This window comes from Nonomuraea sp. NPDC049152, assembly GCF_040648355.1.
Taxonomy (GTDB): Bacteria; Actinomycetota; Actinomycetes; order Streptosporangiales; family Streptosporangiaceae; genus Nonomuraea.
On the sequence record NZ_JBEZDO010000003.1, the window covers coordinates 53,748 to 167,607 of the forward strand.

The 113,860-nt window shown below is 70.2% G+C and carries 105 protein-coding genes, 2 tRNA genes and 1 pseudogene (2 of these 108 only partly in view); 59 read left to right on the forward strand and 49 right to left on the reverse strand.

What is annotated here, in order from left to right; translation table 11 throughout:
• Window positions 1-78, forward strand: partial view of a D-alanine--D-alanine ligase family protein gene (locus tag AB0B45_RS06750; protein ID WP_358126440.1) — the 3' portion only. It extends 1,017 nt beyond the left edge of the window; 78 of the gene's 1,095 nt are visible here — the last part of the coding sequence; its start codon lies beyond the left edge, outside the window; the stop codon is at window positions 76-78.
• A 65-nt stretch (window positions 79-143) separates the two neighbouring features.
• On the opposite strand, the gene AB0B45_RS06755 is transcribed toward AB0B45_RS06750, so the two are convergent.
• Entirely contained in the window at window positions 144-566 is a 423-nt protein-coding gene (locus AB0B45_RS06755; protein WP_358126442.1) for a DUF3515 family protein, read from the reverse strand.
• Window positions 563-796 carry an Lrp/AsnC ligand binding domain-containing protein gene (locus AB0B45_RS06760; protein WP_358126445.1) on the reverse strand — a complete coding sequence of 78 codons (234 nt, stop codon included), beginning with the start codon at window positions 794-796 and terminating at the stop codon, window positions 563-565. The genes AB0B45_RS06755 and AB0B45_RS06760 overlap by 4 nt, the downstream gene beginning before the upstream one ends.
• A gap of 122 nt (window positions 797-918) precedes the next feature.
• Between AB0B45_RS06760 and AB0B45_RS06765 the strand changes: the two genes are divergently transcribed.
• From AB0B45_RS06765 to thiD, 3 genes are all read left to right on the forward strand, one after another.
• Window positions 919-1,887, forward strand: coding sequence for a thiamine-phosphate kinase (locus tag AB0B45_RS06765; RefSeq protein WP_358126448.1), 969 nt, complete (start codon window positions 919-921; stop codon window positions 1,885-1,887).
• Between the two features lie 230 nt (window positions 1,888-2,117).
• Complete coding sequence (locus tag AB0B45_RS06770) at window positions 2,118-3,707, forward strand: hypothetical protein (RefSeq protein ID WP_358126451.1); 1,590 nt, start codon at window positions 2,118-2,120, stop codon at window positions 3,705-3,707.
• Between the two features lie 17 nt (window positions 3,708-3,724).
• A complete protein-coding gene (thiD, locus tag AB0B45_RS06775) occupies window positions 3,725-4,513 on the forward strand; it encodes a bifunctional hydroxymethylpyrimidine kinase/phosphomethylpyrimidine kinase (RefSeq protein WP_358126454.1) in 789 nt (262 codons plus the stop codon).
• Window positions 4,514-4,567: 54 nt separating this feature from the next.
• Here the strand turns inward: thiD and AB0B45_RS06780 are convergent, their stop codons facing one another.
• Together AB0B45_RS06780 and rpmB are read right to left on the reverse strand one after the other, a co-directional pair.
• Window positions 4,568-4,717 carry a hypothetical protein gene (locus AB0B45_RS06780; protein WP_358126457.1) on the reverse strand — a complete coding sequence of 50 codons (150 nt, stop codon included), beginning with the start codon at window positions 4,715-4,717 and terminating at the stop codon, window positions 4,568-4,570.
• Between the two features lie 202 nt (window positions 4,718-4,919).
• Window positions 4,920-5,105, reverse strand: a complete 186-nt coding sequence (rpmB, locus tag AB0B45_RS06785) for a 50S ribosomal protein L28 (protein WP_354909561.1) — start codon at window positions 5,103-5,105, stop codon at window positions 4,920-4,922.
• A 193-nt stretch (window positions 5,106-5,298) separates the two neighbouring features.
• Between rpmB and AB0B45_RS06790 the strand changes: the two genes are divergently transcribed.
• The 8 genes from AB0B45_RS06790 (at window position 5,299) to mutM (ending at window position 13,058) form a co-directional block, all read left to right on the forward strand.
• Window positions 5,299-6,855, forward strand: a complete 1,557-nt coding sequence (locus AB0B45_RS06790; protein ID WP_358126461.1) for a DAK2 domain-containing protein — start codon at window positions 5,299-5,301, stop codon at window positions 6,853-6,855.
• Window positions 6,856-6,889: 34 nt separating this feature from the next.
• Complete coding sequence (gene recG, locus AB0B45_RS06795; RefSeq protein ID WP_358126464.1) at window positions 6,890-9,064, forward strand: ATP-dependent DNA helicase RecG; 2,175 nt, start codon at window positions 6,890-6,892, stop codon at window positions 9,062-9,064.
• 324 nt (window positions 9,065-9,388) lie between these two features.
• Window positions 9,389-9,961, forward strand: coding sequence for a 16S rRNA (guanine(966)-N(2))-methyltransferase RsmD (gene rsmD / locus AB0B45_RS06800; protein ID WP_358126466.1), 573 nt, complete (start codon window positions 9,389-9,391; stop codon window positions 9,959-9,961).
• A gap of 14 nt (window positions 9,962-9,975) precedes the next feature.
• On the forward strand, window positions 9,976-10,452 hold the full coding sequence (gene coaD, locus AB0B45_RS06805; protein ID WP_358126470.1) for a pantetheine-phosphate adenylyltransferase: 477 nt from the start codon (window positions 9,976-9,978) through the stop codon (window positions 10,450-10,452).
• Window positions 10,453-10,523: 71 nt separating this feature from the next.
• Window positions 10,524-11,075, forward strand: coding sequence for a YceD family protein (locus AB0B45_RS06810; protein ID WP_358127551.1), 552 nt, complete (start codon window positions 10,524-10,526; stop codon window positions 11,073-11,075).
• A gap of 1 nt (window position 11,076) precedes the next feature.
• Window positions 11,077-11,256 (forward strand): 50S ribosomal protein L32, encoded by a 180-nt coding sequence (gene rpmF, locus AB0B45_RS06815; RefSeq protein WP_183656428.1) that lies wholly within the window; start codon window positions 11,077-11,079, stop codon window positions 11,254-11,256.
• Between the two features lie 253 nt (window positions 11,257-11,509).
• A complete protein-coding gene (gene rnc / locus AB0B45_RS06820; protein ID WP_358127553.1) occupies window positions 11,510-12,229 on the forward strand; it encodes a ribonuclease III in 720 nt (239 codons plus the stop codon).
• Window position 12,230: 1 nt separating this feature from the next.
• Entirely contained in the window at window positions 12,231-13,058 is an 828-nt protein-coding gene (gene mutM, locus AB0B45_RS06825) for a bifunctional DNA-formamidopyrimidine glycosylase/DNA-(apurinic or apyrimidinic site) lyase (RefSeq protein ID WP_358126473.1), read from the forward strand.
• Here mutM and AB0B45_RS06830 read toward each other — a convergent pair.
• Window positions 13,006-14,154 (reverse strand): MFS transporter, encoded by a 1,149-nt coding sequence (locus tag AB0B45_RS06830; RefSeq protein ID WP_358126476.1) that lies wholly within the window; start codon window positions 14,152-14,154, stop codon window positions 13,006-13,008. The genes mutM and AB0B45_RS06830 overlap by 53 nt on opposite strands.
• 80 nt (window positions 14,155-14,234) lie before the next feature.
• Here AB0B45_RS06830 and AB0B45_RS06835 point away from each other — a divergent pair, with 80 nt between their 5' ends.
• The 7 genes from AB0B45_RS06835 (at window position 14,235) to AB0B45_RS06865 (ending at window position 24,092) form a co-directional block, all read left to right on the forward strand.
• Entirely contained in the window at window positions 14,235-15,113 is an 879-nt protein-coding gene (locus AB0B45_RS06835) for a LysR family transcriptional regulator (protein WP_358126479.1), read from the forward strand.
• Window positions 15,106-15,384: an acylphosphatase gene (locus tag AB0B45_RS06840; RefSeq protein ID WP_358126482.1), complete on the forward strand. Its 279-nt coding sequence runs from the start codon at window positions 15,106-15,108 to the stop codon at window positions 15,382-15,384. Before AB0B45_RS06835 ends, AB0B45_RS06840 begins: the two co-directional genes overlap by 8 nt.
• A gap of 190 nt (window positions 15,385-15,574) precedes the next feature.
• Window positions 15,575-15,769, forward strand: a complete 195-nt coding sequence (locus AB0B45_RS06845; RefSeq protein WP_183656443.1) for a hypothetical protein — start codon at window positions 15,575-15,577, stop codon at window positions 15,767-15,769.
• Between the two features lie 176 nt (window positions 15,770-15,945).
• Window positions 15,946-19,626 carry a chromosome segregation protein SMC gene (gene smc / locus AB0B45_RS06850; protein ID WP_358126486.1) on the forward strand — a complete coding sequence of 1,227 codons (3,681 nt, stop codon included), beginning with the start codon at window positions 15,946-15,948 and terminating at the stop codon, window positions 19,624-19,626.
• A gap of 64 nt (window positions 19,627-19,690) precedes the next feature.
• Window positions 19,691-20,863, forward strand: a complete 1,173-nt coding sequence (gene ftsY, locus AB0B45_RS06855; protein WP_358126488.1) for a signal recognition particle-docking protein FtsY — start codon at window positions 19,691-19,693, stop codon at window positions 20,861-20,863.
• 373 nt (window positions 20,864-21,236) lie between these two features.
• Window positions 21,237-22,889, forward strand: a complete 1,653-nt coding sequence (locus AB0B45_RS06860) for a tetratricopeptide repeat protein (protein WP_358126490.1) — start codon at window positions 21,237-21,239, stop codon at window positions 22,887-22,889.
• Between the two features lie 3 nt (window positions 22,890-22,892).
• Window positions 22,893-24,092: an MFS transporter gene (locus AB0B45_RS06865; protein WP_358126492.1), complete on the forward strand. Its 1,200-nt coding sequence runs from the start codon at window positions 22,893-22,895 to the stop codon at window positions 24,090-24,092.
• Here the strand turns inward: AB0B45_RS06865 and AB0B45_RS06870 are convergent.
• The 3 genes from AB0B45_RS06870 to AB0B45_RS06880 are packed head-to-tail and all read right to left on the reverse strand — an operon-like array spanning window position 24,058 to window position 26,908.
• Complete coding sequence (locus AB0B45_RS06870; RefSeq protein ID WP_358126495.1) at window positions 24,058-24,876, reverse strand: ABC transporter ATP-binding protein; 819 nt, start codon at window positions 24,874-24,876, stop codon at window positions 24,058-24,060. The genes AB0B45_RS06865 and AB0B45_RS06870 overlap by 35 nt on opposite strands.
• On the reverse strand, window positions 24,873-25,916 hold the full coding sequence (locus AB0B45_RS06875) for an iron chelate uptake ABC transporter family permease subunit (protein ID WP_358126498.1): 1,044 nt from the start codon (window positions 25,914-25,916) through the stop codon (window positions 24,873-24,875). The genes AB0B45_RS06870 and AB0B45_RS06875 overlap by 4 nt, the downstream gene beginning before the upstream one ends.
• The gene (locus AB0B45_RS06880) at window positions 25,913-26,908 is read right to left on the reverse strand and encodes an iron ABC transporter permease (RefSeq protein ID WP_358126501.1); all 996 of its coding nucleotides are present in this window, start codon (window positions 26,906-26,908) and stop codon (window positions 25,913-25,915) included. The genes AB0B45_RS06875 and AB0B45_RS06880 overlap by 4 nt, the downstream gene beginning before the upstream one ends.
• Before the next feature lie 99 nt (window positions 26,909-27,007).
• On the opposite strand from AB0B45_RS06880, the gene AB0B45_RS06885 reads away from it, so the two are divergent.
• Window positions 27,008-28,003 carry an iron-siderophore ABC transporter substrate-binding protein gene (locus AB0B45_RS06885; protein ID WP_358126504.1) on the forward strand — a complete coding sequence of 332 codons (996 nt, stop codon included), beginning with the start codon at window positions 27,008-27,010 and terminating at the stop codon, window positions 28,001-28,003.
• A 64-nt stretch (window positions 28,004-28,067) separates the two neighbouring features.
• Here the strand turns inward: AB0B45_RS06885 and AB0B45_RS06890 are convergent, their stop codons facing one another.
• Window positions 28,068-29,138, reverse strand: a complete 1,071-nt coding sequence (locus AB0B45_RS06890) for a PLP-dependent cysteine synthase family protein (RefSeq protein ID WP_358126507.1) — start codon at window positions 29,136-29,138, stop codon at window positions 28,068-28,070.
• A 237-nt stretch (window positions 29,139-29,375) separates the two neighbouring features.
• On the opposite strand from AB0B45_RS06890, the gene AB0B45_RS06895 reads away from it, so the two are divergent.
• Window positions 29,376-29,972, forward strand: a complete 597-nt coding sequence (locus AB0B45_RS06895; RefSeq protein ID WP_358126509.1) for a sigma-70 family RNA polymerase sigma factor — start codon at window positions 29,376-29,378, stop codon at window positions 29,970-29,972.
• A gap of 15 nt (window positions 29,973-29,987) precedes the next feature.
• Here the strand turns inward: AB0B45_RS06895 and AB0B45_RS06900 are convergent, their stop codons facing one another.
• A complete protein-coding gene (locus AB0B45_RS06900; RefSeq protein ID WP_358126511.1) occupies window positions 29,988-30,821 on the reverse strand; it encodes an EamA family transporter in 834 nt (277 codons plus the stop codon).
• 47 nt (window positions 30,822-30,868) lie between these two features.
• On the opposite strand from AB0B45_RS06900, the gene AB0B45_RS06905 reads away from it, so the two are divergent.
• From AB0B45_RS06905 to AB0B45_RS06925, 5 genes are all read left to right on the forward strand, one after another.
• Window positions 30,869-31,441: an XRE family transcriptional regulator gene (locus AB0B45_RS06905; RefSeq protein ID WP_358126514.1), complete on the forward strand. Its 573-nt coding sequence runs from the start codon at window positions 30,869-30,871 to the stop codon at window positions 31,439-31,441.
• Window positions 31,442-31,910: 469 nt separating this feature from the next.
• Window positions 31,911-32,699 (forward strand): polysaccharide deacetylase family protein, encoded by a 789-nt coding sequence (locus AB0B45_RS06910; RefSeq protein WP_358126518.1) that lies wholly within the window; start codon window positions 31,911-31,913, stop codon window positions 32,697-32,699.
• Window positions 32,696-34,192 (forward strand): helicase HerA-like domain-containing protein, encoded by a 1,497-nt coding sequence (locus AB0B45_RS06915; protein ID WP_358126521.1) that lies wholly within the window; start codon window positions 32,696-32,698, stop codon window positions 34,190-34,192. The genes AB0B45_RS06910 and AB0B45_RS06915 overlap by 4 nt, the downstream gene beginning before the upstream one ends.
• A 29-nt stretch (window positions 34,193-34,221) precedes the next feature.
• Window positions 34,222-34,872, forward strand: coding sequence for a DUF2461 domain-containing protein (locus AB0B45_RS06920; protein WP_358126524.1), 651 nt, complete (start codon window positions 34,222-34,224; stop codon window positions 34,870-34,872).
• Between the two features lie 267 nt (window positions 34,873-35,139).
• Window positions 35,140-36,246: an RNA-guided endonuclease TnpB family protein gene (locus tag AB0B45_RS06925; protein WP_358126526.1), complete on the forward strand. Its 1,107-nt coding sequence runs from the start codon at window positions 35,140-35,142 to the stop codon at window positions 36,244-36,246.
• Between the two features lie 121 nt (window positions 36,247-36,367).
• Here AB0B45_RS06925 and AB0B45_RS06930 read toward each other — a convergent pair whose 3' ends face one another.
• Window positions 36,368-38,914 (reverse strand): hypothetical protein, encoded by a 2,547-nt coding sequence (locus AB0B45_RS06930; protein WP_358126529.1) that lies wholly within the window; start codon window positions 38,912-38,914, stop codon window positions 36,368-36,370.
• Between the two features lie 319 nt (window positions 38,915-39,233).
• Window positions 39,234-41,087, reverse strand: a complete 1,854-nt coding sequence (typA, locus tag AB0B45_RS06935) for a translational GTPase TypA (RefSeq protein WP_358126532.1) — start codon at window positions 41,085-41,087, stop codon at window positions 39,234-39,236.
• Between the two features lie 117 nt (window positions 41,088-41,204).
• On the opposite strand from typA, the gene AB0B45_RS06940 reads away from it, so the two are divergent.
• The gene (locus tag AB0B45_RS06940) at window positions 41,205-42,062 is read left to right on the forward strand and encodes a hypothetical protein (protein ID WP_358126535.1); all 858 of its coding nucleotides are present in this window, start codon (window positions 41,205-41,207) and stop codon (window positions 42,060-42,062) included.
• On the opposite strand, the gene AB0B45_RS06945 is transcribed toward AB0B45_RS06940, so the two are convergent.
• Complete coding sequence (locus AB0B45_RS06945; protein WP_358126537.1) at window positions 42,043-42,630, reverse strand: TetR family transcriptional regulator; 588 nt, start codon at window positions 42,628-42,630, stop codon at window positions 42,043-42,045. The genes AB0B45_RS06940 and AB0B45_RS06945 overlap by 20 nt on opposite strands.
• A 374-nt stretch (window positions 42,631-43,004) precedes the next feature.
• On the opposite strand from AB0B45_RS06945, the gene AB0B45_RS06950 reads away from it, so the two are divergent.
• Genes AB0B45_RS06950 through AB0B45_RS06960 form a run of 3 tightly spaced genes read left to right on the forward strand, consistent with a single transcriptional unit; the run spans window position 43,005 to window position 46,404 of the window.
• Window positions 43,005-45,302, forward strand: a complete 2,298-nt coding sequence (locus AB0B45_RS06950; protein ID WP_358126540.1) for a LuxR C-terminal-related transcriptional regulator — start codon at window positions 43,005-43,007, stop codon at window positions 45,300-45,302.
• Window positions 45,303-45,357: 55 nt separating this feature from the next.
• A complete protein-coding gene (locus AB0B45_RS06955; RefSeq protein WP_358126543.1) occupies window positions 45,358-45,633 on the forward strand; it encodes an AMP-binding protein in 276 nt (91 codons plus the stop codon).
• 9 nt (window positions 45,634-45,642) lie between these two features.
• Window positions 45,643-46,404, forward strand: a complete 762-nt coding sequence (locus tag AB0B45_RS06960) for an alpha/beta fold hydrolase (protein WP_358126546.1) — start codon at window positions 45,643-45,645, stop codon at window positions 46,402-46,404.
• 205 nt (window positions 46,405-46,609) lie between these two features.
• On the opposite strand, the gene AB0B45_RS06965 is transcribed toward AB0B45_RS06960, so the two are convergent.
• Both AB0B45_RS06965 and AB0B45_RS06970 read right to left on the reverse strand, forming a co-directional pair.
• Window positions 46,610-48,043: an aldehyde dehydrogenase gene (locus AB0B45_RS06965; RefSeq protein ID WP_358126549.1), complete on the reverse strand. Its 1,434-nt coding sequence runs from the start codon at window positions 48,041-48,043 to the stop codon at window positions 46,610-46,612.
• Between the two features lie 112 nt (window positions 48,044-48,155).
• A complete protein-coding gene (locus AB0B45_RS06970) occupies window positions 48,156-51,203 on the reverse strand; it encodes a M14 family zinc carboxypeptidase (protein WP_358126553.1) in 3,048 nt (1,015 codons plus the stop codon).
• A gap of 192 nt (window positions 51,204-51,395) precedes the next feature.
• Between AB0B45_RS06970 and AB0B45_RS06975 the strand changes: the two genes are divergently transcribed.
• A complete protein-coding gene (locus tag AB0B45_RS06975) occupies window positions 51,396-52,295 on the forward strand; it encodes a hypothetical protein (RefSeq protein ID WP_358126556.1) in 900 nt (299 codons plus the stop codon).
• Window positions 52,296-52,349: 54 nt separating this feature from the next.
• On the opposite strand, the gene AB0B45_RS06980 is transcribed toward AB0B45_RS06975, so the two are convergent.
• Window positions 52,350-53,639, reverse strand: a complete 1,290-nt coding sequence (locus AB0B45_RS06980; RefSeq protein WP_358126559.1) for a GH1 family beta-glucosidase — start codon at window positions 53,637-53,639, stop codon at window positions 52,350-52,352.
• A gap of 72 nt (window positions 53,640-53,711) precedes the next feature.
• Between AB0B45_RS06980 and AB0B45_RS06985 the strand changes: the two genes are divergently transcribed.
• Complete coding sequence (locus AB0B45_RS06985; RefSeq protein WP_358126562.1) at window positions 53,712-54,371, forward strand: TetR family transcriptional regulator; 660 nt, start codon at window positions 53,712-53,714, stop codon at window positions 54,369-54,371.
• On the opposite strand, the gene AB0B45_RS06990 is transcribed toward AB0B45_RS06985, so the two are convergent.
• Complete coding sequence (locus AB0B45_RS06990; RefSeq protein WP_358126565.1) at window positions 54,343-54,537, reverse strand: aldo/keto reductase; 195 nt, start codon at window positions 54,535-54,537, stop codon at window positions 54,343-54,345. The genes AB0B45_RS06985 and AB0B45_RS06990 overlap by 29 nt on opposite strands.
• An 81-nt stretch (window positions 54,538-54,618) precedes the next feature.
• Between AB0B45_RS06990 and AB0B45_RS06995 the strand changes: the two genes are divergently transcribed.
• Both AB0B45_RS06995 and AB0B45_RS07000 read left to right on the forward strand, forming a co-directional pair.
• The gene (locus tag AB0B45_RS06995; RefSeq protein WP_358126568.1) at window positions 54,619-54,978 is read left to right on the forward strand and encodes a MerR family transcriptional regulator; all 360 of its coding nucleotides are present in this window, start codon (window positions 54,619-54,621) and stop codon (window positions 54,976-54,978) included.
• Between the two features lie 60 nt (window positions 54,979-55,038).
• Window positions 55,039-56,472: a penicillin-binding protein 2 gene (locus AB0B45_RS07000; protein ID WP_358126571.1), complete on the forward strand. Its 1,434-nt coding sequence runs from the start codon at window positions 55,039-55,041 to the stop codon at window positions 56,470-56,472.
• 24 nt (window positions 56,473-56,496) lie between these two features.
• Here AB0B45_RS07000 and AB0B45_RS07005 read toward each other — a convergent pair whose 3' ends face one another.
• The gene (locus AB0B45_RS07005; protein ID WP_358126573.1) at window positions 56,497-58,359 is read right to left on the reverse strand and encodes an ABC transporter ATP-binding protein; all 1,863 of its coding nucleotides are present in this window, start codon (window positions 58,357-58,359) and stop codon (window positions 56,497-56,499) included.
• Window positions 58,360-58,862: 503 nt separating this feature from the next.
• On the opposite strand from AB0B45_RS07005, the gene AB0B45_RS07010 reads away from it, so the two are divergent.
• The 4 genes from AB0B45_RS07010 to AB0B45_RS07025 all read left to right on the forward strand — a co-directional run bounded on the left by AB0B45_RS07010 (window position 58,863) and on the right by AB0B45_RS07025 (window position 62,751).
• Window positions 58,863-59,660, forward strand: a complete 798-nt coding sequence (locus AB0B45_RS07010) for an AMP-binding protein (protein ID WP_358126575.1) — start codon at window positions 58,863-58,865, stop codon at window positions 59,658-59,660.
• 76 nt (window positions 59,661-59,736) lie between these two features.
• On the forward strand, window positions 59,737-61,035 hold the full coding sequence (locus AB0B45_RS07015; RefSeq protein WP_358126578.1) for an extracellular solute-binding protein: 1,299 nt from the start codon (window positions 59,737-59,739) through the stop codon (window positions 61,033-61,035).
• 13 nt (window positions 61,036-61,048) lie between these two features.
• Entirely contained in the window at window positions 61,049-61,954 is a 906-nt protein-coding gene (locus AB0B45_RS07020) for a sugar ABC transporter permease (protein ID WP_358126581.1), read from the forward strand.
• Window positions 61,954-62,751: a carbohydrate ABC transporter permease gene (locus AB0B45_RS07025; RefSeq protein ID WP_358127555.1), complete on the forward strand. Its 798-nt coding sequence runs from the start codon at window positions 61,954-61,956 to the stop codon at window positions 62,749-62,751. The genes AB0B45_RS07020 and AB0B45_RS07025 overlap by 1 nt, the downstream gene beginning before the upstream one ends.
• Here the strand turns inward: AB0B45_RS07025 and AB0B45_RS07030 are convergent.
• Window positions 62,741-63,712: a winged helix-turn-helix domain-containing protein gene (locus tag AB0B45_RS07030; protein WP_358126583.1), complete on the reverse strand. Its 972-nt coding sequence runs from the start codon at window positions 63,710-63,712 to the stop codon at window positions 62,741-62,743. The two genes, AB0B45_RS07025 and AB0B45_RS07030, sit on opposite strands and share 11 nt — an antisense overlap.
• Window positions 63,713-63,769: 57 nt before the next feature.
• On the opposite strand from AB0B45_RS07030, the gene AB0B45_RS07035 reads away from it, so the two are divergent.
• Window positions 63,770-64,984, forward strand: a complete 1,215-nt coding sequence (locus tag AB0B45_RS07035; RefSeq protein ID WP_358126585.1) for an MFS transporter — start codon at window positions 63,770-63,772, stop codon at window positions 64,982-64,984.
• On the opposite strand, the gene AB0B45_RS07040 is transcribed toward AB0B45_RS07035, so the two are convergent.
• Window positions 64,977-65,966 carry a LacI family DNA-binding transcriptional regulator gene (locus AB0B45_RS07040; RefSeq protein ID WP_358126588.1) on the reverse strand — a complete coding sequence of 330 codons (990 nt, stop codon included), beginning with the start codon at window positions 65,964-65,966 and terminating at the stop codon, window positions 64,977-64,979. The genes AB0B45_RS07035 and AB0B45_RS07040 overlap by 8 nt on opposite strands.
• 135 nt (window positions 65,967-66,101) lie before the next feature.
• Here AB0B45_RS07040 and AB0B45_RS07045 point away from each other — a divergent pair, with 135 nt between their 5' ends.
• Together AB0B45_RS07045 and AB0B45_RS07050 are read left to right on the forward strand one after the other, a co-directional pair.
• The gene (locus AB0B45_RS07045) at window positions 66,102-67,259 is read left to right on the forward strand and encodes an MFS transporter (RefSeq protein ID WP_358126591.1); all 1,158 of its coding nucleotides are present in this window, start codon (window positions 66,102-66,104) and stop codon (window positions 67,257-67,259) included.
• Between the two features lie 34 nt (window positions 67,260-67,293).
• The gene (locus tag AB0B45_RS07050; protein WP_358126594.1) at window positions 67,294-67,965 is read left to right on the forward strand and encodes a (2Fe-2S)-binding protein; all 672 of its coding nucleotides are present in this window, start codon (window positions 67,294-67,296) and stop codon (window positions 67,963-67,965) included.
• Between the two features lie 2 nt (window positions 67,966-67,967).
• Here the strand turns inward: AB0B45_RS07050 and AB0B45_RS07055 are convergent, their stop codons facing one another.
• Both AB0B45_RS07055 and AB0B45_RS07060 read right to left on the reverse strand, forming a co-directional pair.
• Entirely contained in the window at window positions 67,968-68,498 is a 531-nt protein-coding gene (locus AB0B45_RS07055) for a cysteine dioxygenase family protein (protein WP_358126597.1), read from the reverse strand.
• Between the two features lie 25 nt (window positions 68,499-68,523).
• Window positions 68,524-69,393, reverse strand: coding sequence for an amidohydrolase (locus AB0B45_RS07060; protein ID WP_358126600.1), 870 nt, complete (start codon window positions 69,391-69,393; stop codon window positions 68,524-68,526).
• A 130-nt stretch (window positions 69,394-69,523) separates the two neighbouring features.
• On the opposite strand from AB0B45_RS07060, the gene AB0B45_RS07065 reads away from it, so the two are divergent.
• The gene (locus tag AB0B45_RS07065; RefSeq protein ID WP_358126603.1) at window positions 69,524-70,516 is read left to right on the forward strand and encodes a LacI family DNA-binding transcriptional regulator; all 993 of its coding nucleotides are present in this window, start codon (window positions 69,524-69,526) and stop codon (window positions 70,514-70,516) included.
• On the opposite strand, the gene AB0B45_RS07070 is transcribed toward AB0B45_RS07065, so the two are convergent.
• Window positions 70,506-71,822 carry an aromatic amino acid ammonia-lyase gene (locus AB0B45_RS07070; RefSeq protein WP_358126605.1) on the reverse strand — a complete coding sequence of 439 codons (1,317 nt, stop codon included), beginning with the start codon at window positions 71,820-71,822 and terminating at the stop codon, window positions 70,506-70,508. The two genes, AB0B45_RS07065 and AB0B45_RS07070, sit on opposite strands and share 11 nt — an antisense overlap.
• Window positions 71,822-72,193: a phage holin family protein gene (locus AB0B45_RS07075; RefSeq protein WP_358126607.1), complete on the reverse strand. Its 372-nt coding sequence runs from the start codon at window positions 72,191-72,193 to the stop codon at window positions 71,822-71,824. Before AB0B45_RS07075 ends, AB0B45_RS07070 begins: the two co-directional genes overlap by 1 nt.
• Before the next feature lie 149 nt (window positions 72,194-72,342).
• Here AB0B45_RS07075 and AB0B45_RS07080 point away from each other — a divergent pair, with 149 nt between their 5' ends.
• Window positions 72,343-72,618 carry a hypothetical protein gene (locus tag AB0B45_RS07080; RefSeq protein WP_358126610.1) on the forward strand — a complete coding sequence of 92 codons (276 nt, stop codon included), beginning with the start codon at window positions 72,343-72,345 and terminating at the stop codon, window positions 72,616-72,618.
• Here AB0B45_RS07080 and AB0B45_RS07085 read toward each other — a convergent pair.
• Window positions 72,615-73,325: an FAD:protein FMN transferase gene (locus AB0B45_RS07085; protein WP_358126613.1), complete on the reverse strand. Its 711-nt coding sequence runs from the start codon at window positions 73,323-73,325 to the stop codon at window positions 72,615-72,617. The two genes, AB0B45_RS07080 and AB0B45_RS07085, sit on opposite strands and share 4 nt — an antisense overlap.
• A 34-nt stretch (window positions 73,326-73,359) precedes the next feature.
• Window positions 73,360-74,022, reverse strand: a complete 663-nt coding sequence (locus AB0B45_RS07090; protein WP_358126615.1) for a hypothetical protein — start codon at window positions 74,020-74,022, stop codon at window positions 73,360-73,362.
• Between the two features lie 45 nt (window positions 74,023-74,067).
• Between AB0B45_RS07090 and AB0B45_RS07095 the strand changes: the two genes are divergently transcribed.
• The 5 genes from AB0B45_RS07095 (at window position 74,068) to AB0B45_RS07115 (ending at window position 77,719) form a co-directional block, all read left to right on the forward strand.
• The gene (locus AB0B45_RS07095; RefSeq protein ID WP_358126618.1) at window positions 74,068-74,745 is read left to right on the forward strand and encodes a response regulator transcription factor; all 678 of its coding nucleotides are present in this window, start codon (window positions 74,068-74,070) and stop codon (window positions 74,743-74,745) included.
• On the forward strand, window positions 74,742-75,758 hold the full coding sequence (locus tag AB0B45_RS07100; protein ID WP_358126621.1) for a HAMP domain-containing sensor histidine kinase: 1,017 nt from the start codon (window positions 74,742-74,744) through the stop codon (window positions 75,756-75,758). The genes AB0B45_RS07095 and AB0B45_RS07100 overlap by 4 nt, the downstream gene beginning before the upstream one ends.
• Before the next feature lie 317 nt (window positions 75,759-76,075).
• Entirely contained in the window at window positions 76,076-76,426 is a 351-nt protein-coding gene (locus AB0B45_RS07105) for an OsmC family protein (protein WP_358126623.1), read from the forward strand.
• Window positions 76,427-76,676: 250 nt separating this feature from the next.
• Window positions 76,677-77,600 (forward strand): nucleoside hydrolase, encoded by a 924-nt coding sequence (locus AB0B45_RS07110; protein ID WP_358126625.1) that lies wholly within the window; start codon window positions 76,677-76,679, stop codon window positions 77,598-77,600.
• 45 nt (window positions 77,601-77,645) lie between these two features.
• Window positions 77,646-77,719: transfer RNA gene (locus tag AB0B45_RS07115), tRNA-Lys, on the forward strand.
• A 276-nt stretch (window positions 77,720-77,995) separates the two neighbouring features.
• On the opposite strand, the gene AB0B45_RS07120 is transcribed toward AB0B45_RS07115, so the two are convergent.
• From AB0B45_RS07120 to AB0B45_RS07150, 7 genes are all read right to left on the reverse strand, one after another.
• A complete protein-coding gene (locus tag AB0B45_RS07120; protein ID WP_358126627.1) occupies window positions 77,996-78,445 on the reverse strand; it encodes an Appr-1-p processing protein in 450 nt (149 codons plus the stop codon).
• Between the two features lie 309 nt (window positions 78,446-78,754).
• The gene (locus tag AB0B45_RS07125; RefSeq protein WP_358126629.1) at window positions 78,755-78,976 is read right to left on the reverse strand and encodes a hypothetical protein; all 222 of its coding nucleotides are present in this window, start codon (window positions 78,974-78,976) and stop codon (window positions 78,755-78,757) included.
• A 295-nt stretch (window positions 78,977-79,271) separates the two neighbouring features.
• Window positions 79,272-79,913: a hypothetical protein gene (locus tag AB0B45_RS07130; RefSeq protein WP_358126632.1), complete on the reverse strand. Its 642-nt coding sequence runs from the start codon at window positions 79,911-79,913 to the stop codon at window positions 79,272-79,274.
• 293 nt (window positions 79,914-80,206) lie between these two features.
• Window positions 80,207-80,641: an NUDIX domain-containing protein gene (locus AB0B45_RS07135; RefSeq protein ID WP_358126635.1), complete on the reverse strand. Its 435-nt coding sequence runs from the start codon at window positions 80,639-80,641 to the stop codon at window positions 80,207-80,209.
• Window positions 80,641-81,537 carry a phosphorothioated DNA-binding restriction endonuclease gene (locus tag AB0B45_RS07140; RefSeq protein WP_358126638.1) on the reverse strand — a complete coding sequence of 299 codons (897 nt, stop codon included), beginning with the start codon at window positions 81,535-81,537 and terminating at the stop codon, window positions 80,641-80,643. The genes AB0B45_RS07135 and AB0B45_RS07140 overlap by 1 nt, the downstream gene beginning before the upstream one ends.
• 99 nt (window positions 81,538-81,636) lie before the next feature.
• Window positions 81,637-82,116, reverse strand: a complete 480-nt coding sequence (locus AB0B45_RS07145; RefSeq protein WP_358126642.1) for a hypothetical protein — start codon at window positions 82,114-82,116, stop codon at window positions 81,637-81,639.
• Window positions 82,117-82,130: 14 nt separating this feature from the next.
• Window positions 82,131-83,843, reverse strand: a complete 1,713-nt coding sequence (locus AB0B45_RS07150) for an alpha/beta hydrolase (protein WP_358126645.1) — start codon at window positions 83,841-83,843, stop codon at window positions 82,131-82,133.
• A 234-nt stretch (window positions 83,844-84,077) separates the two neighbouring features.
• Here AB0B45_RS07150 and AB0B45_RS07155 point away from each other — a divergent pair, with 234 nt between their 5' ends.
• Complete coding sequence (locus AB0B45_RS07155) at window positions 84,078-85,151, forward strand: glycoside hydrolase family 19 protein (protein WP_358126647.1); 1,074 nt, start codon at window positions 84,078-84,080, stop codon at window positions 85,149-85,151.
• 263 nt (window positions 85,152-85,414) lie between these two features.
• Here the strand turns inward: AB0B45_RS07155 and AB0B45_RS07160 are convergent, their stop codons facing one another.
• From AB0B45_RS07160 to AB0B45_RS07190, 7 genes are all read right to left on the reverse strand, one after another.
• Entirely contained in the window at window positions 85,415-85,843 is a 429-nt protein-coding gene (locus AB0B45_RS07160) for a GNAT family N-acetyltransferase (RefSeq protein ID WP_358126650.1), read from the reverse strand.
• Window positions 85,840-86,388, reverse strand: coding sequence for an NADAR family protein (locus tag AB0B45_RS07165; RefSeq protein ID WP_358126653.1), 549 nt, complete (start codon window positions 86,386-86,388; stop codon window positions 85,840-85,842). The genes AB0B45_RS07160 and AB0B45_RS07165 overlap by 4 nt, the downstream gene beginning before the upstream one ends.
• 124 nt (window positions 86,389-86,512) lie before the next feature.
• On the reverse strand, window positions 86,513-89,119 hold the full coding sequence (locus tag AB0B45_RS07170; RefSeq protein ID WP_358126656.1) for a beta-galactosidase: 2,607 nt from the start codon (window positions 89,117-89,119) through the stop codon (window positions 86,513-86,515).
• Window positions 89,082-89,909, reverse strand: coding sequence for a carbohydrate ABC transporter permease (locus tag AB0B45_RS07175; protein WP_358126659.1), 828 nt, complete (start codon window positions 89,907-89,909; stop codon window positions 89,082-89,084). The genes AB0B45_RS07170 and AB0B45_RS07175 overlap by 38 nt, the downstream gene beginning before the upstream one ends.
• Window positions 89,906-90,865, reverse strand: a complete 960-nt coding sequence (locus tag AB0B45_RS07180) for a sugar ABC transporter permease (protein ID WP_358126661.1) — start codon at window positions 90,863-90,865, stop codon at window positions 89,906-89,908. The genes AB0B45_RS07175 and AB0B45_RS07180 overlap by 4 nt, the downstream gene beginning before the upstream one ends.
• Complete coding sequence (locus tag AB0B45_RS07185; RefSeq protein ID WP_358126664.1) at window positions 90,865-92,142, reverse strand: ABC transporter substrate-binding protein; 1,278 nt, start codon at window positions 92,140-92,142, stop codon at window positions 90,865-90,867. The genes AB0B45_RS07180 and AB0B45_RS07185 overlap by 1 nt, the downstream gene beginning before the upstream one ends.
• Before the next feature lie 9 nt (window positions 92,143-92,151).
• On the reverse strand, window positions 92,152-93,366 hold the full coding sequence (locus AB0B45_RS07190; protein ID WP_358126667.1) for an ROK family protein: 1,215 nt from the start codon (window positions 93,364-93,366) through the stop codon (window positions 92,152-92,154).
• 322 nt (window positions 93,367-93,688) lie between these two features.
• Here AB0B45_RS07190 and AB0B45_RS07195 point away from each other — a divergent pair.
• A tRNA-Met gene (locus tag AB0B45_RS07195) sits at window positions 93,689-93,762 on the forward strand.
• Between the two features lie 17 nt (window positions 93,763-93,779).
• Here AB0B45_RS07195 and AB0B45_RS07200 read toward each other — a convergent pair.
• A complete protein-coding gene (locus AB0B45_RS07200) occupies window positions 93,780-94,601 on the reverse strand; it encodes an AfsR/SARP family transcriptional regulator (protein ID WP_358126669.1) in 822 nt (273 codons plus the stop codon).
• A gap of 124 nt (window positions 94,602-94,725) precedes the next feature.
• On the opposite strand from AB0B45_RS07200, the gene AB0B45_RS07205 reads away from it, so the two are divergent.
• From AB0B45_RS07205 to AB0B45_RS07220, 4 genes are read left to right on the forward strand one after another with little or no spacing between them, the layout of a single operon-like run.
• Entirely contained in the window at window positions 94,726-96,888 is a 2,163-nt protein-coding gene (locus AB0B45_RS07205) for a hypothetical protein (RefSeq protein ID WP_358126672.1), read from the forward strand.
• Window positions 96,885-98,258 carry a GT4 family glycosyltransferase PelF gene (gene pelF / locus AB0B45_RS07210; protein WP_358126675.1) on the forward strand — a complete coding sequence of 458 codons (1,374 nt, stop codon included), beginning with the start codon at window positions 96,885-96,887 and terminating at the stop codon, window positions 98,256-98,258. Before AB0B45_RS07205 ends, pelF begins: the two co-directional genes overlap by 4 nt.
• Window positions 98,255-99,580, forward strand: coding sequence for a hypothetical protein (locus tag AB0B45_RS07215; protein ID WP_358126678.1), 1,326 nt, complete (start codon window positions 98,255-98,257; stop codon window positions 99,578-99,580). The genes pelF and AB0B45_RS07215 overlap by 4 nt, the downstream gene beginning before the upstream one ends.
• An 11-nt stretch (window positions 99,581-99,591) precedes the next feature.
• A complete protein-coding gene (locus AB0B45_RS07220; protein ID WP_358126681.1) occupies window positions 99,592-100,281 on the forward strand; it encodes a hypothetical protein in 690 nt (229 codons plus the stop codon).
• Here AB0B45_RS07220 and AB0B45_RS07225 read toward each other — a convergent pair.
• The 6 genes and pseudogenes from AB0B45_RS07225 to AB0B45_RS07250 form a co-directional block, all read right to left on the reverse strand.
• A pseudogene (locus AB0B45_RS07225) lies at window positions 100,278-100,667 on the reverse strand (adenosine deaminase); the annotation flags it as partial. The gene AB0B45_RS07220 and the pseudogene AB0B45_RS07225 sit on opposite strands and share 4 nt — an antisense overlap.
• An 84-nt stretch (window positions 100,668-100,751) precedes the next feature.
• Window positions 100,752-100,997 (reverse strand): ferredoxin, encoded by a 246-nt coding sequence (locus tag AB0B45_RS07230; RefSeq protein ID WP_358126684.1) that lies wholly within the window; start codon window positions 100,995-100,997, stop codon window positions 100,752-100,754.
• Window positions 100,998-101,000: 3 nt separating this feature from the next.
• A complete protein-coding gene (locus AB0B45_RS07235; protein WP_358126686.1) occupies window positions 101,001-102,218 on the reverse strand; it encodes a cytochrome P450 in 1,218 nt (405 codons plus the stop codon).
• 48 nt (window positions 102,219-102,266) lie between these two features.
• Window positions 102,267-103,877, reverse strand: coding sequence for an ABC transporter permease (locus AB0B45_RS07240; protein WP_358126689.1), 1,611 nt, complete (start codon window positions 103,875-103,877; stop codon window positions 102,267-102,269).
• Entirely contained in the window at window positions 103,874-104,794 is a 921-nt protein-coding gene (locus tag AB0B45_RS07245) for an ABC transporter ATP-binding protein (RefSeq protein ID WP_358126692.1), read from the reverse strand. The genes AB0B45_RS07240 and AB0B45_RS07245 overlap by 4 nt, the downstream gene beginning before the upstream one ends.
• The gene (locus AB0B45_RS07250; RefSeq protein WP_358126694.1) at window positions 104,787-105,488 is read right to left on the reverse strand and encodes a TetR/AcrR family transcriptional regulator; all 702 of its coding nucleotides are present in this window, start codon (window positions 105,486-105,488) and stop codon (window positions 104,787-104,789) included. Before AB0B45_RS07250 ends, AB0B45_RS07245 begins: the two co-directional genes overlap by 8 nt.
• A gap of 183 nt (window positions 105,489-105,671) precedes the next feature.
• Between AB0B45_RS07250 and AB0B45_RS07255 the strand changes: the two genes are divergently transcribed.
• Both AB0B45_RS07255 and mreB read left to right on the forward strand, forming a co-directional pair.
• On the forward strand, window positions 105,672-108,986 hold the full coding sequence (locus tag AB0B45_RS07255; RefSeq protein WP_358126696.1) for a beta-N-acetylglucosaminidase domain-containing protein: 3,315 nt from the start codon (window positions 105,672-105,674) through the stop codon (window positions 108,984-108,986).
• Window positions 108,987-109,176: 190 nt separating this feature from the next.
• The gene (mreB, locus tag AB0B45_RS07260) at window positions 109,177-110,169 is read left to right on the forward strand and encodes a rod shape-determining protein MreB (protein ID WP_358126699.1); all 993 of its coding nucleotides are present in this window, start codon (window positions 109,177-109,179) and stop codon (window positions 110,167-110,169) included.
• Here the strand turns inward: mreB and AB0B45_RS07265 are convergent.
• Entirely contained in the window at window positions 110,166-110,708 is a 543-nt protein-coding gene (locus AB0B45_RS07265) for a ferritin-like domain-containing protein (RefSeq protein WP_358126701.1), read from the reverse strand. The genes mreB and AB0B45_RS07265 overlap by 4 nt on opposite strands.
• Before the next feature lie 89 nt (window positions 110,709-110,797).
• On the opposite strand from AB0B45_RS07265, the gene AB0B45_RS07270 reads away from it, so the two are divergent.
• Complete coding sequence (locus tag AB0B45_RS07270; protein ID WP_358126704.1) at window positions 110,798-111,451, forward strand: hemerythrin domain-containing protein; 654 nt, start codon at window positions 110,798-110,800, stop codon at window positions 111,449-111,451.
• Here AB0B45_RS07270 and lysA read toward each other — a convergent pair.
• The gene (gene lysA / locus AB0B45_RS07275) at window positions 111,442-112,677 is read right to left on the reverse strand and encodes a diaminopimelate decarboxylase (protein ID WP_358126707.1); all 1,236 of its coding nucleotides are present in this window, start codon (window positions 112,675-112,677) and stop codon (window positions 111,442-111,444) included. The genes AB0B45_RS07270 and lysA overlap by 10 nt on opposite strands.
• Before the next feature lie 122 nt (window positions 112,678-112,799).
• On the opposite strand from lysA, the gene AB0B45_RS07280 reads away from it, so the two are divergent.
• Window positions 112,800-113,669 (forward strand): ABC transporter substrate-binding protein, encoded by an 870-nt coding sequence (locus AB0B45_RS07280; RefSeq protein WP_358126710.1) that lies wholly within the window; start codon window positions 112,800-112,802, stop codon window positions 113,667-113,669.
• On the forward strand, window positions 113,666-113,860 hold the start of the coding sequence (locus AB0B45_RS07285; protein WP_358126712.1) for an amino acid ABC transporter permease. It continues 642 nt past the right edge of the window; only the first 195 of its 837 coding nucleotides appear in the window; its start codon is at window positions 113,666-113,668; its stop codon lies beyond the right edge, outside the window. The genes AB0B45_RS07280 and AB0B45_RS07285 overlap by 4 nt, the downstream gene beginning before the upstream one ends.

The window sequence follows — 113,860 nt, forward strand, 5'->3', positions numbered from 1 at the left end:
GCGACCGGGCTCACCTACGCCCAGCTGGTGGAGCGCCTCATCCAACTCGCCCTCAACCGGCGCGCCGGCCTCCGCTGAGCCGTACGGGCGCGTCCCCGCGGTCTCTTGTTCCCGCTTGTGAGATGGGAGGGCCGCGGAGAACGTCAGCCGGTGGCCTTCTTGATCGGCTCAGCCAGGTCGATCAGCACATTGGTCGCCTCGTGCGTCTTCGCGATCGTCACCTCGACGTAGGCCGTGTCGGTCACCGCCGTGAACAGGGTCGGCGCCGTGGGATCGGCGAACCATCCGACCCCGTCGAGCTCCGCCAGCTGGTCGGTGGCCGACATCCTGGCCGGGCGCGGCACCCCGCACCGCAGCGCGATCTCCCCTGACCCCCACACCGCGACGTACGGCGACTCAGGCGTGGACGCCACGCGACCCGCGCCGTCGACCTTCTGCGGCAACAGGCCCGAGAGCTTCGTGCACGCCGCCACCGCCTCCCCTTCGGGGGCGGGCGGTTCGACCTGTACGGCGCCGCCGCACCCGGCGATCAGGAGCAGCGCCAGGACGGCAACGCCTCGCTTCATATGTGGACGATAGGGCACGTCAGCGTACGCGTTATGCCTTCGACCGCCTGGATCTGGGCGACGACCAGCTTGCCGAGCTCGTCCACGTTGCGGGCCTCGGCGCGCACGATCACGTCGTAGGGCCCCGTCACGTCCTCGGCCTGGGTGACCCCGGTGATGCCGGCGATCGCACGGGCCACCGCGGCGGCCTTGCCGACCTCGGTCTGGATAAGGATGTACGCCTGCACCATTACGTCCTCCCGGGCGATTGGATCAGCGCCGAAGGGCCACCGTACCCTGTGCGCCACCTCATGAGAAATGTGGGTTGTGTCCATGCCATACGGTGGCTGGCGGTTTGGCGGGCATGTCTCTCATGAGCTGGAGGTGCGTCATCACAGTCGGAGATCTCGGCGAGTTCGGAGTTGTAGCGCGCATTGCGCGGCGCTTGCCACAGGGCGAGAGCGTGCTGCTCGGTCCCGGTGACGACGCCGCGGTGGTGAAGGCGCCCGATGGGCGGGTCGTAGTGACAACAGACTTGTTGATCGAGGGTAGGCACTTTCGCCGCGATTGGTCCAGCGCGTATGACGTAGGCAGGAAGGCCGCAGCACAGAATCTTTCCGATGTCGCCGCGATGGGGGCGATTCCGACCACGCTCGTGGTGGGACTCGGCATGCCGGGTGACGTTCCCGTGGAGTGGGTCGACGGGCTCGCCGACGGGTTCAGGGACGAGTGCGCACTGGTCGGGGCCAGTGTGGCCGGTGGTGACATCGCTCGCTCTGAACTGGTGGTGATCGGCGTGACCGCCCTCGGCGATCTCGCGGGGCAGGCGCCCGTGACCCGTGCGGGAGCGCGTCCCGGACAGGTGGTCGCCTACGCCGGGCGCTTGGGCTACGCGGCCGCGGGGCTCGCTCTGCTGAGTGCCGGGATCGCTCCCACCGGCGGGCCGCTTCTGGAGGCCGTCGAGGGGCACAGGCGGCCGCGGCCGCCGTACGGGCAAGGGCCCGAGGCGGTGCGGCTGGGTGCCACGGCGATGCTGGACGTCAGCGACGGGCTTCTCCAGGACCTCGGGCACGTGGCCGAGGCGAGTGGGGTGGGAATCTCTCTCGATCCAGGCGCCTTCCCCGTCGCCGAGCCCGTGGCGGCCGCCGCGAAGGAGCTCGGAGCCGATCCGCTCGACTGGATTCTCACGGGTGGCGAAGATCACGCACTGGCCGCGATTTTCCCTTCAGAGGTACGGCTACCGCCCCATTGGACGGTCGTCGGGCACGTGATCGACGGGGCGAAGGTCCAGGTCAGCGGGCGCGCGACGGAGACCGGCGGATGGGACCACTTCAGAGCGTGAAAGAGCCGTTCCGAGAAGATACCCCCGGGAAAGTTGTGACAAACGCGTATTAAAGATGTTATTAAGATGGGCGGCCCATGTATCCGGCAGGAAGGGCAGACATGGCCCGCCACGGCACCGGCGAACCAGAGAACGCGTGGAACCAGGGGGGACGCGACTCGGAAGACCCCCGGGAGGCGGACTTTCGCTCCTTCGACGACCCCATAACCACGGGGGCCTTCATGGCGCCTGTGGCGGATCAGGCAGGCTGGCCCGCGCCGCCCGACCAGATCGACCAGCAGTTCCAGCCGGGCCCCTCGACGGGGGAGTGGGCCATGCCGCCGCAGCATCCCGACGCCCCCGGCAGTCCCGCCACGGGGCCCATGTCGGCTCATGAGGCTTTCGGCGCCCCCGTGTCCGCCTTCGGGGGCGGCCCTTCGGCCGGCGGTCCTTCGCCTTTCGACGACCGAGGCTCCGACCACCGAGGCTTCGATCAGCGAGGCCCCGATCACCGAAGCTTCGACGACCGAGGCTTCGACGGCCCCGGGTTCGGAGACCAGGGCCAGAGCGGTCCAGGGTTCGGTGACGCAGGGTTCGGCGACCACGGCTTCCGCGACCACGGCTTCCGCGACCAGGGCCACGGCGGCTCCGGTTTCGGTGATCCCGGCCTCGGCGACGCCGCATTCGGCGGGCCAGGGTTCGGTGAGCCCGCCCCCGGCGGGACCCCGTACGGCGGGCAGGGCTTCGACGAGGCCGCAGGGCCCGCCATGGACGCGACGGCCGCCCACAGCTCGCCCAACGACCGCCTCGTGGCCACCGGCCCGCCCAGGCAGCCCATCGCCGCGTGGGAAGAGGCCCCCGAGCCCAACGAGACGGCCTTCCTCGGCGCAGGCGGATGGGACGACAAGCCCGACTGGGAAGACGAACCCGAGGACAAGTCGTCGCGCAGACGGCGCGGCAGGCGCCGTCCCGCCGCGGAGACCCGCGAGACGGGGCAGGGCGGACGCAGCAAGATCGCTCTGCTGTCGGTCGCGGCCGTCGCCATCGTGCTCGGCGGCACCGTCGTCGGCGTGCGGATGGTCAGCTCCTCCGGCGAGAAGCCCAGCGGCAACTCGGTGTCGGCCAGCAAGCCCGCCCCGTCCACCTCCGACATCGCCGAGCCCGACCCCAGCGCCGAGGAGAGCGAGCCGGTCACGGACGACGGCGCCGTCGCGGAGCCGACGGAAGAAGAGCCGACTCAGGAGCCTTCGGCCACCAGGGCGGTCTCCAGGCCTCGCCCGACGACCACCACCGCCGAGCGCGAGCCCCGCCGTACCAGCACGCCGCGGCCGACGCCCAAGCGCACCACGCCTCCGGTCGTGGAGGACGGCGAGCCCACAGGGGATCCCACGCCGTCGGTCGACCCGTCCAACATGAAGGAGGCGGACGCCACCGGTCAGCCGGGCGTCACCGACAGCCCTGGACCCGTCACCAGCTCCACCTCCGGTGGCGGCTCGGGCTCGGGCTCCGACTCCCAGTCGAGCTCGACCCGGAGCGGCGGCGCGGCGGTGAACGTCAGGTTCGACGTCGTCAGGCAGCGCCTGGCCGGCTACACCGCCGAACTGCAGGTCGTGAACGACTCGGCCCGGGCGCTGACCGACTGGACCCTCAGCGTCCCCGTGGTCGGCACCGTCTCCGCCGTGCCCGGCGCCCAGTGGATGCAGGACGGAGGGCTGCTGGTCATCCAGCCCGGCACCACGCTGGCGGCGGGGGAGTCCGTGCAGGTCACCTTCACCGCGGTCGGCACCCCCGACGCCCCCGAATCCTGCGGCCTGGTGGGCGGGGAGTGCACGGTCGGCTGAGTGGTTGGATGGACGGCATGACCCCTCCTCGCGTACTCACCGTCGCCGGATCCGACTCCGGCGGCGGCGCCGGCATCCAGGCGGACCTGAAGACGATGCTGGCGCTCGGCGTCCACGGCATGAGCGTCATCGCCGCCGTGACGGCCCAGAACTCGATGGGCGTCCAGGGGTACTGGGAGCTGCCGCCCGAGGCGGTGCGCGCCCAGCTCGACTCGGTGCTCAGCGACATCGGCGCGCAGGCGATCAAGACAGGCATGCTGGCCTCGCCGGTCCTGGTCGAGACGGTCTCGGAGGCGCTCGCCGCGGCGGGGGCGCCCGTCGTCGTCGACCCCGTCGGCGTCTCCAAGCACGGTGACTCGCTGCTCGTCCCCGAGGCGATCGACACGCTCAAGACGCGGCTGCTGCCGATCGCCACCGTGGTCACGCCGAACCTGTGGGAGGTCGAGCAGCTCACCTCGGTCAAGGTGGAGGACGAGAGCGGTCTGCGCCGCGCCGCCGACTCCATCCTCGCCCTCGGCCCTACGTGGGCGCTCATCAAGGGCGGGCACCTGCCAGGCGAGCCCGTCGACCTGCTGACCGACGGCACCGACGAGTACCGTTTCACCGCGCGGCGCCTCGACAACAGGCACACCCACGGCACGGGCTGCACGCTCGCCTCCGCCATCGCCTCCCGCCTCGCGTTCGGCGACGACGTGCCGACAGCGGTCGGCAAGGCCAAGGAGTACGTCACGGGCGCGATCGGCCGCGGCTTCCCCCTGGGCGACGGCATCGGCCCCGTCGACCACGCGTGGATGTGGCGCTCCTAGCCTCTCAGGACACTCGTCCCGAACGCCCTCCGAGCCGGCACCGCCTCTCTCGGCTCAGCCGCTCTTGCGGGCCAGGAGGCAGGCGTACTGCCGCTTCTGCCCCTCGCCGGGCTCCTCCAGCAGCCGCGCGGCGACGACCGGCCCGTCTCCGGAGGATCGTACGAGTTCGGCGAACGCCCCCAGCATCGCGCGGGTCAACGGCATGGAGGCGAGTACGTTCCCGTAGAGCTCCGCGTAGTCGACGGCGACCGTGTCGTACGTAGGACGCCCGGAGGGCGGTGAGGTAGGCAGGCTCGGTCATACGGATCAACGTAGCCAATCGCCCGGCGCCCTTCGCGGGATGATCCAGGGAACGCCGAAAGCCCGGCGCTCGATCGAGCGCCGGGCTTTCGGAAAGTCGTGAAGACTAGCGGGCGACCTTGCCGGCCTTGATGCACGAGGTGCACACGTTCAGCTTCTTCGGCGTGCCACCCACGACCGCGCGAACCGTCTGGATGTTGGGGTTCCAACGACGACGGGTGCGACGGTGGGAGTGGGACACGTTGTTACCAAAGGTCGGGCCCTTGCGGCAGACATCGCAGACGGAAGCCACGGTATCGCTCCTTTTCAGTCGATAAGCCCAATCCGCTTGGTGTTTCGGGCGGAGGGCATGCCGGGGACAACCGGCCAGCCAGACGAGGATATCCGATCCGCACCCCTGACCGCGAACTCGCGCGGCAGCAAGTGGATGTTGGGGATATTCTCCGCAGGAAACGCTAGCGCATCGGGGCCGCGAGGGAGCACACATGGAGGTTCTCGACCCGCCCGCGGTACGCCGCTGGATCAGGCTGGCCGCCGACGCGCTGGGAACGGCGAGGGCGGACATCGACGCGCTCAACGTCTTCCCCGTGGCCGACGGCGACACGGGAACCAACCTGCACCTCACCATGATCTCGGCGGCCGAGGCGGTCGAGGCGCTGCCGGAGGACGTGGGGCCGGCCGTGGTGTGGCAGACCCTGGCGTACGGCGCGCTGGTCGGCGCGAGGGGCAACTCGGGCGTGATCGTCAGCCAGGCGCTGAGGGGCATGGCCGAGGTGCTGAAGGAGCGCCGGGGCACCGCCGCCGATCTGCGTGAGGGGCTCGCGAAGGCGGCGCGGCTGGCCAGGGCCGCGGTGGCCAGGCCGGTGGAGGGGACCGTGCTGAGCGTGCTCGAGGCGGTCGCCGCGGGCGTCGGCGAAGGCGATCTCGACGCGACCGCGCGCGGGGCGGTGGCGGAGGCGAGGGCGGCGCTGCGCCGTACCCCTGGCCAGCTGGAGGTACTGGCCCGCAGCGGGGTGGTCGACGCGGGCGGCGCGGGCGTGGCGATCATCATGGAGGCGCTCGCCGCGGTCGTCACCGACTCCTACACCCAGCGCTACGACGTGCCCGCGCCGACCCAGCGGGTGACGCCGATGACCGAGTCGGGGGCGGGCTACGAGGTGATGTACCTGCTCGACGCCGACGACGAGGCGGTGGGCAAGCTGCGCGCCGAGCTCGACGCGCTCGGCGACTCGCTGGTGGTGGTCGGCGGCGACGGGCTCTGGAACGTGCACGTGCACGTCGACGAGGCGGGCCAGGCGATCGAGGCGGCGTTGCGCGTGGGCAGGCCGCACCGGATCAGGGTCACCTACCTGGCCGCGCCGGGCCGTACGCACAGGGCGGCCGGCGGCAGGGGAGTGGTGGCGGTGGCCGCGGGCGAGGGGATCGCGGCGCTGTTCGAGGAGTCAGGGGCCGTCGTCGTACGGCGGGAGCCAGGGTCGAGCCCGTCCCTGCCCGCGATGCTGGCGGCGATCCGCGAGTCGGGCAGCGAGGTGGCGGTCCTGCCGAACGACGAGGGCGTCCGCGCGGTCGCCGTCGCGGCGGCGGAGGTCGCGCGTGAGGACGGCGTGGTCGTGAGCGTGCTGCCGACCAAGGCGACCGTGCAGGGTCTCGCGGCGCTGGCCGTCCACGACCCGCTGCGCCGCTTCGACGACGACGTGGTGGCCATGACGGACGCGGCGGGCCACACCCGCTACGGCCACCTGACGGTCGCCGACCGGCAGGTGCTCACCAGCGCCGGCCTGTGCAGGCCTGGCGACGTGCTCGGCATGATCGACGGCGACGTGGCCGTCATCGGCGCCACGCTGCCCGAGGTCGCCGTGCTGATCGTCGACAGGATGGTGGCGGGCGGCGGCGAGCTGGTCACGCTGGTCACAGGAACCGGCGCCCCCGAACGGCTCGCGCAGGCGGTGGAGGAGTTCCTCGCGCGGGCCAGACCCGACGTGGAGGTCGTCGTCTACAGGGGAGAACAGGGCGGATACCCACTCCTCATCGGTGTCGAGTGAATCCTGTCGGTCGCAGGCGGTAGAACTGGTTGACGTGAGTCGATTCGACGAGCCGCTGTCCAAGGCGCTCGATCCCAAGACCGCCAAGCTGCTGCAGAGCGTCCTGGAGCTGGAGACGGTCGGCGACCTGCTGCGCCACTACCCACGCCGCTACGCCGAGCGGGGCGAGCTCACCTCGCTCGACGCCCTGGAGGTCGACGAGCACGTCACGGTGGTCGGCGAGGTCACGCGGCTGATGCGCAAGCCCATGCGCAACAGGGGTGGCACCTGGCTCGAGGTCGAGGTCGTCGACGGCACCGGCAAGAAGATCTACCTGTCGTTCTTCGGCAAGGGCTCCCACGTGGCCGAGTCGCGGCTGAAGACGGGGCGGCGCGGCATGTTCGCCGGCAAGGTGGGCCTGTTCGGCGCCCGCGGCACCCCTCGATGGCAGCTCAGCCATCCGGAGTTCGAGTTGTTCGAGGACGAGGGCGAGGAGAGCGCGGAGGAGTTCGCGACCGCGCCAGTGCCGATCTATCCCGCGGGCAAGGACGTCACCCCGTGGGCGATCCGCAGGGCGGTGGGGGTGATCCTCGACACGCTCGGCCCGCTCGACGACCCGCTGCCGCTGGAGCTGCGCCGCAGGCACAAGCTGCCCGATCTCGACGACGCGCTGATGGCGATCCACCGGCCGAAGGACTTCGGCGACGTGGTGCGGGCCCAGAAGCGGCTGAAGTTCGACGAGGCGTTCGTGCTGCAGTCCGTCCTGCTCCAGCGCAGGCAGGCGGCGGTCGCGTGGCCGGCCAAGGCCCGACCGCCTGTGGCGGGCGGCCTGCTCGCGGCCTTCGACGAGCGGCTGCCGTTCTCGCTGACGGAGGGGCAGGCGGCGGTCGGCGAGGAGATCTCCGCCGACCTCGCCAGGGAGCACCCCATGCACCGGCTGCTGCAGGGCGAGGTCGGCGCGGGCAAGACGGTGGTGGCGCTGCGCGCGATGCTGCAGGTCGTCGACGCGGGCGGCCAGGCGGTGCTGCTCGCGCCCACCGAGGTGCTGGCCCAGCAGCACCACCGCTCGATCACCGCGATGCTGGGCGACCTGGCCGCGGGCGGCATGTTCGGCGGCACCGCCGTGGGGCTGCTGACCGGCTCCATGGGCGCGGCCGCGCGCCGCGCCGCCCTCCTCGACGCCGCCTCGGGCACGGCCGGCATCGTCGTCGGCACCCACGCGCTGCTCCAGGAGCACGTGCAGTTCGCCGACCTCGGCCTGGTCGTCGTCGACGAGCAGCACAGGTTCGGCGTCGAACAGCGCGACGCGCTGCGCGAGAAGGTCGCGGGCGGCCGGCCCCACGTGCTGGTCATGACCGCCACCCCGATCCCGCGCACGGTCGCCATGACCGTCTTCGGCGACCTGGAGGTCTCGACGCTCTCGCAGCTGCCGTCCGGTCGCGCCCCGATCACCTCCCACGTCGTTCCCGCCGCCGAGAAGCCCCACTACCTGGAGCGCACGTGGGAGCGGGTGCGTGAGGAGGTGGGCCTCGGCCGCCAGGCCTACATCGTGTGCCCGCGCATCGGCGATCTGGAGGGTGACGAGGGCGACCTGACCGCCTCCGACGACGACAAGAGGCCGCCGCTCGCGGTGCTGGAGGTGGCCGAGATGCTCGCCTCGGGGCCGCTGCACGGGCTGCGTGTCGAGGTGCTGCACGGCAAGCTCCCGCCCGAGGAGAAGGACGCGATCATGCGGGCCTTCTCGCGCGGCGAGGTCGACGTGCTGGTGGCGACGACGGTGATCGAGGTGGGCGTCGACGTGCCCAACTCCTCCGTGATGATCATCATGGACGCCGACAGGTTCGGGGTCTCGCAGCTCCACCAGCTCAGGGGGCGGGTCGGGCGAGGCGGGCTGCCGGGGCTGTGCCTGCTCGTGACCGAGTTCGCGGCGGGCACGCCCGCGCGGGAGCGCCTCGACGCGGTGGCCTCGACGCTCGACGGCTTCGAGCTGTCGCGCGTCGACCTGGAGCAGCGGCGGGAGGGTGACGTGCTGGGCGCGGCGCAGTCGGGCAAGCGGTCGTCGCTGAAGATGCTGCAGCTGCTCAGGGACGAGGAGGCGATCGTGTCGGCCAGGGAGGAGGCGGCGGCGCTGCTGGCGGCCGATCCCTCGCTGTCCTCGCACGAGGGGCTGCGCGCCGAGATCGACCGCCTCTTGGGCGACGAGAAGGCCGACTACCTGGAGAAGGCCTGATCAGGCCGGCTATGGACGGTCACCGGTGACCAGAGTGGCCTGAGCCCGGCTTGCGGTACAAGATGCCCTTCACAACACGCCCAGCGCCGGGGACGGCCTCCCCCCGAATGCCGTCCCCGGCTGGGCCCACCCTCGGGTCAGGTGCCGAGGGAACCGGCGTGCGGAAGGGCTCACGATCACGCCGGTCGACCTTCATGTGGGTCACCTCGAAGGTCGCAGTCATCATCATGCTGGGCACCGGGGGGCGTGGCTACGACCCTTGCGTGAACGAGGCCGACACTTGTCCACTCTTGACCTGCGTGGACATGCGGAAGAATGGGCGGCATGACGCGGATCATCGCGGGAAGCGCGGGTGGCAGGCGATTGGCGGTGCCGCCGGGCCGGACGACGCGGCCTACCAGCGACAGGGCGAGAGAAGGGATTTTCTCTACCCTCGACTCGCTGCACGGCATCGAGGGCGCGCGGGTGATCGACCTGTACGCGGGTTCGGGGGCGGTCGGGCTCGAGGCGCTGTCGAGGGGCGCGGCCCACGCGCTGCTGGTCGAGGCGGACGCACGGGCGGCCAGGACGATCAAGGCCAACGTCAGGGATCTGGGTTTCGCCGCGGCGCGGGTGGTGGCCGACCGGGTGGAGCGGCTGCTGGCCAAGCCGGGCGAGGGGGGCGAGCCGTACGACATCGTGTTCGCCGATCCGCCCTACGCGGTCACCGACGAGGAGGTCACGAGGGTCCTGGAGTCGCTGCGCGACAACGGGTGGCTCGCGCCCGGCGCTCTCGTCGCGGTGGAACGCGAGAGCAGGGGGAAGGACCTGGTGTGGCCCCCGGGCTACGAAGAGGAGAGGGTCCGTCGTTACGGCGAAGCGGCCGTTTGGTACGGTCGCGCCGCCGGGAACCCGTAAACGTGGGAGGCGATGTGCGCCGCGTAGTGTGCCCGGGGTCGTTCGACCCCATCACCAACGGACACCTCGACATCATCGGCCGGGCCGCCCGGCTGTACGACGAGGTGACGGTCGCCGTTCTGATCAATGTCGAGAAGAAGAGCCTGTTCACCGTGGAGGAGCGCATCGACATCCTCCAGACGGTGACCAGGGAGTACCCCAACGTCAGGGTCGAGAAGTTCCACGGGCTGCTCGTGGACTTCTGCCGCCAGAACGACATCCCCGCGATCGTCAAGGGCATCCGCGTGGTCAGCGACTTCGACTACGAGTTGCAGATGGCGCAGCTCAACTACCGGCTGTCCGGTGTCGAGACGCTCTTCATGCCGACGAATCCGGAATACTCGTTCCTGTCGTCGTCCCGGGTGAAGGAGATCGCCCGCTACGGCGGCGATGTGTCAGGACTTGTCCCGGATCTCGTGCACAAGCTCTTGATCGAACGGCTCAGGGGCTGACCGGTGCCTGGTATCGTTGCTATCTGGCCTTGTACGACGGCGACGATTTCGCCATGCCTAACGAGAGCAGGATGACTCAGCACCTCGACCCCCGCGCCCCGTGGGTGATCTCCACTCATGACCTGGGCAGGCGGCCGGGCTCGATGCGGCAGATGACTCTGTCCCTCCCGGCACCGGCAGATCTCGGCGTCGACATGATCGGTGTCCCCAAGGACGCCGAAGTCGAGCTGGGCATCCGGCTCGAAGCAGTGATGGAAGGCGTGCTCGTCTCGGGCACCGCACGCGCTCCCCTCGCGGGGGAATGTGCTCGGTGTCTCGACCCGTTGTCCTCGGAGATCGAGGTCAACCTGCAGGAGCTGTTCTTCTACTCCGACGAGGACTCCTCGGAGGAGGACTCACTGCTCGACGGTGAACTTCTCGACCTCGAGCCGACGTTCCGTGACGCGGTGGTGCTCGCACTGCCGCTCAGCCCCGTCTGCGGTGAAGACTGCCAGGGGTTGTGCACGGAATGCGGAGTCAGGCTGGCCGAGGCCGGCCCTGACCACGGGCACGAGAAGATCGACGCTCGCTGGGCGTCGTTGCAAGGTCTGATTTCCGAGAACGATAACGATCAGGAGAAGTGACGTGGCCGTCCCGAAGCGGAAGATGTCGCGGAGCAACACCCGCTCCCGCCGCGCCCAGTGGAAGACGTCTGCTGTCGCGCTGGTGAGCTGCCCGCAGTGCCGTTCGCCCAAGCAGCCGCACATCGCGTGCCCGACCTGCGGCACCTACAACCGCCGTCAGGTCATCGAGCCGTCTGCCTGATCGCACATACCAGCGAGGAGCGCGAGTGATCGCGCTCCCAACGGCTGTTGACGGAGTGCCGACCGGATGCGATAGTGCCCGGTCGGCGTTACCGTCTCAGGTGCGTGCGGCGGCGGTTCGCCCGCGGTCGTGGTGGACGCCGGGGCTGGCCCCCGACGCCCACCACGTTTTCGGGCATCTCTCAGTTCCATCGCCCACGCGTTCTGGAGAGATGCTCTGAGGAGGAGAAAACGTGGGCACAGGTCCCAAGCCAGTGGCTGTCGAGGTCGCCAGAGACGAGCTTGAGCGGGTTCTTTCCGTCGGGCTCGACGCCGACATCCTGGAGCGGGCGCTGACGCACCGCTCCTACGCGTACGAGAACGGCGGCCTGCCCACCAACGAGCGCCTGGAGTTCCTCGGCGACTCGGTGCTGGGCCTGGTGGTCACCGACACCCTCTATCGCAACCACCCCGACCTGCCCGAGGGCCAGCTGGCCAAGCTCAGGGCGGCCGTGGTCAACATGCGCGCGCTGGCCGACGTGGCCAGGCATCTCGGCCTGGGCAGGTTCCTGCGCCTGGGCAGGGGCGAGGAGGGCACCGGCGGGCGCGACAAGTCGTCGATCCTCGCCGACACCCTCGAGGCGCTGATCGGCGCGATCTACGTCAACCGGGGCCTCGACGAGGCCTTCCGAGTCGTCCACGTGCTGTTCGACCCGCTGATCACCCGCTCGGCCTCGCTCGGCGCCGGTCTCGACTGGAAGACCTCGCTGCAGGAGCTCACCGCCTCCGAGGCGCTCGGCGTGCCCGAGTACCACGTCGAGGAGAGCGGCCCCGACCACGCCAAGTCCTTCACCGCCGAGGTGCGGGTCGGCGGCGAGTCCTACGGCTCGGGCAAGGGCCGCAGCAAGAAGGAGGCCGAGCAGCAGGCGGCCGAGGCTGCGTGGACCCGCATCAGGGCGCGCAGGGAACAGCGCGAGAGCCAGCCGGCGAGCTGACGTGCCCGAGCTGCCGGAGGTCGAAGTCGTCCGCCGTGGCCTGGCCGAATGGGTCGCGGGGCGGACGATCGCGGCGAGCGAGGTCCTGCATCCGCGTGCCGTGCGGAGGCAGATCGGGCTCTTCGACGTCGCCGACCGGGTGATCGTCTCCGCCGAACGGCGCGGCAAGTACCTGTGGCTGCCGCTCGACGGCGACGAGGCGATCCTCGCCCACCTGGGCATGAGCGGCCAGCTGCTCGTCGTCTCCCCCGACTCCGTGCTGGAGAAGCACCTCAGGGTGCGGCTGTCGTTCGCCGACGGCGGCAACGATCTGCGCTTCGTCGACCAGCGCACGTTCGGCCACGTGATGCTCACCTCGCTCATGGACGGCGTGCCCGAGCCGATCGCGCACATCGCGCCCGACCCGTTCGAGGCCGCCTTCGACGAGGAGCTCTTCACCAGGCGGCTGCGGGCCAAGCGCACCGAGATCAAGCGGGCGCTGCTCGACCAGTCGCTGATCAGCGGCGTCGGCAACATCTACGCCGACGAGGCGCTCTGGCTGGCCAGGCTCCACTGGGCGCGTCCCACGGAGACCCTCACCAAGGCCAAGATCGCTGAGCTGCTCGCCGCCGTGCGCCAGGTCATGAGCGCCGCCCTGGTGCAGGGCGGCACCTCGTTCGACAGCCTTTACGTCAACGTCAACGGCGAGAGCGGCTACTTCGACCGCTCGCTGGAGGCGTACGGCAGGCGTGACCTGCCGTGCTCGCGGTGCGGCACGCCGATCAGGCGGGACGCGTTCATGAACCGATCGTCTTTCTCCTGCCCCAAGTGCCAGCGTAAGCCGCGGTGAGCAGGGCGAGCGCGGCCCCGAACCACATGGTCGCGCTCGGCGAGGCGGCGTCCACGATCCGGCCGCCGAGCAGCGCGCCCAGCGCGATGGCCGCGTTGAAGACCGACGACAGCATGGCCATGCCCGCCTCGCCGCCGCCCGCCCTGGCGACCCAGAGCTGACCGGTCACCGAGACGCCGCCGTAGGAGACGCCCCACAGCAGGAGCATGAAGGCGACGGCGAGAGGCAGTCCGGCCGTCGACACCGCGATCAGGACGGCGAGCACCGCCATGACCTCCCTCGGCCGGTGGGCGGCCTTCGCTCCCGCCCCGAAGTTGCCGGCGACGCCTGCGACGCCGTACGCGAGGAGGAGGACGCTGATCAGCGCGGGCCCGGCGCCGGAGACCTGTTCGAGGAACGGGCGGATGTAGGTGTAGGCGGCGAAGTGTCCGGTGACGACCAGCGCGGTGGCGACGAGGACGGTCCTGAGCGGGCCGTCGCGCCACACGTCGAGCAGTTCGGCGGGCCGTACCGGGCGGGTGGCAGGTAGCGGGGGCAGCAGGAGCGCGAGCGCGACCAGGACCGCGACGGCCAGCACGGCCACCGCCGCGAACGCCGTCCGCCAGCCCGCCCAGGAGAGGATCAGGGTGCCCGTGGGCACGCCGAGCACCGAGGCCACGGAGACGCCGCCGGCGATCATCGCGGCCGACCTGCCGATGTACCGCTCGGGGACCAGCCGTCCGGCCAGGCCGGCGGCGAAGGCCCAGAAACCGCCGATGCTCACCCCTACCAGCACCCTGGCGGCCAGCATGACCGCGTAGCCGGGGGAGAAGGCGGCCAGGAGGTTCGCGCCCGCGAGCAGCGCCATCAGGGCGACCAGCACGACTCGCCGGTCGAGACGTCCGGCGACCACCGTCAGCAGGGGCGCGGAAAGGGCGGCCACGAGCCCCGGCACGGACATGGTCAGCCCCGCCGTGCCGGCGGAGACGCCCAGCGCCGAGCCCATCGGCGTCAGCAGGCCGACGGGCAGCATCTCGCTGGTCACGATGGTGAAGGTGCCCACCGCGACGGCGGAAACGGGGAGCCAGGGCACTCTTGCGGTGTCGACAGTCGTCATGCTCACAGGCTTCCGGGCTCCCACCTGCGGGAACAATGACGAAGATCGAAGCCTTGGTTTAGTCAGGCTAAGGAGTCGTGATGGAGTTCAGGGAACTGGAGTGCTTCGTCGTGCTCAGCGAGGAACTGCACTTCGCCCGGGCCGCGGAGCGGCTCTACCTGTCGCCGGGCAGGGTCAGCCAGCTGGTGCGCGCGCTGGAGACCCGGATCGGGGCCAGGCTGTTCGAGCGCACCAGCAGGCGCGTACGGCTGACGCCGCTGGGCGAGCGCTTCCTCGCCGACCTGCGCCCCGCCTACGACGGGCTGGCGATCGCGGTCGGCCGGGCCAGATCGGCCGCAAGACTGGTCGAGGGCGTGCTGCGGGTCGGTTTCCTCGGCACGCCGACGGACGTGGTCACCAGCACGGTCAGGGAGTTCGAGCGGCTCAATCCGGCGTGCGAGGTAGAGCTCGTCGAGGTGCCGATGGCCGACCCGTTCGGCAAGCTGCGCGAGGGCAAGGTGGACCTGAGCTTCACGCTGCTGCCCGTGGACGAGCCCGACCTGGAGACGGGCGCGGGGCTGAACAAGGTCCCGATGAAGGTGGCGCTCTCCCCGCGTCACCCGCTGTCGGGCAGGGCGTGGATCGAGGCGGAGGAGCTGGCGGAACTGCCGCTGGTGGGGCTCGACGGGCCGGCGCCTCGCAGGTGGCGCGAGCTCACCGCCCCCACGACCACGCCGCTCGGCCGGCCGATCCCCTCGGCGGGTACGGTCACCACCAGCCAGGAGGGCCTCACACAGGTCGCGCTGAACAGGGGCGCCATGCTCTTCTGCACCCCGACGGCCGCCTACCACGGGCGCGACGACGTCACGTTCGTGCCGGTCGAGGGGTTGCCCGATTCGGTGCTCGGCCTGGTCTGGCGCAAGGAGGGGGAGACGGCCGCGGTGCGCGCCTTCCAACGGGCAGGAGTGGGTCATGAGTGAGGACGTGCGGCTGACCGCATGGGTGCGGGGACACGTGCAGGGTGTCGGGTTCCGCTGGTGGACCAGGGCGAGGGCGCTGGAGCTCGGGCTGGTCGGCTGGGCCCGCAACACCGCTGATGGGCGGGTGGAAGTGGTCGCCGAGGGGCCGAGGGCGGCGGGCGTCAAGCTGGTCGAGCTGCTCAGGGGTTGCGACACACCGGGCAGAGTGGATGGAGTTGTAGAGCGCTGGAGTGAAGCACGAGGTAGTTTGAGCGGGTTTGTAGAGCGGTAGCCCTTTCGTCAAACGCCCCAAATAGGGTATATTTATATGTCGGGAGTGCCCATCGGTAGGCCCATGCGGTGCGATCGACTTGACCGCCCACACTGCCGATGCGACTCTTGTTAGGTACCACGCGCACCCCTCCCGCAGAACAAGAAGTGCGCGAACCAGTCTGGTCACTCAGCGTGGAGGACCCTTTACCATGGCGAAGGCTCTACTCGGCCACGTCGGCGGTCCTGACCCTCGGATGGTCTCGGAGATGCGCCGTTTGCAGCAGCGGATCCGTGATCTGGAGGCAGAACTCACCCGGCTCCAGGCACAAAATGACGCTCTTGCAGCGCAGACACGTGATGAGGCGTTCAGCCGTCTGCAGGAACGCGAGCCGGCTCTCACCTGAGAGATCGGGAGCGCCACATCAGGGACGTCTCACAGAGGCGTCCCTTGTTATTTTCTCCGCCTCCATTTCTTGGAGGCGTTTTTGCTGTCCTGACGGTGTCAGAAGCGCGGTGACCAGCGGCGGGCTCCGCGGCCCAGTAGGCTTTCCCGAAGTCGGTTCAGGGAGGGCAGCGTTCGGTGTATCTGAAGACCCTCACCCTGCGCGGCTTCAAGTCCTTCGCCTCCGCCACCGCCCTCCGCCTCGAGCCTGGCATCACCTGTGTGGTCGGCCCCAACGGCTCCGGGAAGTCCAACGTCGTCGACGCCCTGGCCTGGGTCATGGGCGAGCACAGCGCCAAATCGCTGCGCGGCGGCAAGATGGAGGACGTCATCTTCGCCGGCACCTCCAGCCGCCCCCCTCTGGGCAGGGCCGAGGTGACGCTGACGATCGACAACACCGACGGCGCGCTCCCTATCGACTACACCGAGGTGACGATCAGCCGCCTGATGTTCAGGTCGGGGCAGAGCGAGTACGCGATCAACGGCGACACCTGCCGCCTGCTCGACATCCAGGAGCTGCTGTCAGACTCAGGCATCGGCCGCGAGATGCACGTCATCGTCGGCCAGGGCCAGCTCGACGCGGTGCTCCACGCGGGCCCCGAGGACCGGCGGGCCTTCATCGAGGAGGCCGCAGGCGTTCTCAAGCACCGCAAGCGCAAGGAGAAGGCGCTGCGGAAGCTCGACGCCATGCAGGCCAACCTCACCCGCGCCCAGGACCTCGCCACCGAGCTGCGCCGCCAGCTCAAGCCGCTCGGCAGGCAGGCGGAGATCGCCCGCAAGGCCGCCGTGATCCAGGCCGACCTGCGCGACGCGCGGCTGCGGCTGCTGGCCGACGACGTGTGCATCCTGCGGGAGACCCTCGAAAGGGAGGCGGCGGACGAGGCGGCGATCCTGTCGCGCAGGGCCCAGGTGGAGGCCGAGCTGGCCGAGGGCCAGCGGCGCGAGGAAGCGCTGGAGGCGGCGGAGGCCGAGGCCCAGCCCAGGCTCACGGCCGCCCAGGAGACCTATTTCCGCCTCGCCTCGCTGCGGGAACGTTTCACGGGCCTGGAGCACCTGGCGGCCGAGCGCCACCGCCACGCCCTCGACGCCGCCTCGATCGAGCGGCGTGGCCGCGACCCCGAGGAGTTGGAGCGGGAGGCGGCCGAGGTCCGCGAGCAGGAGCTGGAGCTGGCCGAGGCGCTGGAGCAGGCTCAGGAGCTGCTGGAAGCGGCCGTGGGCAGGCGCGAGGAGGCCGAGACGGCGCTCAAGGCGGAGGAGCAGCGCCTGGCGATGGCCGCGAGGGCGGCGGCCGACCGGCGCGAGGGTCTGGCCAGGCTGCGCGGGCGGGTCGACTCCGCGCGCAGCAGGGCACGCGCCGCCGAGGACGAGATCGGCAGGCTGAGCAGGGCCGTCGCGGAGGCCGACGAGCGGGCCGCGCGCGCCGGCGAGGAGCTGCGGGCGCAGGAGGCCGACGAGCCCGCGGCCGATCCGGCGCTCGCCGAGGAACTGCTCACCGCCCAGATGGCGGTCGAGGAGGCCAGGTCCGTCGCCGACGCCGCGCGCGAGGCCGTCGACCGGGCCAAGGAGGCGCTGGCAGGGCCGCACGACGCGCTGCGGGCCGCCAAGGCCGCGGTCGGCACGGCACGCGCGGCTGACCAGGAGGCGCAGCGGTCGGTCGCGGCGCTCCAGGCCCGTCGTGAGGCGCTGGAGCTCGGCCTGGCCAAGGGGGCGGACGGAGGCGCCGCCCTGGTGGCGGCGGACCTGTCCGGGGTCCTCGGGCCGCTGGCCGCCTCGATGACGGTCACGCCGGGGTTCGAAGTGGCCATCGCGGCCGTGCTCGGCCAGGTGGCCGAGGCCGTCGCCGTCGAGTCGGTGGGCACGGCGGTGGAGGCGCTGGAGCATCTGCGGGCCAAGGAGGCGGGCCAGGCGACGCTGCTGGTGGCGGGCGCGCCCGGTGGAGCGGCCGGCGGGGCGCGTGCCGTACTGCCTGATGGGGGGCGGTGGGCGGCGGAGCTGGTCGGCGTGCCTGACCACCTCAGGGCGGCGGTCGACCATCTCCTGACGGACGTGGCCGTCGTGGCCGACCTCGACGCGGCCCGCGGCCTCGTCGAGCGGCACCCTGGAGTGCGGGCCGTCACCCGCCGCGGCGACGTCGTCGGCGCGCACCTGGCGAGCGGCGGATCCGAGGGCGGCACCTCCGTGCTGCAGGTGCGGGCCGCGCTCGACGACGCGATCGCCGACCTGGAGGAGGCGAAGGATCGCGCCGCGAGCACGGTGGTCGTCATGGAGGAGTCCGCGGCGGCCGAGATGGCGGCGCAGACGGCGCTGGAGGCCGCCCAGTCCCACGTGAACGAGGCGCAGAGCGCGGCCGGCAGCGCGCAGGCCGGGGTGAGCGCCGCGCAGGCCGTGCTCGACCAGGTCAGGGCGCGGCAGCGGGAGGCCGACCAGGCCGGCGCGGCGGCGGCCAAGCGGCTGGCCCAGCTGGGCGCCGCGGCCAAGGCGGCGGCCGACGAGTCCGAGCGCCTGGCGGGCAGCGTGCGGGCGGCGCAGGAGGCGCGCGAGGAGGGCCTGGCCGAGCTGTCGGAGCTGGAGATCGAGCTCGCCGAGGCCGAGTACGCGCAGGAGCTGGAGACCGAGCCGACCACCGAGCTGCGTGACGAGCTGGCCACGACGTGCCAGCTTGCCAGGCAGACCGAGATGGAGACCCGCCTGCAGGTCCGCACGGCGGAGGAGCGGGTCAAGGGCATCGCGGGCAGGGCGGACGGGCTGATGAGGGCCGCCCAGCGCGAGCGCCAGGAGCGGCTGACGGCGGCCGCTCAACGCGAGCGGCGCAGGCGGCAGGCGGCGGTCGCCGAGTCGGTGGTGCGGGGGACCAAGCAGGTGCTGCGTGCTCTGGCCGCCTCGATCGAGCTGGCCGCGCGCGAGCGCGACGAGGCCGACCTGGCGCGGGTCGCCGTCGACGCCGAGCTGAAGCAGGTGCGGCTGCGGGTCAGGGAGCTGGGCCAGGAGCTCGACAAGCTGGTCAACAGGGTTCACGGCAGCGAGATGGCCCGCACCGAGCAGCGGATGCGGCTCGAACAGATGGAGGAGCGGGCGCTGGAGGAGTTCGGCGTCTCGTCCGACGCGCTGATCTCCGAGTACGGCCCGACGGCCGCCGTTCCTGGCGACCCGCCCGTGCCCTACGTGCGGGAGGAGCAGGAGAAGCGGATGCGGGCCGCCGAGCGGCAGATGAACCAGCTCGGCAAGGTCAACCCGCTGGCGCTGGAGGAGTTCGCGGCGCTGGAGGAGCGCCACGCGTTCCTGACCTCCCAGCTCGAGGACCTCAAGAAGACGCGGCGCGAGCTGATGACCGTCGTCCAGGAGGTCGACAACCGGGTGGAGGCGATGTTCTCCTCCGCCTACGAGGACGTGGCCAGGGAGTTCGAGCAGATCTTCACGCGCGTCTTCCCCGGCGGTGAAGGGCGGTTGATCCTGACCGACCCCAGTGACATGCTGACCACGGGCATCGAGGTGGAGGCCAGGCCGCCGGGCAAGAAGGTCAAGCGGCTCTCGCTGCTGTCGGGCGGCGAGCGGTCGCTGACGGCGGTCGCGTTCCTGATCTCCATCTTCAAGGCGCGGCCTTCGCCCTTCTACGTGATGGACGAGGTCGAGGCGGCGCTCGACGACACCAACACGCAGCGGCTGCTGAGGCTGTTCGAGGAGCTGAGAGAGAGTTCCCAGCTCATCGTCATCACGCACAACAAGCGGACGATGGAGATCGCCGACGCGCTCTACGGCGTCTCCATGCGCGGCGACGGTGTCACCCAGGTGGTCTCTCAGCGTCTGCGGGAGAACGTCTGATTTTGTACGGCACGCGGCATTGCGGGGCGTGACCATCCCGGACGATCTGGAAAACTGAGTTGCTGTGAGTGAATACCTCGGCATCATCGTGATCGTGATCGTCGTCGCCCTGCTGGCGATCGGCGGCATGTTCTTCCTGTACAGGCCGGGGCGCAAGGCCGTGCCTCCCCCGGTCGAGGCGCCGGAGGTCAAGCCCGTCCCCGAGCCCGAGGCCGAGCAGGCCCAGCCGGAGGAAGAGGGCACCACGACCACCGTGCCGCCTCCGGTCAAACCGGCTGAGACCATCATCAAGAAGCCCGAGGTGGAGATCCCTCCACCGTCCGCGGGCCGGATGGTACGGCTGCGCTCACGCCTGGCCCGTTCGCAGAGCGCTCTGGGCAAGGGCCTGCTGGAGCTGCTGTCGCGCGACAGGCTCGACGACGAGGTGTGGGACGAGATCGAGGAGAGCCTCATCACCGCCGACGTCGGCATCTCGCCGACCCAGGTGATGGTCGAGGACCTGCGCACCAAGGTCAAGGTGCTCGGCACCCGCACCCCCGACGAGGTGCGCGGCCTGCTGCGTGAGGAGCTGCTCAAGCAGATCGACCCCGACCTCGACCGCACCCTCCACGTGGGCAAGCACGGCGAGCGTCCGGCCATCGTGCTGGTCGTCGGCGTCAACGGCACCGGCAAGACCACCACCACGGGCAAGCTGGCCCGTGCCCTCGTCGGCGACGGCAAGAAGGTCGTGCTCGGCGCGGCCGACACCTTCCGCGCCGCGGCGGCCGACCAGCTGCAGACCTGGGGTGAAAGGGTCGGCGCTGAGGTGGTGCGCGGTCCCGAGGGCGGTGACCCCGCCTCCGTGGCCTTCGACGCGGCCGCCAAGGGCATCGAGGACAAGGTGGACGTGGTGATCGTCGACACGGCGGGCCGCCTGCACACCAAGACCGGCCTGATGGACGAGCTCGGCAAGGTCAAGCGGGTGATCGAGAAGAAGGGCACCGTGGACGAGGTACTGCTTGTCCTCGACGCCACCACGGGTCAGAACGGCATGCGGCAGGCACAGGTGTTCGCCGAGGTGGTCAACATCACCGGCATCGCGCTGACCAAGCTCGACGGCACGGCCAAGGGCGGCATCGTCATCTCGGTGCAACGTGAGCTGGGCGTGCCGGTGAAGCTCGTGGGCCTCGGCGAAGGGCCGGACGATCTCGCGCCGTTCGATCCCGAGGTGTTCGTCGACGCGATCCTGGGCGACTGACTTTTCTCTCCCGACGTTCAAACACGTTTTCGGACGCCCCGCGCCACCGCGCGGGGCATGTCCATATAACTGAGGAAATGTCCCTTATCGGACATTCTCTTGATCTCGATAGTCATCCGTGTTCACATGGGGCGGTCATTGGAGATCGCGGACGGCTGCGCCAACGTCCGCGGTCTCTTCGCATGGTCCGACGAAGAAGGTGGACATGAAGAAGGTTGTCGTGTACAAGAGCGGCTCCGTCAAGCCGGCAGGCTCAGCCGCTCCGCGGCACAAGGGCTGATCGGCACGTGGCCGACGCTCCCTGACGGGGCGTCGGCCATGCTGCTGTCCGGACGACGAAACCGCTCAGGAACCCTCAAGGGATCGGGTACACGTGACCGTCATCGACGCCGACCGGCGTATTCGCGGGCCCTACACGCTCGCCGCCGCCCTCCTCGACCTGTTCGTCCCTGAGGCGCTGGAGCGCAGGCCCGACCTGGTGGCGGGGCACGACATCGAGATCGCCGTCGCGGCGCCCCACCTGAAGATCCCGAGGAGCAGGCTCTCGCTGGCCGACAGCCTGCCGCAGGCGGAGCGCATCCTCATCCCCGGTGCCCGCCGTACGCTGCGGATCGCCAACGGGCTGGCCGAGTTCGTCCGCTCGTGCCTCGACGGCGAGCACCGCACGGTCACGGTCGACAACCTCGAAGCGGCCGACCAGACCGACGCCGAGCTCGTCGAGGTGCTGCGCAGGCGCGTTCGGGAGCTGACCATCGTTCCCGGCGCCTCGCGGCCAGGGGGCCCTGTGCCCGCTGACTTCGATCGCTACCGCGACGAGGGGTTCCACCACGCGATGGCAGAGGCGGGGCTGGCGGCGCTCGAAGGCCTGCGGCACGACCACGATCCCGAGCGCTGGATGACGCTCGTCCACCGGACGGCCGGAGCGCTGGAGGCGATTGAGCGGGAGGACGAGGCGCTCGCCCTCTACGAGCTGGCCAGGCGGCACACCGTCGACCCGAAGCACCGGGCCTCCGTGGCCTGCTCGCTCGCGACCCTGCTGGTGCGCCACCACGACCCGGCAAGGCGCGACCCCGAGGCGGCAGTGGCCTGGATCAACGAGGCGATCACCATCACCTCGCTGCTGCGGGAGCCGCGCGAGCGCGCCTTCCACCTGGGCTTCGACCTCAACGCCAAGGCGCTGGTCGAGGTGCGCAGGCGACGGTTCGGCGAGTCGGCCCGCCTGATCCAGGAGGCCGTCGACCTGGCCGAGCGCGACCTGGCCGACGTCCACCCGATCCACCGGCTCGTGCTGTACGCCAACAGGGCCCAGCTCAGGGCGATGTCGGGCGAGCGCGAGGCGGCCCTGGCCGACTACACGCGCGCCATCGAGGCCGATCCCGGCTACCCCGACTACTACCTCGACCGGGGCGACCTGCTGCGCAGGCTGGGCAGGGCGGAGCCGGCCTTGAGGGACTTCGAGAGCGCCATACGGCTCGGCCCGCCGTGGCCTGAGCCGCACTACAACAGGGCCGAGCTGCGCTACGAGGCGGGCGATCTGGCGGGCGCGCTCGAAGACCTCGACTACGCGCTGGAGCTCGATCCCGAGTTCGCGCCCGCCTACGTGAACAGGGCCGGTCTCCGAGCCGCGGCAGGGGAGTACGGCCCGGCCAGGAGCGACGTCGAGCGCGGGCTCGCCCTCGACCCTGGCAACCCGCACCTGCTGTGCGTGCTGGGCCAGGTCGAGGCGGCGGAAGGAAGGACGGCCGAGGCGCGGGCCGCCTTCGACGCCGCGCTGAAGGCCGACCCCGGCCTGGTGGAGGCGTGGGCGAGCAGAGGAGCGCTGTCGTTCGAGCTCGGCCTGTACGGCGAGGCCGCCGCCGACCTCGACCGGGCCGTCGAGCTGAAGGAGAGCCCCGAGCTGCTGTTCAACAGGGCGATGGCGATGCGGGCCGACGGCCGTATCGAGCACGCCGTGGCGGACCTGCGCAGGGCGGCCGAGCTCGCGCCGGGCGACGAGGACATCAGAGCCGCGTTGTCGAGGGAGTGAGGGATGGGAACGAGGTACTGGCTGCTGCTGGTCGGATTCCTGGTCTCCTCGCTCGGGACCTGGATCTACCGGCTCGCGCTGCCGCTCATGGTCCTGGATCTGACGGGCTCCGCCCTCGGCACCGGCCTGGTGTACGCGCTGGAGTACCTGCCCTACCTCGCCCTGGCGATGTTCGGCGGCGTCCTGGCCGACCGGCACAGCCGCAGGTCGATCCTCGTGGCGGGCGACCTGGCCGCGGCCGTGCTCGCCCTGGTGCTCGCCGTGACGGTGACGCTCGGCGCGCCGCCGCTCTGGCTGATCTACGTGATGGCCTTCCTGCTGGCCTGTGTCGATCCGCTCTACCAGCCCGCGTTCCGGGCGATCATGCCTTCGCTCGTGCCCGTCGACCGGCTGGCCCCTGCCAACGCGCGACTCCACATCGGCGAGCACGCGGTGAACCTGGCGGGCCCGGTGCTCGGCGGCGCGCTGATCGTCGCCTTCGGCTACCAGGTGGCGATCTACGTGGACGCGGGCACGTTCGCGGTGTCCGCGGCGCTGATCGCCCTGATCAGGACGGCGCCCGCCGTGGCGAGGGCGAGCCGGCCGGTGCTCGCCGACCTGCGGGAGGGGCTCAGGTTCCTGTTCAGGCAGGAGCGGACGGTGCTGACGCTCGCCTGCTTCGCCTTCGCGGGGAACTTCGGGGTCTGGCTGCTGCTGGCCGACATGGTGTTCTACCTGACCTCCTACCACCACTTCACCCCCGGGCAGATCGGCGTCGTCTACGCCTTCCAGGGCGCGGGCGCGGTGGCCGGCGGACTGCTCGGGTCGCGCCTGCTGTCCAGGACCAGGCCCGTCACGCTGATCAGCGTGAGCATGCTGATCGAGGGTGTGTCCATCCTGGCGATGATCCCCGCCCGAGGGCCGCTGCCGATCGGGCTGGCGTGGATGGGGCAGTTCGCCGCCGCGGGAGTGGGCATCGTGGCCATCACGACCGTACGGCAGCGCCTCATCCCCGACCACCTGCTCGGCAGGGTGCTCGGCACGGCCCGCATGATCGCGTTCCTGGCCATCCCGCTGGCGGCGCTGGTCGCGGGGGTGTTCGAGTCGTTCGTGCGCAACGCCTACGCGCTCATGGCGTTCGCGGGCCTGGCCAGCCTGGCGATCGCCGCGGCGGCGGCGCGGTCGTCGCTCAGGGACGTGGCTCTGGAGCCAGTCGCTCCCTGACCGGCGCCCTGGTGCCGATGGGGACGACGAGCGGGGTGCCCGCCACAGGGTCGGCGATGACCATGGCGTCCAGGTCGAACACCTCGCTCAGGAGGTCCTCGGTCAGCACCTCGTGCGGCGTGCCCGCCGCGACGACCCTGCCCTCACGCATGGCGACCAGGCGGTCGGTGTAGCGGGCGGCGAGGTTGAGGTCGTGCAGCACCATGACGATGGTCCTGCCCGCCTCGGCGTGCAGGTGCCGTACCAGCTCCAGGACCTCCACCTGGTGGGCCAGGTCGAGGAAGGTCGTCGGCTCGTCCAGTAGCAGCAGGTCGGTGCCCTGGGCCAGGGCCATGGAGATCCACGCGCGCTGCCGCTGCCCGCCCGACAGCTCGTCGAGCGGCCGTTCGGCCAGGTCGGCCAGGCCGGTCATGGCCAGCGCCCGCACGACCGACGACTCGTCGTCCGACGACCACTGGCGGTACCAGGTCTGGTGCGGGTGCCTGCCCCTGGAGACCAGGTCGGAGACGGTCAGCCCCTCGGGCGCCGTGGGCGACTGGGGGAGCATGCCGAGGACCTTGGCGACCTCGCGGGTGGGCATCCTGTCGATGCGCTTGCCGTCGAGCAGCACCTCGCCGCCCGAAGGCTTCAGCAGGCGGCCGAGGGCGCGCAGCAGCGTGGACTTGCCGCAGCCGTTCGGCCCGATGATCGTGGTCACGGTGCCCGCCTCGACGCCCAGGTCGAGCCCGTCCACGATGACGCGCTCGCCGTAGGCGAGCCTGACGTTGACCGCCTGGAGCCTCATTTGCGTGCCCTCCAGATGAGGTGGATCAGGTACGGCGCGCCCAGCACCGCCGTGACGACGCCGACGGGCAGCTCGATGGGAGAGAAGGCGACCCGGGCGATCAGGTCGGCGGCGGCGGTGAGCAGCGCGCCCACGATCGCCGAGGACAGCAGCGGCGGCTGCGCCGACCTGGTCAGGCGCAGCGCGATCTGGGGCGCCGCCAGTGCGACGAAGGCGATCGGGCCCGCGGAGGCGGTCGCGACCGCGGCCAGCAGCACGGCGGCCAGGATCATCAGACCGCGCGCCAGGTTCATCCGGACACCGAGCGAGGTGACGGTGTCGTCGCCGTAACGCAGCGCGTCGAGCGAGCGTGTGCCGAGCAGCGTCAGGGGGATCAGCACGGCCACCGCGATCGCGACGGGGGTGACGTGTTCCCATCCGCGCCCGTTGAGCGAGCCGCTGATCCACACCATGGCCCTGCCGGTGTCGTTGACGTCGCCCACCGTCAGCAGCCAGAACTTGATGTTCGTGAACACCGCGGCCACGCCGATGCCGACCAGCACCAGGCGATAGCCGTCCAGGCCGCGCCGCCACGCCAGCGAGTAGACGATCGCCGCGCCCAGCAGGCCGCCGAGCAGGGCGAGGGCAGGGATGCCGACGGTGGCCAGCAGGCCGCTGACCCCGCCGGCGACGCTGCCGGACGCCACGACACCCGCGACGACCGTGACGGAGGCGCCGGTCGTGACGCCCAGGATCTCGGGGCTGGCCAGCGGGTTGCGGGCGATCGACTGCGTGATCGCGCCCGCGAGCGCGAGCGCCGCGCCGACCAGCGAGCCGGTCAGCGCGCGGGGCAGGCGCAGGTCCATGACGACGAAGTGATCGCCGCTGCCGGTGTCGACCACGGCCCGCAGGACCTCGGCCAGGGTCATGGGGATGTCGCCGATGCGCATGTTCAGCGCCATGAACAGGACGAGCAGGGCGAGCCCGAGGCCGCTGACCATGACGCCGCGGGGTCGTACCCGCCAGGACAGGCCGCCGATCCTCAGCGCGGGTGACGTCACAGCCGCACCGGCTTCCTGCGCCGCACCAGCGCGATGAAGAAGGGGGCGCCCATCAGCGCGAGCACCACGCCGACCTCCAGCTCGCCTGGAGGGGCGACCACCCGTCCGATGACGTCGGCCACCAGCAGCAGGGCCGCTCCCACGAGGCCGGAGAACGGCAGCAGCCACCGGTGGTCGGTGCCCGACAGCGGCCGGGCCAGGTGCGGGACGATGAGCCCGATGAAGGACAGCGAACCGCAGGCCGCGACCGTCGCGCCGGACAGCAGGGTGACGGCGGCGATGCCGATTCCGCGGGTCAGCGCGATGTTCTGGCCGAGGCTGCGGGCGACGTCCTCGCCGAGGGAGAGCGCGTTGAGCCCGGGAGCGTTGATCATCGCGAGCACGAGCCCGACGAGGATGAACGGCGTGACCTGCCAGACGACGTCCGCGCCCCTGGCGGCGATCGAGCCCGCCTGCCAGAACCTGAAGACGTCCATGGCCTGCTCGTCCAAAAGCACCAGAGCGGAGGTGAGGGCGTAGAGGAAGGCGCTGACGGCGGTGCCCGCGAGGGCGAGCGTGACCGGCGTGGGCCCGCCGCGCCCGCCGACCATGCCGAGCGCGAACACGCCCACACTCGCGATCAGCGCGCCCGCCAGGCCGAACCAGATGTAGGCGTAGAGGCTGGTCGTGCCGAGGAAGATGATGCTCGCCACCATCGCGAACGCCGCGCCCTGGGTGACGCCGAGCAGGCCGGGGTCGGCGAGTGGGTTGCGGGTGTGACCCTGCATCAGCGCGCCCGCCACGCCCAGCGCGATCCCCGCGAGGAGGCCGAGCGCGGTGCGCGGCATCCGGAGCGAGCGGATGACGATGTCGTTCTCCGTGCCGGTGGGAGAGAAGAGCGCATGCCAGGCGTCGGCGAGCGGAATGGGCTTCGAGCCGATCGTGATGCTCATCACGGCAGCGACGGCGACGAGGGTGAGAAGTCCGCAGAACACGGCACTGCGTCGTCCCACCTACGTTTCCTCCCTTGTTGCCCGACCCGGTGAAGTATGCCAGCTTAGGCATAGCTAATCTAAATGAGGTTTGCCTAACCTAAACACGAGAGGGATCCGATGAATGCGTTGCGCGCTGTGGCCATGGGCGTGGCGGGAGCCGTACTGAGCCTGGGCATGGCCGCCTGCGGCTCGACCACCACCGCCGCGGACCAGCCAGCAGGGACGCAGTCGTCAGCGGCGGCGCCCTTCCGTGTGATCAAGCACGCCATGGGCGAGACGAAGATCCCCGCTCAGCCCAAGCGCGTCGTGGCGCTGGACCAGAGCTTCGTGGATGCCGTGCTCACGCTGGAGACCCCGGTCGTCGGCTACACCACCTACCGCTCCATCGACGACAAGCTGCCCGACTACCTCGGCGAGGTCGCCGCGAAGTACGGCAAGGAGGCCACGCCCGTCGGCACGCTGGAGCAGCCGAGCCTCGAGAAGATCATGGCGCTCAAGCCCGACCTGATCGTCTCGGCCAAGGTCAGGCACGAGGCCCTCTACGCGAAGCTGTCCCAGATCGCGCCCACGGTGTTCAGCGAGACCACCGGCGCGATCTGGAAGGAGAACATCCGCCTCATGGGCCAGGCGCTCGGCAAGGAGGACCTCGCCGACACCACGATCAAGACCTTCGAGGAGCGCGCCGCGAAGATCGGCGAGGAGATCAAGACGAAGGACGGCAAGCTGCCGACCGTCTCGGTCGTCCGCTTCGCCGGTGAGCCGACCACCCGCCTGTACGTCGAGAACTCCTACTCGGGGATCGTGCTGAAGGACGTCGGCTTCACGCGTCCCGCCAGTCAGCCGAAGGACCCGAAGGCGATCGCGGTCGACATCAGCCAGGAGCGCATCGCCGAGTTCGACGCCGACCACATCTTCGTCTCCACCTACGCCGACCCGGCGGCCGAGGAGCCGAAGAAGCAGTTCGTGAACAACCCCCTGTGGGGCAAGCTCAAGGGGCAGAAGCACGACGTGGCCGACATCACGTGGATGAGCGCGGTCGGCATCCAGGGCGCTCACTCGATCCTGGACGACCTGGCGAAGATGTTCGGGGTGGACCCGGCGCGCTCCGCCTGACCCCACCCGATCTTCTGTACGGCCCCGCGCCACGCACGGCGCGGGGCCGCCGCCGTACCGGGGGTCAGGACGACAGGAAGGCTCTGAAGGCGGTGAGATCCGGGTGGATGTCGATGCCCTGGGCGGCCAGCCACGCGTCGTCGCCGTAGGTGCCGCGGTAACGGTCGCCGCTGTCGCAGATGAGGGTGACGACGCTGCCCTGCTGGCCCGCCGCCCGCATCTCGGAGATGAGCTGGACGGCGGCCGCCACGTTCGTCCCCGTCGAGCCGCCCACGTCCCGGCCTGTGACCTGCCGCACCCATCGCATGGCGGCGATCGAGGCGGCGTCGGGCACTCTGATCATCCTGTCGATCACGCCGGGCAGGAACGACGGCTCGACGCGCGGCCGTCCGATGCCCTCGATGCGCGAGCCCTGCCCGCCCTGCTCCTCACCCGACGTCCACGACGGGTAGAACGCCGAGCCCTCGGGGTCGACGACCGCCAGTCGCGTGCTGTAACGGCGGTAGCGGATGTAACGGCCGATGGTGGCGGAGGTGCCGCCGGTGCCGGCGCCGACCACGATCCACTCGGGCTCGGGATAGGGCTCCATCGACATCTGCGCGTAGATCGACTCGGCGATGTTGTTGTTGCCGCGCCAGTCGGTGGCCCGCTCGGCGTAGGTGAACTGGTCCATGAAGTGGCCGCCGGTCTCGGTGGCGATCCTGTTCGACTCCTCGTAGATCGAGGAGGGGTCGTCCACCAGATGGCACTTGCCGCCGTAGAACTCGATGAGCGAGATCTTCTCCGGCGAGGTCGTCGCGGGCATCACCGCGACGAACGGCAGGCCGACGAGCCTGGCGAAGTAGGCCTCGCTGACCGCTGTGGAGCCGCTGGAGGCCTCGACGATCGTGGTGAGGGGGCCGATCCAGCCGTTGGCCAGGCCGTACAGGAAGAGCGAGCGGGCCAGCCGGTGCTTGAGTGAACCGGTGGGGTGCACCGACTCGTCTTTCAGATAGAGGTTTACCCCCCAGTGCGGGGGAAGCGGGAACACATGGAGGTGAGTGTCAGAGCTGCGGTTGGTGTCGGCTTCCACCTTCCGGATGGCCTCAGCGACCCAGCGCCGGGCTCGACTGTCGTGACGATCCAGGTATTCCATGCGCCATACGCTATCTCATGTGACTCTGCACACAGTTAGGGTGCAATTGAGTAAAGAGTGTTACGCTAATGAGACTTGTCCGGCCGTGGACGTGATGGTGCACGCCGCGAGCATACGGACCGATTGGCCCCCTGACCAGGTAAAACTCCTAACGCCACCCTTACGCGGGGTTTGCGAGGATGGTTACGCCTGGGCGTTCGACAGGCAACCGGGGGGAGAGCACGGAGGGGGATGTACATGATCACTATGACCGAAGAGCAGCGTCAGGACTGGTTCGAGCGCGACGTCGTGCCCGTGACCTCGCAGCTGTTCGCCTCCGCGATGCGCCTTACCAGGAACACCGCAGACGCCGAGGACCTCGTGCAGGAGACGGTGGCGAAGGCGTACACGTCGTACCACCAGTTCCGCGAGGGCACCAACCTCAAGGCCTGGCTGCACCGGATCCTGACGAACAACTTCATCAACGACTATCGCAAGAAGCAGCGCTCCCCGAAGCTCTCGGCCGCTGAGGAGATCGAGGACTGGCAGTTGCACGCGGCCGAGTCGCACATGTCCAGCGGCCTGAAGTCCGCTGAGACCGAGGCGCTTGAGCGGCTGCCCGACAGCGCGGTGATGAACGCGCTGCGTGCCCTGCCCGAGGACTTCCGCGTCGCCGTCTATCTGGCCGACGTCGAGGGCTTCGCCTACAAGGAGATCGCCGAGCGGATGGGCACCCCCATTGGCACCGTGATGTCCAGGCTGCACCGCGGCCGCCGCCAGTTGCGCGGCATGCTGGAGGAGTACGCCCGCGAGGAGGGCACCCTCCGCCTGCCGGAGCAGCGCGTCGCCGCCTAGGCCGCCCCTGACCGCCTACGCGACGGCTATCAACGCCACCGCGCCGAGCGCGAAGGCGACCCCCGCGACCTGCACCGCGTGCAGCCGCTCGCCGAGCACGTAGCGGGCGAGCACGAGGGTGCTGGCGGGGTAGAGCGAGACCAGCACGGCGACCAGGCTGAGCATGCCGTGCTGCTGGGCCAGCAGGAAGAGCACGTTGGCCGCCATGTCGAGCACACCGGCCGCCGCGATGATGCCCAGCGCGCCCGCGCCCGGCCGCAGCGAGCGGCGGGTGAGGACCGCCACGAGAACCACCATGGTCACCGAGGCGAGTCTCGCGCCGACCAGCGGCCACAGCCCGCTCTCGTCGGGCGCCTGGGCGAGCAGGATGAAGAACCCGCCGAATCCCGCGCCGGCCGCGAGCGCCGCGATGATGGACGAGGCGGAGGAACGCTGCTCCTTCGCGGGGCTCCTGCTCACCAGCAGCACCGACAGCAGGGCCAGGACGACGCCCACCAGCGCCATGGCCTCGGGTCGCTCGCCGCCGGCCAGCCCGAACAGCACGGGCAGCGCAGCCGAGGTGACCGCCGTCGTGGGCGCCACGACCGACATGACGCCGGTGGCCAGCGCCCGGTAGAAGAGCACGAGGCCCGCCGCGCCCGCCACTCCCGCGCCGAGACCCCAACTGATCGCTCCCTCGGAGAAGGCGCCCGGCAGGAAGGGCGGCATCGCGAGAATGAGTGCGAGGCCGGCGATCTGCGACAGCGTCACGACAGAGAGCACGCGGGATCGTCGGGTCGCCAGACCGCCGCAGAAGTCCGCCGTCCCGTAAACGATCGCGCATGCCGTGGCCAGAATCACCGCTGTCATCCGTCCAGTACAACACATTGCCAAGAGTGTTCACTACACTGGACTGCATGGATCCTGAGACGATCACCGCGGCGATCGCCACCAACGTCAGAGCCCAGCGCGCCCACCGCGGCCTGACGCTCGACGCGCTCGCCGCCAGGTCGGGGGTGAGCCGCGGCATGCTCGTCCAGGTCGAGCAGGGAAGGACCAACCCCAGCATCACGACGCTCGTGCGGATCGCCGACGCCCTCGGCGTCAGCGTCGCCAGGCTCGTCGAGGTCTCCGAGACCCCGCTGGTGCGGGTCGTGCCCCCCGGCGACATCGTCACCTTCCGGCAAGGAGAGGGCTCGGCGCGGCTGCTGGTCGGCACGGACGCCCCCGCCATCCTGGAGCTGTGGGACTGGCGGCTGGCCCCAGGCGAGCACCACGACGGCGACGCGCACCCGCCCGGCACCCGCGAGATGCTCACGGTCCTCCAGGGAGAGCTGACCCTCACCGTGTACGGCAAGAGCCACGTCGTCCAGGTCGACGGCGCCGTCGTCCTCACCGCCGACCGGCCGCACCGCTACGCCAACCAGGGCGAGGAGGAGCTGAGGTTCGTCATGGTCGTCAGCGAGCCGCGAGAGACGCCCGACCAATAGCGGCGAACCGCCCCCATGGAACGGTCCGCGGTTTCATGATTACCGTATGTGTTTCGCGTTGGAGGCACTCGATCGCCCCCAAGCTGGGTACATCCCCCTTGTGCGACACGTCCTCGACAGGGGGTTGCGCGTTGACTGAGTCCCGCGCGGCGATCGAGAAGCTTCACGCGGAGCTGACGGGCCTGGGTGTGACCAGTGCCTACGAGGTGGGTGACGACGCCACTCTCTCGGTATGGATAGGGCTTGTCGTGCGGTATCACGATGGGTTCTACCGATGGCAAGAGAGCTCGGTGAAACGTCGGCATTTGGGTACGGATCCCGTTGGATGTGCCATCAGAGTGGCGCGTCGCTACACGGAACTTCAGGCTGATGTTCCAGTCTGGTGGCAAGACCTGGCGAAGGGGCTTCGGGGGGGCTCGGTCCAGGACTATCCGTGATGTGATCCCCCGAGCCGCTTTCGGGGGGAAGCATGCGGGTGTGGTCGGGGTTGCTGGCCTTGGTGCTGGTGGCCGGATGTGGCGCGCCCGCTGCGGTCGAGCCCGTCGACGTCGTGCGGCTCAGTGCCAGGGCTCCGGCCCGCGTCGACGCCGCCGCGCTGGCCAGGTCCCTGGCGGCCGTCCAGCCCGGCTGGCCGCGACCCTCGCTCACGGCCGACTGCAGGAAGGTCAAGTGCGTGGCGCTGACCTTCGACGACGGCCCGGGTGACTACACGCAGTGGCTGCTCGACGAGCTCGACGACCTCGGTGTCAAGGCGACGTTCTTCGTCGTCGGGCAGATGGTGGCCGCCGACAGGCATCACACCCTGCCCCGCATGGTCGCCGAGGGGCACGAGCTCGGCAACCACTCGTGGAGCCACGCCGAGCTGCCCAGGCTGTCGGACGTGGGGATCGCGAGGGAGCTCGGGCGGACCCAGGAGCTGGTGCAGAAGATCACCGGCGTGCGGATGGGGGTGATGCGCCCGCCGTACGGGTCGACGAACGCCAGGGTCGCGGCGGAGTCCCGCAGGCTGGGGCTGGCCCAGATCCTCTGGAGCGTCGACACCCTCGACTGGCGTGACCGCGTCGCCACGATAGTGGCCAGGCGCGCCAGCCGGGCCACGAGGGGGTCGATCGTGCTGATGCACGACATCCACCGCACCACGGTCGAGGCGGTGCCCCACCTGGTCGACGCCCTCTCCGACAAGGGCTATCGGTTCGTCACCGTCTCCGAGCTGTACGGCAAGCCGCCCGCTCCCGGCAGAAAGTACACCGAACTATGACAAGCGGCTACGACTTCGAAGGGCCCACGATCCAGCTGGGCGTGCTCATGGCCGACGGCGAGCCACAGCCGGGCTCGCCCATCGGCATGCCGCTGCGGATGTTCAACAGGCACGGCCTGGTGGCGGGCGCGACCGGCACGGGCAAGACCAAGACGCTGCAGGTGATGGCCGAGCAACTGTCGGCCCAGGGCGTGCCCGTCTTCCTCTCCGACATCAAGGGCGACCTGTCGGGGATGGCCTCGCCAGGCCGGCCGTCGGAGGGGCTGCTGAAACGGGCGCAGGGGATCGGGCAGGGCTGGTCGGGCGCCGCGTGCCCGGTGGAGTTCTACGCGCTGGGCGGGATCGGCGAGGGGGTGCCGCTGCGCGCCACCATGACCGCGTTCGGCCCCACGCTGCTGTCCAAGGTCCTCGACCTCAACGACACCCAGGAGTCGTCGCTCGGCCTGATCTTCCACTTCGCCGACACCAACGGGCTTCCGCTGCTGGACATGAAGGACCTGCGGGCGGTCATCCAGTACCTCATCGACACCCCCGAGGCGCTGAAGGGCGTCGGCGGGCTGTCGAAGCAGACGGCGGGGGTGATCCTGCGGGCGCTGACCAACCTGTCGTCCGAGGGCGCCGACCAGTTCTTCGGCGAGCCCGAGTTCGACACCCACGACCTCCTGCGGGTCACCTCCGACGGCAGGGGAGTGGTCTCCGTACTGGAGCTGCCCGCCGTACAGGACAGGCCCGCGATGTTCTCCACGTTCCTGATGTGGCTGCTGGCCGACCTGTTCGGCGACCTGCCCGAGGTCGGCGACCCCGACAAGCCGAAGCTGGTGTTCTTCTTCGACGAGGCGCACCTGCTGTTCACCGACGCCTCCAAGCCGTTCCTGCGCTCGATCACCCAGACCGTGCGCCTGATCAGGTCGAAGGGCATCGGTGTCTTCTTCGTCACGCAGACGCCGAAGGACGTGCCCGCCGACGTGCTGGCCCAGCTCGGGGCGAGGGTCCAGCACGCGCTGCGCGCCTTCACCCCGCAGGACGCCAAGGCGCTGAAGGCCACGGTCTCCACCTTCCCCCACTCCGACTACGACCTGGAGGAGCTGCTCACCCAGCTCGGCATCGGCGAGGCGGTCGTGACAGTGCTGTCGGACAAGGGCGTGCCGACGCCCGTCGCGTGGACGAGGCTGCTCGCGCCGCGCTCGCTGATGGCGCCGTCGGACCCCGCCGTGGTGCGCGGGAGCGTGTCGGCCTCTCCGCTGTTGCCCAGGTACGGCCAGTCCATCGACAGGCAGTCCGCCTACGAGCTGCTGGCCGCCAGGATGGCCCCGCCGCCTTCCGTTCCGGCCCCCACGCCCGCTCCCGCCGAGCCCTCTCCCGGCGGGGAGCCCACGGTGCTGGAGGCGGTGCTCGGGTCGTCGATCTTCAAGTCGTTCGCGCGGTCCGCCGCCAGCTCGCTGGGCAGGGAGATCAGCCGCTCGATCTTCGGTACGGCCAGACGGCGGCGCTGAGTGTCGGTGCCGCATGGCACTCTGTGAGCATGGGATTCACCGGCTTCCCCGACGAGGCCTTCGTCTTCTACGAGGGCCTCGAGGCTGACAACAGCAAGGTCTACTTCTCTCGCCACAAGGAGCTCTACGAGGAGGCGGTCAGGGCGCCCATGCTCGCCCTGACCGAGGAGCTCGGCGCCGAGTTCGGCCTCGCCCAGCTGTTCAGGCCGCACCGCGACGTCCGCTTCGCCAAGGACAAGTCGCCGTACAAGACGCATCAGGGCGCCTTCGTCGACGTCATGCCGGGCATCGGCCTCTACGTTCAGCTCGACGCCTCCGGCCTCTACACGGCCGGCGGCTTCTACACCACGGCCGCCGACCAGGTGGCCCGCTACCGCGCGGCCGTCGACGAGGACGTGTCGGGCAAGCCGCTGCAGCGCATCGCCGACGGGCTGACCGCGGCGGGCTACGTCGCCGGGGGAGACAGGCTCAAGACCAGGCCGCGAGGGGTGCCCGAGGACCACCCGCGCATCGAGCTGCTGCGCCATCGCTCCCTCTACTTCGGGCGGCGCTTCGAGCCCGAGCCGTGGGTGCACACCGAGGAGGTCGCCGACCGGGTCCGCGCCACCTGGCGCGACTACGCGCCGCTGGTCGACTGGCTCTGCGCCCACGTCAGGGGCAGCGAGCTGCCGCGCCGCTGACCCGTGTGCCTTCTCCTGGTCCGCGGGCTCCCTGGTCTACGGGCGGGGCCGCGCACCGCGCGTGGTCGCGCCACAGGTGGGCCAGGGGCAGCACGGTGACGACCGCCCGGCGCGACCATGTGTTCGCCGAGGAGGGCAGGCTCATCCGAAATCCTGAAGCGTGGAGTGCCCGGGCTGCGGCCCTGGGGAGGAAACGCGGCACGATGCCACACCTTCCGTTCGAACAAACACGCGATATCTAGCTGATCGTTCGGTAGGATGCGAGACGTGGCGCAGAGCGTGAAGCGGGCGTTCAAGTACCGCTTCTACCCGACCCCCGAGCAAGCCTCTGAGCTTGCCCGGACGTTCGGCTGCGCCCGCCTCGTCTACAACAAGGCGCTGGAGGAGCGCACCCGCGCCTACACCCAGCAAGGGCGCCGGATCTCCTACGTGGAGTCGTCGGCCGCGCTGACGCAGTGGAAACGCACCGCCGAACTCGCGTTCCTGAACGCGGTGTCCTCGGTCCCGCTCCAGCAGGCGCTGCGTCACCTGCAGGCTGCCTTCGCGAACTTCTTCGCCAAGCGGGCCAGATACCCGGCGTTCAAGTCCCGCAAGAAGTCGCGGTTGTCGGCGGAGTACACCCGCTCGGCGTTCACCTTCCGCGATGGGCGGCTCACCCTGGCGAAGATGGACGGGCCGCTGGACATCGTGTGGTCGCGTCCGCTGCCGGAGGGCGTCGAGCCGTCCACGGTGACGGTGTCGAAGGACGCGGCGGGCCGCTGGTTCGTGTCCATCCTCTGCCAGGACGCGATCCGGCCGCTTGATCCGGTGGCGCGGTCGGTCGGGGTGGACGCGGGCATCACCGCCCTGGTGACGCTGTCGACCGGAGAGAAGGTCGTCAACCCGAAGCATGAGCGGGCCGACCGGCGCAAGCTGGCCAGGGCGCAACGGGCGCTGGCCCGCAAGGACAAGGGCAGCAGCAACCGGGCCAAGGCCCGGCGGGAGGTGGCCCGGGTGTATGCCCGGATCGCCGACCGGCGCCGCGACTACCTGCACAAGGTCACCACACGGCTTGTTCGCGAGAACCAAGTGATCGCCGTGGAAGACCTGACAGTCCATAACATGGTCAAGAACCATCGCCTGGCGCGCGCCATCTCGGATGCGAGCTGGCGCGAGCTGCGCGGCATGCTGGAGTACAAGACGGCCTGGTATGGGCGGGAACTCGTGGTCGTGGACCGGTGGTTTCCCTCCTCCAAGCTGTGCTCGGCGTGCGGAGCCCTGCAAGACACGATGCCGTTGAACGTCCGAACGTGGGAGTGTGCCTGCGGCGCGTCCCATGACCGGGATGTGAACGCGGCCAAGAACATCCTCGCGGCCGGGCTGGCCGAGAGGTGAAACGCCTGTGGAGCTGATGTAAGACCTCAAGGGGAGACCTCCTCGGCGGGCGATCGGCAGTGAAGCAGGAAACCCAACCCGCGAGGGTTGGAGTCCCCCGGCTTCAGCCGTGGGGAGGAGGTCAAGGACCGCTCTGGCTGGTGGCGGAGTCGCCCTTGAGTATGCGGTCCACGGTCTGACCAGCGGCCGAGGTGGCGGCGGTGGTGCCGGCGGCGATCACGACGGCGAGCAGCGGGGTGGCGAGGCTGCGGATGCTGCGGACGTTGCGCACCCTGGCCCACGGCTCGCCGGCCGTGAACATGATCCGCCACTCCCAGTAGAGGCCGAGGCCGATGAAGACCAGCGCGCCCTGGCCCACGACGATCGCGACCACCTGCAGCTTGTCGACGGCGCTGATGTCGGGGTCGACGAGCGAGGGGATGTAGGCCGACAGCTCGGTGATCAGTGCCACGCTCATCACGTAGAGCGCCGTGGTGACCGGCTGCGTGCCGCGCAGGCGGGGATAGAAGTACCCGTAGAAGAACCCGAAGGCGGGCAGCGTGAACATGAACCGCGCGTCGAACACCCAGCTGGTCAGCTCGGGGCCGTCGGGCCAGCCGTAGATGAGCGCCAAGGGCAGCGAGAGCAGCAGGGCGACCACGAAGGCCGCCAGGCCGTTCTGCCATGGCGAGCAGCCGGCCGAGGTGGCGAAGGCGGTCTCGGTGTGCGGCGGGTCGAGGGTGAGGGCGCGGTCGAGTTCGAGGCGCTGGCGCTCGAAGTCCTCCATCGTGAGCTCGCCCGACCCCAGCTTGCCCCTGCTCAGCCGGTAGAGCTCCTGCTCGGAGCCGTGCAGCACTCGCCGGTGCAGCGCGTGCCTGATCAGCTCGCGGTGTTCGGCGCGGGAGGTGGGCTCGACGATCTCGGCGCGCGGACCCGAGAGCAGCCAGGTGGCCGCGGCCCACGCCACCAGCGAGGTGATGGCGAGTGAGGGCAGCGGCAGATCGATCGCGGTGGAGTCGGGGTCGGTGCGCGGAGTGAGGTAGAGCACCATCAGGCAGACGATCACCGTGGCCACGACAGCGGGGTTGGCCATGGCGTCGAGCGTCGCCCCCAGCCGCCGCAGCCTCAGCACGAGCAGCGCGAACGTCAGCAGCAGCAGGCCGAGCACGCCGCGCGTGACCTCGTTGAGCGGCTGCCCGAACACCAGCGGAGGCGGCGTCTTCGCGGCGATCTGGTCGGGCTGGACGCTCCACGAGCCCGCGTCGAGCCATTCGGTCGGCCAGCCGAGCAGCAGCAGGCTGCCCAGCACCGCCACCACGATCGCGACGCGTGACCACGAACGGGTGGCGACCGCGATCCCGGCGATCGGGATCAGCGACCAGCACAGCGCGAGCACCAGCCGGACGCTGTCGGGAGGGAAGAAGCCGCCGCTCATCAGCGCCCGCACCCACAGCGCCAGCGCCAGCGCGGCCACGGCGACGCCCGCCGTCACCGTGGCCAGCCTGGCCACCAGGACGGCGATGCCGAGGTCGGTGCCGAACGCCACGGCGGAACCCGCCGCCGCCAGCGCGGCCGTGACCGTGCCCACGCCCAGCGTGACCGGCGGCACCTGTCCCTGGACCCACGACCAGAACAGCATGCCGCTGGCCACGAGCACGCCGATGCCCGTGACGAGTAAGGCGTCCTTCGAGGTCCACGGCGGTCTGGCGGGCACGATCCTGCGCGCGTGGCGCAGCGCGAGCACGGGCACGGCGCCGAACAGGATGACAGGCCCCAGGTACGGCATGCGCGCCAGCAGCATGGCGAGCAGCAGCGCCCCCACGCACAGGATCAGCCCGATCGCCAGCTCACGGTTGGGCGTCCGCCGCCACCAGGAGGGGCCGAGCGCCCTGACGAGGAAGACGGTCAGTGCGATCGCGGTGAAGACGCTGAGCACAGGTGTCCACGAGAACAGGTCCGTCTGCTCGGCGTCGGGTCTGCCGTAGGACTCGTGGGCCAGCCGGACCGACACGGGCGCGGTGAAGGCGGTGAACGCCAGCCGCCCCGCCTGCTCCTTCTCGGGCGTCACCCGCTCTACCCTGATCACCGTCCACGCGGGCGCGATCAGCGTGATCTCGCGCGCGGACGCCGCTCCCTGCTCGGTCGGCGGCACGAACTCCAGCTCCGGCAGCGCGTCGTCGGCGACCTGGCGCAGCATCGTGATCGTGAAGCGCACGGTGGTCCGCGGGCCCGAGGTGGTGAGCACGGGGGCGAGCCTGCTGGTGGGCGCGAGGACGGCCGAGTCGCCGTCGGCCTTCACCGCGCCGAGCCTGCGGTCGGTGAAGCTCTGGATCTCGTCGGGGAAGGGCCCCTCGGACCTGAGGAGCGTGGCCAGCAGGTCGGTGCGGTCCAGCACGAGGCGGTGGACCACGGTGATCTTCAACTGTCTGGCGCGCTCGTCGAGCCTTCCCTGCGGCACTGCCGCCAGGTCGGCGGCGGTCGCGTCGGCGATCGTGACCTCGGTGGTCACCTCGGGAGGGGTTCGGGGGGAGTGTTCCTGCGCGCCGTACACCTGGAGCAAGGACGGCGCGGGGGGCGCAGGGGTCGGGTCCGAGTGGGTGACGGGCTTCGCCACGACCACGCACCAGACGATGGCTCCCACGGAGATCGCAGCGAGCGCGTACGCGACGATCTTCCTCAGGCGTCCCACAACCAGCATGATCCACGCCGGTCGGTAACGGAGTGATTACCTCAGCGCACCAGCAGGAGCACGATGGCGACGAAGACGAGCCAGGCGGCGAGATATGTCAGATTCGTCCGGAACGTCACAACACCCATGACGGCACCTCCTTTCACCGCCCAGCATCTCCGCCCGCGGTTAGGGAGTGGTTGTGCCTGACTTGCGGCCTGCCTCCCAGAAACGCGAAGACCCCGGCCCTTCCATGGTAGGCCGGGGTCCTCGGAGAACCGCTACAAGACCCTGGCCGCGCCTTCGGGCGGGCCGGCCGGGGGTCTCGGGGGGAGGGACGTCAGTTGGCTCGCTTGGCGCGGGCGGCGGCGCGCCCGCGGGTGGCGGCGTCGAGGACGACCTTCCTGATGCGCACGGTCTCCGGCGTGATCTCCACGCACTCGTCCTCGCGGATGAACTCCAGCGCCTGCTCCAGCGACAGCACCCGCGGCGGGATCAGCGTCTCGGTGACGTCGGCCGTGGAGGAGCGCATGTTGGTGAGCTTCTTCTCCTTGGTGATGTTGACGTCCATGTCGTCGGAGCGGGAGTTCTCGCCGACGATCATGCCCTCGTACACCTCGGTGGTCGGCGAGACGAACAGGATGCCGCGCTCCTGCAGGTTCGTCATCGCGAACGCGGTCACCGGGCCCGAACGGTCGGCGACCAGCGAGCCGTTGTTACGGGTGCGCAGCTCGCCGAACCACGGCTCGTAGGCCTCGAAGACGTGGTGGACCAGGCCGGTGCCGCGTGTCTCGGTGAGGAACTCGGTGCGGAAACCGATCAGGCCGCGCGCCGGCACCACGAACTCCATCCGGATCCAGCCGGTGCCGTGGTTGGTCATGTGCTCCATGCGGCCCTTGCGGACGGCCAGCAGCTGCGTGACCGCGCCGAGGTACTCCTCGGGGCAGTCGACGGTCAGGCGCTCGACCGGCTCGTGGATCTTGCCGTCGATGGTCTTGGTGACGACCTGCGGCTTGCCGACGGTCAGCTCGTAGCCCTCGCGGCGCATCTGCTCGACCAGGATGGCCAGCGCCAGCTCGCCACGGCCCTGGACCTCCCAGGCGTCGGGCCGGTCGGTGGGGAGCACGCGCAGCGACACGTTGCCGACGAGCTCCTTGTCGAGGCGGTCCTTCACCATGCGGGCGGTGACCTTCGAACCCTTCACCTTGCCCACGAGCGGGCTGGTGTTGGTGCCGATCGTCATCGAGATCGCGGGCTCGTCCACCGTGATCAGCGGCAGCGGGCGCGGGTCGTCGGGGTCGGCGAGGGTCTCACCGATCATGATCTCCGGGATGCCGGCGATCGCGATGATGTCGCCGGGGCCCGCCTCCTCGGCGGGCTTGCGCTCCAGGGCGTCGGTCATGAGGAGCTCGGTGATCTTGACGCGCTGGATGGAGCCGTCGGTCCTGCACCAGGCGACCTGCTGGCCCTTCTTCATCGTGCCCTGGTGGATGCGGCAGAGCGCGATCCTGCCCAGGTAGGAGGAGGCGTCGAGGTTGGTGACGTGGGCCTGCAGAGGCGCGCTCGGGTCGTAGGTCGGCGCGGGGATCGTGCGCTTGATCACATCGAACAGCGGCTCGAGGTCCTCGGAGTCGGGCATGCCGCCGTCGTCGGGACGCTCCAGCGAGGCCCGGCCGGCCTTCGCGGAGGCGTAGACGATCGGGAAGTCGATCTGCTCCTCGGTCGCGTCGAGGTCCATGAACAGCTCGTAGACCTCGTCGACGACCTCCTTGATGCGGGCGTCGGGGCGGTCGACCTTGTTGATGCACAGGATGACGGGCATCTTCGCGGCGAACGCCTTGCGCAGCACGAACCTCGTCTGCGGCAGCGGACCCTCGGAGGCGTCCACCAGCAGGACCACGCCGTCGACCATCGACAGGCCGCGCTCGACCTCGCCGCCGAAGTCGGCGTGGCCAGGCGTGTCGATGATGTTGAGGGTCATGTCGCCGTGCTTGACCGCGGTGTTCTTGGCGAGAATGGTGATGCCCTTCTCGCGCTCGAGGTCGTTGGAGTCCATGACACGGTCATCGACGTCCTGGTTGGCGCGGAAGGCTCCGGACTGCCAGAGCATGGCATCCACGAGAGTGGTCTTGCCGTGGTCGACGTGCGCGATGATCGCGATGTTCCGCAGGTCGTCGCGGCTGTTCAAAGGCATGATGAGGTCTCACTCTGTGTTCGTGGAGGCTGGCCGCGGGACGATGCGGCGCCACCAGTTTAGTTGATCCCGTTACCACCCTTGGTGCAGTGGGCACGACAGGGCAGACTTCACCCTGTGTCCTCCCACTTGCGGCATGTCCGACGCCTGCTCGACGAGGGGCGTTTCCCTTGGGCACACGCCTACGTCGACCGGCTGATCTCCGACTCGCCCCATGACCCCGAGCCGTGGCTGCTGCGGGCGCTGATCCTCGACCGCCAGGGCCGCCCGAACGGGGAGGCGGTACGGCGGGCCGAAGAACTGGGTGGCGACTACTCAACGCTGAAGGCCCACGTATCTGTTCCTGGGGACGGCCGCCGGCCGTGGTGGGACGGATGGGCCGCCGAGATCGCGACGCTGGTCGTGCTCGGCGGGCTGGTGGCGCCGATGGTGTGGCTGGGCGTTCCGCTGCGCTCGGCGGGGCCGGGGGACTGGGCCCTGTTCGTGTACCTCGCCGTCATCCTGGTGCTGCACGGGAGCACCTGGTGGGGCGGGGTCCGGCGGGAGCGGCTGAGCGTTCGTGCGGTCGTGCGGTCGCGCCGAGCGGCCTCCAGGGTCTTCTACGCCGGGCTGGACGACGCGGGCCTGCGCCGCCACGTGGGCGGTCCGGCCAGATTCCTGTGCGTGGCTGCGCTGATCGGCGCCATGGGGTACGGATGGCCGCCGATCGGGGACAGGCCCCTGGTCCTGCGGCTCAGCGTGATCGTCGTCGGCGTGACGGTGTCGGTGATCGCGTGGCAGGCCGTGGGCGCCGGCCCCCTGCGGCGGGCGCTGCGGGTGAGCTGGATCGTGTCGCTGAACGCCGTGCTGGCCGTGGTCTGGCTGGCGGTGTCGCTCTTCGCGCCCGGGTGGGACGCGGGGCCGTACCTGCTGGTGTGGGCGCTGGTCGGGTGGCTGCCTCCGCTGATCGCGCGGGTCATGGCCCTCCTGAGTTGAGGAACGGCACCAGGTGGCGGCGGGCGAAGGCGCGCGCCTGGTCGTCGGTCTCCAGCGGGATGGCCGACGACGGCGTCAGCAGGAACGACAGAGAGACCCTGACGAACATCTCCGCGATCGCCTCCGCGTCGGGCGAGTCGAGGTGGGCGGCGACGAACTCCCTGGCCACCGCCAGGTAGGGGGCCGCACCCGTCGTCAGGTGCGGCAGGATCGTCTCCGGCTCGGTGACCAGCAGCCGGGCCAGCAGCGAGTGGCCGCGCACCACGCGCAGGGTCACGGCGAACCCCTCGACCACCTGCTCGGCGGCCGTCGGCAGCGGCGCGACCGCGCGTTCGAAGTCGCGCAGGAACCGCCGCAGCTCCCTCAGCATGACGCCGTGGACGAGGTCGTTCTTGCGGGCGAAGCGCCGGTAGACGGTGATCCGCGCCAGGCCCGCCTGTCTGGCGACGTCGTCCACGGTGGTCCTGCGCACCCCGAAGGCCAGAAACCGCTCGTAGGCGGCGTCGAGGATGCGCTCGTTCGCCGAGTCGGAGCCGTCGTCGTCGCGCAGGAGCTCCATCAGCGTCATGGGACAACGATAGGAGTCTTGTATCACCACGTCCCGACTAAGTGATCCTGACCTGGGCATTGCCATGGTGTGATCGATGAGGCGCCGGTGCCCCCACCGCGACAGCAGGTTGGTCTCGTGGGAACAGGTCGAATCCTCGGAGACAACGCTCGATGTGCGCAAAGATGGGACCGCGCCGCTGCTTGTCTCCGGACCGCTTGTGTAGCCCAGTGATCGCGTGCACACTCGCGGTGACGACTGCTCCGAATACCCCGGTTGAAGGCATGACATCGCATAACCTCCCGGTTGAACCGAATCGTTTCGTCGGTCGCGCGCGTGACGTCGATGAGCTGTGCGGCCTGCTTCGAGATCAGCGCCTGGTCACGCTCTGCGGCGTGGGCGGCATCGGAAAGACGCGCCTCGCGCTGCGCGTGGCGGCCAGGGTCGTGCCCGACTTCCCCGACGGGGTATGGCTGGTCGAGCTGGCCAGGATCACCAGCGCCGACCTGGTGGCGCACGAGATCGCCAACGTGCTCGGGGTGCGCGAGGAGCGCTCGAGGCCGTCGCTCGACGGCCTGCTCGTCCGGCTGCGCGGCGCCGGCGCCCTGCTGCTCCTCGACAACTGCGAGCAGGTCGTCGAGCGCTGCGCCGAGCTCGTGTCCCGGCTCCTGGCAGGCTGCCCCGACCTGCGGATCCTCCTCACGACCAGGGAGGCCCTGCGCATCCCCGGCGAGCTGGTGTGGCGGGTGCCGCCCCTCGACCTGCCGGACGCCCGCCATCCCGACGCCGAGGCCGTGCTGCTGTTCACCGACCGGGCGCTGGCCGCGGGCACCAAGCTGACCGGCGGCGACTTCGACGACGTGGCCAGGCTGTGCGTGGCGCTCGACGGGCTGCCGCTGGCGCTGGAGCTGGCCGCCGCCCGCACCAGGATGCTCAGCCCCGCGCAGATAGCCGAGCGGATCGGCGACCGCTTCAGGCTCCTGACCAGCGGCGACCGTACGGCGCCCGCCAGGCAGCGGACGCTGCTCGCCACCGTGGAGTGGAGCCACGACCTGCTCACCCCCAAGGAGCGGGTGCTGCTGCGGCGGCTCTCGGTCTTCGCCGGGCACTTCGACCTCGACCTGGTCGAGCAGGTGTGCGCCGATGACAGGCTCCTGCCCGCCGAGGAGATGCTCGACCTGCTCGGCGGCCTGGTGGACAAGTCGTTGCTGCTGGCCGACGGAGGGCGCTACCGCCTGCTGGAGACCATCAAGCAGTTCGCGGTCGAGCGCCTGCGCGACGAGGACGAGCTCACCTGGTTCCGCGACCGCCACCTGCTGGTGATCTGTGAGGTGCAGGCGCGCTGCTTCGAGTCGGGCCTGGCGACGCCTCGGGCGCCGTGGCCCGAGCGCCTGCCGTACTTCGTCAGGGGCAGGGGCCTGATCGACGACTGCAGAGCGGCCGTCGACTGGGCGGTCGAGTCGGGCAACGCCCTGCTGGGGCTGCGGCTGGCCTACGTGGCCTCGGCGATGCTGGCCGTTCACGGGGAGATCGCCGAGGGCGTCGAGTGGTTCGAGCGGCTGCTGCGGCTCGACCTGACGGGCGTGCCGCCCGACGTGGTCGCGCTCAGCAAGGGCGCGCTCGCCTACGGGCTGGAGGCGAGGGACGACCTGGCGGGCTGCGAGCGGGTGGTCACCGACGCGCTCAAGGAGCAGGAGAAGGTCCCGCACAGCCTCGGCAAGGGCGTCACGCTGAACGTGGCGGGCGTGCTGCTGCTGCGCACCGGCCAGTTCGACCGGGCGGAGCGGCACTTCGAGCAGGTCGTGGCGACCACCAGGGAGCACGACGACACCTTCAACAGGGTCATCGCGCACTCGTGCCTCGCGGTCCTCGCGGGCGTCAGGGGACAGCTGCGCCTGGCCCAGCGGCACGCGAGCGAGGCGCTGGCGATCGCCAAGGAGAACGGCCACCCGTGGCATGTCGCGATGGCGACCAGCCAGCTGGCGGCGGTGGCCGAGTGGCGCGGCGACACCGAGGCGGCGGTGACGCACTACCGGGAGGCCGCCTCGATCTTCGACGACCTCGACAACAGAGTCGAGATGGAGCGCTGCCTGGTCATGGTCGCCAAGGTCGCGATCGGCCGCGGCGACCACGCCATGGCCAAGGGCCTGCTGGCCGAATGCCTGGAGCTGGCGCAGCGAACAGGTCAGCGCCTCGGCATGGCGCGCGTGCTGCGGGTGCTGTCGAGGCTGGCAGACGTCGAGGGTGACCTCGCGGGGGCCGTGCTCTCCTCGGGCGCGGCGACCGCGCTGGCAGAGGAGATGGGCGAGCCCGCCGTCTCTGGCCGGATCGAGGAGCTGCTCGCCCGCGCCCGCGACAAGCTCGGCGAGGGCCGTACGGCCTTGCAGTGGTCGAGGGGCAGGGAGCTCGACCCGGTCGAGGTGGCGCGCCTGGTGCTGGCGGGCAAGGGGGAGAACGGGCGGCTGCCGACCCCCGCCGTGGCCGAGGTGCCGCACCCCGTGCTGACCGCCCGCGAGCAGGAGATCGCAGGGCTGCTCACCCGCGGCCTGTCGAACAGGGCCATCGCCGACGAGCTGGTCATCAGCCCCGCCACCGTCGCCAGGCACATCGCCAACATCATGGAGAAGCTCGGCTTCACCTCGCGCTCGCAGATCGCCCTCTGGGCCGTCGAGCACGACCTGGGTTCTGCATAACGGTCTGCATATTACGCCCCATGTGCGGGCGAAGCGCGCTCCCTAGCCTGATCGCATGAGCACAGAAGACCTGCTCCGGAGCCGTGGGCTGCGCCCTGGCGACCGGGTGGTCGTCTGCCTGCCCCGGGGAGCGGATCTCAGCGCGGCAGTGGACGGCGCGATCGCCGTGGGAGCCATCGTCACGGTGCTGCCCGCCGGCTTAGAAGTGGACGAATACATCAGGGCGAGCGCCGCGCGCATCATGATCTCCGACTCGGACGACGCCATCAAGGCCGCTGAGGACTCCCGTATCAGGCAGGTCATCGGGAGCGCGGAACTCCAGGGACCTTAGGCTCGATCCATGCCTTTCGCCACCAACTTCCCTGTCGTGCTCAGAACCGCCGACGGCGTGCGGATCGACGCCGCCCACACCCCTTCACGAGGCAGAGGCGACCTGGGCATCGTGGTGGCGCACGGCTTCACGGGGTCGTGGAGGGAGCGCACCGCCCGGGGGATCGCCCACGTGCTGAGCGCGTTCGGCGGCGTGATGGCCTTCGACTTCCGCGGACACGGCCGCTCCGGCGGCGAGACCACGGTGGGCGACCTGGAGGTGCTCGACATCGAGGCGGCCGTACGGCACGCGCGGGTCGTCGGCTACTCGTCGGTGGCGGTGGTCGGCTTCTCCATGGGGGCGGCGGTGGCCATCCGGCACGCGGGCCTGCACCACGGCGTGGACGCGGTGGCCGCGGTCAGCGGCCCCGCCCGCTGGTACTACCGGGGCACCAAGCCGATGCGCCAGGTGCACTGGGCGATCGAGCGGCCGTTCGGCAGGTGGGCGGCGCGGGTGGCCAAGCGCACCAGGATCGCGCGCGGTCAGTGGGACCCGGTCCCGATGCCGCCCTACGAGGCCGCCGCGCTCATCTCTCCGACGCCCCTGCTGGTCGTGCACGGCGACGCCGACGCCTTCTTCCCGCTGGAGCACGCCCACCAGATCTTCGACGGCGCCCGCGAGCCCAAGGAGCTGTGGATCGAGCGCGCGTACGGGCATGCCGAGACCGCCGCCACGCCCGAACTCATCCGCCGCATCGGGAAATGGATCACCCTGAACACGTCACAGAGATAGATCGAACCTTTTCGGTGTTAAAGGCGTCTACCTATGACGTAAGGAAGGAACCCGCCGGGGGATTGCCAACGGTGCCATCAGCCGTTAAGGCGGTAGACGCGGGACATACTTCTGTAGCCGGGTGAACGCCCAGCGTCGCGGGGGCGCGCTGGGTGCCGCTCGGCACCCTGCCCCGGTACGGCATGCCGTACCGGGGCAGTCGCTGTCAGCCGAGCCGCGAGATGGTCTTGTACTCCAGGTAGGCGGACAGGCCCTCGGGGCCGAGTTCGCGGCCGACGCCGCTGGCCTTGTAGCCGCCGAAGGGCACGTTGGCCTCCAGCATGAAGCAGTTGACGCCGTAGGTGCCGGTGCGGACCTGGCGGGCGATGTCCATGCCGTGCTCGGTGTCGGCCGTCCACACCGTGCCCGCCAGACCGTAGTCGCTGTCGTTGGCGATGCGGACGGCCTCCGCCTCGTCCTCGTAGGGGATCACGGCCAGGACGGGGCCGAAGATCTCCTCGCGGGCGATGCGCATGTCGTTGTGGACGCCGGAGAAGACGGTGGGCGCCACGTACCAGCCCCTGTCGAGCGGCCGGTCGAGGCCGCCGACGACGACCTTCGCGCCCTCGTCCATGCCGATCTTGATGTAGCCCTCGACCCTTTCCTGCTGGCGCTTGGCGACCAGCGGGCCGATGCCGGTGGTGGGGTCGGCGGGGTCGCCGACCGCCTGCGAGGTGACCATGCCCGCCACAGCCTCGACGACCTCGTCGTAACGGCGGTGGGAGGCGAGGATGCGGGTCTGGGCCACGCAGGCCTGGCCGTTGTTCATGAGCGAGGCGATGGCGAGCATGCCCATGCTGGCGCCGAGGTCGGCGTCGTCGAGCACGATCGCCGCCGACTTGCCACCCAGCTCCAGGCTGCAGCGTTTGAGCTGCTCGCCGCAGATCGAGGCGATGCGGCGGCCCGCGGCGGTGGACCCGGTGAAGGCGACCTTGTCCACGCCGGGGTGGGAGACCAGGTGCTCGCCGGCCTCGCGACCCCCGGGGACGATGTTGAGCACGCCGCCGGGAATGCCCGCTTCCTGCACCATCTCGGCCAGCAGGTAGGCGTCGAGCGGTGTCTCGGGCGCGGGCTTGAGCACGATCGTGCATCCGGCGAGCAGAGCGGGGGCGATCTTCGTCATGGAGACGAACTGCGGGACGTTCCACGGCACGACGGCCGCGACCACGCCGACGGGCTCCCTGCGCACGGTCGAGGGACCGAACAGGCCAGGGCGCTCCTCCTCCTGCTGGAACGTCCTGCCGTACTCGGCGTAGTACTGGAGCATGCCGAGCGGCTGGGGGACCTGGGCGAGCTGGGAGAAGGTGATCGGCGAGCCCATCTCCTCGGTGATGATGGCCGCCATCTCGCCCTGACGGGCGGCGTAGATGTCGGCGAGCCTGCCGATGGCCTCGGCCCGCTCGCCGAAGCTGAGCCGGGGCCACGGGCCGTGGTCGAAGGCCTCGCGGGCGGCGGCCACCGCGCGGTCCATGTCGGCGGGCGTCCCGTCCGGAACCGTGCCGACGACCTGCTCGGTGTGGGGGTTGATGACCTCGATGACGCCGGTGCCCGCCGGGGCCACCCATTCGCCCCCGATGAACAGCGTGTCGTGCTGGCGCATGTCGTGACCCTTCTCGTTTGACCGAGTGCTTGCTTCCTTGGGAGACCGAATCATGTTCTGTGCAGGCACGCAAGAGGGGTACGGCTCGCGGGAGCCGTACCCCTCTCATGCTCTAGCGAGGATCGCCGAGCAGGTGGGCCAGCGACCGCTTCACGAGGTCGGTGCGCTGTGCCTGTGTGGTGACACCTTCGACGCCGAACCCGAGCAGAACGGTGTCCTTGGTGACGATGCCGCCGCCCTCATCGAAGATCTTGTCGGTGCGGCCCCAGTTGTTGAGCAGCGGGCCCGAGCCGGGCGGAGGGCCGCCCGCGGTCCAGCCGCCGAGGTCGGCCTCGAAGGAGGTCTCCTCCGCGACCGCGCCGTCGAGCGTGACCTTCGCGTCGTCGAGGAAGACGCCGGCCTGGTGGGTGCTCCAGTCGGTGATGGACGACAGCGAGACCTCGACCTTCTTGCCCGCGTAGGGGGTCAGGTCGATCTTCCACTGCTGCCAGCCCGCCGAGTTGCCGGTGGCCGCGTGCCATGCGCCGCTGCTGCCGGTCGGCTCGCAGTTCGGCCCCTGGTAGTGGGTCGTGAACGGGTGGATCTCCCTCCAATGCTGCCCGTTGGGCGTGTTGCAACTCGACCCCGTGGACTGGGTGGTGTGCCCGTTCGCGTCGGGCAGCGTCGTCCAGTCGTCCTGGCCGACGGTGTGCGCCTCGATGGTGAAGAAGTCCCAGTCCGCCTCGGTGTCGAGGGAGGCCCAGAAGGTCAGGTCCCCACCGCTCTTGCCGGTCAGGTCGATCGTCTTGGTCAGGCGCTTCCACGAGGCGTCGGCGATGCCGCTCTGCACGTCCCACGCCCCGGTGTGCGGGTCGAACGGCCCGCCCGGCCTGTCCCACGTGATGCCCGCCCTGCTCTCGAACTGCGGGAACGTGTCCACGGGCAGGATCGCGGAGGTGGCCACCCACGAGTTGTTGTGGTCCTGGTTGTCGGCCGAGTCGCCGCCGTTCAGCGTGCCGGTGAAGCCGCTGAAGGCGCCCACGGTGCCCTTGAGCCCGAAGGGCTCATGGGTCTGCTGGCTGGTGCCGCCGTTGTCGAACCAGATGTAGGCGCCCAGCCAGTACTGCTGGAAGTCGTTGTTGGCCTCGAAGCACGGCGGGGCCGCGGCGACCACGCACTCGCCCAGCGCGGCGTCGGGCTGGAAGAAGAAGCCTTGGTTGGCGTTGCGCGCGTAGTGGGCGTACTTGCCCGCCGACAGCAGCTTGCCGCCGTCGTTGAGATAGTCGCGCACCGCGATCTCGGTCTCGACGCTGTACCTGGCGAGGGTGCCGGGCACCTGCTCAGGCGAGCGCGGGTTGATGTCGTCGCCGGTCTCCCACACGACCGCCTTGTAGTGGCTGAGCACGCCCAGCGGGTGCGGCGCCTTCCGGCCGTTCTTGTCGATGTCGTAGACGTCGGAGGTGTGGCCGGCCTCGGAGATCGCCTTGGCGTAGTCGTCGACGTACTTCGACTCGGTGACGCCCTGCGCGGGGCTGATGCCCGTGACGTCCTCGGCCGCCAGGATCAGCACCTTGCCGCCGATGTCGTCGGCCACCTTGTAGGTGAAGTCGGCGCTCTTCTTGGTCAGCGACCTGAACCAGACCTTGACGCTGTCACCCGGCTTGGTGCCGGTGATCTTGCCGCGGAGCTGGTGGTAGTAGACGTTGTAGCCCTTGCCGTACCGCTCGCCGCCCTTCCACTCGTTGGTCAGCGCCGTCCTGACGTGCCCGCCGTTGACCTGGTACTGCACGACCACGGGGCCCAGCTTGCGCTTGGCGTTGACCTGCACGACCTGGTCGGTGCCGTGGCTGATCTCGAAGTCGTCGACCACGAAGTCGGGCGTCTTGTTGCCCAGGTGGGTGACCGGCTCGACCGGGTTGACCGTCGACTTCGCGATGTCGAGGGCGAAGGGGAGGTTCTTCTCGAACTCGGCCTGGACCAGCGCCTCGTCGTCGGGGAAGACGAAGCCGCAGCCGTCACAGCCCTCGTTCAGCTCCGGCGTCCACGAGAGCGTGCCGTACTCGCCGTGCGCGCGGTCGTTGGTGTCGCCGTTGGTGATGTACAGCTCTCCGGCGGCGAGTCCCGGGTTGAACCCGGGGACGGCCGGATTGGCGTCGGTGCCGCTGAGCGCCTCGTAGACCGGGTTGTCCGCGCTCGCGGTGTACATCTGCCAGCCCAACGGGTACAGCAGCAGCGGGCCGAAGGAATGGTAGTTGAGCTGCAGCTTGAACTTGATCCGGCGCAGCAGCCCGTCCATCGCCCTGGTCTCGGGCTCGCTGGCGGCGGCCGTTCCCCGGTACGTCTCGCTGCTGGGGACGCTGGAGGCGCCCTCCTCGTCGTAGTGGAAGTTCGTCGGGAAGTTGCGGTTGGGGTCGACGCCGTCACCGCTGGCGATCTGTCCGTCACCGTTGTTGTCACGCAGGTTCTTGCGCCACAGGCGGTTGCCCTCGGTGAAGGTGAAGTCGTAGCCGTCGGGGTTGGCGACGGGCACGAACCACAGCTCGGTCGTGTTGAGCAGGCCCGCCAGCGCGCCCTTGTTGGCGACCACGTACTTCAACAGCCGCATGTCGACCTCGGCCGCGATCCACTCGCGGGCGTGCTGGGTGGCGGAGTAGAGGGCGGCGGGCTTGGCGCCGTCACGCAGGATCCTGGCGTGCTTGGTCACCTTGACGGCCAGGATGTCCTGGCCCTTGATCGTCTTGCCGATCGACTGCAGCTTGACGATGTCCTTGTTGGCGTCGGCGATGGCCTTGAGCTGGTCGGCGATGCCGCCCTGCTGGGAGTAGCTACGCCAGACCGTGTAACCGTCCGCCGACTGGGCCTTGGCGGCCTCGAGCTGGGTCTGGCCCTGCGGGTTGCGCACGGGCTCGGGCTTGTGCCCGAGCTTGCCGATCTTGACTAGGTCGTCGCGGTCGGCGGTGAACTCGATGTGCTCCTTGCCCGCGACGGCCTGCTTCTGCACGACGTCGAAGCCGTCCTCGGCGAGGGCCTGCCCGGTGCCCGGCGGACCTTCCAACTGGTAGAGCTCGATCCGGTCGGCCTGGGGTAAGGCGGGGTCCTCCGATGCGACGGCCTGCCCCGCCACGAGGGAGGTGGCGAGACAGGCGATCGCGGCTGTGACGAGGGTGAAAGTACGAGACAAGTTCTGCCCCTTTGCAGAAAACGGAATGCTCGCAATGTCACCCGCCACGGAGGGCTCGGCAAGACCCAACTGTTGGCCCGCTTTCCGACAAAGTGGTAGATAGTTCGCCAAAGGCGCACGAGTTCGCTGGTTCGGGTGGCAGGCGTCAAGATCATCTTCTATAGTCGCTCCGTCTAGGAGGGGAGGACAGGCGTGAGATCAGGGCGTCTTGCCGTGCTCGCCGTCATCCTCGTCGCGCTGGTCGCGGCCCCCTTCCCGCACTCGGCGACCGCCGACCCCGACAGCCAGACCAAGCTGCGCAAACTCACCAAACAGGCGGCCGCCCTCAACAAGCTCTACCGGGGCACGATCGAGAGCCTCGAAGACACGCGGCTGGCCGCCAAGAAGGCCACCGACACGGCCGCCAACCTCAAGGCGGCGCTCGCCAGGGCCGAGGTCGAGGTGAGCCAGATCGCGCAGACCACCTACATCCAGGGGCCGCTCGACGGCACCAGCCTGTTCGCCTCGCAAGGCGAGCCGTACCAGGTGCTGGGGCAGGCGGCGAACATGGCCTACCTGTCGGAGGAGCGCAGCTCCAAGCTCAACCGCGTCAAGGAGATGGTCGCCGACGCCAAGAAGGCGAAGAAGGCGGCCGACGACAAGATCGACGACCTCGAGCGCGACGTCAAGAAGATGCAGAGCAAGCGGCGCGACATCGAGAAGCTGCTGGCCAAGTACGGCATCCAGCAGCCCGGCAGCGCCAGCGGCCTCACCGCGCGCATGGTCTCGGTACGCGACGAGGTGATGCGCAACTTCCCGATGTTCTACGGCGTCGGCTGCCTTCGGGTCGGCGACCCCGGCGAGCACGGCAAGGGGCGGGCGTGCGACTTCATGATGAGCCCCGGCGGGAGCATGGCCTCGGGCGCCAACCTGGCCAGAGGTGACGCGCTGGCCCAGTGGCTGATCTCCAACGGGTCGCGGCTCGGGGTGATGTACATCATCTGGAAGCAGCGCTACTACGACATCCGCACCGGCGGCGGCTGGGACATGATGTCCGACCGTGGCGGCGTCACCGCCAACCACTGGGACCACGTGCACGTGTCGGTGTTCTGAGCCGCAGCCGGTCCGTTCGACGAAGAGGCCCCCGGGCAGAGGGCCGCCGACCCGCTACGGATGGGCGGGGTCGCCGCCTGCCGTACGGGACAGGTGGTCCTTCAGCCAGTGGTACGAGGCGCGTGGGGTGCGGCGGCCCGTGGGGAAGTCGACGTGGACCAGCCCGAAACGCTGGTGGTAGCCCTCGGCCCACTCGAAGTTGTCCAGCAGCGACCAGACGAAGTACCCCCGCACGTCGACGCCCTCGTCCTGGGTGGCACGCAGGGCGGCCAGGTGGCCGTCGAGGAAGGCGATGCGGGCCTGGTCGTCCTGTTCGGGGTAGGAGCAGCCGTTCTCCGTGATATAGATCGGCGGCAGCGCCGCGCCGTACCGGTCGCGCAGGCCCACCAGCAGTTCGCGCAGGCCGTCGGGGACCACCGGCCACCCGAAGGCGGTGGTGGGGTAGCCATTGACGCCGAGGTCGGTCCACGGCAGCGAGTCGTCGGTGGGGGCGCCGATCCGCGTGGGGTTGTAGTAGTTGATGCCCAGCCCGTCGAGCGGCGTGGAGATGATCTCCAGGTCGCCGTCGCGGACGCAGTCGAGGGTGACGCCGTAGGCGGACAGGTCGGGGTAGCGCCCCAGCAGGACGGGGTCGTTGAACAGGCGGTTGTGCAGCGCGTCGTAGGCGTCGCCCGCCGCGGCGTCCTCCGCCCACACGGGAGTGCAGTTGTTGGTGATCAGCACCTGCTCCGCGCCCGCCTCCCGCAGCGCCCGTACGGCCAGCCCGTGCCCGAGCAGCTGGTGGTGCGCCACGGGGAGCGCGTCCAGCATCAGCGCGTGACCCGGCGCGTGCAGGCCCATCGCGTAGCCGAACACCATGTGCACGAAGGGCTCGTTGAGCGTGATCCACATCTTCACCCGGTCCGCCAGCCGGTCGGCCACGACCGCGGCGTAGTCGGCGAAGCGGTAGGCGGTGTCCCTGTCCAGCCACCCGCCCCTGTCCTCCAGCGCCTGGGGCAGGTCCCAGTGGAACAGCGTGGGCACGGGGGTGATGCCGCGCTCGCCGAGCCCGTCCACGAGCCTGTCGTAGAAGTCGAGTCCCTTCGGGTTGACCCCTCCGGAGCCGTCGGGCTGGATCCTCGGCCACGCGATCGAGAACCTGTAGGCGTTGACGCCCAGGCCGCTCATCAGCTCGAGGTCCTCGGGCCAGCGATGGTAGTGGTCGCACGCCACGTCACCGGTGTGCCCGTCGCGGGTCCTGCCGGGCTGGTGGGCGAAGGTGTCCCAGATGGAGGCGCCGCGGCCGTCCTCGTGCGCGGCGCCCTCGATCTGGTAGGCGGCTGTGGCCGTACCCCAGAGGAACATAACCGGTGATATTAGGCGATCAAGGGGCGCGAGGTCGCCGAGTCGGCGGCGTGGATGGGCCAGGATGGGGGCATGACGAGTACCCTGCGCCGCCGTCCCTCCCAGCGCCGCAGCGCCGAACGGGTCGAGCGGATGCTCGACGAGTGCGCCTCTCTCCTGGACGAAGTGGGCTACGACGGGCTGACCACCAAGGAGGTCGCCCGCCGGGCCGAGGTCCCGATCGGCACCTTCTACCAGTTCTTCTCCGACAAGCAGGGCCTGGTCAGAGCGCTGGCCATGCGCAACCTCGACAGGTTCCTCACCCGCGTCACCGACCGGATCGCGCAGGCCGACCTCGCCCACTGGTCGGAGCTGTCAGACCTGGCGATCGACGAGTTCGTGGCGATGAAGCGCACCACGCCGGGTTTCGCCGTGGTCGACTTCGGCGAGGTGCTGCCCAGCCCCGGCGGCCCCGCGCTGCCCGGCACCAGCCACATGCTCGACGACGCGACGGAGAACAGTGCGGTCGTGGCCGATCGGCTGCGCGCCCTCGTCGTCGGCCTGTACGACAAACCCGAGGGCGAGCGGCTCGACCTGGCGCTGCGGGTCGCCGTCGAGGCGGCCGACGCGGTGCTCAAGCTGGCCTTCCGCGTGAACGCCGACGGCGACCCCGCGCTGATCGCCGAGTGCAAGCAACTGGTCCGCCGCTACCTCGCCGACCACCTCAGCGCGGCTCGTCCAACCGAGCCATGACCGCCTCCTCGCTCTCACTGCCGGTACGGCCAGTGTTCCAGAACGGGTAGTTGTTCGCCGTGTCGATCATCGTCCCGCCCGCCTCGGTGAACCTGTCGAGGAGAGCGAAGGTGTCCTGCGGGGTGACCCTGGTGCCGAAGTCGATGGTGCCGATCGCGAAGTCCATGGCCGAGACTGTGCGACCTGGAGCACGCTCCATGTCAAGCGGGTTGACCTGGAGTGCGCTCCAGGTGGGAGGATCGGCCCCGTGAGCGTCTACACCCCCGCTGAGGTGGTCGAGGAGACCGGCTTCAGCCTGGACACCCTTCGCTACTACGAGAAGATCGGCCTTCTGGCCCCCGTAGACCGCAACGCCGCGGGACAGCGCAGGTTCTCCGAGGAAGACCTCGGGTGGCTCGGCACGATCAGGTGCCTGCGCGACACGGGCATGCCGATCGCCCAGATGCTGCGCTTCGCCGAGCTGGTGCGCGCTGGGGACCACACCATCCCCGACAGGATCGCCCTCCTGGAGGAGCACGACACCAGGGTGCGCGGCCAGATCGACAACCTGATCGAGCGCCAGCGCTACATTCACAGCAAGATTTCCTACTACCGCAGCGTGCTCTAGCCCCCGCTTGGGGTTCCGGTTGCTAAACCGGGGGGTATGGCCGGACCCCGGGCGAGACGGATGAACATCCCGCTGCGTCGCGCGGCGATGCTGTACGCCGCGATGATGTTCGCGCTCCTCGCCAACATCACCTACATCCAGGGGTTCACGACGGCGCGGCTCAACGCCGACGCGCGGAACCAGCGCACGCTGATCTCCAGATTCGAGCACCCGCGCGGCAAGATCCTGACCCACGACGGGACGGTCATCGCCGCCAGCCGCAGGACGAAGCACGCCAGCTACACCTACCGGCGCACCTACCCGGACGGCAACCTCTACGCGACGGTCACCGGCCACTCCTCGCTCTACACCGCCACCGGCCTGGAGAAGGCCGAGGACGCCGCCCTCACCGGCAGGGATCCGAAGGTGCGGGTGCGCGCACTGGTGACCGACGGCATCAGCGAAGGCGCCGACGTACGGACCACCATCGAGGCGCGGGTGCAGCGGGCCGCCTACCAGGCCCTGGCCGCGACGGGACGGCGCGGCGCCGCCGTGGCGCTCGACCCTTCGACGGGGGCGATCCTGGCGATGGTCTCCTACCCGTCCTACGACCCCAACCTCTACACCACCTTCCGCGCCGCCAAGTTGACGGAGATCGACGCGCTCTTCCACGCCGATCCGGGCCGGCCGCTGCTCAACAGGGTGCTCAACCAGACCTATCCGCCGGCCTCCACCTTCAAGGTCGTCACCAGCGCCGCCGCCCTGAACTCCGGCGCGTACGCGTCGGCCTCGGCCGTGGACGCGCCCGCCAGGCTGCTGCTGCCGGGCACCTCGACGTATCTGCGCAACGCGGGCGACGAGTCGTGCGGGAACGGGCGCCCGCCGCTGGCCTACGCCTTCCAGGTCTCCTGCAACACCGCCTTCGCCGCCATGGGCCTCGACATGGGGCAGGACACGCTGCGCCAGCAGGCGGAGGCGTTCGGGTTCAACGACGACACGCTGACCGTGCCGATGCCGGTGTCCATGAGCGTCTACCCGAGCGGCCTCGACCAGGCGCAGACCGCGATGTCGGCGATCGGGCAGTTCAACGACAGGGCCACTCCGCTCCAGATCGCCATGCTGTCGGCGGCGGTCGCGAACGGCGGCGCGCTGATGCGGCCCTATCTGGTGGAGGAGGTGCGGCTGCCCGACGGCTCGGTCATCGACACGGCCGAGCCGTCCCAGTGGCGCTCGGCCATGAACCCGCGCGAGGCCGCCCAGCTCGCCACCATGATGGTGGAGGTCACCGAGGAGGGCGGCACGGGTACGGCGGCCGCCCTGCCGGGCGTGGTGGTGGCGGCCAAGACGGGCACGGCGGAGAACCTGCGGGGCGCTGAGGATCACGCGCTGCTGACGGCCTTCGCGCCCGCCGACAGCCCGCAGGTGGCGGTGGGCGTGGTCGTCGAACGGGCCGGCTTCGGCGGCGACGTGGCCGCCCCCATCGCCCGCGAGATCATGCGGGCCGTCCTCACCTGATCCCCGTCGGGCGGCCCGGCCGGGTCAGCGGTAGGCCTGGGCCTGGAGGTTGTAGAGGTCGGCGTAGAGCCCCTCCTCCGCCATCAGGTGGTCGTGGGTGCCCTCCTCCACCACCTTGCCGTGGTCGAGCACGTAGATCCGGTCGGCGTACCGCACGCTCGCCAGCCGGTGCGTGATCAGCAGCACGGTCCGCCCGTCGGAGTGCCGGCGGATGCGCTCGAACAGGGCGTGCTCGGCCCTGGCGTCGAGCGCGGCCGTGGGCTCGTCGCAGATCAGCAGCGGCGCGTCCCGGTGGAAGCCGCGCGCCACCGCGATGCGCTGCCACTGGCCGCCGGACAGCTCCTGACCGTCCTTGAAACGCCGGTCGAGCAGCGTGCTGTAGCCGTACGGCAGCTCGGCGATCACCTCGTCGGCCCCCGCGACCTCGGCCGCGGCGACCAGCGCGGGCTCTCCCTTGTCGGTGCCCATCGTGATGTTGTAGCGGGCCGTCAGCGGCCACCTGGTGTGGTCCTGCGCGATGACCGCGGTGGCCAGGCGCAGCTCCTCGGGCGCCACCTCGCGCACGTCGAGCCCGTCCCAGCTGACCGTGCCCCCGTCGGGCTCGTAGAGGCCGGACAGGATCTTGGCGAGTGTGGTCTTGCCCGAGCCGTTCTCGCCGACGAACGCGATGACCTCGCCCTTGCCCACCGTGACGGACACGCCGCGCAGCGCGGGGTTGTCCGAGCCCGGATAGCTGAAGGTCACGTCGTCGGCCCTGATCTCCTCGAACGACCTCGGCGCGGGCGTGGGCCTGGGGTCGGCGATCCGCCGCTCGGCGTCGGCGCAGAAGTCGAGGAAGTCGGTGAAGTAGAGGCCCTCCTCGTAGAGGCGGTTGGTGGCGTACATCAGGTTGCTCAGCGACATCTGCCCCTGCCTGATCGCGAGGACGGCGGTGCCCGCCACCGCCAGCGGCAGCGCGCCGAAGGCCAGCAGCAGGCCGAGCGCGAGGTAGACCAGGCCGGTGCCGATGCCGCCCAGCGCCTCGCCGACGATCCTGGCCAGCGTCTGCCGCTTGGCCAGCCGTAGCAGGACCTCCTGCTCGGCCCTGGCCACCGCGTCGTACATCCGCAGCAGGAAGCCGCGCATGGTGAAGGAGCGCACCTCGGCGGCGGGCGAGCGGTCGGCCAGCAGCTCGGCGATGATCCACTTACGCCTGCGGGCGGGGATCAGGGAGTACATGTACGAGTAGCGCATCCTGGCCGAGCGCACCGCCGCCCACGCGTCGGGCAGCACGGCCAGGATCAGCAGCGGCAGCAGCGACGGATGCAGGATGCCCAGCACGCCCGCCACGGCCGCGATGCCGATGAAGGCGGTCATCACGTCGATCGCCGTCATCACCACCACGTCGGCCATGGCGACGCCGCGCACCCTGGCACGTTCCATCGCGTCGTGGAAGTCGGGGTCGTCGTAGGCCACCAGCGGAACCCTGCTGGTCAGGCCGTACAGCCGCTCTTCGGTGAGTCTGGAGACCTGCGGGTCGAGCCTGGACTGCGCCCAGCCGGCGGCCGCCTGCGTGACCGTGCGCAGCGCGGCGGCGCCCGCCACCAGCGCGAGACTGGGCAGCGCCGCCTGAACCCGTTCGGGCGTGGGGCCCTCGCGGAACAGCGCTTCGAGGACGCCGGTGGTGGCCAGCAGCCCGAAGGCGGTGAAGACGCCGCCCGCCAGGTTGAAGCCGACGGTGGCCGCGGTGTCGCGGGGGCTGGCCCGCCACGCCATCCGCATCGCCTGACCCACCAGAGCGGGCAGTCGCCGGGCGATGGTGAGGAAGCCGACCTCCGCCATCTTGTCGGTGTGGGCGTGCCAGTCGGAGAAGGAGATCTCGCCTAGTTCGAGGGGCTCGTCCGCCATACCCAGGAGTGTGACCGGCGCCACCGACAATTTCCTCCGGCCGGCGTCCGCGGGAGCCGTGCACCTGGTGGAGCCTGCCGCGTACACACGTGGCCGTTCCGATCACGCGACACGCCCGTGCGGGGACCTGCTCTCTACACATCCTTGACCCGCGGCGGATACATGCCCGAATGGCCATCTCGGCGCATGTGCGGGAAGCCCGCTCGGCCTAGCGTTGCGTCTGTGATCGACCGGCGGCGCACGCCTCGAACCCGGTGCTCCGGGTGCCCACACGCGTGGCGAGCGCAGCCGGTCGATCCACCCGGGACGTCGCGTTCGCAGATGGGCCTGGCCTCCTCGGAGGGGTGGGGGTCGTGGTCCGGCGGACGCGACAGCGGGCTCGAGCCGCGCAGGGCTCGAGCCCGCCCAGGCCTCAAGGACGGTCCTTGCATACACATCGCCATACATACCTCGGGGGACGCGGCGCCCTTGGCCTGCAGCCGGCACCCCCTTCACCGGGCGCCGTGACGTGCGGGGTCTTCGCCACCGCCTACGAACGCGGCGACCGTCCCGCGCTGATCGACCTGTGCGCCGGCCTCTTGTACGGCTACCGCAGGCTCGTCACCGAGGTGACCGCGGCCGCCTCGGGCCTGATCCGCAGGGGCGCCAGACCCGGCCAGGTGGTGGGCGTCCACGTCGACACCGTCGCGGCGCAGACGCTGGCCGTCCACACGGTGATCGCGGCAGGCGGGGCGGCCGCGCCGCTCGATCCGGCCCTGCCCGTCGCGCGGCTCGCCGAAAGGCTGTCGGACTGCGACGCGCGCATGGTGATCACGACTCCACGCCTGGCCGAGTCGGCGGTGAGGGCGGCGGACGAGTCCAGGGTGCGGCAGGTGATCGCGTTCGGCGACGCGCTCGGCACCGTCGACTTCGCGCGGCTCTCGCGGCTGGGCCCTGCGCCGCTGCCGTCGCTCGACCCCGCGACGCGGCCCGCGCTGCTGCCGGCCGACGGCAGCGCGCTCACCCACCACGACCTGCTCCGCGCGATGGGCGATCTGGACCGAGGCGTCGCCCTCACGGATGCGGACGTGCTGCTGGTGACCTGGCCGCCTGAAGGCAGCGGAGACCTGGTGGCGCTGGTCGGCCTCGCGGTGAGCAGGGGCGCCCTGGTGGTCGCCGCCCACGGCCTCGCGCCCGCGAACCTGGCCGGGACGCTGCACGACTTCGGCGTGACGGTGACGGCACTGGCGGGCGAGGGCGTGGAGCGACCGGGAAGAGAGCGCTCCCCGAATATGCCGACCTGTTACCCGCACATGCCTTGACGTCGCGGAGTGCGAAGTGGGTTGATTGCCCTACTGACAACGTTGTCACCGACCGTGGGTGAAGGAGCGGTGTGCGATGAGACGACGGTGGTTGGCGGCGATCACCATGGCGGCCATGCTCGGGCTGACGGCCTGCGGCGGCGGAGGCGGCACTGCGGCTCCGTCGGGTCAGGCCCCCAGCGCGGGTGGGGACGCCAAGAAGCAGGTGGAGGTCTTCTCCTGGTGGACCGGGCCAGGTGAGGCCGACGGCCTGAAGGCCATGAAGGAGATCTTCGAGAAGCAGAACCCCGGCCTCACCTTCTTCGACGCCGCGGTCGCGGGCGGCTCCGGCGACAAGGCCAAGGCGCTGCTGCAGTCCAAGCTCCAGGCCGACACCCCGCCCGACACCTTCCAGGGTCACGCGGGGGCGGAGCTGCAGGGCTACATCAAGTCGGGCGACCTGGAGGACCTGACCTTCCTCTACGACGAGCTCAAGCTCAAGGACGTCTTCCCCGCGCAGTTGGTCGAGCAGATCAGCTACGAGGGCAAGATCTACTCGGTGCCCGTCAACATCCACAGGTCGAACATCCTCTGGTTCAACCCGAGCGTCCTGAAGGAGGCCGGAGTCGCGGGCGCGCCCAAGACGATCGAGGAGTTCATCGCGGCCCTGGAGAAGGTCAAGGCCAAGGGCAAGATCCCGCTGTCCATCGGCTCGGAGTGGACCGTCACCCACCTGATGGAGAGCGTGCTGCTCGGCTCGCTGGGCACCGACGGCTACAACGCGCTGTTCAAGCCGGGCGCCAACTGGGGCTCGCCGGAGGTCACCAAGGCGCTGGAGAACTTCAAGACGATCCTGTCGTACGCGGGCGACCCGCAGGACGACTGGCAGCCGGCCGCCGCGCAGGTGGCGGAGGGCAAGGCCGCCTTCAACATCATGGGCGACTGGGCCTACGGCTACTTCCACAACCCGCCGGAGGGCGGCCTCGGCAAGAAGTCGAAGACCGACTTCGACTGGGCGGCCGCGCCCGGCACCGAGGGCACCTACCTGTGGCTGTCCGACAGCTTCACCCTGCCGAAGGGCGCCAAGAACAGGGACGGCGCGGTGGCGTGGCTGAAGGTGGCGGCGAGCAAGGAGGGGCAGGACGCCTTCAACCCGAAGAAGGGCTCCATTCCGGCTCGCAAGGACGCCGACGCCTCGCTCTACACCGACTACCTCGCCGACGCGCTGAAGGACTGGTCCTCCGACAAGCTGGCCGGATCCATCCAGCACGGCGTGGCCGTCAACCAGCCGTGGCTGGCCTCCATCAACGAGGCGGTGGGCCTGTTCATCGGCAGCAAGGACGTGGCCGCGCTGCAGAAGGGCCTCGTTGACGCCGCGGCGGCCAACGCCCAGTGAGGCCGGCACAGTGATGGCTAGGAGAGGCGGGCCCGCCCTGCGGCGGGCCCGCGCCTGGTTGCCGGGCCTGCTGCTGGTGGCCCCTTCGATCATCCTGATCGGCGTGTTCGTGTACGGCATGCTCGGCTGGAACTTCAGCCTGGCCATGACCGACAAGCACGACGAGGTCTCGGAGGGCTCGTTCGTCGGCCTGCGCAACCTCATCGACATCTGGGACCTGCCCCGATGGCACCTGTCGGTCAACCACGCGATCCTGTTCACCGTCGTGTTCGTGGGCGGGGCGCTGCTGCTCGGCTGGTTCCTCGCCTTCCTGATGGAGAAGGGGATCAAGGGCGAGGGCACGTTCAGGGCGATCTACCTGTTCCCCATGGCGATCTCGTTCGTGGCGACCGGCATCGTGTGGCGCTGGCTGATGAACTCGGGTCAGGGCGAGCGGGCGGTCGGGCTCAACCGGCTGTTCGACGTGATCGGCCTGCCCCAGTGGGCCTGGTTCAGGGACCAGGACTGGGGCATGGCCGCCATGGCCCTTCCGGCAATCTGGCAAATGTCCGGATATGTCATGGCGCTCTTCCTGGCGGGGTTCCGCGGGGTACCCGAGGAACTGCGGGAGGCCGCTCGGGTGGACGGATGCACCGAGTGGGGCGTCTACCGGCACATCGTGCTGCCGCTGCTGCGCCCGGTGACGCTGTCCGCGCTGATCATCCTCGGGCACATCTCGCTGAAGACCTTCGACCTGGTCATGGCCGTGTCGGGCAAGCAGATCATCACCGACGTGCCCGCCGTGTTCATGTGGGTGGCCGTCTTCGACTCCCACGATCCGGCCAAGGGCGCGACCATCGCCTCCTACATCGTGCTCAGCGTGGCGATCTTCGTGATTCCGTATCTGATCTGGTCGGTCCGCAAGGAGAGGCGCTCGTGATCCTCCGCCGTGGGTTGCTGATCGTCTTCGCGGTCATCTTCCTGATCCCGATCTACGTGCTGCTGGTCACCAGCTTCAAGCCGCTCACCGAGGCCAACCCCGCACAGGCGTGGAACCTGCCGCAGGTCTGGACGTTCGAGGCGTGGCGGGTGGCGTGGGAGAAGCTCGCGCCCGGCATCTGGAACAGCGTCCTGCTGGCGGTGCCGGGATCGCTGCTGTCGTGCGCGCTCGGCTCCATGAACGGCTACGTGCTGTCGAAATGGCGCTTTCCGGGAGCGGACGTGCTGTTCACTCTGTTCCTGTTCGGGATGTTCATCCCCTACCAGGGCGTGATGATCCCGCTGGTCCAGCTCATGGTGAACCTCGGCATCTACGGCGGGATCCCGGGGCTCGTGCTCGCGCACGTCGTCTACGGCATCCCGATCTGCACGCTGATCTTCCGCAACTACTACGTGACGATCCCCGACGAGCTGATCGAGGCGTCACGCGTGGACGGCGCGGGCATGCTGCGGACCTTCTGGTCGGTGGTGCTGCCCGTGTCCGGTCCCGCGGTCGCCGTGGTGATCATCTGGCAGTTCACCTCGCTGTGGAACGACTTCCTGTTCGCCGTCTTCCTCACCGGGCCGACGAGCTGGCCGACCACCGTCATGCTGAACAACATCGCGGGCGCGCAGGCCACGCCGTACAGCCAGCAGATGGCCGCGGCGCTGCTGGCCTCGATCCCGACGATGCTGATCTACCTGCTGCTCGGGCGGTTCTTCATGCGCGGGCTGATGGCGGGCGCGCTCAAGGGGTGAGCTCTCCCGAGACCAGCGCGTCGCCCAGCGGGGTGCGCGAGTAGACCACGCCGCGGCCCGCGCGGGCGCCGGTGATGAGACCGGCCCCGCGCAGGGCCGCGACGTGTTCGCCTACCGTGCCGAGCGCCTGCCCCATCACGGCCGCCAGCTGCGTCGTGGTGGCGGGCGTGGCCAGCTCGGCCAGGACGCGGGCGCGGGTGCGGCCCATCAGCCGCATCAACCCCTCCAGCCGCGCGCCCCCTCCCGCCTGCGTCGCGCCGACACCGCGAGCCGGATAGACCAGCGCGTACGGCCAGGCGTCGTCGAGGTAGACGCCCACCCGCGAGCCGAACACCGACGGCATGAACAGCAGGCCCCTGCCGTTGAGATCGCGTTTGACGAAGTCGCTCGCGAGGTCGCAGTCGAGGCCGCCGTCGCGCCAGCGGACCTGCGCGCTGAGATCGTCGAGCGCCGCCGCCCACCCGAACGTCGCCAGCCTGCCCGCCCTCCACACCACGTCACGCTCCATCACGGCGTGGAAGCGCGGCCACTCGGACGCGATGATCTCCTGCCACACCGCTTCGAGGGCGTCGGCGACCAGCCGTACGACCTTGGGGCCTTCGAGCGCCGCCCTCAGCTCGCGCGGAACGGTCAGCTGGGCGATCTCCTCGTGGGCGCGGTCCAGCGGGGTGGCCCTGAGCGCGGCCAGCTCCTTGTCGAACGGCACGCTCACGCCGGTGGGCGGGGGAGCGACGAAGTCCACGTTCCCCGATCCCCGATGGCCCGAGATCGCCTGGATCAGCGCCAGTCCGGGCCGGCCGAGCCGCCGGTACGGCTCCCGCCACCGCGCGGCCCATGCCTGCAGCGGGCCCGCGTTCACCCTGCCCTCGAGCACCCAGGTCGCGTGGACGGTCTCGATGAGGGGCGAGATGGCGAAGCGGCTGGCGGCGATGTCCTCCGGGCTGACCTCGATCCTGATCACCTTTCGGATATTCCCGAAAATGTCGCCTCATGTCGGGGCGTTCTCGAAGGTTGGCGCATGGAATCCAGCATGGATCAGGCGACCTTTCGCGACGTGTTCAGGGTCAGGGAGTTCAGGGTGCTGTTCGGCAGCTTCGCGCTGCTGGTCGGGGGCGACGGGGTCAAGATGCTGGCCCTGTCGGTCCTGGTCTTCGAGCGGACGGGCTCGCCGGGACTGTCCGCCGCCGCCTACATGGCGGGCTGGCTGCCCTACCTCGTCGGCGGGATGTTCCTGCTGTCACTGGCAGACAGGCTGCCGCCGCGCGGCCTGATGGTGGCGGGGGAGCTGGTCAGGCTCGTGGTGTGCCTGCTGCTGGCCTACGCGGGCCTGCCGGTGTGGGCCATGCTCGCGCTGATCCTGGTCAGCGGGCTCGGCCAGCCGGTGTTCGGGGCGGCACGCAACGCCATGCTCCCTGACGTGCTGCCGGGCGACGCCTTCGTGCTGGGGCGGTCGCTGATGGGGATGACCAGCGCGGGCGCGCAGATCGGCGGGCTGTCTCTGGGCGGCGGGATCCTCGCCGTGGCGGGGCCCGAGGGGGCGCTGGCGGTCACGGCGGGCATCTCGGCGGTGGCGGCGCTCGTGCTCAGGTACGGCCTGCCGGACACCCCGGCTCGGGGCGGGGCCGGGCGCGGCACGGTGCGCACGACGCTGCGGGTGAACAAGGTCCTGCTGGGATCGCCCGGCGTGCGGGGGCTGCTGCTGGCGATGTGGGTGCCGCCGATGTGCCTGGCGGGGGCCGAGGCGATGGTCGTGCCGTACCTCACCTCGGCGGGGAGCGCGACCGGAGCGGGGCTCGCGCTGGCCGCGGCGGCGGTGGGGATGGCGGCGGGGGAGTTCGCCGTGGGCCGCTTCGCCGCGCCCGCGCTGCGGGAGCGGCTGTCGTTCCCGCTGGCGGCGGTGATGGGGGTGCCGTGGCTGTTCTTCGTGGCCGAGCCGGGACTGCCGGTCACCGCGGTGCTCGCGGCGCTGTCGGCGGGGTGCCTGGCCTACCAGCTGGGGTTGCAGCGCCGCTTCCTGGAGGCGGTGCCCGAAGCGGTCAGGGGCCAGGCGTACGGCCTGCAGTCGGCGGGGCTGATGACCGGCCAGGCGGTGGGGGCGGCGATGATCGGCGGAGTGGCGGAGCTGGCGGGCTCAGGCCCCGCGATGGCGGCCTCCGGGGCGGTCGGCATCCTCGCCGCCCTCGCCCTCGCCCGCGCCCTGACCCCCGCCCGGGACCCCAGGGGGCTCAGCTGATCGAGGGTCCGATCTCGCCCGACCCGCGCGCGATCAGGCGCACCGGTTGCATGATCCGCTCGACCGGCCCCGCGTCCCCCGCGATCCTCCTGAACAGCAGCTCCGCCGCCACCCTCCCCAGCCCCGCCGGATCCTGCGCCACCACGCTCACCCCTGGGGTGAGCAGATCCGCCAGCTCGAAGTCGTCGAACCCGATCAACGCGATCCGCCGCCCGCCCAGCGCCCGCAGCGCCGTGACCGTGCACCGGCCGTTGCCCGTGAACAGCGCGGTGGGCGGGTCGTCCATCCCCGTCAACCGGTCCAGAACCCCCCGCATCCCCTCGAGCGTCGGCTGGGCCATCGAGATCAGCCGCTCGTCCACCAGATCGCCGAGCGCCTCCCTGTACCCGCGCTCCCGCTCGGCCGCCGTGAAGATCCCCGGGCTGTCACCCAGGAAGGCCACGCGCCGGTGCCCGTGCGCGAGCAGGTGCTCCACGGCCAGCCGCGCCCCGCCCGCGTTGTCGCACAGCACCGTGTCGACGTCGAGCTCCGGTCCCGCCGGCCGGTCCACGAAGACGGCGGGCGTGCCGGCGTCCAGCTCGGCCCGCAGGTAGGAGTGGTCCCTCCCGGCGGGCACCACGATGAGGCCGTCGACCCTGCGCGTGCAGAAGGTGAGCACCAGCTCCTTCTCCCTGGACGGCTCCTCGCCCGAGGAGCCGCTGAGCACCAGGGAGCCGTGCTTGATCGCGACCTCCTCGACGGCTCTGCTCACCCCCGAGTAGAAGGGGTCGCCGACGTCCTCGATGACCAGGCCGATGCTCGACGTCCTGCCCTGGCGCAGCACCCTGGCGCTCTCGTTGCGGCTGTAGCCGAGGCGCTCGATCGCCGTGCGCACCCGTTCGGCGGTGGCGGCGTTCACACCCGGCTCGTCGTTCACGACCCGGGAGACGGTCTTGAGCGCGACCCCCGCCGCCGCCGCGACATCCTTCATCGTCGGTCTCACACGAGGATCATTTCCCATGCGCGCCGGCTTGACAACGTTGTCAGGCCGGCAGGCCCGTCAGCACGTATGCGATCTTCCGCTCTTCGGGGGCGGTCGCTCGGCTGGTGAGGGCGGCATGACAGAGTGGGGGCCGCTATGTCGCTGAGATCCGCCCTCCTCGTCGCCGGGCTCGTGCTGGCCGCGCTCAACATGCGACCCGCCATCGCGGGCGTCTCGCCCCTCCTCGACCAGATCATGACCGACGTGGGCCTCACGCCCGCCGGCGGTGGCGCGATCACCACCGTCATGGTCGTCTGCCTCGGCCTGTTCGGCCCCGTGGCCCCGCTGCTGGCCCGCAGGATCGGGCTGGACCGCACGCTGCTGGTCGCCCTGCTCATCCTGGCCGCGGGCGTGGTGGTCCGCAGCCTGGACGGTGCGCCCGCCCTCTACACGGGCGCGGCCGTCGCGGGCACCGCCATCGCGATCATGAACGTGATCATGCCGGGCGTGGTCAAACAGCACTTCCCGACGAAGGCGGGCGTGCTCACGTCCATCTACGTCTCCGCCCTGGTCGGCGGCGCCGCGGCCGCCTCCGCGCTGATGATCCCGCTCGAACGCCTCACGGGGTACGGCTGGCGCGGCGTCTCCGCCCTGGTCGCGCTGCCCGCCGTGGCCGCCGCGCTGCTCTGGCTGCCTCAGGCGTTCGGCAGGCAGGTGGCGCCCGCCAACGGCCCGCGGCCGTTCGCGGCGCTGATGAGGAGCCCGCTGACCTGGAAGCTGACCGCGTTCATGGGCATCCAGTCGCTGACGTTCTACGTGATGCTCGCCTGGCTTCCGACGATCTTCCTGGAGGCGGGCATCCCGGCCGAGCACGCGGGCTTCCTGCTGGCCATCTCGAACCTCTCCCAGGTCGCCGCCACGCTGGCCGTTCCCGTCCACGCCGAGCGGAAGAAGTCGCAGGCAGGGCACGTGGCCGCCGCCGCGCTGCTGACCATCGTGGGTTACGTGGGCGTGCTGCTCGCCCCCACCACCGTGCCGTGGCTGTGGATGATCGTGCTCGGCGTCGGCCAGGGCGCGTCGCTGGCGCTGGCGCTGCTCATCATCACGTTGCGCGCCCCCGACCCCTCGTCGGTGACCGCGCTGTCGGCCGTGGCCCAGTCGGTCGGCTACGTGCTGGCCGCGCTCGGCCCGCTGCTGATCGGGATCCTCAGGCAGGTGTCGGGAGGGTGGACGCTGCCGTTGCTCGCCGGTCTGGTGGCGTGCGTGGTTCAGCTGGTCGTGGGCGTACGGGCGGGGCGTCCTCTGCTATCTTAGGTAAGGCTAACCTTTTCTCGAGAAGGGCTTTGCCGTGCCGCTCGCGGAGCTGACCGGAGTGCTGGAGCGCGTCGCCGCCGAGCGGGGCGGGGTGCTCGGCGTCGAACCACGTCTGGTGGTCGAGCCCGACGAGTCGTGGACGCCGCTCGGCGAGCTCACGCGGGAGCCGTACACGCTTTTGAGTTCGCTGATCGACCAGACCGCCGGTCTGTACAACGCGCCCCGGCACGTGGGGGCGGCGCTGCTGTGGAAGACGCTCGGCTACTGGCTCACGTTCCCTATGGCCGTCGGCTGGGCGCTCAACAGGCAGGCGCCCGTCATGCGGCACGAGGACATCTACTTCAAGCGGTCCGACGCGGGGGTGACCATCGCGGCCACCTCGGTGTCGGTCGCCGACAGCGCGGAAGCGATCCGCGCTGCCCTGCTGCAGGCACACGAGCCGCTGGTCAACGCGATCAGTGGGCAGGCGAGGGTGGGCAGGCGGACGCTGTGGGGCTCCACGGCCGAGGCGTTCGCGCATCCGATGACCGTGGTGGTCAAGGCCGACTACATGGGCCTGCTGCGCGAGGTGGGGCGGCCCGTCGACGGCCTGCTCGAACAGACCGCCGACGGCTACCGGCGCAGGACCTGCTGCCTGTGGGTCACGCTCCCCGAGGCCGAGGCCTGCACGACCTGCTGCGTGCTGCGGGAGTCGTGCGCGGCCTGAGCTCAGGCCACCTCTTCCATGGCTGCGGCGTCGGCCATGGGCTCGGGGTCGATGGGGCGCAGTTCGTCGGCGTAGCTCACCGAGACGCGGCGCATCAGGCCCGTGTCGTCGATGGAGTACTGCCCGAGCCGCCACAGCGGCGGCGAGTAGGCGTGGATGGACACGCTCTTGTCCACCGCGCCCGTCAGCCGGTGGATGTGGTCGGGTCCGAAGTGGAACGACTGTCCCTCGGCGACGACGGTCTCCAGGTGCTCGCCGCCGATGCGCGGGTTGCACTCCAGCAGCGCGCCCTGCACCACGTGCACCGCTCCGGAGGAGATGTCGTGGTCGTGCCAGCCCGTGTCATCCTCGGGACGCCAGCAGAGCAGCCACACATCGACATAGGCGTCGCGGTAGAGCGAGGCGTAGTGCCGGCCGCCGTCGGCCGGGAACTCCACCTGGTCCTGCCACTGGGCAGGATTCGCGGCCAGGTCGTCGACCAGCTCGCGTAGTTCCCGCCGGTCGAGTGCGCGGGCGGGAAGGTTGGTGCTCACGTGCGTTTACTCCTTTCGTCCTCATTCACGAGACATGCGGTGCTGTCGTCCCCGACAGGAGGCGGCGCGGGTTGGTGACCCTGATGGCGTGCGCGGCCGCCTGGCCGATGCCGGGGCCGTCCTTGAAGGCGGTGGCGTACGGCGCGTCCGAACCGTTCACCACGACGTCGATGCCGAGCTCGCGGATGATCGCGTCGATCGCGCGCGGGCCGTACGAAGAGGTCTCCACGAACAGGCCTGGGTCGACCTGGCCGCGGCCGCCGCCCCTGGCGATGAGCCGCTCGGAGTGCAGCGGCGCGAGCCCGGCCAGCAGCGCGAAGCAGACCCGCAGGCGCGGGTGCCTTGGGCGCACCACCGCGCGGAAGTGGTACCACGCCGCGTGCATCTGCTGCACGTACGGCACGAGCGCGGGCCACCACCCCGGCCGGTCGAGCTCGGCCGCGGCCGGTCCCGGGTGGACGAACAGCGGCAGGTCGCGCGAGGTGAGCACCTCGAGCAGCCGGTCGTCGGGCTCGGCGGTCGCGGGGATCTGCAGCCCGGCGAAGCCGCGGTCGAGGTCGGCGGCCAGCCGGTCGGGGTCGACCTCGCTGTGGCAGGTCGCCGCCCACGCGCCGTACGGCTCCGGCAGCTTCAGCGCGCCCTCGTGGTAGGCGTCGATGAGCGGCCACGCCTCCTCGGGCGGCAGCGACTCGATGCCGAGCGGGCTGGACAGGGAGACGAGCGCGAGCTCCAGCCCCGTGGTGTCGCGATCGGCGTGGTCGGCGGGGTCGACCTCGTACGGCGGCTCGCCGTCGAGGATCAGCGTCCAGCCGTCGAGGTAGGGCGGCGTGGTGCGGGCGCGGAGCGCGTCGACGAACGACGGGGTCCACAGATGCTGATGCACATCGATGCTCACGGCCACACCTCCCTCTATTTCCTACTCACAATACAGGTAAACCTGGGCCCATCTTGTGAACCGTTTCAGTGATGCGATTCAGTGAACCGCTTCACCCCCGCCGTTGTCAATGGCTGAGTACGCTTGGCGAATGGCCAGAAAGCGAGCGACCATCAAAGAGGTCGCGCAGGCGACCGGCCTGTCACCTGCAGCCGTCTCCTACGCGCTACGCGGACTCCAGGTCTCGGAGGAGACCATGGAGCGCGTCCGCGCGGCGGCGGCCGAGCTCGGCTACGAAGCCGACCCCATAGCGAGAGCCCTGGCCAGCGGCCGCACCGGCATGATCGGCCTGCTCTGCGGCTCGCTCGAAGACCTCTGGCAGCAGTCCCTCGCGGTCGGCATCAGCAGGGGCCTGCGCGAGAAGGACCGCTACGCGCTGATCCTCGACGCGGTCGGCGACCCAGGCCGCGAGCGTGTCCTCGCCCAGCAACTGCGCGACCAGCGCGTCGACGGCCTCATCGTGCAGCCCGTCGACCCCGCCGCGCCGTTCTGGGCCGACCTGTGCGAGTCGGTGCCGGTCGTCGCGATCGGCGACGGGCTGCCAGGCACGGCGGGCGAGGTGGTCTTCGACAACAGGAGCGGCGTCACGCTCGCCCTCGAACACCTCAAGCGGCTCGGCCACCGCAGGATCGCGGTGCTCACGCCCACGGGCGCCCGCACCCCCGACAGGCCCGCGGACGTCCACGCCAGCGCCGAGGCCGACAGGCTCGGCCTCGACATCGAGGTCGCCCCCGCGCCCTACGGGCTCACGGGCGCCACCGAGGTGGCCCGCGAGGTGCTGGCCGACAAGCGCCACACGGCGGTGTTCTGCTTCTCCGACTCCATCGCCTACGGCGTCTACGCGGCGGCGGCAGAGCGCGGCCTGTCGGTGCCGGATGACGTGTCGGTGATGGGCTACGACGACCATCCCATGTCGGGCCTGCTCACCCCCGGCCTCACCACCGTCGACTGGAACCTCGACGGCATCGTCCGCGCCGCCGTACGCCTGATGGCGGCGGCCGCCGACGGCGCGGCCCGCCGCCGCAGGGTCGTCCAGCAGCCCACGCTGCGCGAACGCGGCTCGGTGCGGCGGATCAGCCGCTGATCAGGCGGAGTTCGGCTCTGGCCGCGTCGAGGTCGGTGTCGAGTGGCCGGTCCCTGTCGCCAGGGGAGCCGCGCTGGGCCAGCGCGCGCCGGGCGGCGACCAGCTCGCAGGCCAGCACGATCTCCAGCGGCTCCACGCAGCGCAGCGCGGCCCGAGCCGCCTGGGTGGCGAAGCTGGCGTGGTCCTCGGTGCCGCGCGAGATGACCGCCGTGCCGCCCGTCACGGGCGCCGACAGCAGGCGCAGCTCCGCGAGGGCGTCATGGGCGACGTACTCCAGGATCATCGCGCCCGACTCGCCCTGCCGTCCCGCGAGGAAGGGGAGCAGCCCCGTGTAGGCGGGCTCCATGAGCGTGGCCAGCCTCGCGGTCGCGAGCTGCGCGGCCGGAACGAGCGCGGCGCGCAGCGTGTCGAGTGCCAGGGCGATCGGCGCGGCGTGGAAGTTGCCGTTGTGCCAGGCGAGTCCGCCGTCGAACAGAGGGTTCTCGTTGGCGGCGTTGAGATCCACCTCGACGGCCCGCACCGCCCGTGCCAGCGCGTCGACGGCCGCTCCGTGCACCTGGGCGAAGGCGCGGAAGCCGTAAGGATCCTGGACCCTGACCGCCTCCTCGGAGGCGAGCAGCCCCCGCAGCCGCGCGGCCACCTCCGCCTGCCCCGGCTGAGGCCTCGCCTCGTGCACGGCGCGCGCCAGCGGTTCGGCAGAGGCGTTGACCGCGGTGAAGGTACGCGCCGCCACGCCGACCGCCGCGTCGAGCAGCAGTTTCATCTCGTGGACCGCGAGCGCCGCGTCGGCCAGCGTGGCCGCGCCCGAGCTGATGAACGGCAGCGCGTCGGCCGACGACAGTTCGAAGCGCGGGCCGGGCCCTGGACCACGCCACTCGCGCTCGCCCAGCAGGCACAGCGCGGTCGTGGCCAGCGCGGTCAGGTCGCCCGTGCCGATCGCGCCATAGGTGCGCGCCGGCGGAGTGTGGCCGCCGTTGATCGCCTCGGCGAGCGCGGGCAGCAGCGCGGGGTCCACGCCCGAGCCGCCCGCGAGGAGCTGGTTCAGCCGGACGACGAGCATCGCCCTCGCCCGTTCGGCCGAGACGAGGGGGCCGGCGCCGCCCGCGTGACTGCGCAACAGGTCGAAGCCGCCCTCCTCGACCGAGGTGTCCTTGTTGGCGCCGACACCCGTGCTCTGGCCGTACACGGGGCCGGTCAGCGACCGCGCCGTACGCCAAGCGGCCCGGGCCCGATCGAGTGAAGCGATCGAGACCGGGCCTCCTGTGGCCACCTGCGCGCAGGTGAGGTTGGTGCCGTCGAGCTCCATCAGTCGGGAAGGACCAGGCTGAGCACCCAGCTCACGATGGAGACCACGATCGCGCCCCAGAAGGCGGGCCAGAATCCGGTGACGTGGAAGGGGACGTCGAGCTGCTGGGACACCCAGCTCGTGAGAAGCATGAGGCCCGCGTTGACGACCAGGGCGAACAGCCCCAGCGTCAGCACGTAGAAGGCGCAGCCGATCGTCTCGATGATCGGCTTGATCACGGCGTTGATCAGACCGAAGATCAGCGCCACGACGAGCAGCGTGCCCCAGTACTTGGCCGTGCCCGTCGAGGTCGTGATCGCGACCCCGCTCACGAGCTGGGTGGCGACCCAGAGAGCTGCCGCCACAACGAGAACTCTGATAATGAACTTCACGCCACAGGATCCTCGCATCTCTGATCGGCGATTCGGTAGAGCCGCGACGTCACCTTCGGCCCCGGTGTCCTGCGATGACTCTAAGTAGTCTGGAGAAGGCGTTACCGAGGCGACATCGCGGGGAAGAGCCCTCCTGGGGAGGGAGTGACATGGACAGTGGAGAACTCGAGACGCTGCCGACGATCGAGCTGCACGAGCGGGCGGTCCACTATGCCGTACGCCACGGGGACTTCGCGTTCATCTGGGACCTGCTCAAGGCGATCCCCGCGGCCGAAGCGGCGAGCGGTCACGGAGGCGAGGTCGTCAACGACCTCAGTCACCTGTCCGCCCTGCTCAGCGACGCCATGGCCTCAGGACACGGAGACCTGGGGGAGGCGCTCAAACCGCTCTACGTCGACTACCTGACGAAGCACCCCGACGCCTAGCCCGCCAGCCTGGTCTCCACACCGTGGTCGGTGAACCCCGGGGTGGTCGTCACGCGCCCGTCCGCGCCCACCACCATGCTCTGGTACGGCCGGCCCGCGGCGAGTTCCCTCCCGAAACGCCTGGCCCTGGCCGTGCCCATGGCGTGCATGGCAGCGGCGTAGGCTCCGGCGGCGCCCAGGTCGGGGCCGACCACGCACACCCACGCCCTGCCGTCGCCCGCGTACTGTGCGCCACCCGCGGTCGCCACGGCCGCGTCGTGGGCGAAGAGCACCCTGGTGGTGACGCCGTCGTAGGGGTCACGCATGCCCACCCTCCAGCGGCGGCCTGGCGCCGAGGAACCGCGCACCCGCGTCCCGCTGCCCGCGGTCACCCGGTGGTCGACCGCGCCCGCGGTGGCCAGGGCGCGCGACAGGCGCTCCACGGCCCAGCCTCGCACGTAGGTCACCGGGTCGAGCCTCTCGCCCCAGCCGCCCGGTTCCTCGCTCAGTTCGTCACACCTGCGCAGGGCCTCGACGACCTCGGGGATCCGCTCGACGGCCCGCCCGTTCTCCCCGGCGGGATGGAAGGCGTCCTCCACCCGGCGCAGCCAGGCGAACGCGTCGTCCAGCAGCGGCGCCAGCTCCCGTTCGGGGAGTGCCGTGCGGATGTCCACGCATACGGGCAGGTTCATCACCATCTGGACACGAGCGGTACCAGGAAAGGTCATGCGGTCACCGTCCCATGGGGGGCATAACGCCCGGCTAAGCCCTTGACCGGAGCTTGGTCAACGCGCCCCTGACATAGCGGACGAAGCCTCGCGGGCCGTACACGTGGACCTTGCGCTGGGAGATGTCGGGCACCAGGCGGCGCAGACCCGAGGCGCTGACCGCCTCCTTCGCCCTGGGGTCGTGCTCGGTGCCCTCCACGAGCACCACGGGCACGCCGAGCTCGCGCAGCTCGCGCGCCTGCTGGGCCTCGCGGGGGTCGCGGGCGCGGTAGAGGACCAGCGTGCTTTCCGGGTCCTTCACCCTGGCGGCGATCGTGGCGGCGCCCACGCCTTCGGCGATCAGCAGCGTGGACGTCCTCGGCTCGGGCCTGCGCTGCCACAGCAGCACCGCCAGCGCCGCGCCGTACAGGAGGAAGGAGCCCGCCCTGCTCTGCCCCGTCACGTACGCCGGCGAGACCAACTGGTGGACCACGAGCAGCGCCCCCGCCAGACAGGCCGCCCACCTGAGGCTGGGGTGCGGCCGCTCCTGCCGGTTCCAGCGCGCCGCCACCAGGCCGAGCACCACCAGTACGGCGGCGCCGACATGGGCGGTCGGGAGCCACGGATAGCTCCAAGCGGGGTGAATTGCTCCAAAGTGTCCCACTGCCGCGCCAGACCAGAAGAGCACCGGCGGGAGAGACTGGGTGCTGGTAGTCATAGAAGAGACAGTCTGCGAAGTACATGAGAGTTGCCTGAAGAGAACATGGGTAAATCCGAAGTTCTGGTTGTGGACGACGAACCCCAGGTGCGCGACGCGATCAGCAGGGCACTCCGCGTCCAGGGATACCGGGTCGCCAGCGCGCCCGACGGGCCGACCGCGCTGGCCGTGGCCGCTGTGGACCGCCCCCACCTGATCGTCCTCGACGTCATGATGCCGGGCATGGACGGCCTCGAGGTCTGCCGCCGCATGCGCGCCGAAGGGGACAGGACGCCCGTCCTCATGCTGACGGCGCTGTCCGGCGTGGGCGACAGGGTGGAGGGGCTCGACGCGGGCGCAGACGACTACGTGGTCAAGCCGTTCGCCCTCGACGAGCTGTTCGCGAGGGTGCGCGCGCTGCTGCGCCGTTCCAACTCCTCCGGGGGAGCGCTGGAGTTCGCGGGACTCGCGCTGAACACCGAGAGCCGACAGGCTCGGCGCGGCGGCAGGGTCTTCGACCTGACAGGGACGGAGGCGGCGCTGCTCGAACTGCTCATGCGCAACGCGGGACAGGTCCTCACCAGAGAGGTCATCCTGGAACGGATCTGGGGATACGACTTCACACCAGGCTCCAACTCGCTGGAGGTCTACATTCGCTACCTGCGGCGCAAGACCGAACACGACGGAGAGCCCCGGTTGATCCAGACGGTGCACGGCCTCGGATACGTGTTGAGGGAGTCATGAGGCTTCATCTAAGGCTCGCGCTCGCGGCGGGCATAGCGGCGGCGCTCTCGGTCCTGCTCGTCCTCGGCGCCGCCTACTACGTCACCTGCCGCAGAGCCGAGAGCGTCATGGGGCAGATCGGGCGCTGGCAGGCGGAGTTCGGCTGGCCGTTCCTCGCCGTGGCGGTGGGCGGACTGGTCATCGCGGCCGTCTTCGGGTGGCTGGCCGCCCGCGCATCGCTCCGCCCCCTGTCGACCCTCACCGCGACGGCCTCCAGGATCGCCGTCACCAGAGACCTCGGACTACGCATCGACGTGGCCCGCGACGACGAGATAGGGAAGCTGGCGGCCAGCTTCAACACGATGCTGGACGCGCTGGAGCGCTCGGCCAAGGCGCAGAAGCAACTCGTCGCCGACGCCTCACACGAGCTGCGCTCGCCGCTGACCGCGGTCCGGACCAACGCGGAACTCCTGGTGCGCGGGGACGTGCCGGCCGAGGAACGCGACGAGGTGGGGCAGGCGGTCGTCTACGGGCTCGAGGAGCTGAGCGGGCTGGTGTCGGACCTGGTTGAACTGGCCAGGGACGAGGAGCCCGTGGCGCTGGTGGAGGACGTGCGGCTCGACGAGATCGTCACGCACGAGGTGACCAGGGCGGGGCTGCACTGGTCGGCGACCAGGTTCACGGTGTCGGTGGAGCCGACGGTGGTGCGGGGAGTCCCCGACCGGCTGGCGCGCGCGGTCGGGAACCTGCTGGACAACGCGGCCAAGTACGGGGCGCCGGAGGAAGCGGTGGAGGTGACGCTGCGGGACGGGGTGCTGGAGGTTCGGGACCACGGGCCGGGCATTCCGGTGTCGGACCTGCCGTTCGTCTTCGACCGGTTCTACCGGTCCGGTGAGGCACGGGCCAAGCCGGGGTCGGGACTGGGGCTGGCGATCGTACGGCAGGTCGTGGACAGCCACGGGGGGACTGTGTCGGCGGTCTCGGTACCGGACGGAGGGACACTGGTTCGCCTGATCCTCCCCGCGATGGCGTAACCCTGCACAGCACCCACGCCTTTCTCGCGCCCCGCGTTTCGCGCCCCTGGCCTTCGCGTGCCCTTGGCCTTCGCACCCCTCGCCCTGTGGGGTCCTGGGAACCCACGCGGTCCCGGGAACGCCCTGGGAACCTCTTGTCACCTGGGATCCCGTCGCCCCCTCGATGCCGGTGGCGGGTCGGCCGGGTCAGTCAGGTCCTTTGGGCGCCGCCGTACCCCATGGTGGGCGGAGGAAAGTCGGCCGCACGAGGCCCGGATACTCCCGGTAGGTTTACCGGCATGGCTAACGTGCGTGTTGAGCGGACAGATGATGGTTTCGTGGCGACCAACGCCCGCGGTGCGCGGGTCGAGATCGGCGGTGGCGACCAGGACGGCGTCTTCACCCCCGTCGAGCTGCTCCTGGCCGCCGTCGGCGGGTGCAACATCGTGACCGTGGAACCGCTCACGGCCAAGCGAGGGCACCGCCTGCTACGGCTGGCGATGACGGTCGAGGCGGAGAAGGTCGAGCCCAGCAAGCTCGGCCCGATCACCGTGACCTACGACGTGGAGGTCCCCTCCGAAGAGGCCGACGAGGTATTCAGGGCCGTGGCCGAACGGGTGGAGGAGAAGCACTGCACGGTCAGCCGTTCCCTCAGGGAGGGCACGGAGGTCCGCTTGGAGCTCCCCTAGGCTGATTAGGGCGATAATCGACCCTGGTATGACGCGTCCGTTGCATTCGCCTCTGTAACGTTGAAGCAGGTCAAGGGTGCTGCGACTGACTTGCAGAGCTTTTGCCGAGGCGGACGCGGAGGGGGACCGTCGTCTGCTGAGCGGGACCGCCGACACTTCGGGGGAAGGTGTCGGCCTGGACCGCGGTAGATCGGGGCCGGATGGTTTTGGGGGAAACCGTCCGGCCCCGATTCATGTGTACTGTCTTGGGGTGCACAAGCTCCTCCTTGACTGTGACCCTGGCATCGACGACGCTCTGGCCATCGCGCTGGCAGCGGGTTCTCCCGAGATCGAACTGGTCGGCATCACCACCGTCGGCGGCAACGTCAGCCTCGACCTGACCACCGCCAACGCCCTCGCGCTCCGCGAGTTCTACCGACTCGGCGACGTCCCGGTCACCCCGGGCAGCGCCGGAGCCCTCCTCGGGGCCGGAGTCCGCGCCGAATCCATCCACGGCGCCACCGGCCTGGGCGGCGTCACCCTTCCCGCGCCGGTCAACGGGGTCGCCGACGGGCACGCCGTCGACTACATCATCGAAACCCTCCGCTCGGCGCCCGGCGAGATCACCCTCGTCGCCGTGGGCCCGCTCAGCAACATCGCTCTCGCCGTACGGCGTGAGCCCCGCATCGTCGAGTGGGTACGCGACTTCGTGATCATGGGTGGCTCCTACACCCGCGGCAACCACACGCCCGCCGCCGAGTTCAACATCAAGGCCGACCCCGCGGCGGCATCGATCGTGTTCGACGCGGGGTGGCAGGTGACCATGGTCGGCCTCGACGTCACCCTGACCGCCGTCGTCACCGAGTCGATCCTGGACCGGATGCGATCCTTGGGCCGGCTGGCCGACCTCGTGGTGCCGATCTCCCAGTTCTACGGCGTCGTGAAGGCCGACGGCGGCCCCGCCATCCACGACGCGGTCGCCGTCGCGCACGTCATCGACCCCACCCTGCTGACCCTCGTCCCCGCCGTCGTGAACGTCGAGACGGTCGGGACGTACACGGCCGGCATGACGGTCACGGACTTCAAGGTAGAAGGGCGTGTACCGAACGCCGCCGTGGCGGTCGACCTCGACGTGGACCGCTTCTGGAAGCTGATGCTGGAGTCGTACGAGAGGCTGGCGGCCAGGATGGCGTGATGTGCGAGTGGTGGTTGGCTGCTGCTACAGTTACACCTGTCGCAAGCGCCGCTAGCTCAGTTGGTTAGAGCAGCTGACTCTTAATCAGCGGGTCCGGGGTTCGAGTCCCTGGCGGCGCACAGACAAAACCCCAGCTCGGTATACCTGAGCTGGGGTTTCTTCGTTGGACACCCGGCGTGAGTGTTAGCAGTGCAGTAGCTCGCCTAGCGGTGCTCGCGGTGCGGTCGTGCTCATCTGCGCCGGATCTGGCAGATCGTCGATCTTGACACAGTGTATGTCCGTGATTGGGGTGGACGTCCCGACGAAACGTGACTGTCCACTGACTCACTGGAGTCGGCCTTCACGTAACAGGGTGACGGGACCACCCGATCTCGCCGTACCCCATGGACCGCGCTCTATAGGGCGGGAAGGTCGTACACAGTGACCGGGATGCCGTGCTCGACCAGGCGGCGGGTGATGAGTGGTTCGATCCGGTCCCAGCTGCCGCCGGCCAGCCCCGCGCCGATGCGCGGCATGTGCACGTTCGCGCCGAGCTCCACGGAATGGGACGCGAGCGTCTCCAAGCAGCGATCGAGGGCGTCATATCGGATGGGCGGGCCGTCCTCGGTCGCCCGGACACCGTGTTGGCCGATCATGTTCGCCACCCAAAGATCCGGTCCGACCTCGACGAGTTGGACGGTGCCCAGTACAAAGCCTTCACCTGAGCGGTGCCACGCGCGGTAGCCGTCCTCAGGCTCCGGCCAACGCTCGGAGAGGGCGACGACGAAGCCGCGCCCCCAGCGGCCGAGGTCGTCGCATTTTCCGACCTCGCCCGCTGATTCGCTCGATGGGGCGCGGGTGCCCACGTTGCGAACATGCCCGCCACGTGATGGCAGGGATCGGGCAGGCGGACATCTGTAAGCGGCCATGAGAATGTCCTGGTCAGCGGACATCTGTGTCCAGGTAGACGGACATAGAGGTCCAGGCTTGCGGACCTCGGAATCGGAAATCCCGGTCGATGGCCAGATGAATGTCTCGACCTCTCCTCTCCAACGCAAAGGAACACCTGCCACGATTCCCTCTCATCGTGCTCGATCACCTGCGAGGCGGCCTTCCAGAAGTACAGCCCGGACGCGCTCTCCGTGCTCGCCCCGCCGCAATCCAGTGCGCGTGTTCTAGAGCCGGGCTGTGCAGCGGTCGCACTTGGCAGGCGGCACCGGCCGCACATCGCTCCAGCCCACCTCCCTGACGATCTCGGCGCGCCAGGCAGCGCCCTTGGGAGTCAGGTCTTGCTCCCCGAGCAACCGGCCAGTCCTGCGGTCGATCACGAATTGCCCCCCCGTGAATTGGAGGGCCAGCCCGTCGAGCCCGAACGTCCCGGGAATGTCGTCGACCACCTTGACGTCCGGCGAATTCGCCAGGAGAAGATAGGCGGCAGCCCTGGTGCCAGGCGTCGCTGGTGAGTCGATGAGCCGTGAGACGGCCAGCCTGAGCCACGCCTCGCGCTCGGCTGCCCTCTTCGAAGAATCAGTCGTGTTTCGTCTTGACCCGCGACCCGTTCGGGTTGCCCTCCCGGTGGCAGATGTGAACGTGGGCAGCCCGGCATTCGCCGCAGAGCGCGTCCTCTCGAAGGTGCAGATCAACCAGGTGAAGACTGGTCAGTTCCCCGATCCGGAAGCCTCCATCAGCCAGCTAGGTGACCACCATCCTGTCCCTGGCCGTCCCGAGCTCCTCCAGCAGCGCCTGCCTGGCGCCCTCCGGAGTCATCTTGGGATGGCGCTTCACGCGGCGCTTCGGTCGAAGCGGGTTGGCTGGCATCTCCCGAAGCACATGCCCGAGAAACGCCCTCTGCCGATCGGCCTTCGTCGGCAACCGGGACCCGCTCAGGACCTCGCCGAGCTCCTTGTTGATCCCCAGGGTTGCAGCCTGGAAGAGGTAGAACCGCTTCAAAGCGGCAGTAGCCGTGTCCAATGTGCTCTGTCGATAGGGCTTCTTCCCCACCCGCCACGGCGAGCCGAACGGGCCGGCGAACTCCGCGCCTACCGCCCCCATGTAGCGGCAGACATCTCGGAACGACGCAGTCTCTGACGCGAGTTCCTCCTGGCCGAGCCACCGCAGATGATCGACCAGCAGATACGCGTAGGTCCTCGCCGTACCCACCTCAAGCGACCGGAGAAGCCCATCCGCTGCTTCATGGATGAAGCCGTCCGGCCCGACGATCGTGTATCCGGACCCGGCCATCGCGCCGACGAACTTCCTGAACCCCTCAGGTCGTCGATCACAACCCTCAGTGGCTTCATAGGGAACCCGCACCCACAGTGACGTATCGAACACACATGGCGATCATGCCCAGTTAACGTAGCAGCGACGTTCCCAGGCGGCTGTTAGGAAGACGTAAAGATCACTACAGGTGCAGGCTGGTTATGTTGCACACGTGGCAGATGATCCGCGGTCCTTCGCCGAGAGGAGCGGTCGCGTCGCCGGCCACGTAGGAGATCACAGTCGGGACTCTACGCTCGCCCGCCGACAGAACGCGGGCTCGTCGAGGCGGCACCAGGCGTTCGGGCCGGGGATCGGCCCACGCCGACGTCTGTCTCGCCGACCGGCGGTTCGAGCGTGGCCGATGCTCACTGCTCCGCTACGTTCGGTCGAGCGCCGATGGGATAGCGCCGGCATCCTGGCGAGGGGGCCAGCACGTGGGCGGTCGCGGTGAACAGCGGCTGAGGTAGCCGATCGGGCGCGAACCACTTCCAGGAGGCGAACACCTCCGGTTCGGTGACCCGAGCGCTGGTACGGCCCGCGGTCATGGCCACGGCCGCCGTCACCCGGGCTCTCCCTCCCTGGCTGTCCAGGATCACGGTGGTGACCAGCGGCAGGCTCGCATCGTGGATGCCGGTCTCCTCGGCGAGTTCTCTCACGGCAGCCGCCTCGAAGGTCTCTCCGGGCTCGACGGCACCGCCGGGCAGGCACCATGAGGGATTCTCGCCAGCCTTGATCCGCTCGCCCAGGAGGATCCGTCCCTCCGAGTCGGTGAGTACGACGCCGACACCGATGATCCCCATCAGTGTGTTCCTCGGGCCGGGAGCCGGAAGACTTGGCTGGCGTGCCAGGCGATGTGGGCGAGTTCGGGACTGCTCAGTCCGGGCTGGGGCTCGCGGATCGGTCGCCCTGCCAGGCTGAGTACGAGGTCGCGGGCGGTGGTGGAGCGGCCGACGAATCGAGCGGAGACGGTGACGGTGCGTTCGGCGGTCAGGCCGAGCACGCCCTTGTCGAAGAGTTTGTGATGCAGTGCCCACAGACACAGTCCGTTGGCCAGGTCGTCGGGGCCTTCGAAGGCCCACCAGCGTACGTGGGCGGCGTCCAGGCCGACGGCCATGCCGTCGAGCCAGCCGTCGTAGGAACAGAAGGCGCAGGCGTACTCGTAGGCCATCAGCACCTTCTCCCGGAAGGCGGGGTCGCGTCGGGTGGCGGAAGTGGCTGGCGGTCGGATGCCGGGGGCTTCCCCGCTGTCGAGGTCCAGGCCGACGAGCCGGCAGATGTCGGCGTGCAGTGAGGCGGGGAAGTTGGCGTCGAGAAGGTGGCGGGCGATGCGGACGGCCAGGGTGGGATCTTCGGCCAGGGCGCGGGCGAGGTCGGGTTGGAGACGCCCGGTGGCTTTGGACGCTCGAAGTCGTCCCAGCTCGGGGCCGGGGCTGCCGGGACCGGTCGCGGTGTCGACGATCCAGAGGCCATCGCTGGTGAGGTGGTGGAAGGGATAGCCGGGGCTGGTGTCGCGTGGTGGGCCGTACTCTTTGAGCAGTTTCTTCAGGTCGCTCTCGGTGTCGGTGAAGGTGATCGGGCGGTTGCCGTACTGCTGGAAGCGACCCAGGACATACAGGAGTAAAAGAGGCTTGTGTGGGGCGCGTTCGCCGGCTCGGGTCCAGCGCCGGATTCCGGCGATCCGCTCGATCCAATCCACAATTGCCCAGTCTACGGCGAACCGATCTTCGCGCCCGGCACCAGGCGATCAGGCTCGGGGCCTTGACCAGGCGACGCCGTCGGTCTTGTCGTGTTCGGATCAGGAGACGACCGCGTGGGGATTTCCGTTCGGCCACACGCAGGGAGAGGTCGAGGCCAGGTAAAGGTCGTCGCCTTCGGCCCAGACCAGGGCGAGGATGAATCCGTCAGGTCGTGATTCGCCACCGATGCTGGGGTGGCCGACCTGCCAGCCTCCAGTCGAGATGATCGCGTGTCCTTCGCTTTCCCAGTAGGCGCGGACCTGGCGGGCGATGTTCATGTTCTCGGCGTTGGGTACGTCCCGTAGCCAGTACTTGCGGTTGATCACGACCTGGCCTTCGGATTCACCCCTGTCCAGGCAGGTGCTGGGCGGGACGGAGATCGGCATGAGTTCCAGCCGCGGTTCGGGTGTGAGCGCCGCAGCGGTGTCGTGTATGAGCTGATCGACACGGGCGATCGCCTCAGCCTGAGTGATGGTGGATTCATTCACGGCGCATCCCGACAAAGAGAAGGAGAGGAGAGCGAGGAGGATCCGGAGCACGGGCATGTACCTGTTCAACTCGGGGGCGGGTCGTGGGCGAGCTCTGGCATGAGGAGCTGAGGCCGGTTGTTCATTGGTGCGGGATGCTCGATCTCGTCGTACTGGGCATTGATGATGCGACCCATGTTCCGCAGGGACGTGGAGTCCTGGTTCCAGTAGCTGCTGTGGGCGGCGGTGTAGACGTCGCGCTGGACCGGGAAGTGTTGGGCGCCGAAGGCGTCGTGGCCGGGGTCGGTGCCGAATCTGCCCAGCGCGGCGACGGGGTCGTTGCCGGCCTCGCCGACCCAGACGTGCTTGGGGTCGACGCCTAGCTGGCCGGCGTGGTCGACGCCGACGCCGGGGCTGCCCACGAAGATGAAGTCGTCAGCCAGCCGTCCTGGGCGGAGGACGGCGGCGTGGCCGGTGGTGAGGGAGCCGTAGCTGTGGCCGACGATGACGCTGCGAGCCGTACCGGAGGGCAGGTGGGAGGCGCACAGGCCGTCGGCGAAGGCTGCCAGTGCGGCGCCGCCCTTGGCGGCGGCGTGCTGGAAGGCCACTGACGTGCTGGGTTCGAAGACGCCTGGGTCTATCTGGGGTGCGTCGTAACCGAGCCAGGTGATCGAGGCGATGGTCCTGTCGCCGCTGGAGGCGGTGGCCTGTTGCCACAGGGCGCGGGAGCGTTGCAGGTCGCCGTGGGCGCCGTCCAGTCCTGAGGTGAGGCCGGAGACGGAGGTGACCGTCGTGTCGGCGGTGTCCGGGTTTCCCCAGGAGATGATCAGCCGGCCTTGCCCCTTCACGTCGAACGCCAGCAGGAGGGGTGGTGGGTGTCCGGGGACGGGCCGGAGTTCGTGCTCGATGAGCTCGATGCGGCGGAGCCGGTTGGCGATGCGTTCCCAGTTGCCGAGGAGCAGGGGCGCGTTGGCCTGGAGCAGTTCAGCGGTGGCGGCGTCGCGTTCACGGGTCAGCCGGGCCCTTTCCGTCGCGAGCAGGCGCCGGTTCGCCTGGTCGCGGACGGTCGTGGGAAGGCCGTTGAGGAGTCCGAGGCCCGCCGTGTCGAGGAGGTGTCCCCGTAGCGGGGTGGCCAAGGTCTGCCACCAGGCGTTCACCCGTGCGGCCAGGCCGGGGTCACGACCCTGCTCCTGTACGGCGAGCAGGCGGGTGATCGCGTCGTTGTCGCCGCCGGCCAGGCGGGACAGGAGTGTTCCTGCGCCCATCGGGTCCGTTGCGTGCGCGCCGAACAGGCCGTAGGCGGTGATCCCTGAGGGGAGCGACGTGTCGGGAACGGTTTGCCGGATCTGAGCAAGTCTGCGGCGGAGGTCGCTGGTTTGCGTGGTGGACCACGTGGCGAGGTGGCCGATCGTGTGGCCTGGGTGGGTGGGCAGGCCGTGTCCGGCCAGTTCGGCCGCGATGCGGGAGCCGGTGGTCGCGAGTGCGTGTCCGGCGTGGTCGAGGGAGGACACCAGGGCGGTCATGGCCTGCGGGTCGATCCCGTGGAAGCCGAAGGGAGCCGCGCTCATCGTCGTGATCGACGTGGTCAGGGCCGGAATGGGCGGGTGCGGGCCGCCTTGCCGTACGACGAGGTCTGCGAGGGCGTGCAGGGCGCTGGTCAGCGACGACTGCAGGGTGGAGCGCCGGCGGGCGAGCTCGGCGGTGAAGGCGGGGGCGCCGCCGCCGACCCAGGCGTGTGTTCGCATGAGTCGTACCGGTGTGTCGAGTTCGGCGTGGTGCTCGGTTGCGAGTGCCGCCACTCGTCCGAACGCTGCCTGCGCTGCGTCGTGATCGGCCATGGCGGGGTTCAGGATGTCAGGGCAGATGGCGGCCGTTCAGGAGATCGGCGGCTCACCCGTGTTTCTCCCGAAGGCCCGCTTTCTGGGGCGCTGAGGTGTTCTGACAGCTGTGAATTGGGCCTTGTAAGGGGCTTGTCATGCCTCTACGATCGCGAAAATCCTTAGGAAGCTTTCCTATAAAAAGGAGTTGATCAGGTGCTCAGGCAACGGATCATGGCGCCTCTCGCGGCCATCGCGCTGATGGTGGGGGTGCTGACCGCCGTCCTTCCGACGGCTTCCGCCTACGCCGCCGACTGTGCCGCCGCGTGGAGCTCGTCGGCCGTCTACAACGGCGGCGCGCGAGTCTCCCACAACGGCCGCAACTGGTCGGCGAAGTGGTGGACGCAGAACGAGGCCCCCGGCACCGCGGATGTCTGGGCGGGCCAGGGCACCTGCGGCGGTGGGACGACGCCGCGGCCCTCCACGTGCGATCACCCGAACTGGGTCGCCGGGCAGTGGTACGCCGCAGGGAGCATCGTGCGCTACACCGACCGCAAGTACTACAGAGCCGAACACGACAACCCGGGCTACGACCCGACGATCAGTACGTGGTACTGGGACCCCTACACCTGCGGGGGACCCACCCCCACGGACCCGCCGCCGTCACCGGGAGGATTCGTCGTCACCGAGGCGCAGTTCGGCCAGATGTTCCCCAGCCGCAACTCCTTCTACAGCTACAGCGGGCTGACCAGCGCCATGAGCGCCTTCCCCGCCTTCGCGAAGACCGGCAGCGACACGGTGAGGAAGCAGGAGGCCGCCGCCTTCCTCGCGAACGTCAACCACGAGACCGGTGGGCTCGTCCACATCGTGGAGCAGAACACGGCCAACTACCCCCACTACTGCGACGCCTCCAAGCCGTACGGCTGCCCCGCCGGGCAGGCCGCCTACTACGGTCGCGGCCCGATCCAGCTGAGCTGGAACTTCAACTACAAGGCGGCGAGTGACGCGCTCGGCCTCAACCTGCTGCAGGATCCATGGCGGGTCGAGCGGGAGTCGGCCGTGGCGTGGAAGACCGGGCTCTGGTACTGGATGACCCAGAACGGCCCCGGCACGATGACCGCCCACAACGCCATGGCCAACGGCCACGGTTTCGGCCAGACGATCCGCAGCATCAACGGCAGCCTGGAGTGCGACGGCCGCAACCCCGCGCAGGTCCAGAGCCGGATCGACGCCTACCAGCGCTTCACCCAGATCCTCGGCGTCCCGGCCGGCGGCAACCTGAGCTGCTAGACCACCGACAGCGGCAGGGCGACCCGGTAGGAGCCCCCAGGCCGGCCTTGCTGACCTGGGGCTTCTCGATGATCGGGTGCCCGGGCTGAGCCGTCGCACCCGCGGTCCCGGTGTCGCCGGGGTGACCGCGGGGAAAGGTCCCGGCGTGATCGCGGCGCTCCTGATCGCTCTGGCCCTGTCCGGTGGGGCCCGGCGTCGCGGTCGTGGTGAAGGCCGACGGTGAACGCTTCGGCCCGACGAGCTGAGGGCGACGGCCGAAGGTGTCAGGCGGTCCACCTGTAGTGGGCGTCGGGAAGTCCTTCCTCGTTCTGGTCGCCCGTCGCGACCAGGCTGAAGCCGTGGCGTTCGTAGAAGCGGATCGCCCCGCCGTTCGCCTGGAAGACGTGCAGGTCGAGGGCGGCCCTGTCCCGCCTGGCCCGCTCCAGCAGCGTGGTTCCGAACCCGGCGCCCTGGGCCGAGGGGGCCAGGTAGAGGTGCTCCAGCCACCCCTCCAGCACCGCCGCGAACCCGACGACGTCCGAGCCTTCGCAGGCCACCCACACCTCGTGCGACGGGAGCACCAGGTTGGCGATCCACCACCTGGTCTCCTCGTCGGTGTGCAGGCGCGGCAGGTAGGTCATCTCGGCGCGGGCGGCGAGGAAGACGTGGGCGATCGGCCCGGCATCCGCCCCGGACGCCTCCCTGACCTTCACGCCAGCATCTCCCGGGCGGTCATGAGCGCGAACCCGAGCAGGTTCAGCCCCTCCCAGGTCGTGGGAGAGGCGGCCCTGGAGTCGGAGGCGACCAGCCCGATGCCCCAGATCCTGTCGTGCGGGCTGGCCTCGACCAGCACGCGTCCCGAGGTGCCGAGCAGGAACTCCTTCAGGGAGTCGTGCTGGCCGAACTTGGCGACGGACCCGCGCACCACGATGTCGAACCTGTGCGCGTTCCACGTCTCCTCGTCGAAGCCCTTGACGGTACGGCCGAGCTTCTTGGCCTCGCCGGGGTGGCCGGCCGCCAGGATGGCCGACGCGGCGTCGTCGTCGCCGAACAGCCACGCCTTGTGCGCCATCATGTAGTGCTCGGCGGAGGCGAAGGCGTGGCCGTCCTCGGTGAAGGTGACAGGCCACCACTGGCTGAGGCAGCCGGGGCCGACGCCGCCGTCGCGGGCGGGCTGGTGGCCCCAGAAGTACAGGTAGCGGAGCGACCGGCCGGCCTGCTCAGCGGCGATGAGCTCGTCGAGGGTGTGGAGAGACACGGTCACACCGTGCCATAGCTGGCCGGTGGCCACCAGCCGATATCCGGGCTGAGCCGCCGGCACGCCTTCCCGGGTGGCGGGCGGGCGGCCGGCGGCGACAGGTGGCGGCTGGCGGCGGGGCCGGTCACGGGCCGAACGTGATGCCGGTGAGCTCGCCGGGCAGGTCGCGGTCGACGGCCTCGACGAGCAGCGACAGCCGGTCGCCGCCCGACGGGCCGAACCAGGCGGCGGGCAGGGTGAGCAGTTCGGGGTCGCCGCCGCGCATGGCGGGGCGCGGCTCGCCCGGCAGCCAGAGCCTGCCGACGACGTGGCCGTTGAACCAGGCGGTCACCTTCAGCCGCGTGCCGGTGAACCTGGCGGTCCAGGTGCGTCCCGCGTATGCGGTGACGTCGGCGTGCAGCCAGCCGAGCTCGCCGGGGGCCAGCCGTACGGGGAAGCGGGTCTCCTGGCCTGGAAGGGAGCGGGCCGCGGCCTGCCACAGCGTGGCCTCGTCGCCGGAGACCGCGGACCAGCCGGTGGCCCTGCGCCCTTCGAGCAGGACGGGCTCGCCCGCGCTGTCGGCCGGCCTTCGGCGCAGCGTGAGTTCGAGGCGGGCGGGCACGCCCGGCCGCAGCCACGGCGTGAGGTCGGCGTACGGGTCGTGCGGGTTGACGACGCCGAGGTCGGCGCCGTCGACGCGGACCTCCACGTGCGCGGTCACGCCGTCCAGGCGCAGCACCCAGGTGTCGCACCCTGGGTCGGGGAGCAGGTCGGTGACGTAGCGGGCGTCGCAGGGGAGGTGCGCGGTGATCCAGGAGCCCCAGGCGACCACGGGAGCGGGGCCTGCGCCGATCCGCGGCCCGCCCTCGACGGGGTGCAGCCGCCACAGGCCGAGCGGTCTGACCGAGCGGACGGCGGTGACCGCGTCGAAGCCGCGCGGCGCGCCGAGCCTGAGCGCGGGCAGGCGGGCGTCGTCGAAGTTCGAGTGGCCCCAGATCTCGGTCCGGACCTCCAGCTCGCCTCCCGCGCCGCCGGGGAACAGGGCGAATCCGCCGCCGGGGACGACGGTGCCCAGGTGGCGGCCGCCCACGCGCAGGGAGAGCACGTCGGACCCGCTGTGCAGCAGGAAGGAGCCGGCGGCCTCGGTCCGGGCGGTGTACCAGGTGTAGCCGCGGTAGGCGCCCAGCCTTTCCGGCCGAACGGGTGCGTCGCCGAGCGGGGTCGCAGGACCTATCTGTTGGAAGGGGGAGTGGTGGAGCGCGAGCGGGTGGGGTGGTTCGGCGTCGGCCTCGGGTTCGGTGAAGACCGGCATGCCTTCGGAGTTCGTGGCGGCGGCGTCTGCTCTGGGGAGGACGAGCACCCGCAGCCCGCCGGTCCTGGTGTCGCTGGTGCCCTCGCCCGGGTGGTCGATGACGACCTCGCCGTCCTCCGCCTCGATCACGACCTGGGACGGCGAGTCGCTCGCGAACACCAGCAGGTCAGGGCCGGCGTGGACGAGCTCGGCGGTGGCCCTCCTGACGAGCACGCCGGACAGCGGCACGTCGAACAGCACGAAGGGGCAGCTCTCCGCGGGGACGCGCACCTCGATCGAGTCGCCGATCGTGGCGGTGCCCGCCGTACCGCCGGGGTTGGCGAGGGCGAGCAGGAGCCCGCCGCCGGCCAGCGCCAGCGCTCGAGGGCCGCCGTCGGGAAGCGGGAAGTCGGCGCGGACCTTCAGCTCGGCGACCTGCGCCGGTACGGCGGCGGCCAGCGCGGGGCCCAGCGCGGTCACGAGCCCGGCCAGCAGCCTGCCCTCGCCGAACTCCGTCCTGCGCACGCCCGAGGGCGACAGGAAACCGCCGAAGTCGTAGTCGCTGGTGAGCAGCGCGAGCGGATCGCCCCAGTTGTTGACCGCGGTGGTGAAGCCGAAGTCGTTGCCCGAGGCCTGCAGGTAGGGGCCGAGCAGCCGCACCCCCGTCGACAGCAGCCGCCGTAGCGTCACGTGGGCCCTGTTGGTCTCGGTCACCAGCAGCGGCAGCCCGCGCGGGCGCAGCCAGGCGCCGTAGACGTCGGCGATCGACTCGATGGCCGTGGAGTCGTCGGACGGATAGAAGTTCGCGGCGGGCAGCACGCCCTCCAACTCTCCCGACGAGCGCGCCAGGTCGCCCTGCCCGGCACAGGTGATCAGCGGGACCGTGATGCCGTGCGCCACCGCCATCTCCCGCAACGCGCCGATGTAGCCGGGCACGTCTTCGCAGTCGAAGAAGTCCAGCTCGTTCTCCAACTGCACGGCGACGACGGCCCCGCAGGAGCGCAGGATCGGCAGGATCCGGTCGAACCAGCCGCGCACCTGCTCGAGGAAGAGCGGCTCGTTGTCGCGCAGGCGCAGCCCCTCGTTGAGCGTCAGCCACGCGGGCAGCGCGCCGCCGTCCCACTCCGAACAGATGTAGGGACCCGGCCTGGCCAGGACGAGCAGCCCCTCCTGCTCGGCCATCGCCAGGAACGCCGCCACGTCCCGCTCGCCCTCGAAGTCCCACGCCCCCGGCGCGAGCTCGTGGTGGTTCCACGGGAAGTAGACGTCGACACAGGTGTAGCCGGCCTCGCGTACGGCACGCAGCCGCTCGCGCCAGTGCCCCCTGGGGATCCTGAAGTAGAACAGCGACGCGCTCAGCAGGAGCCTGGGCTCGTCGTCGATGAGGAGGCAGCCGTCGGCAACGCGGACGTTCAGAACGAGCTCATTTCTGGTCGGAGCCCGCGGTGACGCTGAGCTCATGCATGTACTTCTGGCCGAAGAAATAGACGACGATCATGGGCAGGGTCAGGAGGAGGGAGCCCACCATGACGAGGTTCCACGGCGGCGCCTGGCCGGCTCCTCCCGTGGCGTACATGACCTGGACGCCCAGCGCCAGCGGCATGTTCTCCTGGGAGCTGAGGTAGATGAGCGGGCCCATGAACCACCCCCAGTTCCACGAGAAGGTGAAGATGCCGACCGCGATCAGCGCGGGCTTCATCATCGGCAGCACGATCCTGGTGAAGACCCTGAAGTAGCCGAGCCCGTCGAGTGAGGCGGCCTCGTCCAGCTCTCGCGGGATGCGGGAGACGAACTGCCGCATCAGGAAGATGTTGTAGGCGCCGCCGAAGAAGTTGGGGACGATCAGCGGCAGGAGCGTGTCCACCCAGCCGAGCTCGGAGAAGAGCGTGAACTGGGGGATCAGCGTGATCTCCGCGGGCAGCATCAGCGTCGAGAGCAGCACGACGAACAGCGCGTTCTTGCCGGGAGCGCGCAGCCTGGCGAAGGCGTAGGCGACCATCGCGCTGACGAACACCTGGCCGGCCACCGCGAGCCCGGTCAGGATCACCGAGTTGAGGAGGAAGGACCCCGTCGGCAGGTCGGAGGTGAAGGCGGCGACGAAGTTCCCGAACTCCCACTCGGTGGGGAACAGCGAGAACTCCCCGCGCGCCGAGGTGGCGTCGCTGGACAGCGACATCGAGACCATGAACAGCAGCGGCGCGGTGCACAGCGCCGCGATCACCGTGAGGGTGGCGTAGTGGAGGGCTCTCACTTGCGACGCACCTCGTTCTCGTAGAACACCCACAGGCTCGACGAGCGGATGACCAGGAGGGTGAGGGCGAGCAGGATCACGAACAGCACCCATGCGATCGCGGAGGCGTAGCCCATGTGGTTGAAGCGGAAGGCGTGGTCGAAGAGGTAGGGGACGATCATCATGCTCGCGTTGTCGGGCCCGCCCATTGACCTGCCGTTGCCGGTCATGATGTAGATCTGGGCGAAGACCTGGAACGCGCCGATGATTCCCATCACCAGGTTGAAGAAGATCACCGGGGTCAGCATCGGCAGCGTGACGTGCCTGAACTGCTGCCACTGTCCCGCCCCGTCGAGCGCGGCCGCCTCGTACAGATGCCTGGGTATCCCCTGCATCCCCGCCAGCAGCAGCATGACCGAGGTGCCGATCTGCCACACCGAGACCAGGATCAGCGCGGGCTTCACCCACGCCGCGTCCAGCAGCCAGGCCGGACCGTCGACGCCGAACAGGGCGAGGAAGCTGTTGATGAGCCCGGTGTCCGGCGCGAACATCCAGACGAACAGCACCGAGGTGGCCACCATCGGCACCAGCGTCGGCAGGTAGACGGCGGTCCTGAAGATCCGCTTACCGCGCAGCGGCTTGTTGAGCAGGTAGGCCACCCCCACGGAGGCGACCATGGTCAGCGGCACCGACAGGAAGGAGTAGAAGGCGGTGTTGCCGAGCACCTTCCAGAACACGGGGTCGGCGGTGAAGAGCTTCACGTAGTTGTCCAGGCCCACCCACGCGGGCGAGGTGAACAGGTCCCAGTCGGTGAGGCTGAGGTAGGCCGACGCCAGCATCGGGCCGAGCGTCAGGACGACGAAGCCGATGATCCACGGCGAGGCCAGCAGGTAGAACCAGAGCGCCTCGCGGTTGCGGGGGGCACGGGCCCCCGCCTTCCTCAAGGAGGCGGGAGCCCGGTCGAGCGTGGCGGTCATCAGCCCGTGCCCAGCAGCGTCTGCAGGTCCTTCTGCACCCTGTCGAGGGTCGACTGCGCGTCGGCCTTGTTCTGGAAGAAGGGGCCGAGCGCGTCGGTGAACACCTTCTGCATCTCGTTCCAGTGCGCCCCCGTGGGCGGCGTGTAGATCATCGCCGTCGACTCCTTGAACGCCTTCATGTTGGCCTTGCTGGACTTCATGAAGGCGTCGCTGTCGAGCAGCGCCAGGTTGGCGGGGGCGTCCTGGTTGTTCTCCACGATCGGCCGCTGCCCCTCCTCACCGGTGAGGTAGTCGATGATCTGGAAGGCGGCGTCCTTGTGCTCGCTGTTGTTGTTGATCGACAGGCCGCTGCCGAAGGCCACCGTGGCCTTCTGCTTGCCCTGCCAGATCGGCGCGATGTCCCACTGGATGTCGGGTACGGCCTTCAGCGCGCCGATGTTCCAGAAGCCGGTCAGCTGCATGGCCGCCTTGCCCTGCGCGAACAGCGGGTCGGGGCCGATGTCCTTGCCCAGGTTGGCGTAGTCGGTCGGGGAGGGGGCGACCTTGTCGACGTAGACGAGGTCGTTGTAGAAGGTCAGCGCCTCGACGTTGGCGGGCGAGTTGACGACCGGCTTGCCGGAGGCGTCGATGATCTCGCCGCCGTTCTGCTTCATGAAGGTCATCCACCACGGCCACCAGTCGCCGGCGGCGAAGCCGTACCTGGTGACCTTGTCGCCTTCGCGAACGGTCAGTTTCTGCGCGGCGGCGCGGAAGTCGGTCCACGTCCAGGAGGCGTCTGGGTACTTCAGCCCGGCCTCGTCGAAGGCCTTCTTGTTGTAGTAGAGGACCATCGCGCCGCTGCGGTCGGGCATCGCGTACGTCTTGCCCTCGCGCTGGTAAGCCGCGCTGACCCGGTCTCCGAAGCGCTGTGCCAGGTCCACCTTGGCCTTGGCGAGGTAGTCGTCGAGCGGGGCGAGCTGATTCTTGCTCGAGAAGACGTGGACGTTCTCCGCGAACTGCATGATGTCCGGGCCTTTCCGGCCCGCGAGCGCGGTCTGGATCTTCTGGTCGTAGTCCCCTGAACCCGGCGTGTGCTCCAGCTTCACGGTGATGTTGGGGAACTTCTTCTGCGCGAGGGCGAGCCGCGCGGTGTAGGTCGCGGCGTCCTCCTTGCTGCCCCAGACGCTCATCGTGAGCTGGATCTTCTCGTTCGCCCCTCCAGGGTCGGCGGAGGAACAGGCGGTGAGGAGAAGACCGGTGGCCAGCGCCGCCGCGGCGGCTTTCGGGGGGAGTTTCATGCGGGCCTCTCAGCGTTTGGTACGGCTTGCGGGCTTGGTGAGCGCCTCGTCGAGGAAGCCTTCGAGAGCGAAGATCGCGGCGCCCAGGCTCACGGGGTTGCCGGGGATGTCGCACAGGCGGAGCTGGACAGCGCTGTTGGACCTGGCGAGGGCGTGCGCCGCGACCGCCTCGCGCAGTTCGGGCAGCAGGCTCGGCCCCAGGGCCAGTCCCGCCCAGCTCCCGACGACCACGGCCTCGGGGTTCAGGATGTTGATCAGGTTGGCGACGCCCGCCCCCAGGTAGCCGGCGGTGCGCCGGATGGTCTCCCGCGCGGCGGGGTCGTCGTGGACCGTGCCGAGCGCGTCGATGCAGGCGGTCTGGTCGCCGCCGTGGTACAGCGGGCTGGCCTGGTCGACCTCCAGCAGCGTGCGCATCACGCCCGGCGCGCCGACGTAGGCCTCCACACAGCCCCTGCTGCCGCACCTGCAGTCGCGGCCGTCGAAGACGACGACGCTGTGGCCCCACTCGCCGGCCGCGTTGTTGGTGCCCCGGTAGAGCGCGCCGTTGATGGCGATGCCCGCGCCGACGCCGGTGCCGACCGTGATGCAGACCAGGTTGTCCACCTCACGGCCCGCGCCCAGCCACAGCTCGGCCACGGTGCTGGCCATCAGCGGGTTGTCGAGATAGACGGGCAGGTCGATGCGCTCGCGCAGCACCGACAGGAACGGCACGTCGTGCCAGTCCCAGCCGGGCGCGAACACCGAGACGCCCTTCTCGGGAGCCACCTGGCCCGGCACGCTCACCCCGACGCCCAGCACGTCCGCCCTCGACGCGCCGCACTCGGCGAGCAGGGTGTCGAGCGCGTCAGCGACATGGCTCGCGACGTCGTGCGGCTGGTTGGTCTCGGGACCGATCGGGTGCTCACTGGTGTGCTTGACCCGTAGTGCCAGGTCGAACAGATCGACGTGGACGTAGGTCTCCGCGATGTCGACACCCACCAGCAGACCGCGCTCGCTGTTGGGGGTCAGCACGGCTCGCGGCCTGCCGCCGCCGGAGTCCTGGAACTCGGCCTCCACCAGCGCGCCGCAGCCAAGAAGGTCGTTCACGACGTTGGCGATGGTGGCGAAGCTCAGCTCGCAGTGCCCGGCTATGTCCTGCCTGGAGGCCTGGCCGACCGCGTAGACGCGGCGCAACACGTCGATGCGGTTGGCGCGTCTGATGTCTCGCGTCGTTCGTCTGAGCACGGTGAGCTGTCTCACTTTCCTGGAAGCGATGGAGTGACAATAAGAGTTCGTCTAAGAGTTGTAAATAGGGCGGTCGGTGGCGGCTCCCTGTCCCCTCCGCCGCGCAGGGACCCGCCGGGACGGGCGACCGGCTCGCTGGGGGCAGGAGCCCGGGCCTCTTCGCCGGGCGGGGAGAAAAAGCGGTTGCGGGCGAAAGGTGAATGCGGGGATGCTTTCTCCGTGAACGGCAGGCGAATGCGCCAGAAGGCTCGCACGCGACGTTAGGGCGTCAACGCGCGAGCCGTCGTGGAATGTCCATTCCGGGGCGGTTTTCTTGTTTCACAGCGGGTGGGGGTGCTGGTGGTGCCCGGCGGTTTCATAAGCCGCGACAGGCGGGTTCGATTCCCGCACCCGCTACCGAATCTCCGCGGCGATCAGCAGCGCGGACAGCGGGTACGGCGGCGCCGGGCGTGGACCGTCCGCGGCGCGCACACCGCCAGCGAGGCGTCGCTGGTCAGGATGGCGAGCTCCAGGCGGCGAAGCTCGGCGCCGGGCTCCAGCCCGAGGTCCCTGGCGAGGATGTGCCTGCCCGCACGGTAGACCTCGAGGGCCTCCGCCTGGCGTCCCGTGCGGTAGAGGGCGAGCATGAGCTGGCCGCGGAAGCGCTCCTGCAAAGGGTGCTCGTCCACGAGCACCGAGAGCCTGCCGATGAGGTCGGCATGGCGGCGTAGCCGCAGGTCGGCGTCCATGCAGTCGCCGAGCGCCGACAGTCGTTCCTCGTTGAGCCTGGTCGCCTCCTGATGGAGCAGCGGAAGATCCTCGAGCCCCGACAGGGCGGGCCCGCGCCAGAGTGACAGCGCGGCGTGCAGGAGCTCGCTGGCCTGGGCGACACTGCCCGAGGCCAGCGCCTGTCTGCCCTGGTGGGCCAGGGTCTCGAAGCGGCGGGCGTCCAGGGCGACGGACGGGATGTCGAGCGTGTAGCCCTGGACGCGGTGAACGATGGCGTCGGCCGCGCCGAGCGTGCGCCGCAGCCGGTGCAGATGGAGCCTGAGGCGCTTGACGCCCTGGTCGCCGGCCTCCTGGCCCCACAGCGAGTCCACGAGCACGTCGCTGTGGACGACCCTGCCCGCCTGGCAGAGCAGGAGGGCGAGCAGCGCCTGCTGCTTCCCCGACCTGACCGGTAAGGGGCGATCGTCCTTTATGACATCGAGCGCGCCCAGAATTCGAAATTCCATGGCGCTCAAGAGCTTTTCCACGAAGGGAGGATAGAAGCGCGGATCGAGAAATGGAGGAGAAACCGAAGAGAAATCCTCCGAACCCACACTCAAGCGAGAAGTCACCGGCCTCGCGGGCTTAAAACCCACTAAGAGAGGGAATGTCATGAAAAAAGCCTGGTTTGTGCCGGTCGCGGTCGGTCTCATCGCCGCCTTCCCCGCCACCTCGGCCGCCGCCCGGAAGCCCGCGGACCCCACCGCGCCGCCGCGCCCGTCCGCGACAGAGCCCGCCCAGGCAGCCGAGGAACCCCACGCCCACGGCGCCCCGCTGCGGTCCGACGTCGACCGGCCCAAGCCGGAAAAGGCGCGGCCGCTCCCGAAGGCACCCCAGGGTGCGATCACCGTCGACAAGGGTCTCAAGGCGGTCGAGCAGAGCGGCAGGACGGCCCGGCCGAGCGCGGGGACCGCCCAGGCGCTGACCGCGACCGGCGGCAAGGTCGCGCTCAGGGCGCTGGTCATCGCCGTCGACGGCGACGACTTCGGCCTGGCCACCTGGAAGGCGACCCTCGACCGGGTCGGCATGCCGTACGACGTGGTGGAGAGCGGATCCCAGCCGCTGCCCCCGCTGGTCAGGCAGGACGGCACCGGCGCGTACAACGCGGTCCTGCTGACCAACAACGCGCTGCTCCACGACGACGGCGACGGCTTCGTGAGCGGCCTCGACGCCGACGAGTGGAACGCGCTGTGGGCCTACGAGCGCGACTTCCAGGTCAGGCAGGTCTCGCTGTACACCGCCTACGGCAGTTTCCCCGAGGACTACTGCCTGCGGCCGGGAGGCGAGGGCGGGATCGGCGCGACGCCCGTCAACGCCACGCTCACGCCGGCCGGCGCGGCCGTCTTCGACCACCTCAAGGGCACGATCCCGATCAGCCTGTCCTACGTCTACCGCAGCGTCGTCCAGCAGGGCTGCCAGGCCGACCCGATCCTCACCGTGGGCAACGACGTCCTCGGCGTCAGGAGCACCTCGGCCGACGGCCGCGAGCGGATGGCGCTGACGTTCACCTCGAACCAGTACCTGCCGCAGGCCGACCTGCTCACCTACGGCCTGCTGCGCTGGGCCACACGGGGCGTGATGCTGGGCGAGCGCCGCCACTACCTCAACGTGGACGTCGACGACTGGTTCGCGCACACCTCGCACCTCAGGACCAACGGCACGGTCGACGACAACCCCGGCTTCAGGATCAGCCGCAACGACGCCGACGGCACGTACAACCAGCAGCAGAACTTCCGCGCCGCCAACCCGCTCGCCGCGAACTTCAGGCTCAACGTGGCCTACAACGGCGAGGGCGCCAACCCCGGCGCGCCCAAGACCTGCCTGCTCACCCTGCTCAGCCCCGACCCCCTGACCAGCTACTCCAGGTGCAGGGCGACCGCGTTCACGTGGATCAACCACACCTTCACCCACCCGAAGTTGAACTCCACCGACTACCAGACCAGCTACAACGAGATCGTCGACAACCTCACCAGGGCCCAGCAGCTCGGGCTGGCCGTCGACAGGACCGTGCTGAAGACCGGCGAGTACTCGGGCCTCGGCGTCTACCACCCCGACCCCGACAACGACATCGACCCGCCCACCGACCACGGCCTGACCGCGTCCAACCCCGACCTGCTCCAGGCGGCCAAGGCGGCGGGCGTGAAGTACCTGCACGGCAACATGTCGTTCGCCAGCCACCGGCCGGCGTGCTTCAACTGCGGGACCTACCACCCGATGGAGCCGTCGCTGCTGGTCGTGCCCGACTGGCCGACCAACGTGGCCTACCACGTGACGACGCCGGCCGAGGAGACCTACTTCTACAACTCCTACTACGGGCCGAACGGCAAGTTCCCCTACTGGCCGGCGAACCAGACCTACGCCCAGATCGTGGGGCACGAGAGCGACGTCGCGCTCCAGCACGTCATGTCGGGCTCGATCTACTCGCACACCTTCCACCAGGGCAACCTGCGCGGAACGCCCAACCTGGTCTTCGACTGGCTCAACGCCGTGATGACCAAGTACAAGGGTTACTACAAGGTGCCCGTGCTCACCCCGACCTGGACCGAGCTGGCCGCCTACGTCGAGGCGCGCAACGCCCACTTCGCCGCGCTCCAGCACGTGGACGCCGTCTTCGACAAGCAGGCGGCCACGATCACCTTCACCTCGGACGCGGCGGGCGGCGTGTTCGCCACCAACGCCAACGCGAACGCCGTGCCGTACGGGACGGACAAGGTCGCCAGGATCGCGCTCACGCCCGGCACGCCGGTGACGGTCCCCGCGAGCGTGCGCCCGTGAGAGTGACGCTCGTCTCCGAGGGCACCTATCCGTTCGCCATGGGGGGTGTGAGCGTCTGGATGGACCAGCTCATCCGCGGCATGCCGGACTACCGCTGGGACGTCGTGACGCTCACCGTGGACGGGGCCGAGCGCTCGGTGTGGGACAGGCCGGGCAACCTCGACAGGGTGACCGCGGTACCGCTGTGGCGGCAGCAGGCCAGGAGGCCCGCGCCCGTCCCCGCGGCGTACGAGGAGTTCCTGCGGCTCATCCTCACCCCCGCCGTGATGGGGGAGGGGAGCCGCGGGTTCCTCGCGGTGCTGCGGGAGCTGTCGCAGTGCGCGGACCTGCTCGGCGCGCTGACCGGGACGCGGGCGCTCACCCTCCTGATGGACCGCTGGTACGGCCACCGCATGGACGGCATCAACCTGGCCGACGCGATCACCGCCGCCCACCTGCTCGGCCACATGCTGCGCCCCCTCACCGAGCCGCCCGTCCGCACCGACCTGACGCACGTCGCGATGAACGGACTGTCGATGCTGGTCGCGATGGCGGCCAAGTGGCGGTACGGCACGCCGATCGTGCTGTCGGAGCACGGCGTCTATCTGCGGGAACGGTACCTGCAATACCTCACGGAGCCCGCCTCGCACGCCGTGAGGGTGCTGCTGCTGAGCTTCTTCAGACGCCTGGCGGGGGCGTCGTACGCGATCGCCGACCGGATCGCCCCGCACTCCTCCTACAACAAGCGCTGGCAGCTCATGGGCGGCGCGGACGACGAGCGGATCAGGGTGATGTACAACGGCGTCGACCCCGCCGACTTCCCCGTGGCGACGAGCGAGCCCGACCGGCCCACGCTGGTGTTCATGGGCAGGATCGACCCGCTCAAGGACATCCACACGCTGATCCGCGCCTTCGCCGTCATCCGCGACAAGCTGCCCGACGCGCGGTTACGCATCTTCGGCGGCGTACCGGAGGGCAACGAGTCCTACCACGCGAGCTGCGTCGCGCTGACCGCGGAGCTGGACCTCGACGCGTCGGTCATCTTCGAGGGCAGGGTCGCCATGCCGCTCGAGGCCTACCACGCGGGCCACGTGGTGGCGCTGACCAGCATCTCCGAGGGCTTCCCCTACACAGTGGTCGAGGCGATGGCCTGCGGCAGGCCCGTGGTGTGCACGAACGTGGGCGGCGTCTCCGAGGCGGTGGCGGACGCGGGCTACGTCGTCGCGCCGCGCGACCACCTGGCGGTGGCGGAGGCGGCGCTGAAGCTGCTGACCGACGGGCCGCTCAGGCACAGGCTCGGCACGCTGGCCAGGGTCCGCGTCATGGAGCGCTTCACGTTGAGGCAGTCGCTGGCCGACTACCGGGGCGTCTACGAGGAAGTCGTGGCATGAAGATCATCATTGAGCCGCTCGACGAGCTGGTCGAGCAGCTGCGCCCCAGGCTCTCACAGGCGGTCGAGCCGCTCCAGGTCGCCGCCGCGCTGGAGTCCGAAGGGCTCAACGACAAGCTGGCGCGCGAGCGGTACGGGCATCAGGACGTCTTCTCGCTGGCCGAGGCCGTGTACGGCAGGCTCATCAGGGACGAGCCCGAGCCCCCGCCCGTCGAGCTCCCCGTGCCCGCGTGGCGCTCCCTCGTGCACGGGCCGCTCTACGCGATGCCGGCCGCGCTGCTGCCCGCGGTCACCGCGCTGATCGGCGTGCGATGGCTCATGCCGGGACTGGTCGTCACGACCGGGATCGGCTGGGTGCTCGGCTCGGTGCTGTCGCGCATCGCCTACGGGCTGATCGGGCGCGGCTCGCCGGGCTCGGCGGCCAGGACGCTGCGGTGGGGGCTCGTCGCGGGCGTGGTCCTCGCGGGCGGCGCGGCCACGCTGTGGGACGGGCCGCTGTCGCTGGTCGTGCTGGCCGTGGCGCAGCTGACGTTCCAGATCTGCTCGGGGATCCTGCTGTTCCACCGGCGCGAGGGGCTGCTCGCGCTCCTCATGCTGCCCGCCACGGGAGCGGGTGTGCTCTACGTGGTCGTGGGACACCCGCTGGTCGCGCTGGCGGCGGTCACGCTCGGCGTGCTGTCGATCAGCGCGGTGGCCTGCTCCGCCGTCCTGCTGACCAGGCCGTCGCGACCGGACGGGCGGATGCCCCTCGACAGGGACCTCGGTGTCGCCGCCCTCTACAGCGGGTTGACCGCGGCTTTCCTGCTCCAGGCCGAGGCCGCCTACGTCGTGGCCAGGCCCGACCTGGCGATCACGGGGGCCGGGCTGGTGCTCGGGATGGGCGTGCTGGAGTGGCAGGCGCACCGGTTCGACTCGGCGGTGCGGGGCGTGATCAGGCAGGTCTGCTATCCGGCCGAGTTCACCGCGCAGGGTCACCGGCTGCTCGTGCGCGGGCTCGGCGGATCCGTCGCGGCGCTGGCCGTGCTCACCGCGGTGCCCGTGGCGTTCACGCAGGTGAGCCCGGCGGGCGTGGTCATGGCCGCGGCGCACGTCGTGCTCGGCGGCGCCTACTTCATGGCGTTCCTGCTGGCCAACCAGGGCAGGCTGGTCGAGCTCTGCCTCGCCCAGGGCGCGGCGCTGCTGCTGCACCCCTGCGCGGGCCTGTTGCTGCCGGAGAACGTGCTGGCCGACGTGCTGCTGTTCCTGGCGGCAGCCCTGCTGTTCCTGTCCGTCCTGCTGGCCCTGATGTCGCGCGGCCTCAGGGACGTCTGGCACTACCGCTGAAAGGGGCGCGAGTGAAACCGATCTGCTTCTACTACGGCGACGGACGGCTCGACCGGCTCGCCTGCTACGACAAGGTCGTCCTGCAGGCCGGCTTCTACGGCACGGCGCAGCTTGCCGTACTCAAGAGCCATGGCGTGCACACGCTCGGCTACCTGTCGCTGTCGGAGGACGTGGGGCCGCCCGCGCCGTGGCAGCGGCCCGAGCGCAACCCCGACTGGGGTGGCGCGTTCGTCCACGTCGGCGACCCTCGCTGGGTCGGCCACGTGGTCGACCAGGCCAAGGCGGCGATCGCGACCGGCTTCACCGGGCTGTTCCTCGACACGCTCAACCTCGAACAGACCTACCCCGAGGACCTTCCGCACCTGCTCGCGCTGATCGCCGCGATCAGGGAGGAGGCCAGACCCGACTACCTGCTGGCCAACAGGGGTTTCGGGCTGCTGCCCAGGATGGCCGAGCTGGTCGACGGCGTCCTGTTCGAGTCGTTCTCCGCGCGCTGGGTCGACGAGCACACCTACGCCCCCTGGCCGGACGACGTGCTGGAGGTGCACGCCACCGTGGCCGAACGGCTCCTCGAGTACGACCTCGACCTGTACGCGCTGGACTACGCCGACACCGCCGAGCTGACCGAGTTCGCCCACCGGCGGGCCACGGAGTACGGCATGCTCTGCTTCGTCAGCGACCGGGTCCTGTCGAGGACCTAGAAGTCGAAGGCGGCCTCGAAGGAGTTGCGCGCCAGCAGGTCGAGCTGGTCCTCGCTCATGCCCAGCTCGTCGCGGAGCATCCGGTAGTTGTCCTCGACGTACCCGCCGAAGTAGGCGGGGTCGTCGGAGTTCACGGTCACGAGCAGGCCCTCGTCCAGCATCGCGGGCAGGATGTCGTCGCGCAGCGTCGGCACCGCGCGCAGCCGCACGTTCGACAGCGGGCAGACGGTCAGCGGGATGCGCTCCTCACGCAGCCTGGCCACCAGCGCGGGATCCTCCATGGCCCTGATGCCGTGGTCGACGCGCTCCACGCGCAGGATGTCGAGCGCCTCCCATACGTAGTCGGCTCCGCCCTCCTCTCCCGCGTGCGCGACCCTGTGCAGCCCCTCCCCCGCATCGACGGCGCCACCGGACACTGAGCCGAGCGTCGGGACCTGGCTCGCGAGGGAGGGGAGCGGACCGCGTGACGTTCAGGCCGTTCCGGGTCCGAAGACCTTGTCGCTCGTCCTGGCGAGGTCGGGCGGCGGGGTGAGGGTGATCGCCCCCGACGGGCAGAGGACGGCGGTCCTGCGGACGGCCGCCTCGTGCTCGGGTGGCGGCACGGGGTCGAGCACGAGCACCCGGCCGTCGTCCTCGCTCTGGTCGAACACCTCGGGAGCGGTGAGCGCGCACATGCCCGCCCCGCAGCAGCGTTCCCTGTCCACGGTGATCCGCATCGCCTACTCCTCGTCCTGTGCGACGTCCCATGTGACAGGAAGCCGGTGCACGCCGTAGATCATCATGTCGGTGCGCAGCGGCACCTCCTCCGGCGGTACGGCCAGGCGCAGCGTCGGGAACCTGGCGAACAGGGCGGGGATGGCGACCTGCATCTCGACGCGTGCCAACTGCTGGCCGAGGCACTGGTGGATGCCGTGACCGAAGGCCACGTGCCCGGCGGTCGAGCGGCGCAGGTCGAGCGTGTCGGGGTCGGCGAAGTGGCCGGGGTCGCGGTTGGCGGCGGGAATGGAGACGGTGACCGACTGGCCGGCCTTGACGAGCTGCCCGCCGAGCTCGACGTCCTCGAGCGCGGCCCTGACGGTGCCGGGGATGATGCTCAGGTAGCGCAGGAGTTCCTCGACCGCCTGGTCGGTGAGACCCTCGTCGGCGCGGAGGGCGGCCAGCTGGTCGGGACGGCTCATGAGGGCGTAGGCGCCGAGGGCGAGCATGTTCGCGGTGGTCTCGAACCCGGCGCCCATCAGGACGCCGCTGATGTTGGTCAGCTCCTCGTCGGTCAGGTCGGTGCCGGTAACCAGGCCGCTGAGCAGGTCGTCGGCCGGTTCGGCGCGCTTGGCCGGCACCAGGTCGCGCATGAACGTCGTGAGGGTGGTGAAGGCGGCGATCTTCTCCTCGGAAGAGACCTCCAGGCTCAGCAGTTTGGACATGTCGTCCTGGAACCTGGCCCGTTCGCCGGTGGGCACGCCGAGCAGTTCGCAGATGACCAGGCCGGGGATGGGCAGCGCGAACGCCTCGACGAGGTCGACGGGCGGGCCGTGCCGTTCCATCGCGTCCAGGTGCTCGGTGGTGAGCTCCTGGATCCTTCCGGTGAGCCTGCGCATCCTGCGGACCGTGAACTGGCCGGTGAGCAGGTGCCGGTAGCGGGTGTGTTCGGGCGGGTCCATCGCGGTGAAGATCCCCGGCGGCGCCGGTCGGGGCTCGCCCATGCGGGTTCCGCCCAGCGGAGCGTGGGTGAGGTCGGCCCTGTGGCTGAAGCGGGGGTCGGCGAGGACGGCGCGCACCAGCGCGTGGCTGGTGACGAGCCAGCCGACGTGGCCGTCGGGGTAGGCCATGGGGGTGACCGGCTGCTCCTCGCGCAGCCGGGCCAGATCCTCAGGGGGGTCGAAGGGGCAGCCCGCCACGCGTGCGGTCGGCATCGGCGCGGCGGTCGTGGGCTCGGACATCTCATTCCTTTCCAGTGCGTCGGGGGTCGCGGAGTCCGGTGGTACGGCTCAGCCGGCCGACATGTCGCGGCGGCGCAGGCCGTACAGGCCGAGCAGGATGAGCGCCGCCGCCGTCACGGTCAGCACGGCAAGCGGCAGCACGGTCAGCTCCCCGCCGGGCAGTTGCGGGATGTGGTTGAACACCGACAGGTCGAGCACCCACCGGCTCAGCTGGAGCTCCCCGCCGAGCCAGCCGAGCAGCAGGCTCGCCAGGAGCACCGCGAACGCCCCTGCGGCCAGCCGCGGCAGCAGGCCGAACAGCGCGAACGCGAGCCCGGCGAACAGCCACACCGCCGGCAGCTGGACGAGCGCGGCGGCCAGGACGCGGGGCAGGTCGCGGCCCAGGCCGCCGGTGTTGAGCCCGTGCGCGAGCCCGGTGGTCGCGCCGAAGGCCGCCAGCCCGAGCGTCGGGCCGAGCAGGGCGAAGACGAGGTGGCTGCCCGCCCAGCGCAGCCGGTCGACGGGAGCGGCGAGAAGAGGTTCGGCGCGCCCTTCGCTCTCCTCCGCCCTGAGGCGCAGGGCCGCCTGGATCGCGAACCCCGCGGCGATCACGGCGAACATCGTCATCATGCCCACGAAGTACTGGTCGACGACCGTGCCGGGACCGCCGACGCGGGCGAGGACCTCGCGTGCGGCGGGGGAGCTGTTGTTCATCAGCTCGCCGATGCTCTGGGCGATGCCGCCGAGGCCGAGCCCGACCACGGCCAAGCCCGCGGTCCTGCTGATCAGCGATCCGCGATGCAGCCGCCAGGCCAGGCCCAAGGGGGAGCGCAGGCCGGGCGGGGCGACGGCGGGGCCGACCCTGGCGGCGAACAGGCCGTTGCCGAGGTCCCGCCGCGCGGACAGCGCGACGGCCGCCGCGGTGAGCGCGGCGGTCGCGCACGCGGCGAGCGCGATGATCCACCAGCGTTCGCCGGCGAACGGCCGCAGCTGGTGCGCCCAGCCGATCGGCGACGTCCAGGAGAGCCAGCCCAGCCTGCCGCCGGACAGCGCGCTCACATCGCCGATGCCGCGCAGCAGGAAGGCGGTGCCGAGGACGACGATGGCGATGCCGCGGGCGCTTCCCGCACCCGAGGTGAGCTGGGCGGCCACGGCGCCGATCGCGGCGAAGACCCAGCCCGCGGCGGCCAGCCCCGACCCGTAGGCGAGCGAGCCCGCGGCGGGCAGGCCCTGGCCGATCAGGACCAGCGCCGACACCGCGCCGAGGACCAGGCAGGCCGCGCACGTCATGAGCAGGGCGGCGGCCATGGCCGCGTGGCGGGACACCGCGGTCGAGCCGATCAGCTCGCGCCGGCCCGCCTCCTCCTCCGTCCTGGTGTGCCTGATGACGGTGAGGAGGGCGACGAGGGCGACGATGACGGGGATGAACCCGGATCGCCAGGTGACGAGCTCGCCGAGGGTGGAGCCGTGCAGCGGGCCGTACGTCACGGTGAAGGCGGTGTTGTGGAGGCTCGTCTCCATGTACTCCTGGCGCGCCCGCGCGGTGGGGTACGCGCCGTTGAACGCGGCGATGAACACCGGCGGGACCAGACAGGGAAAGAGGATCCAGAGCGGCAGCAGCCGGCGATCGCGTCGCAGGGCCAGGCGGATCAACCGCGCCGTGCCGGTCGGCGCGTTCATCGGGCCGCCTCCGCGTGCCTTCCGTTGCCCGCGGCCCTGTCGTAGTGCCGGAGGAACAGCTCCTCCAACGTGGGCGGCTGGCTGACGAGGCTGCGCACGCCCGCCGAGGAGAGGCGGCCGAGCGCCGCGCCGAGCGCGGAGGGGTCGACGTCGAAGCGGATCCTGTCGCCGTCCACGCGCAGGTCGTGCACGCCAGGAAGCTCGTCCAGCCCGTACGGCGGGCCTTCCAGCTCGGCCCGGATGCTGGTGCGGGTCAGGTGCCTCAGGTCGGACAGCGTGCCGGTCTCGACGGCCCTGCCGTCCCTGATGATGGTGAGCCGGTCGCACAGCGCCTCGACCTCGGCGAGGATGTGGCTGGACAGCAGCACGGTCCTGTCGCCTCGCCGTACCTCGTCCCTGATGGTCTCGCGGAACACCTCCTCCATCAGCGGGTCGAGGCCGGAGGTCGGCTCGTCGAGGATGAGCAGCTCGACGTCGGAGGCGAAGGCCGCGACCAGCGCCACCTTCTGCCTGTTGCCCTTGGAGTAGGCGCGGCCCTTCTTGCGGGGGTCGAGGTCGAAGCGCTCCAGCAGGTCGGCGCGGCGGCGCTTGTCCAGGCCCCCGCGCAACCGGCCGAGCAGGTCGATCACCTCGCCTCCCGACAGGTTCGGCCACAGCGTGACGTCGCCCGGCACGTAGGCCAGCCTGCGGTGCAGCGCCGTCGCGTCGGCCCACGGGTCGCCGCCGAGCAGCAGGGCGGTGCCCGCGTCGGCCCGCATCAGGCCCAGCAGCACGCGGATCGTGGTGCTCTTGCCCGCGCCGTTCGGTCCCAGGAAGCCGTGCACCTCTCCGGTGCGTACGGCGAGGTCGAGCCCGTCCAGAGCTCTGGTGGAGCCGAACGTCTTGACCAACCCTGCCACCGAGATGGCGTCAGTCATGGTGGTGCTCCTCGAGTCGGCGGAGCGTGGCTCCGCGGTCAGTCTTTGTCTGCTCGGCCTGGATCCGGTCGAGGGCGGCTCTGACCTCGGCGGCGTCCTCGATGCTGAGCATGGGATGGGAGTAGATGTCGATGAGGGTCCTGGCGAGCAGCAGGTCTCCCTCGGGGCTGTACAGGTCGACGCCCAAGCCTCTGGACACGTGCGTGTGCAGGACCGCGACGGCCAGCGCCATCGCGGTGCCCACCGTGGCCCTGGCCTTCCTGTCGACGTCGGGAACGTCGGGACGGGTCTCGTCGGCGTCGGCGAGCCACTGCTCGCTCAGCTCGACCATCTCGTCGAAGACGGACTCGGCCGATCCTTCGGCGAGCGCGCGGGCCAGATACCGCTGGTAGGGGCCCATCGCGGCCTGGGCGGTGGCGACGGGGTTGCCCTTGCGGAGGGCTTCGCCCGACCTGACCTCGTCGTTGAGCCTGCGGATCATCCTGGCCAGGTACGCGTCGCACGCCTCCCGCAGCGCCTGCTTGGAGCCGAAGTGGTGGCGCACCAGTCCTGACGACACTCCGGCGGTCTCGGCGATGCCTCTGATCGTCGCCCGTTCGAACCCTTGCTCGCCGAAGTGCCGCATCGCGGCGTCCCTGATGCGGGCGCGGGCGGTGAGGTCCTCGGGGTCGGGTCCGGTCGTCGTCACTGTCATCCATCCCTATCCGTGCGTATAACTGGCTACTCGCTCAGATAGGACACTACACATGCGTGTAGTCGATGTCCAGTGAGGGTGGCGGCAGAGTGGTCCGTACCGGTATTGACCGCAACATGAAGCGGGTGATCTTATGTGAGCAATCCTGCACCCTTAAGGGGTGGATTGCTCAAAGGAGGACGCGTGCCCCCCAAACGTCCCGGTTTGATCATCCTCGCGACCGCTCTCGCCGCCTCTTCCCTGCTCACCACGACACCTGGCCACGCCGATCCCGCCCAGCCCATCGACCGGCTCTATCCCACTCCACAGCAGGTCACGCCCACGGGAGACGGTTTCCCCCTCACTCCTGTCGTCGGACTGGTCCGTACCACCCGGAGCGACCCTCAGGCCGAGGCCGTCGTCAGGAAGACGCTCGAGGCCGCAGGCGTCAAGCGCATCGAGACCACCGACGGCGAGGACCCGAAGACGCCCGTCACCCTCTGGCTGGGTGGCGGCGCCGACAAGCTGGGTGTGAAGGGCTCCGAAGGGCTCCCCGCCGAGGGCTACGTGCTCGCGGCGGGCAAGGGACGGCGCGGCGGCAAGCACATCGTGCTCGACGGCGTCGACGCCGACGGCACCTACTACGCCGCGCTCACCTTCGCCCAGCTCGTCCAGAAGCGCGAGGGCACCGACCGGGTGCCCGGCGTGGTCGTGCGCGACTGGCCGTCCATGGCCTACCGGGGCTCGATCGAGGGCTTCTACGGCACGCCGTGGTCGCACCAGGACAGGCTGGACCATCTCGACTACCTCGGCGCGCACCGGATGAACACCTACGAGTACGCGCCCAAGGACGACCCCTACCACCGCGACAAGTGGCGGGAGCCGTACCCGCAGGACAGGCTGGCACAGCTCGGCGAGCTGATCGCCCGCGCCCGCGCGAACAGGGTCGACTTCACCTTCGCGATCTCGCCCGGCCTTTCGATCTGCTACACCTCGGCCGACGACGTGAACAAGCTGCTGGCCAAGTTCGAGGCGATCTACGCGCTCGGCGGCAGGTCGTTCAACGTCGCGCTGGACGACATCGACCCCAACAAGTGGAACTGCGAGGGCGACCGCGCGAAGTACGGCACGACGGGGCCTGGCCGGGCGCAGACCGACCTGCTCAACACCGTGCAGGGCTGGGTGCGGGGCAAGGGCGACGTGGCGCCGCTGCAGACCGTGCCGACCGAGTACTACAACGCCACCGAGAGCCCCTACAAGAAGGCGTTCAGGGACAATCTCGACCCCGAGGTGATCGTCCACTGGACGGGATGGGGTGTCGTCCCGACCGTGATACTCAAGCGGGAGGTCGCCGAGGCACGGGCGGTGTTCGGCCACAAGATCCTGGTCTGGGACAACTACCCGGTCAACGACTACAACCCGGGACGGCTGTCGATCGCCGCCTACACCGGGCGCGAGAACGGCCTGTCGGAGAGCCTGGTCGGCATCATCTCCAACCCGATGAACCAGGCCGCCGTCAGCAAGATCCCCCTCTACTCCTTCGGCGACTTCGGCTGGAACGACACGGCCTACGACGCCGAGCGGTCGTGGCTGCGCGCGCTGGCCGAGGTGGCGGGCGGCGACCAGGCCACCGTCCAGGCGCTACGCGACTTCGCCGACCTCAACACCCTCGACGGCACGCTGCACACCAAGCAGTCGCCCGTCCTAGCCGCCGCGATCGCCAAGGGCGAGGGGTTGCGCGCCGTCGCCGAACGGTACGCCAAGGCGCCCGACCTCATCACGCGGGGCGTGGCCGACCGCGCCTTCCTCGACGAGGCCAAGTCGTGGCTCGACGCGACCAGGCTGTGGACGAAGGCCATGGTGAAGGCCCTCGACCTGACCGACGCCGTCCGCGCCGACGACGGCAAGCGCGCGCTGGCGCTGCGCGACGAGATCGCCAAGCTGATCGCCGATGCCAAGGCCATCAGGGACGTACGGCAGCCGCACTCCACCACCTTCCCCAAGATCGGCGACGGCGTTGTCGACCCCTTCGTCGCCGACGCCTTCAAGGCCTACGACGCCTGGATCGGCGTCGACTCCGACCGGCCGAGCGCCTCCAGCACGCTCGGCGTCTACTCCGGATACAGTCCCGAGCTGATGGCCGACGGCAACCCCGACACCTTCTACTGGAGCAACGGCGCACCCGGCGCCGGCGACGCGGTGAGCGTCGACCTCGGCTCGGCCAGGACCATCGGCGACATCGCCGTGCTGATGGGCAAGAGCTCGAGCCCCGACGACTACATCCACGCCGGCGTCTTGGAACACTCCGTCGACGGCGCGACCTGGACGGCGCTGACCAGCGGCACGACCGCCGAGGTCAGGGCCAAGGCGCCCGTGGGCACGCTTGCCCGCTACGTCCGCTACCGCTCGACGGGCGGGCAGGCCAACTGGCTGGTCGTCCGCGAGTTCGCGGTGGACACCCTCGACGAGGACGAGACGAGGCTCACCGCGAGCGGTACGCCCGCGGGCGACGTGGCGGCCACCGTCGACGGCAACCTCGACACCGCCTACACGCCCTCGGGTGCTCCTTCGAGCGGAGACGCCCTGCAGGTGACGCTGTCCAAGGCGCGCCTGATCGACAAGGTGGTCGTCATCGGCGCCGGGGCCGCCGAGGTACAGGTCAGGGTGGGCGGCCAGTGGCAGGCGATCGGTTCGCTCGCCGGGCCGTACACCGAGCTCGACGTCGCCGACGTGACGGGCGACGCCGTACGGCTGGCATGGTCGGCGGGCGGCGTCGCGCCGCGGATCGCCGAGATCGTCCCGCGCTACGCCGATGTGCCGCCCGCCGACCTGCGGCTCACCCCGGGCACGGTGGAGGCCGTGGCAGGCGGGAAGTCGACCGCGACGGCGGTGCTGACGACGCGGCTCGCCAGGGCGGTAGAGGGAACGCTCACGGTGAGCGCGCCCCAGGGCTGGACCGTCGTCCCGGCGAGGAAGCAGCTCACCGTGCCGCGCGGCGGGCAGGTCACCGTCCCGCTGGAGATCACCCCACCGGCCGACGCGGCGGGCCGTACCGCGACGGTGACGGTGAGCTTCGGCGAGGTGAAGGCCGAGCTGAAGGTGGCCGTCCACCGGCCGGTGACGGCGGTCAACCAGGCGCTCGGCAGGCCCGCCACCGCCTCCAGCGTCGAGAACGGCACCACGTTCGAGGCCGCCAAGGCCGTGGACGGCGACGGCGCCACCCGCTGGTCGTCCAAGGCCGCGGACGGTGAGTGGCTCCAGGTCGAACTGGCCAGGACGATGGACGTCGGCAAGGTGGTGCTCCGCTGGGAGGCCGCCCATGCCGCCGCCTACCGCATCGAGGTCTCCACCGACGGCACCACGTGGCAGCCCGCCGCGGAGGTGACCGCCAGTGACGGCGGGGTGGACGAGGTGTGGATCGACACGCCCAACAGCGCCAGGTTCGTCCGGATGCAAGGGGTACGGCGAGCGACAGGCTTCGGCTACTCGCTCTGGGAGATGGAGATCCACGCCACCTGACCGCACGCGCTTTCGACGCGATCGGGGCGCGGCGTCATCCTTCGACAGGACGACTCCCGCCCCGCAGGCGTGCCCCCAGGTGTCGGAATCTAAGGGAAATGCCCAAATCGTGGCGCGTTTGCCGATTTGGGATGAGTGATTGGTATTGAGTGGACTCCGGGCAGGCAACGAAATAATCATGAGGAACGGCATGAGTGTCAGGCGGCTCGAATCGATGCTCCCGTTCCTCAGCAGGGATCTCGCCGTCGATCTCGGTACGGCCAGCACGCGCATCCACGTGAGCGGCAGGGGCATCCTGCTCAACGAACCGTCCCTCGTCGCGGTCGATCCCGACACCGGGCAGATCGTCGCGTACGGCGCGGAGGCCAGGAAGCCGATGCCCGGGATGGTCACCATGCGGCCGGTCAGGAACGGAGTGATCGTCGAACCTGACGCGGCCCGCCAGATGCTGCGCTATTTCGTGCACAAGGTGCACGGGCATCCGTTCGCCAGGCCCAGGATGACGATCGCGGTGCCGGGAGGGATCACCTCGATCGAACGGAAGGTGGCGTTGGAGGCGGCCTATGAGGCGCAGGCCCGCCAGATCATCTTCATGGAGCAGCCGCTGGCGGCGGCGCTGGGTGCCGGTCTCGCGCTGGCTGATCCGATCGCGGCGATCGTCGTGGACGTGGGGCGCGGGACCACCGACGTGGCGGCGGTGTCGATGGGCAGGGCGGTGGCCGTCAGGTCGATGCGGACAGGCGGGGAGGCGATGGACAGGGCGATCACGCTGGAGGTCCGGCGCGCCTACGGGGTCGTCATCGACCACAGGACGGCGGAGTCGTTGAAGGAGGAGATCGGCGTGGCCTGCGAGCCGCCCGCGGACAGCCGGATGGAGGTGAGCGGGGCGCATCCGAGGCACGGTGCGCCGCTGTGTGCCACGGTGTCGGCCGAGTGCGTCCACGAGGCGATCGATCCGGCGGTCCGGGCGATCGTCGAGGCGGTGCGGGAGGTGCTCGAGTCGTGCTCTCCCGAGATCGCCGCCGACGTGGCCCGCCGCGGTCTGCTGCTGACAGGGGGCGGCGCGCGGCTGACCCGGCTGCCCAGGAGGCTCCGGCGTGACCTGGGCATTCCGGTGAGACGAGTGGCCACGCCCGAGTACACGGTGGCACTCGGCCTGGGCATGTGGGCGGCCCGAAACTAGCCGGGCATGCGCTCCAGCAGATTCTTCATGTCGTCCGCGTGCTCCTCCTCCTTGGCCAGGAGTTCCTCGAAGACCCGGCGGGTGGTGACGTCCTTGTCGCCGAGCCACTGGACGATCTCGGTGTAGGCGGCGACCGCGATCCGCTCGGCGACCAGGTCCTCCTTGATCATCTCGGTGAGTCCCTCGCTGGAGTCGTACTGCGAGTGCGAGCGCGCGGTCAGCGTGTCGGGGTTGAAGTCGGGCTGTCCGCCGAGCTGCATGATCCTGGCGGCCAGCTTGTCGGCGTGCTCCTGCTCATCGGCCGAGTGCTCCAGGAACTCGGCCGCGACCGACTCGGCCATGATGCCGGTGGCGGTGTAGTAGTGACGCTTGTAGCGGAGCACACAGACGATCTCGGTCGCCAGTGCCTCGTTGCACACCTGGATGACGCGTTCCAGGTCCGCGCCGTAGGCGTCGGTGATGGGACCCTTGCCGATCTCGGCCCTGGCACGCTCGCGAATGGTCTTGATGTCAGTCAGGAACTCAGCCATGGCCCGCATATGCCCTCCAGATCCGCAGTGACGCACCAACCCGCCACAAAGGATGTATCTGCAATTCGTTTCCAAGTGCGGCCTCCCACACTCGGAGCGTGAATGACGAGAAACCAGGAATCTGGGAGATGGCGGTCGTCCACCGCGTCTTCCGCAGGGAGTTCGGCGCGCTGCCCGCCTACATCAGGGCCGTCAGGGCCGGCGACACCGACCGTGCCGCGGTGCTGGCCGAGCATCTCCAGGACATGCTCACCGGGCTGCACCACCACCACGAGGCCGAGGACAGGATGCTCTGGCCGCTGCTGCTGGAGCGGGCGTCACTGGAGAAGGACCTGATCCACACCATGGAGGCGCAGCACGAGCGCGTCGCGGCCCTCATCCCGGCCATCGAGGAGTTGGTCCCCGGCTGGGTGGCGGAGGCCGCGCCCGCGCGCGGCGAGCGGATCGCCGCTCTGGTCGCCGAGCTGTCCGACGAGCTCGACGCCCATCTCCAGCAGGAAGAGGAGGAGATCCTCCCCCTCGTCACGCTCCACATCACGGTCGAGGAATGGGAGAGGCTCGGCGAGACCGGCCGTGACTCGATCCCGAAGGACAAGCTGCTTGTCAGCCTCGGCGCGATCCTGGAGGAGGCGACGCCGCGGGAGCGCGCCGCGTTCCTCGCCAAGCTGCCGGTGGTGGCCAGGATCGTGTGGAAGCTCGTCGGCCGCCGCCAGTACGCGGCGGCGACCAACAGGATCAGGACCTACGCGTAGAGCCTGAGCAGGTCTTCCTCGTTCTCGCGGCGGACGATCGCCCGGGCCGCGCCATCGCGTACCGCCACGACGGGGGGCCGTGGCACGTGGTTGTAGTTGCTGGCCATGGAGCGCTGGTAGGCGCCGGACACTGGTACGGCCAGCAGGTCGCCCGGCCGCAGGTCGCCGGGCAGCGGCAGGTCCCCGACGAGCACGTCGCCGCTCTCGCAGTGCTTGCCGACCACGGTGAACGGGCTGAGCGTGGCGTCGGAGGCACGGTTGGCCAGCGAGGCGGTGTAGGCGGCGCCGTACATGCCGGGCCGGGGGTTGTCGCTCATGCCGCCGTTGACGCTCACGTAGCGGCCCTTGATCGTGCCGACCTCGTAGAGCGCGACCGTGGAGGGCCCCGCGATGGACCTGCCCGGCTCGACGGCCAGGCGCAGGCCCGCCGTCTCCTTCTTCAGGACGGCGATCAGCTCGGCGGGCGTCGGAGGGGTGGCGTCGGACGGCAGGTAGGCGATGCCGAGGCCGCCGCCCAGGTCGAGCCTGGTGACGCCGACCTGAGAGGCGAAGCCGGCCATCTTGGCCGCGGCGGTGCCGAAGGCGTCCAGGTCGAAGATCTGCGAGCCGATGTGGGAGTGCAGGCCGTACAGCTCCAGTGAGGGTTCGGCGGTCACCCGCTCCACGGCGAGCGCGGCCGCGCCCGCGCTCAGTGAGAAGCCGAACTTGGAGTCCTCGCCGCCGGTGGCGATGAAGGCGTGGGTGTGCGGGTCGACGCCGGGCGTCACCCTGACCATCACCCGCTGCCTGACGCCGAGGTCGGCGGCGATCGCGGCGAGCCTGGAGATCTCGGTGAAGGAGTCGACGACGACGCAGCCGATGCTCCACTCGACGGCGCGGCGCAGCTCGGCGGGCGACTTGTTGTTGCCGTGGAAGACGACCCGCTCGGGTGGCATCCCTCCGGCCCTGGCGACGGCGAGCTCGCCGCCCGTGCACACGTCGAGCGAGAGCCCGAGCCCGTCCAGCCAGCGCACCACCTCGGGACAGAGGAACGCCTTGCCGCCGTAGTGGACGTCGCCGTCGGGCAGCGCGTCCAGCCACGCGCGGGCACGGGCGGTGAAGTCGGCCTCGTCGAGCACGTAGGCGGGCGTGCCGTACACCCTGGCCAGCTCCACCGCGCCGACGCCGCCCAGGTGCAGCTCCCCGCCGTCCCAGCCGGCGGTCTGGGGCCAAATGTCCAAGCTCATGGAGCGGAAGCGTAGGCAGATCCGATGCCTCGATGGTCTGAGCCTCGACGGATTCGTTGCTGAGGGTCGCATGCCTTCACGAGGCTTGGTGGCGGGTGGCGGGCTGGCCACCATGAGGTGCCATGCGAAAACACCTGGTCATCGCCCTGGCGGCGGTCTGCGCGCTGGGCGCGGGATGCGGGAGGTCCACCTCGGGCACGGCGGCGGCCCCCACGCCGCCCTCCTCGACGGGCAAGAGCGCCAAGGACCTCGTCCCCGACACCGTCAGGAAGTCGGGCGAGCTGCGGATGGCGACCTCGGAGGGCTACCCGCCGATGGAGATGTACAAGCCCGGCACCCAGGAGATGACCGGCGTCGACGCCGACCTGGCCGTCGCGATCGGCGCACGGCTCGGGCTGAAGACGCGCGTCATCAACGCCTCCTTCGACGGACTGATCCCCGGGCTGCAGGGCGGCAGATGGGACATCGCCATGGCCGCGCTCAGCGACCTGGAGCAGCGCCGCAAGGCCGTCGACTTCGTCGACTACTTCAACGCGGGCGGCGCGATCATGGTCGCGAAGGGCAATCCCGAGGGCATCAAGACCCTCGCCGACCTGTGCGGCAAGAAGGTCGTCCTGGCCAAGGGCAGCTCCAACCTGGAGATCGGCAAGCGCCAGAACGACAAGTGCGCCCAGAAGATGGAGATCATGCAGAGCGAGGACGCCCCGACCGGCCTGCTCACCATCGACTCGGGCCGTACGGTCGCCACGATCGTCGACTCGCCCGTGGCCGCCATGTACGCCAAGGAGACCGGCAAGTACGAGGTCCTGCCCGAGCAGTACGACGCGGGACCGTGGGGCATCGCCGTCGACAAGAAGCAGACGGGCCTGCGCGACGCCGTCGCGAAGGCGCTGCAGGAGCTCATCGACAGCGGCGAGTACGGGAAGATCCTGGAGAAGTACGGCACGACGCCGAACGCCGTCTCCAAGGTCACGATCAACACCGGCGCATGATGGACCTGGACCTCCGGATCGAGGCGGTGAAGCCGCCCAGGCCGGGGCGGCTCGTCGCGGCGGCGGTGGCGGCGCTGGTCATGGTGTGGCTGGCCTACACGGTCATCGTCAACCCCAACCTGCACTGGGACGTGATCGTCGAGTTCCTGCTCGACGGCCGCGTCCTCGGCGGCCTGTGGATCACGATCGCG

Coding starts and splice junctions, on each gene's coding strand:
- AB0B45_RS06885 (WP_358126504.1), top strand. CDS start 27,008: ATGAATGCGTTGCGCGCTGTGGCCATGGGCGTGGCGGGAGCCGTACTG.
- AB0B45_RS07095 (WP_358126618.1), top strand. CDS start 74,068: ATGGGTAAATCCGAAGTTCTGGTTGTGGACGACGAACCCCAGGTGCGC.
- AB0B45_RS06955 (WP_358126543.1), top strand. CDS start 45,358: ATGAGCACAGAAGACCTGCTCCGGAGCCGTGGGCTGCGCCCTGGCGAC.
- AB0B45_RS07135 (WP_358126635.1), bottom strand. CDS start 80,641: ATGGGGATCATCGGTGTCGGCGTCGTACTCACCGACTCGGAGGGACGG.
- AB0B45_RS06965 (WP_358126549.1), bottom strand. CDS start 48,043: ATGCGCCAGCACGACACGCTGTTCATCGGGGGCGAATGGGTGGCCCCG.
- AB0B45_RS07205 (WP_358126672.1), top strand. CDS start 94,726: ATGAAAAAAGCCTGGTTTGTGCCGGTCGCGGTCGGTCTCATCGCCGCC.
- AB0B45_RS07245 (WP_358126692.1), bottom strand. CDS start 104,794: ATGACTGACGCCATCTCGGTGGCAGGGTTGGTCAAGACGTTCGGCTCC.
- AB0B45_RS06900 (WP_358126511.1), bottom strand. CDS start 30,821: ATGACAGCGGTGATTCTGGCCACGGCATGCGCGATCGTTTACGGGACG.
- AB0B45_RS06840 (WP_358126482.1), top strand. CDS start 15,106: ATGAGTGAGGACGTGCGGCTGACCGCATGGGTGCGGGGACACGTGCAG.
- AB0B45_RS06810 (WP_358127551.1), top strand. CDS start 10,524: ATGACTCAGCACCTCGACCCCCGCGCCCCGTGGGTGATCTCCACTCAT.
- AB0B45_RS06790 (WP_358126461.1), top strand. CDS start 5,299: ATGGAGGTTCTCGACCCGCCCGCGGTACGCCGCTGGATCAGGCTGGCC.
- AB0B45_RS06835 (WP_358126479.1), top strand. CDS start 14,235: ATGGAGTTCAGGGAACTGGAGTGCTTCGTCGTGCTCAGCGAGGAACTG.
- thiD (WP_358126454.1), top strand. CDS start 3,725: ATGACCCCTCCTCGCGTACTCACCGTCGCCGGATCCGACTCCGGCGGC.
- AB0B45_RS07180 (WP_358126661.1), bottom strand. CDS start 90,865: ATGACCGCCACGCTCGACCGGGCTCCCGCCTCCTTGAGGAAGGCGGGG.
- AB0B45_RS06890 (WP_358126507.1), bottom strand. CDS start 29,138: ATGGAATACCTGGATCGTCACGACAGTCGAGCCCGGCGCTGGGTCGCT.
- AB0B45_RS06895 (WP_358126509.1), top strand. CDS start 29,376: ATGATCACTATGACCGAAGAGCAGCGTCAGGACTGGTTCGAGCGCGAC.
- AB0B45_RS06755 (WP_358126442.1), bottom strand. CDS start 566: ATGAAGCGAGGCGTTGCCGTCCTGGCGCTGCTCCTGATCGCCGGGTGC.
- AB0B45_RS06780 (WP_358126457.1), bottom strand. CDS start 4,717: ATGCCGTTGACCCGCGCGATGCTGGGGGCGTTCGCCGAACTCGTACGA.
- AB0B45_RS07185 (WP_358126664.1), bottom strand. CDS start 92,142: ATGAAACTCCCCCCGAAAGCCGCCGCGGCGGCGCTGGCCACCGGTCTT.
- AB0B45_RS07235 (WP_358126686.1), bottom strand. CDS start 102,218: ATGTCCGAGCCCACGACCGCCGCGCCGATGCCGACCGCACGCGTGGCG.
- AB0B45_RS07230 (WP_358126684.1), bottom strand. CDS start 100,997: ATGCGGATCACCGTGGACAGGGAACGCTGCTGCGGGGCGGGCATGTGC.
- AB0B45_RS07000 (WP_358126571.1), top strand. CDS start 55,039: ATGAACATCCCGCTGCGTCGCGCGGCGATGCTGTACGCCGCGATGATG.
- AB0B45_RS07085 (WP_358126613.1), bottom strand. CDS start 73,325: ATGACCTTTCCTGGTACCGCTCGTGTCCAGATGGTGATGAACCTGCCC.
- rsmD (WP_358126466.1), top strand. CDS start 9,389: ATGACGCGGATCATCGCGGGAAGCGCGGGTGGCAGGCGATTGGCGGTG.
- AB0B45_RS07080 (WP_358126610.1), top strand. CDS start 72,343: ATGGACAGTGGAGAACTCGAGACGCTGCCGACGATCGAGCTGCACGAG.
- lysA (WP_358126707.1), bottom strand. CDS start 112,677: ATGAGCTTGGACATTTGGCCCCAGACCGCCGGCTGGGACGGCGGGGAG.
- AB0B45_RS07250 (WP_358126694.1), bottom strand. CDS start 105,488: ATGACAGTGACGACGACCGGACCCGACCCCGAGGACCTCACCGCCCGC.
- AB0B45_RS06990 (WP_358126565.1), bottom strand. CDS start 54,537: ATGGACTTCGCGATCGGCACCATCGACTTCGGCACCAGGGTCACCCCG.
- AB0B45_RS07215 (WP_358126678.1), top strand. CDS start 98,255: ATGAAGATCATCATTGAGCCGCTCGACGAGCTGGTCGAGCAGCTGCGC.
- typA (WP_358126532.1), bottom strand. CDS start 41,087: ATGCCTTTGAACAGCCGCGACGACCTGCGGAACATCGCGATCATCGCG.
- AB0B45_RS06980 (WP_358126559.1), bottom strand. CDS start 53,639: ATGTTCCTCTGGGGTACGGCCACAGCCGCCTACCAGATCGAGGGCGCC.
- AB0B45_RS06910 (WP_358126518.1), top strand. CDS start 31,911: ATGCGGGTGTGGTCGGGGTTGCTGGCCTTGGTGCTGGTGGCCGGATGT.
- AB0B45_RS06960 (WP_358126546.1), top strand. CDS start 45,643: ATGCCTTTCGCCACCAACTTCCCTGTCGTGCTCAGAACCGCCGACGGC.
- AB0B45_RS07090 (WP_358126615.1), bottom strand. CDS start 74,022: ATGACTACCAGCACCCAGTCTCTCCCGCCGGTGCTCTTCTGGTCTGGC.
- AB0B45_RS06760 (WP_358126445.1), bottom strand. CDS start 796: ATGGTGCAGGCGTACATCCTTATCCAGACCGAGGTCGGCAAGGCCGCC.
- AB0B45_RS07065 (WP_358126603.1), top strand. CDS start 69,524: ATGGCCAGAAAGCGAGCGACCATCAAAGAGGTCGCGCAGGCGACCGGC.
- AB0B45_RS07020 (WP_358126581.1), top strand. CDS start 61,049: ATGGCTAGGAGAGGCGGGCCCGCCCTGCGGCGGGCCCGCGCCTGGTTG.
- AB0B45_RS06870 (WP_358126495.1), bottom strand. CDS start 24,876: ATGAGGCTCCAGGCGGTCAACGTCAGGCTCGCCTACGGCGAGCGCGTC.
- AB0B45_RS07005 (WP_358126573.1), bottom strand. CDS start 58,359: ATGGCGGACGAGCCCCTCGAACTAGGCGAGATCTCCTTCTCCGACTGG.
- AB0B45_RS06945 (WP_358126537.1), bottom strand. CDS start 42,630: ATGACGCTGATGGAGCTCCTGCGCGACGACGACGGCTCCGACTCGGCG.
- AB0B45_RS07170 (WP_358126656.1), bottom strand. CDS start 89,119: ATGAGCTCAGCGTCACCGCGGGCTCCGACCAGAAATGAGCTCGTTCTG.
- AB0B45_RS07265 (WP_358126701.1), bottom strand. CDS start 110,708: ATGCGGGCCATGGCTGAGTTCCTGACTGACATCAAGACCATTCGCGAG.
- AB0B45_RS06765 (WP_358126448.1), top strand. CDS start 919: ATGAGCTGGAGGTGCGTCATCACAGTCGGAGATCTCGGCGAGTTCGGA.
- AB0B45_RS06905 (WP_358126514.1), top strand. CDS start 30,869: ATGGATCCTGAGACGATCACCGCGGCGATCGCCACCAACGTCAGAGCC.
- AB0B45_RS07100 (WP_358126621.1), top strand. CDS start 74,742: ATGAGGCTTCATCTAAGGCTCGCGCTCGCGGCGGGCATAGCGGCGGCG.
- AB0B45_RS07240 (WP_358126689.1), bottom strand. CDS start 103,877: ATGAACGCGCCGACCGGCACGGCGCGGTTGATCCGCCTGGCCCTGCGA.
- AB0B45_RS06985 (WP_358126562.1), top strand. CDS start 53,712: ATGACGAGTACCCTGCGCCGCCGTCCCTCCCAGCGCCGCAGCGCCGAA.
- mreB (WP_358126699.1), top strand. CDS start 109,177: ATGAGTGTCAGGCGGCTCGAATCGATGCTCCCGTTCCTCAGCAGGGAT.
- AB0B45_RS07045 (WP_358126591.1), top strand. CDS start 66,102: ATGTCGCTGAGATCCGCCCTCCTCGTCGCCGGGCTCGTGCTGGCCGCG.
- AB0B45_RS07070 (WP_358126605.1), bottom strand. CDS start 71,822: ATGGAGCTCGACGGCACCAACCTCACCTGCGCGCAGGTGGCCACAGGA.
- AB0B45_RS06865 (WP_358126492.1), top strand. CDS start 22,893: ATGGGAACGAGGTACTGGCTGCTGCTGGTCGGATTCCTGGTCTCCTCG.
- AB0B45_RS06830 (WP_358126476.1), bottom strand. CDS start 14,154: ATGACGACTGTCGACACCGCAAGAGTGCCCTGGCTCCCCGTTTCCGCC.
- AB0B45_RS07280 (WP_358126710.1), top strand. CDS start 112,800: ATGCGAAAACACCTGGTCATCGCCCTGGCGGCGGTCTGCGCGCTGGGC.
- AB0B45_RS07015 (WP_358126578.1), top strand. CDS start 59,737: ATGAGACGACGGTGGTTGGCGGCGATCACCATGGCGGCCATGCTCGGG.
- AB0B45_RS07035 (WP_358126585.1), top strand. CDS start 63,770: ATGGAATCCAGCATGGATCAGGCGACCTTTCGCGACGTGTTCAGGGTC.
- AB0B45_RS06915 (WP_358126521.1), top strand. CDS start 32,696: ATGACAAGCGGCTACGACTTCGAAGGGCCCACGATCCAGCTGGGCGTG.
- AB0B45_RS06920 (WP_358126524.1), top strand. CDS start 34,222: ATGGGATTCACCGGCTTCCCCGACGAGGCCTTCGTCTTCTACGAGGGC.
- AB0B45_RS06845 (WP_183656443.1), top strand. CDS start 15,575: ATGGCGAAGGCTCTACTCGGCCACGTCGGCGGTCCTGACCCTCGGATG.